The sequence below is a fragment of the Anabaena sp. UHCC 0399 genome (assembly GCF_034931465.1).
Lineage (GTDB): Bacteria > Cyanobacteriota > Cyanobacteriia > Cyanobacteriales > Nostocaceae > Trichormus > Trichormus minutissimus.
Genome location: NZ_JAYGGZ010000009.1, coordinates 1 through 115343, shown reverse-complemented (window position 1 = coordinate 115343; position 115343 = coordinate 1). Strand labels below are relative to the sequence as shown.

General features: G+C 41.3%; 96 protein-coding genes and 2 pseudogenes (1 of these 98 running past the window's edge). 53 read left to right on the top strand and 45 right to left on the bottom strand.

Translation table 11 applies throughout. From position 1 onward, the window contains the following. Positions 1-420, bottom strand: the beginning of a protein-coding gene (locus tag VB693_RS07345; protein ID WP_323265683.1) for an NAD(P)/FAD-dependent oxidoreductase. It extends 645 nt beyond the left edge of the window; the window shows 420 of its 1065 coding nt (coding positions 1-420); it begins with the start codon at positions 418-420; the stop codon falls past the left edge of the window. A 235-nt stretch (positions 421-655) separates the two neighbouring features. Beyond that, complete coding sequence (locus VB693_RS07340) at positions 656-1243, bottom strand: hypothetical protein (RefSeq protein ID WP_323265682.1); 588 nt, start codon at positions 1241-1243, stop codon at positions 656-658. A 299-nt stretch (positions 1244-1542) separates the two neighbouring features. Here VB693_RS07340 and VB693_RS07335 point away from each other — a divergent pair, with 299 nt between their 5' ends. Both VB693_RS07335 and VB693_RS07330 read left to right on the top strand, forming a co-directional pair. Next, positions 1543-2385: a YaaW family protein gene (locus VB693_RS07335; protein ID WP_323265681.1), complete on the top strand. Its 843-nt coding sequence runs from the start codon at positions 1543-1545 to the stop codon at positions 2383-2385. Beyond that, the gene (locus VB693_RS07330) at positions 2367-3698 is read left to right on the top strand and encodes an O-antigen ligase (RefSeq protein ID WP_323265680.1); all 1332 of its coding nucleotides are present in this window, start codon (positions 2367-2369) and stop codon (positions 3696-3698) included. Before VB693_RS07335 ends, VB693_RS07330 begins: the two co-directional genes overlap by 19 nt. 136 nt (positions 3699-3834) lie before the next feature. Here the strand turns inward: VB693_RS07330 and VB693_RS07325 are convergent, their stop codons facing one another. After that, positions 3835-3966, bottom strand: a complete 132-nt coding sequence (locus VB693_RS07325; protein ID WP_323265679.1) for a hypothetical protein — start codon at positions 3964-3966, stop codon at positions 3835-3837. Here VB693_RS07325 and VB693_RS07320 point away from each other — a divergent pair. The 4 genes from VB693_RS07320 to VB693_RS07305 all read left to right on the top strand — a co-directional run bounded on the left by VB693_RS07320 (position 3965) and on the right by VB693_RS07305 (position 6559). Further along, positions 3965-4339 (top strand): hypothetical protein, encoded by a 375-nt coding sequence (locus VB693_RS07320; protein ID WP_323265678.1) that lies wholly within the window; start codon positions 3965-3967, stop codon positions 4337-4339. The two genes, VB693_RS07325 and VB693_RS07320, sit on opposite strands and share 2 nt — an antisense overlap. A 205-nt stretch (positions 4340-4544) precedes the next feature. Next, entirely contained in the window at positions 4545-5066 is a 522-nt protein-coding gene (locus VB693_RS07315) for a Ycf51 family protein (RefSeq protein ID WP_323265677.1), read from the top strand. A 114-nt stretch (positions 5067-5180) separates the two neighbouring features. Beyond that, positions 5181-5621, top strand: coding sequence for a cyanase (gene cynS / locus VB693_RS07310; RefSeq protein WP_323265676.1), 441 nt, complete (start codon positions 5181-5183; stop codon positions 5619-5621). A gap of 50 nt (positions 5622-5671) precedes the next feature. Beyond that, positions 5672-6559 (top strand): site-specific DNA-methyltransferase, encoded by an 888-nt coding sequence (locus tag VB693_RS07305; protein ID WP_323265711.1) that lies wholly within the window; start codon positions 5672-5674, stop codon positions 6557-6559. Between the two features lie 67 nt (positions 6560-6626). Here the strand turns inward: VB693_RS07305 and VB693_RS07300 are convergent, their stop codons facing one another. After that, positions 6627-6839, bottom strand: a complete 213-nt coding sequence (locus VB693_RS07300) for a hypothetical protein (protein ID WP_190705761.1) — start codon at positions 6837-6839, stop codon at positions 6627-6629. Positions 6840-7331: 492 nt separating this feature from the next. Between VB693_RS07300 and VB693_RS07295 the strand changes: the two genes are divergently transcribed. Together VB693_RS07295 and VB693_RS07290 are read left to right on the top strand one after the other, a co-directional pair. Next, positions 7332-8492 carry an SGNH/GDSL hydrolase family protein gene (locus tag VB693_RS07295; protein ID WP_323265675.1) on the top strand — a complete coding sequence of 387 codons (1161 nt, stop codon included), beginning with the start codon at positions 7332-7334 and terminating at the stop codon, positions 8490-8492. A gap of 33 nt (positions 8493-8525) precedes the next feature. Beyond that, positions 8526-8888, top strand: a complete 363-nt coding sequence (locus tag VB693_RS07290) for a DUF4864 domain-containing protein (protein ID WP_190705689.1) — start codon at positions 8526-8528, stop codon at positions 8886-8888. 100 nt (positions 8889-8988) lie between these two features. On the opposite strand, the gene larE is transcribed toward VB693_RS07290, so the two are convergent. Together larE and hrmK are read right to left on the bottom strand one after the other, a co-directional pair. Continuing rightward, entirely contained in the window at positions 8989-9813 is an 825-nt protein-coding gene (gene larE, locus VB693_RS07285) for an ATP-dependent sacrificial sulfur transferase LarE (protein ID WP_323265674.1), read from the bottom strand. A 25-nt stretch (positions 9814-9838) separates the two neighbouring features. Continuing rightward, the gene (gene hrmK / locus VB693_RS07280; RefSeq protein ID WP_323265673.1) at positions 9839-11695 is read right to left on the bottom strand and encodes a hybrid histidine kinase/response regulator HrmK; all 1857 of its coding nucleotides are present in this window, start codon (positions 11693-11695) and stop codon (positions 9839-9841) included. A gap of 189 nt (positions 11696-11884) precedes the next feature. Between hrmK and VB693_RS07275 the strand changes: the two genes are divergently transcribed. Continuing rightward, entirely contained in the window at positions 11885-12751 is an 867-nt protein-coding gene (locus tag VB693_RS07275) for a branched-chain amino acid ABC transporter permease (RefSeq protein WP_323265672.1), read from the top strand. A gap of 194 nt (positions 12752-12945) precedes the next feature. On the opposite strand, the gene VB693_RS07270 is transcribed toward VB693_RS07275, so the two are convergent. Together VB693_RS07270 and VB693_RS07265 are read right to left on the bottom strand one after the other, a co-directional pair. Then, on the bottom strand, positions 12946-13080 hold the full coding sequence (locus VB693_RS07270; protein ID WP_190705671.1) for a photosystem I protein PsaX: 135 nt from the start codon (positions 13078-13080) through the stop codon (positions 12946-12948). A gap of 222 nt (positions 13081-13302) precedes the next feature. Further along, positions 13303-15150, bottom strand: coding sequence for a DUF1565 domain-containing protein (locus tag VB693_RS07265; RefSeq protein WP_416233373.1), 1848 nt, complete (start codon positions 15148-15150; stop codon positions 13303-13305). Positions 15151-15470: 320 nt separating this feature from the next. On the opposite strand from VB693_RS07265, the gene VB693_RS07260 reads away from it, so the two are divergent. Together VB693_RS07260 and thiS are read left to right on the top strand one after the other, a co-directional pair. Beyond that, positions 15471-16625, top strand: a complete 1155-nt coding sequence (locus VB693_RS07260) for a thiamine phosphate synthase (protein ID WP_323265671.1) — start codon at positions 15471-15473, stop codon at positions 16623-16625. A gap of 157 nt (positions 16626-16782) precedes the next feature. Then, entirely contained in the window at positions 16783-16995 is a 213-nt protein-coding gene (gene thiS / locus VB693_RS07255) for a sulfur carrier protein ThiS (protein WP_323265670.1), read from the top strand. Positions 16996-17091: 96 nt separating this feature from the next. Here thiS and VB693_RS07250 read toward each other — a convergent pair whose 3' ends face one another. The 3 genes from VB693_RS07250 to VB693_RS07240 form a co-directional block, all read right to left on the bottom strand. Continuing rightward, the gene (locus VB693_RS07250; protein ID WP_323265669.1) at positions 17092-20277 is read right to left on the bottom strand and encodes a GAF domain-containing protein; all 3186 of its coding nucleotides are present in this window, start codon (positions 20275-20277) and stop codon (positions 17092-17094) included. Between the two features lie 74 nt (positions 20278-20351). Next, a complete protein-coding gene (locus tag VB693_RS07245) occupies positions 20352-20903 on the bottom strand; it encodes a molybdenum cofactor biosynthesis protein MoaE (RefSeq protein WP_323265668.1) in 552 nt (183 codons plus the stop codon). Between the two features lie 88 nt (positions 20904-20991). Continuing rightward, positions 20992-22884, bottom strand: a complete 1893-nt coding sequence (locus tag VB693_RS07240) for a response regulator (protein ID WP_323265667.1) — start codon at positions 22882-22884, stop codon at positions 20992-20994. A gap of 484 nt (positions 22885-23368) precedes the next feature. On the opposite strand from VB693_RS07240, the gene VB693_RS07235 reads away from it, so the two are divergent. Beyond that, entirely contained in the window at positions 23369-23638 is a 270-nt protein-coding gene (locus tag VB693_RS07235) for a hypothetical protein (protein ID WP_323265666.1), read from the top strand. A 6-nt stretch (positions 23639-23644) separates the two neighbouring features. Here the strand turns inward: VB693_RS07235 and VB693_RS07230 are convergent, their stop codons facing one another. Then, positions 23645-24196 carry an SRPBCC family protein gene (locus tag VB693_RS07230; RefSeq protein WP_323265665.1) on the bottom strand — a complete coding sequence of 184 codons (552 nt, stop codon included), beginning with the start codon at positions 24194-24196 and terminating at the stop codon, positions 23645-23647. 408 nt (positions 24197-24604) lie between these two features. On the opposite strand from VB693_RS07230, the gene VB693_RS07225 reads away from it, so the two are divergent. The 10 genes from VB693_RS07225 (at position 24605) to lpxD (ending at position 36523) form a co-directional block, all read left to right on the top strand. Continuing rightward, positions 24605-24799: a hypothetical protein gene (locus tag VB693_RS07225; protein WP_190705647.1), complete on the top strand. Its 195-nt coding sequence runs from the start codon at positions 24605-24607 to the stop codon at positions 24797-24799. A 123-nt stretch (positions 24800-24922) separates the two neighbouring features. Further along, positions 24923-25087 (top strand): rubredoxin, encoded by a 165-nt coding sequence (gene rd, locus VB693_RS07220; RefSeq protein WP_323265664.1) that lies wholly within the window; start codon positions 24923-24925, stop codon positions 25085-25087. Positions 25088-25234: 147 nt separating this feature from the next. Beyond that, on the top strand, positions 25235-26464 hold the full coding sequence (locus VB693_RS07215; RefSeq protein ID WP_323265663.1) for an NAD(P)/FAD-dependent oxidoreductase: 1230 nt from the start codon (positions 25235-25237) through the stop codon (positions 26462-26464). A 494-nt stretch (positions 26465-26958) separates the two neighbouring features. Further along, positions 26959-28176, top strand: coding sequence for a glycosyltransferase (locus tag VB693_RS07210; protein ID WP_323265662.1), 1218 nt, complete (start codon positions 26959-26961; stop codon positions 28174-28176). A 97-nt stretch (positions 28177-28273) separates the two neighbouring features. After that, positions 28274-29473 carry a glycosyltransferase family 4 protein gene (locus VB693_RS07205; RefSeq protein WP_323265661.1) on the top strand — a complete coding sequence of 400 codons (1200 nt, stop codon included), beginning with the start codon at positions 28274-28276 and terminating at the stop codon, positions 29471-29473. Between the two features lie 152 nt (positions 29474-29625). Continuing rightward, complete coding sequence (locus VB693_RS07200) at positions 29626-31803, top strand: polysaccharide biosynthesis tyrosine autokinase (protein ID WP_323265660.1); 2178 nt, start codon at positions 29626-29628, stop codon at positions 31801-31803. Between the two features lie 8 nt (positions 31804-31811). After that, on the top strand, positions 31812-33266 hold the full coding sequence (locus tag VB693_RS07195) for an O-antigen ligase family protein (RefSeq protein WP_323265659.1): 1455 nt from the start codon (positions 31812-31814) through the stop codon (positions 33264-33266). A 19-nt stretch (positions 33267-33285) separates the two neighbouring features. After that, a complete protein-coding gene (locus tag VB693_RS07190) occupies positions 33286-34260 on the top strand; it encodes a glycosyltransferase family 2 protein (protein ID WP_323265658.1) in 975 nt (324 codons plus the stop codon). Between the two features lie 4 nt (positions 34261-34264). After that, positions 34265-35179 carry a glycosyltransferase family 2 protein gene (locus tag VB693_RS07185; RefSeq protein WP_323265657.1) on the top strand — a complete coding sequence of 305 codons (915 nt, stop codon included), beginning with the start codon at positions 34265-34267 and terminating at the stop codon, positions 35177-35179. A gap of 291 nt (positions 35180-35470) precedes the next feature. Beyond that, complete coding sequence (gene lpxD, locus VB693_RS07180) at positions 35471-36523, top strand: UDP-3-O-(3-hydroxymyristoyl)glucosamine N-acyltransferase (protein WP_323265656.1); 1053 nt, start codon at positions 35471-35473, stop codon at positions 36521-36523. A 109-nt stretch (positions 36524-36632) separates the two neighbouring features. Here the strand turns inward: lpxD and VB693_RS07175 are convergent, their stop codons facing one another. Continuing rightward, positions 36633-37538, bottom strand: coding sequence for a CoB--CoM heterodisulfide reductase iron-sulfur subunit B family protein (locus VB693_RS07175; RefSeq protein ID WP_190705624.1), 906 nt, complete (start codon positions 37536-37538; stop codon positions 36633-36635). A gap of 368 nt (positions 37539-37906) precedes the next feature. Here VB693_RS07175 and acpP point away from each other — a divergent pair, with 368 nt between their 5' ends. The 5 genes from acpP to glpK all read left to right on the top strand — a co-directional run bounded on the left by acpP (position 37907) and on the right by glpK (position 43828). Then, positions 37907-38158, top strand: a complete 252-nt coding sequence (acpP, locus tag VB693_RS07170; RefSeq protein WP_190705620.1) for an acyl carrier protein — start codon at positions 37907-37909, stop codon at positions 38156-38158. A 49-nt stretch (positions 38159-38207) separates the two neighbouring features. Continuing rightward, on the top strand, positions 38208-38363 hold the full coding sequence (locus VB693_RS07165; RefSeq protein ID WP_323265655.1) for a hypothetical protein: 156 nt from the start codon (positions 38208-38210) through the stop codon (positions 38361-38363). Further along, positions 38350-39600, top strand: coding sequence for a beta-ketoacyl-ACP synthase II (gene fabF, locus VB693_RS07160; protein WP_323265654.1), 1251 nt, complete (start codon positions 38350-38352; stop codon positions 39598-39600). The genes VB693_RS07165 and fabF overlap by 14 nt, the downstream gene beginning before the upstream one ends. Before the next feature lie 601 nt (positions 39601-40201). Continuing rightward, positions 40202-42214, top strand: a complete 2013-nt coding sequence (tkt, locus tag VB693_RS07155; RefSeq protein WP_323265653.1) for a transketolase — start codon at positions 40202-40204, stop codon at positions 42212-42214. 96 nt (positions 42215-42310) lie between these two features. Continuing rightward, a complete protein-coding gene (gene glpK, locus VB693_RS07150; protein ID WP_323265709.1) occupies positions 42311-43828 on the top strand; it encodes a glycerol kinase GlpK in 1518 nt (505 codons plus the stop codon). A 111-nt stretch (positions 43829-43939) separates the two neighbouring features. On the opposite strand, the gene VB693_RS07145 is transcribed toward glpK, so the two are convergent. The 5 genes from VB693_RS07145 to VB693_RS07125 all read right to left on the bottom strand — a co-directional run bounded on the left by VB693_RS07145 (position 43940) and on the right by VB693_RS07125 (position 49489). Further along, positions 43940-44950, bottom strand: coding sequence for a hypothetical protein (locus VB693_RS07145; RefSeq protein ID WP_190705608.1), 1011 nt, complete (start codon positions 44948-44950; stop codon positions 43940-43942). Positions 44951-44961: 11 nt separating this feature from the next. Then, on the bottom strand, positions 44962-45207 hold the full coding sequence (locus VB693_RS07140) for a hypothetical protein (RefSeq protein WP_323265652.1): 246 nt from the start codon (positions 45205-45207) through the stop codon (positions 44962-44964). Positions 45208-45730: 523 nt separating this feature from the next. Beyond that, a complete protein-coding gene (gene dnaK, locus VB693_RS07135; RefSeq protein ID WP_323265651.1) occupies positions 45731-47620 on the bottom strand; it encodes a molecular chaperone DnaK in 1890 nt (629 codons plus the stop codon). 205 nt (positions 47621-47825) lie between these two features. After that, on the bottom strand, positions 47826-48293 hold the full coding sequence (locus VB693_RS07130) for an Hsp20/alpha crystallin family protein (RefSeq protein WP_190705599.1): 468 nt from the start codon (positions 48291-48293) through the stop codon (positions 47826-47828). Between the two features lie 230 nt (positions 48294-48523). Beyond that, positions 48524-49489, bottom strand: coding sequence for a stage II sporulation protein M (locus VB693_RS07125; protein WP_323265650.1), 966 nt, complete (start codon positions 49487-49489; stop codon positions 48524-48526). An 81-nt stretch (positions 49490-49570) separates the two neighbouring features. On the opposite strand from VB693_RS07125, the gene VB693_RS07120 reads away from it, so the two are divergent. After that, entirely contained in the window at positions 49571-50425 is an 855-nt protein-coding gene (locus VB693_RS07120; RefSeq protein ID WP_323265649.1) for a DUF975 domain-containing protein, read from the top strand. A 21-nt stretch (positions 50426-50446) separates the two neighbouring features. Next, on the top strand, positions 50447-51229 hold the full coding sequence (locus tag VB693_RS07115) for an RDD family protein (protein ID WP_323265648.1): 783 nt from the start codon (positions 50447-50449) through the stop codon (positions 51227-51229). 118 nt (positions 51230-51347) lie between these two features. On the opposite strand, the gene VB693_RS07110 is transcribed toward VB693_RS07115, so the two are convergent. After that, the gene (locus tag VB693_RS07110; protein ID WP_242039410.1) at positions 51348-52136 is read right to left on the bottom strand and encodes a DUF1868 domain-containing protein; all 789 of its coding nucleotides are present in this window, start codon (positions 52134-52136) and stop codon (positions 51348-51350) included. A 247-nt stretch (positions 52137-52383) separates the two neighbouring features. Between VB693_RS07110 and holA the strand changes: the two genes are divergently transcribed. Together holA and VB693_RS07100 are read left to right on the top strand one after the other, a co-directional pair. Next, positions 52384-53373 carry a DNA polymerase III subunit delta gene (holA, locus tag VB693_RS07105; protein WP_323265647.1) on the top strand — a complete coding sequence of 330 codons (990 nt, stop codon included), beginning with the start codon at positions 52384-52386 and terminating at the stop codon, positions 53371-53373. 340 nt (positions 53374-53713) lie between these two features. After that, the gene (locus tag VB693_RS07100) at positions 53714-54172 is read left to right on the top strand and encodes a DUF4168 domain-containing protein (protein ID WP_323265646.1); all 459 of its coding nucleotides are present in this window, start codon (positions 53714-53716) and stop codon (positions 54170-54172) included. Positions 54173-54229: 57 nt separating this feature from the next. Here the strand turns inward: VB693_RS07100 and VB693_RS07095 are convergent, their stop codons facing one another. Then, entirely contained in the window at positions 54230-58414 is a 4185-nt protein-coding gene (locus VB693_RS07095; RefSeq protein WP_323265645.1) for an ATP-binding protein, read from the bottom strand. 1400 nt (positions 58415-59814) lie between these two features. Here VB693_RS07095 and VB693_RS07090 point away from each other — a divergent pair. Then, complete coding sequence (locus VB693_RS07090) at positions 59815-60645, top strand: squalene/phytoene synthase family protein (RefSeq protein WP_190705581.1); 831 nt, start codon at positions 59815-59817, stop codon at positions 60643-60645. A gap of 141 nt (positions 60646-60786) precedes the next feature. Here the strand turns inward: VB693_RS07090 and VB693_RS07085 are convergent, their stop codons facing one another. Then, a complete protein-coding gene (locus VB693_RS07085; RefSeq protein ID WP_323265644.1) occupies positions 60787-62781 on the bottom strand; it encodes a S8 family serine peptidase in 1995 nt (664 codons plus the stop codon). Positions 62782-63154: 373 nt separating this feature from the next. Here VB693_RS07085 and VB693_RS07080 point away from each other — a divergent pair, with 373 nt between their 5' ends. After that, positions 63155-63691, top strand: a complete 537-nt coding sequence (locus tag VB693_RS07080) for a hypothetical protein (RefSeq protein ID WP_323265643.1) — start codon at positions 63155-63157, stop codon at positions 63689-63691. A 148-nt stretch (positions 63692-63839) separates the two neighbouring features. Here VB693_RS07080 and egtD read toward each other — a convergent pair whose 3' ends face one another. Together egtD and VB693_RS07070 are read right to left on the bottom strand one after the other, a co-directional pair. Beyond that, positions 63840-64880: an L-histidine N(alpha)-methyltransferase gene (gene egtD, locus VB693_RS07075; protein WP_323265642.1), complete on the bottom strand. Its 1041-nt coding sequence runs from the start codon at positions 64878-64880 to the stop codon at positions 63840-63842. Positions 64881-65209: 329 nt separating this feature from the next. Then, complete coding sequence (locus VB693_RS07070; RefSeq protein WP_323265641.1) at positions 65210-66157, bottom strand: ADP-ribosylglycohydrolase family protein; 948 nt, start codon at positions 66155-66157, stop codon at positions 65210-65212. A gap of 271 nt (positions 66158-66428) precedes the next feature. Here VB693_RS07070 and VB693_RS07065 point away from each other — a divergent pair, with 271 nt between their 5' ends. The 6 genes from VB693_RS07065 (at position 66429) to VB693_RS07045 (ending at position 71857) form a co-directional block, all read left to right on the top strand. Then, on the top strand, positions 66429-66965 hold the full coding sequence (locus VB693_RS07065; protein ID WP_323265640.1) for a hypothetical protein: 537 nt from the start codon (positions 66429-66431) through the stop codon (positions 66963-66965). A 325-nt stretch (positions 66966-67290) separates the two neighbouring features. Continuing rightward, positions 67291-69216, top strand: a complete 1926-nt coding sequence (gene sir, locus VB693_RS07060; protein WP_323265639.1) for a sulfite reductase, ferredoxin dependent — start codon at positions 67291-67293, stop codon at positions 69214-69216. Between the two features lie 233 nt (positions 69217-69449). Beyond that, positions 69450-69641: a DUF6888 family protein gene (locus VB693_RS29000; protein ID WP_414576179.1), complete on the top strand. Its 192-nt coding sequence runs from the start codon at positions 69450-69452 to the stop codon at positions 69639-69641. Beyond that, positions 69638-69838 (top strand): DUF6887 family protein, encoded by a 201-nt coding sequence (locus VB693_RS07055; protein ID WP_323265638.1) that lies wholly within the window; start codon positions 69638-69640, stop codon positions 69836-69838. Before VB693_RS29000 ends, VB693_RS07055 begins: the two co-directional genes overlap by 4 nt. Before the next feature lie 44 nt (positions 69839-69882). Further along, entirely contained in the window at positions 69883-70590 is a 708-nt protein-coding gene (locus VB693_RS07050) for a 16S rRNA (uracil(1498)-N(3))-methyltransferase (protein ID WP_323265637.1), read from the top strand. A 184-nt stretch (positions 70591-70774) separates the two neighbouring features. Further along, a complete protein-coding gene (locus VB693_RS07045; protein ID WP_323265636.1) occupies positions 70775-71857 on the top strand; it encodes a tetratricopeptide repeat protein in 1083 nt (360 codons plus the stop codon). 57 nt (positions 71858-71914) lie between these two features. On the opposite strand, the gene VB693_RS07040 is transcribed toward VB693_RS07045, so the two are convergent. From VB693_RS07040 to VB693_RS07025, 4 genes are all read right to left on the bottom strand, one after another. Continuing rightward, on the bottom strand, positions 71915-72358 hold the full coding sequence (locus VB693_RS07040) for a hypothetical protein (protein WP_323265635.1): 444 nt from the start codon (positions 72356-72358) through the stop codon (positions 71915-71917). Positions 72359-72917: 559 nt separating this feature from the next. Continuing rightward, entirely contained in the window at positions 72918-73373 is a 456-nt protein-coding gene (locus VB693_RS07035; protein WP_323265634.1) for a cupin domain-containing protein, read from the bottom strand. A 3-nt stretch (positions 73374-73376) separates the two neighbouring features. After that, the gene (locus VB693_RS07030) at positions 73377-74168 is read right to left on the bottom strand and encodes a cysteine hydrolase family protein (RefSeq protein WP_323265633.1); all 792 of its coding nucleotides are present in this window, start codon (positions 74166-74168) and stop codon (positions 73377-73379) included. 210 nt (positions 74169-74378) lie between these two features. Continuing rightward, on the bottom strand, positions 74379-76412 hold the full coding sequence (locus VB693_RS07025) for a serine/threonine-protein kinase (RefSeq protein WP_323265632.1): 2034 nt from the start codon (positions 76410-76412) through the stop codon (positions 74379-74381). A gap of 524 nt (positions 76413-76936) precedes the next feature. Between VB693_RS07025 and VB693_RS07020 the strand changes: the two genes are divergently transcribed. The 3 genes from VB693_RS07020 (at position 76937) to thrC (ending at position 81177) form a co-directional block, all read left to right on the top strand. Continuing rightward, entirely contained in the window at positions 76937-78223 is a 1287-nt protein-coding gene (locus tag VB693_RS07020; protein WP_323265631.1) for a PPC domain-containing protein, read from the top strand. A 68-nt stretch (positions 78224-78291) separates the two neighbouring features. Next, a complete protein-coding gene (locus tag VB693_RS07015) occupies positions 78292-79689 on the top strand; it encodes an amidohydrolase (RefSeq protein ID WP_323265630.1) in 1398 nt (465 codons plus the stop codon). 399 nt (positions 79690-80088) lie between these two features. After that, positions 80089-81177, top strand: a complete 1089-nt coding sequence (gene thrC, locus VB693_RS07010) for a threonine synthase (RefSeq protein WP_323265629.1) — start codon at positions 80089-80091, stop codon at positions 81175-81177. 145 nt (positions 81178-81322) lie between these two features. On the opposite strand, the gene VB693_RS07005 is transcribed toward thrC, so the two are convergent. After that, a complete protein-coding gene (locus tag VB693_RS07005; protein WP_323265628.1) occupies positions 81323-82060 on the bottom strand; it encodes a 2-phosphosulfolactate phosphatase family protein in 738 nt (245 codons plus the stop codon). A 303-nt stretch (positions 82061-82363) separates the two neighbouring features. Between VB693_RS07005 and VB693_RS07000 the strand changes: the two genes are divergently transcribed. The 3 genes from VB693_RS07000 to VB693_RS06990 all read left to right on the top strand — a co-directional run bounded on the left by VB693_RS07000 (position 82364) and on the right by VB693_RS06990 (position 84728). Further along, entirely contained in the window at positions 82364-82783 is a 420-nt protein-coding gene (locus tag VB693_RS07000; protein WP_237991680.1) for a BlaI/MecI/CopY family transcriptional regulator, read from the top strand. After that, entirely contained in the window at positions 82783-83646 is an 864-nt protein-coding gene (locus VB693_RS06995) for a M56 family metallopeptidase (RefSeq protein ID WP_323265627.1), read from the top strand. The genes VB693_RS07000 and VB693_RS06995 overlap by 1 nt, the downstream gene beginning before the upstream one ends. Before the next feature lie 308 nt (positions 83647-83954). Further along, a complete protein-coding gene (locus tag VB693_RS06990; protein WP_323265626.1) occupies positions 83955-84728 on the top strand; it encodes an MlaE family lipid ABC transporter permease subunit in 774 nt (257 codons plus the stop codon). Between the two features lie 108 nt (positions 84729-84836). On the opposite strand, the gene VB693_RS06985 is transcribed toward VB693_RS06990, so the two are convergent. Together VB693_RS06985 and VB693_RS06980 are read right to left on the bottom strand one after the other, a co-directional pair. After that, positions 84837-86651 carry an aspartate kinase gene (locus VB693_RS06985; RefSeq protein WP_323265625.1) on the bottom strand — a complete coding sequence of 605 codons (1815 nt, stop codon included), beginning with the start codon at positions 86649-86651 and terminating at the stop codon, positions 84837-84839. A gap of 127 nt (positions 86652-86778) precedes the next feature. Next, entirely contained in the window at positions 86779-87351 is a 573-nt protein-coding gene (locus VB693_RS06980; RefSeq protein WP_323265624.1) for a Uma2 family endonuclease, read from the bottom strand. A 205-nt stretch (positions 87352-87556) separates the two neighbouring features. Here VB693_RS06980 and egtC point away from each other — a divergent pair, with 205 nt between their 5' ends. Further along, entirely contained in the window at positions 87557-88345 is a 789-nt protein-coding gene (gene egtC, locus VB693_RS06975) for an ergothioneine biosynthesis protein EgtC (RefSeq protein ID WP_323265623.1), read from the top strand. Beyond that, entirely contained in the window at positions 88320-89576 is a 1257-nt protein-coding gene (gene egtB, locus VB693_RS06970; RefSeq protein ID WP_323265622.1) for an ergothioneine biosynthesis protein EgtB, read from the top strand. Before egtC ends, egtB begins: the two co-directional genes overlap by 26 nt. A gap of 314 nt (positions 89577-89890) precedes the next feature. On the opposite strand, the gene VB693_RS06965 is transcribed toward egtB, so the two are convergent. Together VB693_RS06965 and VB693_RS06960 are read right to left on the bottom strand one after the other, a co-directional pair. Beyond that, entirely contained in the window at positions 89891-90319 is a 429-nt protein-coding gene (locus VB693_RS06965; RefSeq protein WP_323265621.1) for a hypothetical protein, read from the bottom strand. A 342-nt stretch (positions 90320-90661) separates the two neighbouring features. Further along, positions 90662-91463, bottom strand: a pseudogene (locus tag VB693_RS06960) (ABC transporter transmembrane domain-containing protein); the annotation flags it as partial. 117 nt (positions 91464-91580) lie between these two features. Here VB693_RS06960 and VB693_RS06955 point away from each other — a divergent pair. The 5 genes from VB693_RS06955 (at position 91581) to purT (ending at position 97251) form a co-directional block, all read left to right on the top strand. Further along, complete coding sequence (locus tag VB693_RS06955; RefSeq protein ID WP_190706599.1) at positions 91581-92423, top strand: prohibitin family protein; 843 nt, start codon at positions 91581-91583, stop codon at positions 92421-92423. Between the two features lie 87 nt (positions 92424-92510). Continuing rightward, the gene (locus tag VB693_RS06950; RefSeq protein ID WP_323265708.1) at positions 92511-92927 is read left to right on the top strand and encodes a DUF1824 family protein; all 417 of its coding nucleotides are present in this window, start codon (positions 92511-92513) and stop codon (positions 92925-92927) included. A 211-nt stretch (positions 92928-93138) separates the two neighbouring features. Further along, the gene (locus tag VB693_RS06945) at positions 93139-95079 is read left to right on the top strand and encodes an ABC-F family ATP-binding cassette domain-containing protein (RefSeq protein WP_323265620.1); all 1941 of its coding nucleotides are present in this window, start codon (positions 93139-93141) and stop codon (positions 95077-95079) included. A gap of 447 nt (positions 95080-95526) precedes the next feature. After that, complete coding sequence (locus VB693_RS06940; RefSeq protein WP_323265619.1) at positions 95527-96021, top strand: pentapeptide repeat-containing protein; 495 nt, start codon at positions 95527-95529, stop codon at positions 96019-96021. A gap of 54 nt (positions 96022-96075) precedes the next feature. Next, the gene (gene purT / locus VB693_RS06935; protein ID WP_323265618.1) at positions 96076-97251 is read left to right on the top strand and encodes a formate-dependent phosphoribosylglycinamide formyltransferase; all 1176 of its coding nucleotides are present in this window, start codon (positions 96076-96078) and stop codon (positions 97249-97251) included. A gap of 217 nt (positions 97252-97468) precedes the next feature. Here the strand turns inward: purT and VB693_RS06930 are convergent, their stop codons facing one another. The 8 genes from VB693_RS06930 to VB693_RS06895 all read right to left on the bottom strand — a co-directional run bounded on the left by VB693_RS06930 (position 97469) and on the right by VB693_RS06895 (position 106958). Further along, positions 97469-99151, bottom strand: coding sequence for a sodium:solute symporter family protein (locus tag VB693_RS06930; RefSeq protein WP_323265617.1), 1683 nt, complete (start codon positions 99149-99151; stop codon positions 97469-97471). 9 nt (positions 99152-99160) lie between these two features. Then, positions 99161-99415 (bottom strand): DUF4212 domain-containing protein, encoded by a 255-nt coding sequence (locus VB693_RS06925; RefSeq protein ID WP_323265616.1) that lies wholly within the window; start codon positions 99413-99415, stop codon positions 99161-99163. 376 nt (positions 99416-99791) lie between these two features. After that, a complete protein-coding gene (locus VB693_RS06920) occupies positions 99792-100223 on the bottom strand; it encodes a DUF6006 family protein (protein ID WP_323265615.1) in 432 nt (143 codons plus the stop codon). Positions 100224-100444: 221 nt separating this feature from the next. Next, positions 100445-100663, bottom strand: coding sequence for a toxin-antitoxin system HicB family antitoxin (locus VB693_RS06915; RefSeq protein WP_323265614.1), 219 nt, complete (start codon positions 100661-100663; stop codon positions 100445-100447). Between the two features lie 6 nt (positions 100664-100669). Continuing rightward, the gene (locus VB693_RS06910) at positions 100670-101092 is read right to left on the bottom strand and encodes a putative toxin-antitoxin system toxin component, PIN family (RefSeq protein WP_323265613.1); all 423 of its coding nucleotides are present in this window, start codon (positions 101090-101092) and stop codon (positions 100670-100672) included. Between the two features lie 260 nt (positions 101093-101352). Continuing rightward, positions 101353-101781 carry a hypothetical protein gene (locus VB693_RS06905; protein WP_323265707.1) on the bottom strand — a complete coding sequence of 143 codons (429 nt, stop codon included), beginning with the start codon at positions 101779-101781 and terminating at the stop codon, positions 101353-101355. 276 nt (positions 101782-102057) lie between these two features. Continuing rightward, positions 102058-102276: a hypothetical protein gene (locus VB693_RS06900; RefSeq protein ID WP_323265612.1), complete on the bottom strand. Its 219-nt coding sequence runs from the start codon at positions 102274-102276 to the stop codon at positions 102058-102060. A gap of 1109 nt (positions 102277-103385) precedes the next feature. Further along, positions 103386-106958, bottom strand: coding sequence for an NB-ARC domain-containing protein (locus VB693_RS06895; RefSeq protein WP_323265611.1), 3573 nt, complete (start codon positions 106956-106958; stop codon positions 103386-103388). A gap of 610 nt (positions 106959-107568) precedes the next feature. Here VB693_RS06895 and VB693_RS06890 point away from each other — a divergent pair. Further along, positions 107569-108177, top strand: a complete 609-nt coding sequence (locus VB693_RS06890; RefSeq protein ID WP_323265610.1) for a site-2 protease family protein — start codon at positions 107569-107571, stop codon at positions 108175-108177. Positions 108178-108451: 274 nt separating this feature from the next. Here VB693_RS06890 and VB693_RS06885 read toward each other — a convergent pair whose 3' ends face one another. The 5 genes and pseudogenes from VB693_RS06885 to devC form a co-directional block, all read right to left on the bottom strand. Continuing rightward, positions 108452-109852, bottom strand: a complete 1401-nt coding sequence (locus VB693_RS06885; protein ID WP_323265609.1) for a hypothetical protein — start codon at positions 109850-109852, stop codon at positions 108452-108454. A 174-nt stretch (positions 109853-110026) separates the two neighbouring features. Then, positions 110027-111289 (bottom strand): bifunctional ornithine acetyltransferase/N-acetylglutamate synthase, encoded by a 1263-nt coding sequence (gene argJ, locus VB693_RS06880; RefSeq protein ID WP_323265608.1) that lies wholly within the window; start codon positions 111287-111289, stop codon positions 110027-110029. Between the two features lie 618 nt (positions 111290-111907). Next, complete coding sequence (gatB, locus tag VB693_RS06875; RefSeq protein WP_237991647.1) at positions 111908-113383, bottom strand: Asp-tRNA(Asn)/Glu-tRNA(Gln) amidotransferase subunit GatB; 1476 nt, start codon at positions 113381-113383, stop codon at positions 111908-111910. 175 nt (positions 113384-113558) lie between these two features. Beyond that, positions 113559-114284: pseudogene (locus VB693_RS06870) on the bottom strand (DevA family ABC transporter ATP-binding protein). 29 nt (positions 114285-114313) lie between these two features. Next, positions 114314-115343: ABC transporter permease DevC (gene devC / locus VB693_RS06865; RefSeq protein ID WP_323265607.1), on the bottom strand; the 1030-nt coding region annotated here is incomplete at its 5' end.

Here is a 115343-nt window from a genome sequence, read left to right as displayed (position 1 = left end):
CCGCCAATGGTTCTCATTGGTGGGGTTAATAGCTGTAACACGCTGATTGAGCAAGATATTTAAATCTTGAGCCAGAAATTTAGCGATCGCACTCATCCCCGCAGGCGCAACATAACGAGGACTACGATTTTGGGGTGCAGATACACCAGTATCTGTAGTGAACTCGTAAACTGTATCTGTCCAGACTTCTAAGATATGGCGATCGCATAATAAATCTACGAGACTGGTAAATAATTCACCTTTGGGATTGAGATAACAAGCCCCATGATCTGCTCTAGTTTCATATAACCGACGAGTAGCGAGTCTTCCTCCTAAACCACGAGACTTGTCCACAACCACCACCGAATATCCGGCTCGACTTAGCTGCTGGGCGCAGATTAACCCTGACATACCCGCACCAATCACTACAACATCAGTCACGTCGCTTTGCTCCGAATTAAAAATTAAAAATTAAAAATTTTGAAAGACTACTAGACAATATTAAACTTTTAGATTGTGTGGAAGCATAAAGCAACGCACCAATATCAATAGTGCGTTGCAGCAAACGGGGATATTAGATTGATCAATTACACCAATTTTGCTTAAAAATTCACCAAATCAAAACCATTAAAGGTTTTGCGCTTGGATTTATAGAATTGGTATGATTGTTCAAGCTCTAGTGGAAACTAAGCTCAAACAAAGAACCACCATGAGCTGTAGGCAGAGAATATGCTATTTGATCTAGTTGAACTTTAGCACCATCTACGTCTAAACTCTTGTAGAATGTGCCTCTATGCTCAGGAGTCAATAGCAATTTAGCAGAATTATATCCAGTGGAAAGTGAAGAGATAAATACCTCTACATATCCCCGCACTTCAAAATTTGCCTTTGCCAATAATCCTTCCTTGAGGATGTTTGGTTGCAGCAGAAATAACCCAGTATCACCAGGTTTAATCGTTCTTGTGAATCTGATTTTGTTAGGAGCAAGATCAGGCTCAAGTTCAGCCAGCATATTAGTCTCATCTACATCCAGGAAAGCAACGAGTTCCTTAATATTCACAGGAGGATTAGAAACTATTGTGAATACAAGGGACACAGTTACCTCAAAGGCATTGAGATTGCTCAAAGTTAAAAAATAACCCTGAATTACAGTGCGGCTGAGTTTTTCAATATCAGCCTTTAAACTTGGTGGTACTTGTACTGGCAGGTTTGCTGCTTTCGGAAACTGCGGTTTAACGAGAAGCTCAAAAGTAGAAACTAACATAAATTTACCTCGATTTGGATTGAAGTTAGAACAACAGTTAAGTGTTTTTCATCACACTTGAGGGTTTGATGTGGTGATTAAATGTGAACCCTGTTGATTTATCAGATTGAGGTGAAAAATTTATGCAAGAAGTTAGAAAAATCTAGGTTTAGTTTGCGAGTATAAAGAGATTTACCGTTAAAATATGCCTAATTTGTCAGCAGAAGTCATTAGCACTTGTACAAAAAACTACTATTGACTACCAAAAGCTAATAGTAGAATAGGTTACAGATACGCTGTATGAAAAGGAGGAAGGGAAATTGGATGAGCTGAGGGCGGCGTTAGAGTTAGCAACCGAAGATGAATTGCAAGATTTAACCGCAATTCTGTTTAGCCGTAAGTTTAATCCTTTAGATTATGTTCATACGCCTGAACCCATCGAAGTCCAAAGCCAGAACCACCAAGCTTGGCTAGACTCATTAGAAAGCCGTTTTCGCTTTTTAGCCGCCGATGGGATGACGGTCTTACGGGGACAAACAGACCAGATGACTTATCGTCAAGCACTGATTCAAGTCTGTAAGTATTTAAAAATTCCCTATTCTCAAGATTTAACAACCATTGATTTAGAAGCAGAAGTATTTTTGTATCTGCTGGGACAAGTTTGGAAAAAATTACCAGAAAATGAAAAGCAAAAATTGACTTTTCAATTGCAGAATCAGATGGTGAAGTCAGATATGACAGAACCCTTACCACCTTTATTACAACATGACCCCTTGAGCTTATTGTTTAAGGGTGGTAGTGCCTTGGCTGTCACATCCATCGTTAAACCATTGCTTTTACAACAAATTGCCCGTCAATTTGCTCTCCACTTTGCAACATATGAAGTAGCCAAAAATGCTGTAGTTGCAGGCTCTCAAGCAGCAAAAACACAGTTTCAAAGTTATGTGACTTTACAAATGGCGCGGCGAGGTATGACCTTGAGTGCAGCTCGATATACAGCCGTTCGCGGTATATTCTCCGTCGTGGGGCCAATGATGTGGGCATGGTTTTTTGCAGACTTAGGTTGGAGAATGATTACGACTAATTACGGTCGGATCATCCCCACTGTGTTTGCTTTGGCACAAATTCGTCTCACCCGTAGCGAATGTTGGGAGATAGCTTGAAGTCAGCTGTTTATCACCCCAACCCGAATTTGCAGTTACCTTGGAATTGCCTGCAAATCGGTCTACTAATATTCCCACTAAGTCCATTTTTGGGATTTGTGGCTATAGCTGTGGCCTCACTGCTTACTTGGATTAAGCAATACCGCACGATTATTCGCATTCCCATTAATCGTGGGTTTGGTGTATTTAGTGTCTTATTGTTTATATCTGCTAGTTTTGCCCTAGATAAAACGGCCGCTTTTGTCGGCTTATTTAATTTATTGCCATTTTTATGGCTATTTTCTGGTTTGACCGCACTAATTCAAAGCATCGCTCAATTAAGACGCATAGCTGAGATTTTTGTGATTGGTTCTGTACCAGTTGTAATTATGGGTTTTGGACAGTTGTTTTTTGGCTGGACATTACAGTTACAGGTTTTGTGGGTTTTAGTCGATGTAGCGATCGCACCCGGCGGAATTCCCCCAGGCCGAATGTCAGCTATTTTCATGCACGCCAATCTTTTTGCGGCATATTTAGCAATTGTCTTTACCCTAGGATTAGGTTTGTGGCTGGAACGGGGACTGGGTATCAGGAATAAACATAAATCCTCACTCCCTAATTTCTACTCCCTACTCCCTATCATTCTAATTGCCGACTTCGCCGCCTTAATTTTGACTAACTCGCGCAATGGATGGGCGATCGCAATTATTGCCTGTTTAGCTTTTGCACTTTATCAAGGTTGGCGGTTGCTGGTAGTTGCTGTGTCTGGAGTCGTTGCTAGTGTTTTGTTGGCAGCTTTTGCTCCTAACCCCATAGCTCAAATCTTCCGCCGCATCGTTCCTGCCTTCTTTTGGGCAAGGTTAAACGATAATTTATATCCAGATAGACCAGTCGCCTTAATGCGAAAAACCCAATGGGAGTTTGCCTGGTCTTTGACTCAGCAAGATCCCTGGACAGGATGGGGATTGCGTAATTTTACAGCCCTCTATAAAGCCCACATGAACATTGATTTGGGTCATCCCCATAATTTGTTTTTGATGCTATCTGCGGAAACTGGATTACCAAGCACTTTATTATTTTTTGGCTTGCTGGGTTGGATATTGTTTACAGGTATCCAACTTTTACAAAAATCTCATCTTCTAGCTTTAGAAAATAGATTAATCTTTTTTAGTTATCTTGTAATTTTTGTGGAATGGTTGCTATTTAACACTGTTGATGTTACTCTGTTTGACTTTAGATTAAATACCATCTCCTGGTTATTGATGGCAGCTATTTGCGGCACTGTATATCACTCCAATCAAGCTCATCATAAACTGACAAGCAATCTAGATTAACTAAGTAGTAAGTTTAACTACTAAATAAATTAATCACCGCAGTTAATTTTCCGTGGTTACACTGCGGTTATTCATAGGTTGTAGTTAATAAGATGATTACATTCACGTTTGTGACTGTGAGTGTGGCTAACATAAATTAGTCACTGTTGCTGATTGTTGGGAAGGTGTAGGGAAAGCCTTTTGGGGTTTTTCCTGCATAACGGGCATCTTTTTTAAGATGCCATTTTTTATGTCTATTTTTTGTTAATGAATCGGCATCTACTTCCATGAAAATCCTCTATTCAAACTTTCTAATATTAAGCATATTTGGGCTGAATTTTGCTATTTCTCCACCAGCTAAAGCTGCCATTAGCTGTGAGAATGGTACTATTAATCATTATGCTAATGGTTCTTTACATACCTGTCTTATTAGCCAAAATACAACATTACAACTATCTTCAGCTTCAGGAATATCTATTTTCCCATGTAAAGCCCAAAGTTATATATATTTTGATGAAAAAGGTCAATTTCGGCGTTGCCAACTAGCAGAAGATATTCAAATTAGAATAGATAATTCCCTGGAAAAATGTCCGGCAGACTTTTGGATAAATGTTTCTATCTCTGATGCAGGGAATCAATCAATTACTTGCCGACAAAATTGAAAAAGTAGCAGGGATACTAATTTTAGTAGAGAAGACTAATTTCTTCTCTGTGTCTCTGTGTCTCCGTGGTGAAAAAATTACCTTTTTAACCCAAAAACCCAGAGAAAGAAATTTGTCTGCCAACAGTAGATAACGTAGTGTAGCGTCTATCGGTAAAATAGGTGTGTCAATCATGAACGGTAAAACACCCAAGTAGCCAATTTGTATGCTTACAACAGCTGAATTTCTTCAATATACTCAATGGTCGGGTATTGCCACGCTGGTATTTGCTGTTTTGGCAATACTGGCTTTTCTGTTTAAATGGGGTATCCGCTTTCGGCTAGTAGGTATAACTGGCTTTATGTTGGTGCTGACTGTTGGTTTATTTTCGCTGTCAATAGTACCTTTGAGTCGTACCGTTATTCCAGGTGCAGCCAAATACACCCTAGTTTATGATAATGGTTCAAACCAAGCAGTAATCGCCATATCACCCCAGCTTTCACCTGACGAAGTAGAAGCTACACTACTTCAAGCTGCGAGTAACCTCTATTCTTTTGGTCGTTCGGGTAGACAGGGAGATAATCAGCTAACAGTTCGGGCGCGTACCATTATCCACCCAGAACCAGGTCTTTCTATACCACTTTACCTGGGTGACGTGAAGCGATCGCTCGCTAATCGTGAAGATCAAGATTTGACAGTCACAATATATTCAGAAAAGTTTGCTCAACTGCCAAAATCTCATGCTTAACTACCAATAGGATCATTGGGAGAATTGACACTCGCGCCCTTTTGCGAATCTGCTTTTCTCCCAACCGGATAAGATGGTAAAATTTCTTCTGGCAAAGTTAATTCACTCAATCAGATGTCTCTCCCCGAAATTACGGAAATTTTACTCGAAGCGAAGAAAGAGAAAGGACTCAGTTTTGCAGATTTAGAAAAAATTCTCGGACGGGATGAAGTATGGATTGCTGCTGTATTCTACCGTCAAGCTAGTGCTTCTGAGGAAGAGGCTAGGTTATTGGTAGACACATTAGATTTAGCCCCTATCTATATTCAAGATTTGACTGCATACCCAGTCAAGGGTTTGGGGCCTGTTGTTCCTACTGATCCACTGATTTACCGCTTCTATGAGATTATGCAGGTCTACGGCTTTCCAATTAAGGAAGTCATTCAAGAAAAGTTTGGCGATGGAATTATGAGTGCGATTGACTTTACCTTAGATGTGGAGAAAGAAGTAGACCCCAAAGGCGATCGCGTTAAAATCACAATGTCCGGTAAATTTTTACCTTACAAAAAGTGGTAGTCCTTCAGCCATAAAGACTCTTTAAACTCTGCTTCACCTCACAGCCAACAATAACCACAACAATCATCAACCTTACACCTTATTACACGCAACAGCACGGAAAAGCATACTTAGGTGACAGTCTGGAGATTATTACCAGCATCCCAGACAACAGTGTTAACTTAATCCTGACTTCACCACCATTTGCTTTAACGCGCAAAAAAGAATACGGTAACGAAAGTTCAGAAAAATATATCGAGTGGTTTTTACCCTTCGCCTACGAATTTAAAAGAGTCTTAGCGGAAAATGGCTCATTTGTTTTAGATTTAGGCGGTGCTTATCTTCCTGGTAATCCTGTACGGAGTATCTACCAGTATGAACTATTAGTCAAACTCTGCAAAGAAGTCGGCTTTTTTCTGGCGCAAGAATTATATCATTATAATCCAGCACGACTACCTACCCCAGCCGAATGGGTGACAATCAGAAGAATTCGTGTCAAAGATGCAGTAAACATAGTTTGGTGGTTGTCAAAAATACCCAACCCCAAAGCAGATAATAGAAAAATCTTAAAGCCATATAGCCAGAGTATGAAACGCTTACTAAAAAATGGCTATAAACCTCAAATTCGTCCTAGTGGACATGATATTTCTGATAAATTTCAAAAAGATAACCAAGGCGCAATTCCGCCAAATTTGCTAGAAATTGCGAACACTGAATCTAACAGTGCTTATTTACGACGCTGCAAAGCAGCCGGGATTAGACCTCATCCAGCAAGATTCCCGCAAGGATTCGCTGAATTCTTCATCAAGTTTTTGACTGATGAAGGTGATATAGTCCTAGATCCCTTTGCAGGTTCTAACACTACTGGTTTTGTTGCTGAAACTTTGCAGCGTCGATGGATTTCATGTGAAATTAATGAGGATTATGTTATGGGAAGTCGTTATCGATTTGATGATTAGTTAATAGTCACTAGGAAATAGAGTTGATTGACTGTGAAATTTAGACTATTAACTCTAAAAAGCAGATTCAGATTTCACCATTTACTTGCATCTGATGAACTTGATCTGCTAATTCTTGACGACTTTGATCATCAAGCTTATCTATCGCTAACATTCCCATGAGAATTACCTCTTTTAGCGTTAAACGGGTCGAATGTGCTTGTTTTTGCACCGTTTCTTTAATGATTGGACTGACTCCAATTGCTGTACTAGCTCTAGCCACAAAATTACAGGGAAAAATCAGTTACTTCGCCTAAATTTTAGCACTTCTTACTAGCTTATTCATAAATAGAATTGAATTTAAATGTATCAGAACACATAAATAAATGTTTTAATGTAGAAAAAACAGTACATAGTAACATTTAATACTTAAAAAACAGTAATTATTCTAAAAAATATTATGGCAAGTATTTATACTGCTATTGATTGCTATCAATACCATTTCCTTAATCTAATATATGGGACTCCTATTTAATTTTTCAGAAAATTCAGCATACCTCATAATCTCTTCTTACGTGACCCCTGTCCCCTGTCCCCTATGCCTATCTCGTTCATATACTAGAGAAAGATATGCTTTAAAGAATTTGTAAATTGTCAAAGATAATATTGTTAACCCAGTTTACAGAAATATACGTTGTACATAAGAATGATATTTTAACCACCGTAAATTTTCCTGAATACGGACAACTAACGCTGTCAACAGGAAAAGCAGTAATTAGAGGAGAAAAACGCGATGAGGGATTCTTATCTGTTGGCAGCAGGCTTGTTAACAGGATTGGCAATACCAGCATCAGCTATTCCAGAGATGTCAATTTTATTGCCAGAAAAGCATAGCTCTCAGTGGAATGCAAAACAAGACTCGCAGACAATAGCAGATGACAAACATCTCCTCAAGCGTGACATATCAACACCAGAATTTAGTAGCCAAGTGTCGCAGCCTGGAGAAAATCTACACCCTCCATTAGAGAAAAAGTTTTTTCTAGAGCGGCTTAACCTTTTTTTACCAGAATTAAGTAGCCAACTTTTAGCATCTTCAGAGGCTTCAGAACCAAGGGCGAATGAAAAAAAATTTTCTACTGGGGATGTTACCTCACCGCAATTTACCAATCAAGAAGTACCAATATCAATAGAGTCATTATTCAATCCTAGTAATCAGCCGACAGATGCGCTACTAACTTCTGGCAATCAACTGTACTATCAAAGATTAGCAGCACTAAAAACAGGTCAGATTTACACCCGTGCAGATATTGATAACTTCCAAGGATTAGGGGAGTCAAGGGGAAAACAGCAACTGACTTATGAAGACTGGAAAAGTTTATTAGCTTTAGAAGCAAAAGCGATCGCCCAAGGTCAAGGTAAAAACCGTCTTAGTATCTTAGTTGGTGATTCCTTAAGTCTGTGGTTTCCTAGACAAAACCTGCCTACGGGTAAATTATGGCTGAATCAGGGCATATCTGGAGATACATCTGGTGGTATCGCGACACGATTAGCCAGCTTTGCACAAACCCGTCCTGATGCAATCTACATCATGGCTGGGATTAATGACTTAAGAAAAGGTACGAGTGACGAAACCATCTTGCGAAATCACCGCCGGATGATGCGTAGCTTACGGAAAAATCACCCCAAAGCGCAAATCTTTGTTCAATCCATCCTACCAGCTCATGTAGCCACAATTTCTAATAGCCGTATTCGTCATCTCAACACCAGAATTGCTCAGATTGCCAAACAAGAAGGAGTTAATTACTTAAATATTCATAATTGGTTTACAGATGCTGATGGCAATTTGCGTTCAGATTTAACCACAGATGGAATACATCTGTCACCCGATGGTTATGATATTTGGCGATTTGCTCTCCAGCAAGTAGAATTCAAACTTTCTCAAACTAGAAATTGAGCATACTACTACTAGGCGATCGCCAGCAGATTTATGGAAGCTACCGATAAAGATTTTATTGCTATACGCGCTGTTATAGAAAGCCAACTAGACGCATTCCAAAAAGATGATGCTCAAGCTGCTTTCGCTCTTGCTAGTCCTGGAATCAAAGAGCAATTCCAAACCCCAGACCATTTTATGCAGATGGTGAGCTTAAGTTATCCGGCTGTTTACCGTCCTCGCTCGGTATTTTTTGAGAAAATTACTACTATTCAAGACAATATTACTCAGCCAGTTTTACTACTAGCACCTGATGGTATGCCCCTACGAGCGTTGTATTTTATGGAAAAACAACCGGATGATACCTGGAAGATTAATGGTTGTATTTTAGTCTCTGTGGAGGCGGAGATTATCTAGGTGATAGGTGATAGGTGATAGGTGATAGGTGACAGGGGAAGCAGGGGGAGAAAAATACAATGCCCACCCACTCACTTCACTACTCATTACTCATTACTCACTACTCACTACTCAGCACTGTCTTAAGGACTTGGTTTAGCTTACCACTGCGATAACCTTCTAAATCTAGGGTGACGTAGATAAAACCCAAGTTTTGAAATGTAGTTACTACAGATTGTAAGTCTGTCAACATGACAAAATCTTTGATTTTTTCTGGTGGTAATTCAATGCGTGCTGTGTCACTTTCGGAACGGACGCGCAAATTTTGCCAACCTAGCTTTCGCAGGTAAATTTCGGCTCTACCGACGCGTTGTAACTTGGCTACAGTAATCTCCTCGCCGTAAGGAAAACGGGAACTGAGACAAGGTTGGGCTGGTTTATCCCACCAAGGTAAACCAAGCTGCTGGGAAAGTTGGCGGACTTCTAACTTAGTCACACCAAATTCAGCTAAAGGCGATCGCGCACCTCGTTCTTTAGCGGCTTGAATCCCTGGGCGATAATCATGCAAATCATCAGCATTCACGCCATCGATTACATAGGGATAACCTAACTCTAAAGCCAAAGGTTTGAGGTTGTCGTGCAGTTCACTCTTGCAAAAATAACAACGGTTAACGGGGTTAGCGGTGTAATTGGGATTTTCCATCTCATGAGTCTGGATAATCTTGTGAGCAATCCCAATAGTTGCGGCTTGAATTTCAGCATCCTCCAGTTCTTCTGGTAGCAGAGAAGGTGAAACAGCCGTCACAGCCAAAGCGCGATCGCCTAAAACGTCATAAGCAATCTTAGCTACCAAAGTGCTATCAACACCCCCAGAGTAGGCAATCAAAGCCTGTTCCATCTCTGCAAATAATAATTTTAGTTTCTCTAGTTTTTCTGTCAGCATCATGTTAATTGTCAATAGTCAATAGTCATTAGGCATTGGGGTACAATCTACCCTGTCCCCTGTCCCCTGTCCCCTGTCCCCTGTCCCCTGTCCCCTGTCCCCTGTCCCCTAAACTATACTTAGCTACTAAATCAGCCAAAAGAGATAAATCAAGGGGTTTAGAAATATATTCATTAAATCCGGCTGTGAGACAAATTTCGCGATCGCCTTTCATGGACATTGCCGTTTGGGCAATGATGGGTATCTGCTGATATTCTGGTTTTTCTCGTAACTGCTGTACCAAATCAATACCACAGCTATTGGGTAAGCGTATATCCATTAAGATAACAAATGGTTGTTTGTGGGTGAGTGCGTCCCACATTTCTACTTCGTTCTTCACCCAAGTTACTTGATAACCTAACTTACTGAGATGAATTTGCATCAGTTTCCCATTAGGTAAATCATTTTCCACCAGTAAAATCTCGTTGGAAGTGATGGAAGTGATTGGGAAAGGCTGTGAGGATGTGGCTTGTTCATTCTCCTCGATTTCTGTAGATAAAACTGCTTCTATAGGCTTTAGGGGTAAAACAATAGTAAAACGAGAACCAGAATTAACTACTGATTCCACCTCCACATAACCATGATGAATTTCTGCCAGTTTTTGCGTTACGGCTAAACCTAAACCAGTACCTTCATTTTGGCTAGGGGAGGAATTGGGAATTTGGAAATAAGGTTGAAACAGTAGTGTTTGATGTTCTTTGGATATGCCAGTACCTGTATCCCACACCGTAAAATGCACTAGTGAATCTTGCTGTGTCACCTTTAAACCCACTGTGCCTTTATTGGTAAACTTTAAAGCGTTAAACAGCAAATTCAAGAGCATTTGCTTGAGTCGTAAGGGATCTACGACTAGGGTTGTGACTTGAGGATCTATTTCCAAAGACAATTTCAACCCCTTATTATTGGCTTTCTCTTTGATTAGTGTGAGGACATTACGAGACAATTCTGGTATATCGACTTTTTCCCATTGCACTTCTAGTTGGTTAGCTTCAATTTTGGACAAATCCAAAATGTCGTTAATCAAAGCTAGGAGGTGTTTACCACTGGACTGAATGATGTTTAAATACTCACGTTGACGTTCTCTAGTGGGATCATAGCCTTGAGTTAAAAGCAGGTGGGTAAAACCAATAATCGAACTGAGTGGTGTCCGGATTTCGTGGCTGGTGTTAGCTAAGAACTGGTTCTTGAGTTGATTTGTCCGCTTCAGTTCTTGATTAAAGTCTACAAAATGCTGCGATCGCTGCTGTAAAAATTGTATATGTTTAAATTGAACTAATGCTTGAACACAATGCTCTGCTGCCTTGCTCATGAATTGCGAAGTTAGTTGCACTTGTGCATCTGTCAGTTTTGTGGGATGAGAGTTGGGTTTACTAGTAGCTATGAGTAACCATCCCATCACCCCACTATATTCATCGTGCAATCGCCAAGCTTGAGGCGGTTTTTGGCTTTCTAAATTATGTAAATCTTTCACTTGAATTTCTGCTTGCAATTCCAATGGCCGTGTTTTGCCATTTTTCAGCTTCAATTCCAAAACTGGGGCTGGGGAATCAACAGATGTGGGGCAAGAAATATAGTAAACTTTACCAACCGTTTCTTGCGGTTGGCATAGAGCAATGGCTACCCCCCTACTGTTTAAAGCCATGCTGATTTCCTGCGCCACAGTTTGCCACATTTCTGCTTCTGGGCTATCGGTTTGGGCGGCATCTGTCAAAACAACAAGCAGGCAATCATTAAGGCGGCGTTGTAGCTGGTTCAAGCTGCGTTCTAGCCATAACTCAGCGCGAAGTTGTTGGATTGTGGCATCTACCTGTGAGTTGTGTTCTGGTAAGCTTGAATACTGCTGCATGGTCAACTAGACCGTTGGACAATTTTAATTACGCAAAAATTGCGAACAGGATTCTATGTATATTAGCTCACAATTCTTTTTTGTCGATAAATCATAGATTATAGTGTCGATCATCACTGCACAACCAAGAATATTATCTGCTATAAACCATTGCTAATGAATATTAACTGACTTTATTTAGATTAAATTATGGATACACAAATTATTCAACTTATCGTCAATGGCATTGCTGTGGGGAGCATTATTGCTTTAGCCGCAGTCGGACTGACACTTACTTACGGGATTTTGCGGTTGTCTAATTTTGCCCACGGTGATTTTTTGACTTTAGGGGCTTATCTAACGTTATTTGTAAATACTTTAGGGTTAAATATTTGGCTGTCAATGATTTTGGCAGCAGGCGGAACAGTATTAGCAATGGTGTTATCAGAAAAATTACTGTGGTCAAAGATGCGCTCAATCCGTGCTAACTCGACAACACTAATTATTATCTCGATTGGGCTGGCTTTGTTTCTGCGGAATGGGATTATTTTAATTTGGGGTGGCAAGAATCAAAATTATGATTTACCTATTATCCCAGCTTTAGATATTTTTGGTGTCAAAGTACCGCAAAACCAAATCGTGGTGTTAGCTTTGGCAGTGGTGGCAATTTTGGCACTGCATTATCTGCTGCAAAATACGAAAATTGGCAAGGCGATGCGAGCAGTGGCTGATGATTTAGATTTAGCTAAAGTCTCTGGGATTGATGTTGATAAAGTAGTCTTGTGGACTTGGTTAATTGCTGGTACGCTCACATCTTTGGGTGGCAGTATGTATGGATTAATTACAGCCGTGCGTCCTAATATGGGGTGGTTTTTGATCTTGCCTTTATTCGCCTCGGTAATTTTGGGAGGGATTGGTAATCCTTACGGTGCGATCGCCGCAGCTTTCATCATTGGTATTGTTCAAGAAGTCAGCACTGCTTGGCTGGGTTCACAGTATAAGCAAGGTATAGCCTTATTAATCATGATTTTGGTGTTGCTCATTCGTCCCAAGGGTTTATTCAAAGGAACGATTTGAGCAACACCACCAGCACCTACGCAACAAGACTATTTGTTTTGGGAGGGTGTATCAGGAGGTAATGGAGTGTAGACGTGCCTTCTTAGGCTTCCTGTAGGGTTGTGAATACCTATTTTACCCCTATACCCTTGTACCCTTGACCAAAGCTTAAAGTTTGCCGTTTCATGCGTAAGTCCTAACTACTCCAACGTTAACTAGTCAATAACGTGGAAGTAATAGGCTGCTACCAAAAAGTTAACAGCTAGTAGCAACAATGCCCAACCTGTACGGAAAGTATAGGGAGGTTTAGCACCAGAGTCAGCGATTGCGGGACTTTTAATTTTAGCCATAGAGGCGATACTCCTAAGTTGTGACTTTTTCAGAAATACCAAACAGAGGGACAAATTATCAAAATTCTTTAAAAATATTTGTGTGAAGTGAGAGTTGAAACTGTGGAAATTTTGATAAAAGGTAAGTGAAAACTCTCATGAACTGCTGATCAGGGTAGAGAAAATTGTGAATATCCCAGAAGCGATCGCCTACCAAAACTAAGGGCGATCGCTTATAAACTGTTAATTCAATGGCTCAACTATGGTTCTTAAGCCGTTGTTAGTCAGTATTTTCAGCATTTCATCAGCGTTACTGCGATCGCTAAACACACCGGCTTGCATGACTCTGCGACTTTGCCAAATAGTGGGGAAAGCTCCAGGTGCAAGAAATCTGACTAATTCCTGTTCTGTGTCGGTTAACGCCTCTACTACCACTCGGTAACGCACACCTGCGGATGTAGAAGATGAATAATTTCCTGCATAGCTAGTTGTATAAGTTTGTGGTGCTGATACTTTTGGCATATTCCGCGTATTACCTAGGGGAATATCGCCATTCGGAACGGGTAATAGGTCATTGTTCCTCACCGCAGCAAATTCTACAGTACCAGTAACCGGCACAGGGGTAACTTTTAATGTGGGGTTTGATTGTTGCTGTCTAACTTCTGGTTGAGATGGTGAGAGGTTTGCCGGCCATGACTGTTCTTGAGTCGTGAAAGTTGGTGCTAGTTTCTCTGTTTGAGGTGCAACAAATTCAATGGTGTTGCGATCAATCTGCACATAATTAAACTGTTCAGCCTGCGCTGGTACGGCTGGTAATGGAGTTACTTTTCTAGTGGTGGCTATTGATGTTTTACGTGTGCTGTTGCTAGCGGCTATTCTGCTGGGAATGGGTGCAGGGATTGGTTGATTGTATTTGGGTAAAGTCAGGGGTGTATTAGCTGAGGTTAATGGTGATAACTGACTTTGAGTTTGATTTTGCGCTGTCGGCTCGTCAGATACACCAGGAGCAGCAAAGGTAATTTCACCGTTAGCCGCTACTTGCTCAGTATTGGCTGGGGTAGCAGCTTGAGCCTGAAAAGTTACCTGACCAGCGATGCGTTTATTATTAATGGTGTTACCAACTGCAACAATGACCTGTTTAGCTGCACTAGCGTTAATGTCATAGCGTTTGTTATTACGAAATTCATTACCGCCTGCTTCCGTAGCATTACCTAAATCTGGCATTGCTTGTGCGATCGCTACTAAGCCATCTTCTCGACTATTTTGAATTAAATTCTGCCTTAAAATAGGACGCGCCTGGGCTTGGACAATGATACCAGCACGATTGTCTTTAATTTGATTACCTATCAAGACTGGTGCGGCGTTGTGAGTAATATTAATCCCGAAACCTGTTTGCACAAACATATTTTCTCGGATTTGGGGTTGGGATGTACCACTGATAGTTATCCCATTAGCTCCATTCCGCTCAAAGTAATTCTTAGTAATTGTTGGCGCACCTTTACCAGCCACAGCAACACCATCCTGGGTATTACCTGTAAATGTATTTGCCGTAATTACCGGATTACTTGATTCAATCCACAAACCGTAACCACGGGGGTTAGAGTTGGTGACAGTCACCCCCTTTAACTCAGCTTGGTTAGCACCAACAATGGTAACGTTCTGTCCCCCAAAACTGCGGCTGAGGAATTGCCCACCGCCTTGAATTATTATCCCCTGTCCCTGATTAGCCGCATCTCCTTGGATGACAACGCCAGACTTAAGCATCAGGGGAAATATTTCTCCCGTATCCGTAGTATAAACACCAGGAGCTAGCTTAATTACTGTGTTAGTCGTGGCAACTTGCAATGCTTGGGTAATTGTCCGCCAAGGGGCGTTTTCACTACCATTGCCTGCTGTGTCATCTCCGATACTAGGGTTGACAAAGAGGACATTAACCTGAGAAATTGTTGTTTCATCCAGGGGCATTGGATTTGATACAGATGGTACTTGAGCAACAACGCTACGAAGGTCTAGGCTGAGTAACGTTATGCTGATAACACCCATAGCGCATAATAAAGAAAGACCAGAAATGGGATATCTTGCTAACACCATCAAAGATGGTTGAGATCGCAAGTTGTTTAATTTTGGGTATTTTAGCGACAAAATGAGGGAAATCACCTTCACACCACTCCTTAGAAGTAATTATAAGTTTTCATACTTTCAAATATTCAGTATGTCGATTATGTTATCCGCTATATTGACCAATTGGCGATTTTTAATACAAAGTAATTAATACAGGTGATAGGTGACAGGTGATAGGTGACAGAAGACAAGGAAGTAGGGGAAGCAGGGGAAGCAGGGGAAGAAGAAAAATACAATGCCCAATGCCCAATGCCCAAAGAGCAAATCAATATGTGAGGTAGATTGCAACGATGAAAGAGGCTGGCTATTACGATGAAAGCATCAATAATGGGGTTGTTGTAATGGCCACAGCCCAAAGCCAACAAAGGCATATGCAGCAAGTTGTCTACCGCATTTTAGATGCTAATTTAGACCGCGCTCGTGAAGGCTTACGAATTATTGAAGAGTGGTGTCGGTTTGGCTTGAATAATTCCCCAATGGCTGGGGAATGTAAGCAGCTACGCCAAGAGGTGGCTAGTTGGCATAATGCGGAGTTAAGGTCGGCGCGAGATACAGCAGGCGATATTGGTACTGAGTTAAGTCATCCCCAGGAGGAGCAACGCTCTGGGATTAAGTCTCTGTTACAGGCGAATTTTTGCCGCGTCCAAGAAGCTTTGCGGGTACTGGAAGAATATGGGAAGCTTTATCACCCCAGCATGGGTAAGGCTTTTAAACAGATGCGTTATCAGGTTTACAGCCTAGAAACTAATTTGATGGGTTACGAGCGTCATCAACTGCTGTGGCGATCGCATTTATATCTGGTAACATCCCCCTCAGATACTTTACTCGAAACGGTAGAAGCTGCCCTCAAAGGTGGATTAACTCTAGTTCAATACCGCGATAAAGACACCGATGACACAGTGCGTCTAGAACAAGCTACTCAGCTACGGGAACTATGCCATAGCTACGGGGCTTTATTTATTATGAATGACCGAGTGGATTTAGCTTTGGCAGTCGATGCTGATGGGGTACATTTAGGACAGCAAGATATGCCAATTGCTATTGCTCGTCAATTACTCGGCCCACAACGCTTAATCGGTCGTTCTACAACTAATGCGGAAGAAATGCAAAAGGCAATTACTGAAGGTGCAGATTATATTGGCGTGGGGCCAGTCTACGAAACTCCCACGAAAGTAGGCAAACCGGCGGCTGGTTTAGAATATGTTCGTTACGCCAATCAAAATAGCACCATTCCCTGGTTCGCCATTGGCGGGATAGATCCCAATAATATCAATGATGTGATTGATAGCGGAGCAGAACGGGTGGCGGTAGTGCGATCGCTCATGCAAGCCGAACAACCTACTCTAGTCACCCAATATTTACTCTCCCAACTCCATCGGGTGAAGCCAGAAGAGTCAAGTCGCTTTTCTTCGGGACGCTACGCGAATGCTCCAATTAAAAATTAAAAATTAAAAATTAAAGACAACAAAAATACATCTGATACCCAATTGGGAAAAGATGTCTATTTTTTGCCTTTAATTACGAATTACGTAAAGCCTGCGGCATAGCTGCGCTTAGAGCGTAGCGGGGGGGGAGCATCGTTACGAATTACAAATTAGTCTTATGTCTGGTCAAATAACCTTGCAAGTAAATGGGGAAACTCATAATTGTGTTTCTCAAATTCTTTTACCTGATTTACTCCAGCAGTTGGGTTTTAATCCCCGGTTGGTAGCGGTGGAGTATAACGGGGAAATTTTACATCGCCAGTTTTGGGAACAAACCACAATACAATCAGGCGATCGCTTAGAAGTAGTGACAATCGTTGGTGGTGGGTAATAGTGATACAAATACACGCGTAGGGGTTAGCATTGCTAACCCCTACGCAAAATCAAAATCTATGTGTATCAGAATTTTTTTTAAATTGTATTACGTCTAGACTTCAAGCAGAGGTTTTTTAGCTATGGTCTGACGAATTGGTAACTCAACAACAAACTCCGTAGCTTTGCCTGGTTCAGATTGGCAATATATCTTGCCCTTATGTTTATCAGTAACGATTCGATAGCTAATAGAAAGTCCTAATCCTGTACCTTTACCGACAACTTTGGTGGTAAAAAAGGGATCAAATAACCGAGAAAGTAACTTTTCATCCATGCCGATTCCATTATCAGCAATCCGAATGCTAATCCAATCATGATTGAGCATAGAGGTAGAAATGCAGATTTCGTTGGGGTTAGCGGCGATTGCTTCCGGAGTATCTTGTGCATTACGCTCTTCTAAAGCATCAATAGCATTAGATAGCAGATTCATAAATACTTGATTCAGTTGACCAGGATAGCATTCTATTGGAGGTAACTGGTCATAATCTTTCTTTAAATGAATAGCGGGACGATCAGATGAAGACTTCAAACGATGTTCCAAAATCATCAATGTACTATCAATACCTTCATGAATGTTGGCGACTTTAAAGTCTGCTTCATCTAGGCGCGAAAAGTTCCGCAATGATGTCACAATTTCGCAAACACGCTCCGTACCAACTTTCATAGACTGGAATAATTTCGGTAAGTCGTCAAAGAGAAACTCGATTTCGGCTTGCTTGAGAAACTCTTGTATCTCAGGTACAGCATTAGGATGATAATGGCTATAAAGTTCTACGCAACGCAGCAAATCTTGTGTGTATTTGTGAGCGTGTTCCAAGTTACCGTGAATAAAATTAATCGGGTTATTAATTTCGTGAGCAACTCCCGCCACCAATTGTCCCAAACTAGCCATTTTTTCAGCTTGGATCATTTGCATTTGAGCAGTGCGTAGTTCTGTCAACGCCTGTGCTAGTTGATTTGCTTCTTCACGAGTTTGACCCAGTAAACTAGATTGTTGGAATAAGTTGGCTTGATGCAGTGCTACGCTGAGTTGAGCTGCTATTTGAGTCACAAACTCTAATTCATCTTCTTCCCAATGACGCGGATGGGTGCATTGATGAATGCACAATAAGCCCCACATTTTATCACCTTCCATCAACGGGACAACAATCTGGGCTGTGATATGGAATCGCTCAATCACTTCCAGATGAGGCACTTTCGAGCCGATGCTGTTGATATCAGAGATGACTTGCACTTGCCCTTGGCGATATTGTGGTGCGAAATTTTCACCAAAACAATAATCTTGCACCTTGACAGCGAGAGCAGAATCGAAATTGGGTCTGACATCTTCTGCAATAAACTCACCACTGCACAAACCGGCATCAGAATCAAATTGGAATATACCAACTCGATCAGCTTGTAGCGATCGCCTGACTTCCTGGACTGTAGTCTGGAAAATTGTTTCTAAATCCAATGACTCGCGAATTTTAACGACTAAATCAAATAAGATGCGGCGTTGTTCTGCCGCTTGATGCAGTTCATCTGCACGAGTTTGAATTTGGGCCATCATTTCGGAACTTTGCAATGCCACTCCTAATTGGCTGGCAACCTGTCCCAAAAATTCCACTTCGACACTATCCCATTGGCGGGGTGCAGAATGTTGATAAGCCGCCAGCAATCCCCACAGCTTTCGACCAACAAAAATGGGGGTCAACACATAAGCGCGAATCTTAAACTGTTGCAAAATATCTAAGTGACAGCGTGAGTGTCCAGCTTGGTAGATGTCGTTAACAGCAAAAGTTTCATTGTTGCGGTAGCGTCCGCCTTTGGTTTCTTGTAGATGAGTATCTTCCCAAACAAGATTTTTGCCAAAGGGATTAATACTGTCCCACTGCGCTTCCACCATACCGAAATGACTGACAAATTCGCCACTCCAGTCTTCATTGAAGCGATAAACACCAACTCGCTCCACGCGCAGTAATTTGCACACTTCCTGACAGGTGGTTTTCAGAATTAAATCAATATCTAGAGAGGAGCGAATTTTACCGACAACCTCTGTGAGCGCACATTGCCTAGCGATCGCATCTTTGAGGGCGATCGCCTGTTGTTTGGACTGAGACAAATTCTCTGCTTGCTGAATTGCCACCCCCAGTTGCGCCCCCACCTGTCCCAGAAACTCAACTTCGTAATTTGCCCATTGGCGAGATCCAGAGTGTTGATAAGCTGCAATCAGTCCCCACAGTTTTGAACCGATGAAAATCGGTGCTATCGTATAAGCCCGAATCTTAAATTGCTCTAGAATATCAATGTGGCAGCGTGAGTGACCAACCTTATAAATGTCATTGACAGCAAAACTTTCATTATTGCGATAGCGTCCACCTTTGGTTTCTTGTAGATGAGTATCTTCCCAAATCAGATTTTTACCAAATGGATGGATTCTATCCCGCATTGGCTCTACCATACCGAACTGGCTCACAAATTCGCCACTCCAGTCTTCATGAAAACGATAAATCGCCGTCCGTTCTAGCTTCAGTAGTTGGCAAAGTTCCTGACAGGCAGTGTCTAAAATAATTTGGGTCTCCACAGACGAGCGAATCTTCCCCACTACTTCCGTCAAAGCTCGTTGTCTAGCAATAGCATCTTGTAGTTCTGCTGTACGTTGTTTAGTTTGTTCTACGTTTTCTGCTTGCTGCATAGCTACACCGAGATAGGTGGCAGCTTGGGCGATAAATTCAACTTCGTTAGGATGCCAGTGTCGAGAGGCAGAGTGTTGATAGGCAGCCAGTAAACCCCAAAGCTTTGCACCAACAAAAATCGGTGCGATCGCATATGCTTGAATCTGAAATTGTTCTAAGACTTCAATATGACAACGAGCGTGTCCAGCTTTGTAAATGTCTGCCACAGCAAACGGCTCATTGTGGCGATATCGCCCTCCCTGAGTTTCTTGCAAATGGGAATCTTGCCATACTAAGTCTTGCCCAAAGGCAGCTAATGTATTCCAAGGTGATTCTGCAAAGCCAAGACGATTGATGAAACTACCACTCCAGTCAGCATTGAAACGATAGATTGCCACTCGCTCAATCTTCAATTGCCGACAAATATCTTGACAAGAAGTAGAACACAACGATTCTAGGTTAACAGCTGCACGAATCCTAGCCAGAATCCTCGCCAAGATTTTCTGGTGCTGCTGGAAAAGCTGTAGCTGTTGATGACATTCTTGCCAGTCCAAATGGCTTACCGTTTCATAATCGTTTGTTGTCATATTTTTCAGGGAAACTGAATTATCTAGTTGTAGTGTTCCCTGATTTATATTTCGATTCTAAGTTTAAGCAAGAACTACACAGAATCATTAATATTGTGGTGTGGACGAGTCTTCAAATTATGTTGTGGTAGATGATTGATTTCGCTTGACTCTTCACAAGCTCCAATACTTACCCAAGTGCTAGAACCATCAAACCAATGTTCCTTTTTCCAAATAGGGGCATTATGTTTCAGCGTATCAATAGCATAACGGCAAGCTGCAAACGCCTCACCTCGATGGGGACAACCTACTGCCACTAAAACGCTAATTTCTCCAATTTGCAAGCGTCCGACACGATGGTGAATTACCACCCGATTCACATCAGGCCAGTCAACACGAATATCAGCCCCAATTTGATAAAATACTTGCAACGCCATTGGCTCGTATGCTTGGTATTCTAGAGAAACTACAGCTTTACCATCCGTTTGATTACGAACCATCCCACTCATTAACACCACTGCACCATTAGCTGGATCACTGGCTTTTATATAGATTTCATCAATAGATAAGGGCGCAAAGGTAATAGCAAAGCTATCTTCAGTTCTTGGTTTAAGAATAGCAGATGTAGTTGTAATAATTGATTTCATAAATATATATCATTCGCACAAAAAAATCTTTTTTTCAAAATATCTATCAAAGGCAGCATTTGCTGTTAAAGCTTGAGATTTCCTTGAGTTAAGTTGTATTTTTAACCATACTGATTGTTTGCAATAATTGGTTTGCTGTGTAAGGCTTGGATAAAAAAGCTTGGATATTCATGTTATGGGCTGTACTCAATTTATCATTAATACTCTGTCCACTGACAGCAATAATTTTGACTTGGGGATTCATTCTTTGCAATGTACGAATCGTAGTTAATCCATCCATTAACGGCATGACCATATCTGTCAAGACAAGAAATATTTCTGCTTGATATTCTGCATATAAAGATATAGCCTCAATCCCATCACTGGCTGTAATAGCTTTGTAATTATGGCTTTCTAGAGATGTTTTAGTAATGTCTCTAATTGAATCTTCATCATCTACAACTAAAATTAATTCTCCATTTCCTGGTGGTAATGCTATGTCTGCTTCTTCTAGAGTTTCCTTAGTTTCTTGTGCTGGTAGGTAGACTGTAAATTGACTACCTTTCCCGGCTTCTGTATTGATGTTGATAAAACCACCATGACTTTTAATAATACCAAGGACTGTGGAAAGGCCAAGACCTGTACCTTTACTGACTTCTTTGGTAGTAAAAAATGGCTCAAATATGCGATCTAATATTTCTGGACTAATACCAGTGCCAGTATCAGTAACTGTTAGGACTACATAAGGTCCGACTTTGGCATCTAGATTCATTGTGGTGTAACTTTCGTCAATGAATAAATTTTTAGCCTCAATGTATAGTAACCCACCATTTGGCATCGCATCACGGGCATTAACAGACAAATTCATCAGCACTTGATGTAGTTGAGTCCCATCACCAAAGACAGTCCAAAGATTTTGTGATATTTTGGTGACAACTTCAATTGATTTGGGAAATGTCTCTTTAATTATTTGTTTAATTTCGAGAATTAAGTGCTTTAGTTGCAACAAGGTACGCTCACCTTCAAGACCACGAGTAAAAGAAAGTACCTGTTTAACTAAATTTGCTCCCCGTTTCGCATTGTTAATTAATATAGGAAGTAATCTCAAAGAACGCTCATCTTTAATTTGAGCCTCTAAAAGTTGTGCTGTCATCAAGATTGGAGCTAAAACATTGTTGAGATCGTGAGCAATACCACTGGCGAGAGTGCCAATACTTTCCAATCTTTGAGCGCGGAGAAATTGTGCTTCTAGGAGCTTTTTTTGGGTAATTTCTGTATTCACAACTAGAATTGATTGGGGTTGCTCACCAAATTCATGTACTAGTGTCCAACGGCTGGCGACAATAATGTCTTGACCGTTTCTGGTTTTTTGGTGTAACTCTCCTTCCCAAAAGTGATTTTTTTTAAGATGTTTAAGTGCTATTTGTAACGGTTCTAAGTTATTTTCTTGCCAAAGTTCTTGTGTTTGCTTACCAATGGCTGCTGCTTTTTCCCAGCCATAAAGCAACTCGGCGGCTTGATTCCAAAATAAAATTTGTCCGTCTAAATTTTGGACGAAAATGGCATCTTGCGTAACATCAAGTAAAGTTACCTGTTGCCGAATTTTTTGTTCTGTGTGTTTACGTTCAATCGCATAACGGATAGAACGTTCTAGTAAAGGTGGATTCAATTGGCTTTTCTCAAGATAATCTGCTACACCCACTTGCATCGCTTCTAGATCAATTTTTCTGTCTCCTTGACCAGTGAGCAAAATCATAGGAGCATTGCAACCATTGCCTATTGCATTGCGGATTAATTCTAGTCCACTGTCTGCTCCTAGACGGTAGTCTACAAGATATATATCATGTAAACCTTGCGCGATCGCTTGTTGAGCAACTTGATAGTTATCCAACCATTCCAACTCACAACCACTGATTTGAAATTCACTAACCCAATTAGAAGTTAAAATATAATCATCTTTACTATCATCAATTAACAAGACTCTAATTGGACTATTATCCATTGCTGCCTCCCGTTGCTTCTAATGGCAGTTCTCCAACTCGAACCCAGTATTTTGCTGTCAATGGTTTAACCATATCAATGCAAAAGATGAAAGTGTTTAGCTTGATAATGAATTTTTATTCTAACTGTAAGTATGATATCTACTTTCCTCTACCATGATTTGCTTAGGACAATAAGGTAAATTTATCGTAGAGATTGGATTATACAATGTTAAGCATGGGTTATGGGATATATAAATTAAAAATTCAAAAATGAAATAATTGACCCTCACCTCGTCTTTAGGCGAGGTGAGGGTCAATGTAAATAATAATACTAACTCTTGGAAAAAATTCCTCCTGGGGCTAGATGATTTTTTGTTCCATTAATTTTATTTTTTCAAATAAATAAAGACTTTTTAATCCTGGGAGATTCAAACCGGAATACTCCATTAACTAAATGTAGGTTTTAATTACATACAAAAATCAAAATTTTGGGGATAAACTTTTATGTCGTTACAGCAGGTTAATGCTTTTTATGAAGTTTTGATTTCGGAAACATCTGTTTATGAAGCATACTTTAATAACTGCTGTAACAGAGGGTTGTTGAGCAGCTGGCATTGGGACACGACCAAAATAGTAAATTTTGCAGCTACTCTTGGTTATAAATTTACTGAATATGAATTAACTCATGTGTGGTTTGAAGGTGAGCCTAGTTTTTCTGATGATTCGCTGAGTTTATCCAAACAAAGCAAGTTACTAGAATTAACTAAAGTGTAGGGTTGATTATTGACAAATTACTTGTCTCATTTTACGCATATTTGCAGGCAACTCAAAGGTCATGGCTTGTTGAATGAAAATTGCCGGGATGGGGATATTCGGGGTAGCTTGGACACTATAAGCTAGTAAAGTCCCATGATCATAATCTTTTAGCTGAATATGGGCAGCAAAGTCAACAAAACTACCCTTCTCCATGCGAAATTGAATTTGTTGTCCTAGCACTTCTACAACGTTGAGGTAAATTTCCACTTGAGCGGTCAACAATAAAAATACTTTTTGTGCTGATTGATACAGGCGTTTGACCTCACCCCTTTGTAAAACTTCGCTTTTGGTAATATCTGGAAAGTATTGCACCCAACGGGGGTAATCGGTGATTTGTTGCCATACCTGCGATCGCCCCAGTGGTAAGTACATACAAGCACTAACTGCACCACCGCAGGCAGTATGCGATCGCGCCTGGACTACAATTTCACCCTGCAACATGAGCTGTTGCTGTTCTTGATTCCAAGTCATACTTGAACCTGTCATCACCGAGTCTGAGATATGGGTTACAGACATAAATTTCTTTCCGTTACTCCTCAAATTCACCATTTGCAGAGGTTGTGACTACAAACCATTGAAGGGGTGAAGTACAACCTCATCAATATTTAATTCCAGTTGCCTACACCAGTTTTTGGGAATTAATCATGTGTGGTAATTATTCTGAAATTTGATGAGAAAAACCGTATTTCTCACTACAAATATTAATTTACACTTAAGTAGTAGAGAAAATCAGACTACTGCTTTACGAAAAATTTAGCCTAGAAAACCTTAAAAGACAATCTCTCCCTAACTAAGTCAAAACATCGCTAAAACTTTTTACAGCTTGGGAGATGGACATAATGAAATTTGGCATCAGGAAGAATGTATGAAAATTATTGTTAATCTGTCAATGTACAGAAAATCGTAAATTGAGAGGTAAATAGAGTGAGTCAATCTTCCTTAAACCGCTTATTAACTCAGGCTTTTGGTGTTTTTCTTGGCATTGGCATAGCTGTCTGGCTACTCAGGGGCTTTGGTTTGATTACCTTTATTCCTGGAGGAGTAATTTTACTCTTATTGCTAGGGGCGATCGCTATAGGTCTGATTTCCTATGCTCAAAGAACGTGGTGGCGTTTTTAATATATATCGAGATAGATTTTGGGTGATTGTTTTTATGCAATCCGCCTGGTGTGTTGATGATGAACTTCTGTTAAAGATATTTACAGACCCAAACAAAATCAACAATTAACCAGTAAGAAAACTATGGGCATTTATCTATGTAGTGTTTGCGGCTACGAATATGACCCCGAAGTAGGCGATCCCGATGGGGGAATCGCTCCAGGTACACCTTTTGAAGCCATCCCAGAAGATTGGGTGTGTCCGGTTTGTGGTGCAACTAAAGATTTATTTGAGTCGGCAGAAGGTTAAAACCCAGATAATATTACGCTAACCACCCGTGAAAGCAACACATCTCACTCTAAAAATTTCCCTGTCCCCTGTCTCCTGTCCCCTGTTACCTATGTTTCTTCTGTACTAGCCTAGATAGTAGATGATCATATTGAGATGCTTTAGAAATTGCTAGCTTTAAAAATTGTAGTTATCGGCGGTGGGGCCGCAGGATTTTTTGGGGCGATCGCTTGTGCCGAATCCAATCTTCAAGCCCAAGTTACTTTACTCGAAGCCAGTCGTCAACCGTTGGCTAAAGTCCGCATTTCTGGCGGGGGACGCTGCAATGTCACTCATGCTTGCTTTGAACCACAAACCCTAGTACAAAATTATCCTAGAGGCGGTAAAGCTTTGCGTGGTGCTTTTAGCCGCTTTCAAGCTCAAGATACCGTAGCTTGGTTTGCTAACCACGGAGTGCAACTAAAAACTGAAGCTGATGGGAGGATGTTTCCCATTACAGATAGTTCAGAAACAATTGTGAACTGTCTGATGAATACCGCCGCAGCCGAGGGTATAGAAATTTGGACTGGGGTAGTTGTGGTTGGTGTCAAACGACTCAGCAATGAATTTGAGGTGAGTTTAAAGTCCGGTGAGATAATTAGATGCGATCGCCTGCTACTCGCAACAGGTAGTAGTCTCATCGGTTATAAAATCGCCAAAGAATTGGGACATCACATCGAAGTACCAGTCCCATCATTATTTACATTCAATATTCCCGAAGCCAAACTACGGGCGTTAGCTGGGATTAGTGTTAACCCTGTACGGTTGCGGTTATGTGTTGAGGATCAGCCACCACTAGAACAAACAGGGCCATTACTCATCACCCACTGGGGTTTAAGTGGCCCGGCTGTGCTGAAGCTTTCGGCTTGGGGTGCGAGACTCTTGCACGAACACCACTATCAAGCCACTTTATTAGTCAACTGGTTTCCCGAACTCACACAAGACGAAGTACGGCAAAAAATCTTAGCCGTGAAGAGCGAATGGGGAAAAAAAGCGATCGCGTTGCATCGTGGTGTTGATTTACCCCATCGTCTCTGGCAATACATAATTAACCGTGTAGGTATTACCACAGATGACCGTTGGGCAGAATTACCTAACAAAACTTTAAATTTGTTAGTCCAAGAACTGACTCAGGGAAAATACTCAATTAATGGTAAAGGAGTCTTTAAAGAAGAATTTGTCACCTGTGGCGGTGTGAATCTTCAAGAAATCAACTTCAAAACTATGGAAAGTAAGTTAGTTCCTGGGCTGTACTTCGCTGGAGAAGTTATTGATATTGATGGCGTGACTGGTGGATTTAACTTTCAAAGTGCTTGGACGACAGCTTATTTGGCAGGAAATGCGATGAGTGCTGAGTAAGGGAGTGCTGAGTGCTGAGTGCTGAGTGCTGAGTAGTGAGTAATGAGTAATGAATAACGAGTAATGAGTAATGAGTAATGAGTGGGTGGGCATTGTATTTTTCTTCCCCTGCTTCCCCTGCTTCCCCTGCTTCCCCTGCTCCCCTGTCCCCAGTCACCTGTCACCTGTCACCTATTTCTCCATAAAGTTATTATGAAGCTACTTTAAAGTACCTTCATAATAACTACGGATATCTTCATGAATTGATGTAGTAAAGGGTTCATAGATAGTAGTTATGAAATTATGAAGTTTTTCGCCAAAGATTTTTTTGTCCCCAATGTAAAAGTTTGGTGAAGACTTTAACGATAAAGTGACTTTTCAACATAGAGATACTACGATAGGGCTGTGTATGTTTCAGTACGTTTGTTGCATAAAATACGGCTAAATTTCAGTATTTCTTCTATATTCGTCAATTCTGACTTTGTATGCAGCAAAGTTCCCTTATGGTGTGAGTAATGCGTAAACCAGTTCTAACGATTTTTTACCAGTTCAATCCCTGGTACACTTCGATAGGAGGAATTCAGACACTAATCAACACATTTATCAAGTATGCTCCTAGGGAGTTTGAAGTGCGACTTGTAGGGACAGCAAGCGATCGCTCTCAAGTTCTGGGTAAGTGGCAACAAAAAGAATTCGCCGGCAGAGAAATTAGTTTTTTACCCCTATGTTTAATAGAGAATGACGATTTCAGAGGTCTGATCCCGACAACTATTAAATACACAGCCGCTTTGGTTGGGCGTAATTACGCTTCAGATTTTATGCACTTTTACAGGATAGAACCAACCATAGTGACGCGTCATTGGCAGGGAGAAAAGACTCTATTTATTCAAAATGACATTCAAGCCCAGATTGCGGCAAAGGATGATAAAAACGCAATTCTCTGGAGAAAGTTTCCCTCAGCTTATTTCGCCTTAGAAAAGATGTTGGTGGATCAGTTTCATCAAATCTACTCTTGCAACACAGAGTCCATGAAACTTTATCAACAGCGATACCCCAACTTACGAGAGCGGGTAGCTTTTCTTAAGAATACCTTTGACGAAGAAATTTTTTACCCCTTACCACCAGATAAACGAGAACAGGGGAGACGCGAACTGGCTATGCGCTGGGGATTAGATGACAACACCCGCTTTATTATGTTTGCAGGTCGTTTACATCCCCAAAAAGATCCCATCCTCCTCATCCGTTCCATAGCGGCTTTAAACAACTCCAACATTCATCTATTAATGGCAGGTAATGGTGAGTTAGCCGAGCCAATCCGTGCTGAGATTGCCCGGCTAGGATTGGCAGGACGGGTGACAATGCTAGGAGCAGTCAAACAAAAGGAACTAGCTGATTTACATCGTGTGTGCCATGCGTTGGTGCTGAGTAGTGCTTTTGAGGGTTTGCCTTTTGTGGTACTTGAGGCTCTGGCTTGCGGTATACCCATAGTAACTACGCAAGCGGGTGAAACTCCAAAATTACTCTCGTCTGATAGTGGTATTGTTTGCGAAGAACGGACTCCAGACTGCATTGCTAATGCTCTACGTCAAGTAGTGATGAATCCAGAACGTTATCCAGTTTCTGCCTGTGTACGCACAGCTCAACCTTATGCAGCCAGTACCGTAATCAATGAAGTGTATAAAAAAATGTGGCAAAGTTGGGAAACAAAATATTTAGTCACAGCTAGCCGCTAATAAAAGCCAGATTCCCTCAGACTAGAAAGCCCAATTCCCTATTTTCTTTGTGTGTGTGTTCGCTATTAATCATCTCGTTCTTCAGGGCTAATTAATTATGAAAATTGCAGTAATTGGTGCAAAAGGTATACCACCAAAACAGGGTGGTATTGAACATTATTGTGCAGAAATTTATCCTCGGATGGTGTCACAGGGACACACTGTAGATTTATTTGCTCGCTCATCTTACACAGAGAATTTTGGCTGGGAAAATTATGATTTTCGAGGAGTGCGAGTCATTTCTTTCCCAGGGTTGGACTACTATTATGGTTTGGATGCTCTAGTTACTTCAGCGATGGGAGCGATCGCCGCCACTGGGCAGAAATATGATATTATCCATTTTCATGCCCTCGGCCCAGCTTTATTTACCTGCATACCTAGGATTGCTAACTCGTCAAAAATCGTAGTTACCTGTCACGGTTTAGACTGGCAACGAGCTAAGTGGGGAAGTTTGTCTACGAGGCTGATTCAACTAGGAGAAAAGGCATCTGTCCGCTTTAGCCACGGCATGATGGTGGTGTCAAAATCACTGCAAACATACTTTTTGCAAACATATGGCAAAGAGACGGTTTATATTCCCACAGCTCCAGCAAGTTATGGTTATTCAGATCCCAATTTTCACTATGGTACTAACCTAGGACTGGAAAAAGGGCGTTATATTCTGTTTTTAGGCAGACTCGTACCAGAAAAACGTCCTGATTTGTTAGTTGAAGCTTTTAGTGCGCTCAACCCAAGAGGATGGAAACTAGTTTTGGCTGGGGGTGTCAGTGATACGAAAACATTTACTAGCCAACTACTAGAAAAAATTGCCCGTCAAAGAAATATAGTCTTCGCAGGGGAACTTAGAGGTTCTCGTCTTTGGGAAATTGTCCGAGGCGCAGGTTTGTTTGTTCTGCCTTCTGATTTAGAGGGATTACCTTTATCGATGCTAGAAGCTATGCGAGAAGGTATCCCGGTTGTAGGTAGTGATATTCCACCTCATCAACAACTACTAGGGGAAGAGCGAGGAACACTATTTAAAGCTGGCAACTTAGACTCTTGTATTTCTGTCTTAGACTGGGCGTTGCGTTACCCAGAAAAACTAGCACCAATAGCCAAGAAAGCACAAAATCATGTCAATCTCAACTACAGTTGGGATCATATTACATCGGAAATATTGCAACTATATACACAAGTTTTGAACTCTTCGGAAATTTCGAGTAGGTTGCAGCCAGAAAACAACGATATGGATCTAGCTAAAGTAGGAACTAAGAAATAGGCAAGCCCAATCATATCTAAAAACCGACTCTTTAAAAGTAATTAGTTTATATTGAGTGCCGTTGTCATCAGTTATGATACCGAGTAGTTAATATTTTTTAATACTGTATCCAAGTTGGATAGTCCGATCTGAAAGAAATCAAGGTATTGGTAATGGGAAAAGGTATTTCAACCTTATTGGCAGTATTACGACGTAGAGGTTTGCCAGCTTTGTCTACCTTAGCGGCTGTGATTGGTGCATCAGTTGCTTACCTGGCTGTAACTCCGCGTTTTTATGAAACATCAGCAAGATTGATGGTTGATGCTAAAGGTGTCAGCGTTTCAGAATTAGGACGTGATTTGACACAACCTTCAGTTGTGGGACGGAGCAGCAACCCCCTAGCAGATCAAGCCGAGTTAGTGAAATCACAGGCTGTTTTGGATAAGGCTATAGAGAAGCTGGTTTCCCAAAACAAAAATAGTGCCAATCCAATTGATCTAAAAACTACAGATATCACTTCCTCATTGAAAGTCAGCATTGTACCAGCTACTAACATTCTGGAAGTGCGCTATTACAACCAAAATCCTGAGTTTGCGGCTGAAGTGCTAAATGCTGTTTCCCAAGCGATGGTTGAGGAGAATATTCAAGCGATTAGCTCAGAAGCGACTAAAGTCAGACAATTTTTAGAAAAAGAAGTACCAGTAGCTCGTAATCGCTTACAAAAAGCAGAAGTGGCGGAGTCTAAATATAGACAGCAAAGTGGTGTGATTGCAGATACCGACCAAACTCGGAGCTTAGTAGAGAGTTTAGCGAATCTAGAAGACCAAGAACGGATATTATTAGCTCAAGTACAAGAAGCGCGATCGCGGGATGATTCCCTGAGAAAACTTACTGCTACTAAAAATATCAATAACGCCTATACATCAGTACGTAGCGGTCAAGACGAACAACTCAAAGCCTTAAGAGCTAAATTAACCCAATTAGAAACTCAACTCATAGAAGCTCGTTTACAGTTTACAGATAATCACCCCAGAGTTGTATCCCTACGAGGACAGCGAGATCAGATTCAAACTTTGTATACAGAGCAAGTGGGTCGCGTCTCACCGGAAAATCAAACCGCTTCTTCTGCTGACGTTGCATCTGATCAAATCAGTCAAAATCTCACCACCCAGCTAATCAATAACGAAGTTGAGCGTCTAGCAGTTGAAAACAAGCTCCGAGCAGTTCAGTCTATGAGAACTAACCTCCAGGCTCGTTTAACAATATTGCCTCTCAGACAACAACCACTCACCATGCTCACCCGCCAACGAGAGGAAGCGGCCGAGTCTTTGAAATTGCTACAAAGCAAGCTAGAAGAAGCACGGATTGCGGAAGCGCAAAAGGTAAGTAATCTCAGAATCATCGAAATAGCCCAAGCCCCAACTGCTTACGCTTATCCCAAGCGATCGGTTGTGTTAGTTATCGCTATGTTCTTTGGTAGCATTCTAGCTACCGGGATAGTGCTGCTATTAGAGTTAATGGATAACAGACTCTACGATGTTGCAGACGCAGAGGAGCTACTGAAGTTACCACTACTGGGAATTTTACCACGTCTCCCTGCTACCAAGCTCACCCTCGAACCAGCCGAAAAATTCTTAGACGATGTAGGCTTAGTTGAGCCTTACCGGATGCTCCTCAAAAATCTAGAATTTCGTAGCAGTGATAAATTGCAGATTGTCGTGGTGAGCAGTACCATCTCTGGAGAAGGTAAATCAGTTGTGGTGTCGCACTTAGGTGCTGTTGCAGCCATGCTATCTCGCCGCACACTCATAATTGATGCCGATTTGCGTAGACCTGTACAGCATACACTGTTTAACTTACCTCCCAAGCCAGGAATTACCGATGTCCTCAATGGGAATAGAACACTACTAAGTGCTGCACAGTCAACAGATATTGAGAACCTTTTTGTTTTAACTTGTGGTGAACTACATGGTAGACCTTCGCAGTTGCTGGAGTCAAAAGCAATGAAGTCCCTAGTAGCCGAAGCCGCGTTACACTATGATCTAGTTATTATCGACACACCTCCTCTGGGGGTTTGTGCTGATGCTTCCACCCTCAGTCAATATAGTGATGGCGTCATCATGACTACACGCCCCAGTGTCACACTTAAAGAATCATTGCAAAGAGCAGTAGCAGAACTCAATCAAAACCGGATACCGATTCTGGGAGTAGTGATCAATGGGATGGAAACTGAGACAGAAAAATATTATCGCTATCCCATTGATGAGAAGCAATCCTTCCTATCTAGGCCTTTGAGACGCTTGAACTTGCTAGGGAGTAGTAGCAGAAATTCCCAGAACGATTTGAGGTGAAGATAACAATGTTGACCAATAAACGCTCAAGTCGTTATTCCCATGTGGGAATTTTGGTTGGGTTAGCAGGTATTGCCATTGGCATAGTAACAGGGTTTCTAGTCGGTGTTAGCCCCTTGTTAATCGGCTTGCCTATATTTGCTGTAGCTGTTGTTGTCTGGTTTTTTGGTAAATTCGAGCAAGCAGTGATCGGCTTATTAGTTTTGCGTAGTGCTTTAGATACATTTTCCGCACAGCAAATTCCATCTGCTTTTGCGGTTGGTTTAAGTGGCTTGGCGTTATTATATGTAGCTGTTTCTTTATTAACAAGTCAAGCCATCAAAGTAGATAGATTTTGGTGGTTTTTTGCTGGATGGGTAGCACTACAAGGAATGTGGGTAGTGTTATTACCATTAGGAGGACTAGGTTTAGATGGGACATATCTCTTAGAAGGCGTTCGTGAGTGGACACGTTTATTTTCGTGGTTAATGGTTTATTTGCTCGTCATGCAACTTAAGGGAAAGTTGAAACCTCAGACAGTAATTACTGCCTTGTTTTTGAGTCTTGTTATTCCCCTGATAGTATCATCAATGCAGATGTTCTTACCCCCTTCATTACTACCTTCCTTCCTAGCTCAAGGTAGTGTTAATACTGGGGAGTTAGAATCAGCTTCGCGTATTAGAGGAACTTTAGGTCATCCTTCGACATTTGCCACATTCTTATTACTATTTATCGCGCTAACCTGTTGGAAGATAGGTAACACACCAAAACGTTGGCCTTGGTTATGTTTGCTAGGCTTACTTGCTTTCTTTTTTGTTAGTACCAAAGCTCTAACTATGACAGCAATGCTGTTTGTGTTTGTTTTAGTAATGATTGTACCTAAATTAAATCTCGTCAATTTAATTGGTGGCTTTTTACTATTAGGATTGGTAATAATTTTATTTGTGAGTACAGAGTTTGGACGAGAACGCCTTGGCTCACTGGCAGATACACCACTTTTAAATCCAGATATAGAGATATGGCGAGCAATTTTACTATCTTGGACAGACGGAAATAGTTTTAACTGGAGAATAGCACAATGGCATTTTATGTGGGAGGCTTGGAAGAACTCGCCGTTACTTGGTTATGGTTTAAATACAGCTTCCTACTTAACTGTGTTAAAAAACGAGGCTCACAATGATTATCTCCGAGCCTTAGCTGAGGGAGGAATAGTAGGATTCACAACATTTTTGATCTTTCTGGCAGCTCAAGTTTATCGCCTTGTAAATCTCATGTCTGCGGCTAGAAATAATCGCTCACAACAGAACTTTTGCTTTATCCTGTTGGCTGTTTTCACCGCTATTCTGCTGGGAATGTTGACTGACAATATCTGGAAGCACACTACTCTTTTGTTTTATTGGTGGCTTTCTTTAGCAGTAGCAGGTTGGGATTGGGATGAAATAGGCAATTCTCAACAAATGGATAGATCACCTTTATGTCATTAGCAAAATAAGAGTTATAAATATGCCAAAAGTTTCTGTGATAATTCCTGCCTACAATGCGATAAATTATCTTCCTGAAACTATCAAATGTCTTTTTAATCAAACTTTTGATGATTTTGAAGTAATCATTGTTGATGATGGTAGTTCTGATGGAACTGCTGAATGGGTATCTCAAATAAAAGATTCAAGAGTTAAATTAGTTAGTCAACAAAATCAAGGTTCATCAGGAGCAAGAAACACAGGTATAAAACACTCCCAATGTGAGTTTATAGCTTTTATGGATGCTGATGATTTTTGGCAGCCGACTAAATTAGAAAAGCAAATCAGGGTTTTGGAATCAAATCCAGAAATAGGATTAGTTTACAATTGGGTCGCTTATATAAATGAAAAAAGTGAGCCTACAGGTAGAATAGTCAAACCAGATGCAGAAGGATATATCTGGGATAAATTTACAGCCCGCAATTTGATTGAATGTGGTAGTGTGCCTATGATTCGTAGCCAATGCTTTGAGCAAGTAGGAGTATTTGATGCAAGTATTGATGCAGCACCAGATTGGGATATGTGGTTGCGAATCGCTGCGGTTTATCCTTGTGCTTTGATTAAAGAACCTCTAGTTAGCTACCGTCAGCATTCTCATAATAAATCTAAAAATTATCCTCAACTCATACACGATTTTCGCACCATTTTTGAAAAAGCTTTTCAGTCTGCTCCAGTTGAGTTTTTACATCTGAGGAAGCGCAGCTATGGTAATCTTTATTTGTTATTAGCATGGAAATGTTTACAAAGTAAAGATAGAGATAATAAACAAGCAGATGTTTTTCGTCGGCAAGCTCTGAAGCATGATTTTTTGATAATCTTTACTAAGGAATATATTCGTCTCAGTGTAGCGATCGCATTAATGCACTGGTTAGGGGATAATGGCTATCAACAATTTATCCAAATTTTTTACAGTTTACGCCGCAGCAATTCTGCACTCATGAGATTTTCTAAGAGGTAAGGTCATGAAAATTCATAGTATTTGTGTAGTTAAAGACGAAGCTGACATCATTGAGCAAACACTCACATCAGCAATAATCTGGTCTGATTTTATATATGTTTTGGATAATGGTAGTACAGATGGCACATGGGAAAAGATTTTAAACTTGTCTCAAAAACATCAAAAAATCATTCCTTACAAGCAAGATAACTGCACATATCATCACGGTTTATGGGCTGATCTCTTTCATCATTATCGAGCCAATAGTTCAACAGGTGACTGGTGGTGTCGGTTAGATGCTGATGAAATTTATATTGACAATCCGCGTAGTTTCTTAGGGGAAATACCAGGGCAATATCAAGCAGTTTGGGCTGCTAGTTTTCAATACTTCTTTACTGATAAGGATTTAGAAATTTATAGTCAGCAACCGTCAATTTATGATGATGAAATACCAGTTGAACAAAAGTGTCATTACTATCTGAATAATTGGTCAGAGGCGCGTTTCTTCAGATATGACCAGGATTTAGTTTGGGATAAAGATCAGGGGTGGCCTTATTTTGGGGCAATATATCCATTTAGGATTAGATTAAAACACTATCAACATCGTTCACCTCAACAGATACAAAAACGGATCAGTGTCCGTTTGTTAGCAAGAGCTAGAGGTAGTCAGAATTTTAAGCATGAATCTCAATTAATGGTAGTAACTCAGACCCATAGTCAAGATGCGAATGTGGCTAATCTGCAACTATCTGGAGATGAATGGCAAACAAAGATTAAACCCGCAGCCAAATTAAACTATGACAGTAACGATGGTGTATATGTATTGCGAGAAGATTTAATGCCAAAAGTTCCATCAGGCAATCCTATGTTAATTAATAAAATGAGAATTATGAAAAGGTATTTTAGAAGATTAAAAAAATTAGTTTCATCTGGTAAGTAAAGCATTGAAGATTAATTAGCTATGCTTCCAACAGTCATTAAACTCCACCATGTTCATGGGGTAGGCTTCTTGGGGCTTCATCAGCAATCCTAACTTTTCACGGAATCTGGAAAACCTCTCTCTAAACCTCTCTCCTCGCAGGAGAGAGACTTTGAAATCCTGGTTTGGAAGTTAGATTTTCCGTGGACTTTTCTACATGACGTGAAAAGTCAGATCAGCAATCAAGCTGACGTGATATGAAATAGTATAATCTTGCTTTTACTGAGAAAACTACTAAATAAATACGCGAATATGAAATTCAGCGAAATTATACATCAGTTTGGTGACAGTGCCATCGACCATAGCCTGAACATCAATCAAAACAATGACCCAGAAATTATAGGGGTAGCAGCCATTTATGAAGCAACGACTGGTACTATTAGCTTCGTAGAGAGTGGAAAGTTTGCATCATGTATCAATGAGACAAATGCTAGTGCTTTAATTGTGCCGCAAGATCCAATAATACAAGCACAAGCACAAGAACGAGGGATAGCTTGGGTAGCTACAAGAGAACCAAAATTGTTATTTGCCAAAGCGATCGCTATATTTTATCAACCATACACTCCCAGCCCAGCCATTCATCCTACAGCCGTTATTCATCCCACAGCCAAAATTGGTGAAGATGTCTACATTGGCCCCCATGCGGTGATTCAGGAAAGAGCAGAAATCGGTGACAGTGTGATTATTCATCCCAACGTCGTCATTTATCCCGATGTGAAGATAGGCGATCGCACCACCTTACACGCTAACTGTACCATCGAAGAACGTAGCCAAATCGGTGCAGATTGCGTCATTCATAGCGGTGCTGTTATCGGTGCAGAGGGTTTTGGCTTTGTCCCTACCCGGACTGGTTGGTTCAAAATGGAACAATCCGGCTATGTAGTCTTAGAAGATCGAGTAGAAATAGGTTGTAATACGACCGTTGACCGCCCAGCCGTGGGAGAAACCAGGATAGGATACGATACCAAAATCGATAACCTAGTGCAGATTGCTCATGGTTGTCAAATTGGTAAAGGTTGCGCGATCGCTGCCCAAACTGGTATGGCTGGAGCAGTCAAATTAGGCAATCGTGTGATTTTAGCCGGACAAGTCGGAATTGCCAATCAAGCGATAATGGGTGATGGCTCAATTGCTTCGGCTCAAAGCGGTATTCTGCACAATGTTGCAGCAGGAGATGTTGTTTCGGGGACTCCTGCTGTTCCCCATAGAACATATCTCAAAGTTGCTGGTATTTACAGCCGCTTGCCAGAGATGTATCAATTTTTTAGACAACTCCAACGTCAGTTCAAGGGAGAAATCAATTAAAAATTCTTGCATTAAAGAACTCTTAGAGGATGTTTGAAAAGTCTGTTTCTTTGTCATGTTGACTTTTGACTTTTTCTGTCCAATCCCTAATCACCAGCACCCAATTTCTTCAAAATCCCAACTTTTCTAAAACGGGTTTTGTAGAAACAATATGCCGTTCTAAACCCAATTCTTTGGGGCTAACCCCTAATGCCAAAGCAATTAACTGGGGTAAATGTAACACGGGCAAACCTAATTTTTGCCCAATTACTTTTTCTACCTCTGGTTGACGAGAATCTAAATTTAGATGACACAGAGGACAAGGGGTAACTAAACAATCAGCACCAGCAGTTAAGGCATCTTGAATGTGCATCCCAGCCATCTGGAAGGATTGGGTAGTAGCATAGCTAGAAAGAGGCCAGCCACAACATTGAGTCCGACCACGATAATAAATTGGTGTTGCACCCACCGCTCGAAAGACATTTTCCATTGCTTCTGGATTGTAAGGGTCTTCGTCGGGTATGGGCTTTTGGGCGCGAAGGAGATAACAGCCATAAAAAGCTGCACACTTTAGCCCAGATAACTTACGGGTGACACGGTTGCTAATTTCCTCTAAGCCATAATCTCTGACTAGCGCATAGAGGATATGTTTAACTTCTGTTTTACCGCGATAAGGTAGACAGCCTTCTTTGTTTAACAAGCCATTAACTTGCTTCACATAATCAGGGTTACTGGTTTGAAAATCTTGCAAGCGTTCGTTAACATGACCAATCACACCCTGACAGGTACTGCAATGAGTCAGTAGGGGTAAATTTAATGCTTCTGCGAGGGCGATATTTCTGGCATTGACTGTATCTTCTAGAAGTTGAGAATCTTCCTTAAATGTACCTGAACCGCAGCAAGCAGCTTTCTTGAGTTCAATCAGTTCAATACCTAATGCTTGAGTTAAGGCTTGAGTTGACTGGTATAATTCCCCGCAAGCACCTTGAGCTACACAACCAGGGAAGTAAGCATATTTTAGTGTTTGAGATAGCATAAAAGTAAGTGTGGTTTAGGGCAACTGCCCCGATGATAACTGTTTTCTCACCTCTCACCAGGGATACTGAGAAGGAAATGTATATTTTTTGAACATTCACTAAAAATTTAGTAAGAATTGATAACAAGCAGTATTAAAAAGTGTTATGAGTTCCAAGTTTAGTTAGGGTAGTGGAACATGAGCAGCTTGCTGAGTGGTGAATCTCACTCACAACTCACAACTCACAACTCAGCACTCACCACTCTCTTCCTATTTTGGACAAGGACGTATACGGGCGATCGCGCTTTCCGATAAGATGTATATGCTCAAAACCATGTCTCCCATAACATCAAGAGCAAAAAATAGCAGTTGGTTAAGGAATTTTATATATGAGCCAGGCAGAAATTTTTGCACAAGTCAAGAAAATCATTGTTGAACAACTTAGTGTTGACGAGGAAAAAGTTACCGAAACAGCAAATTTTGCTAACGATTTAGGGGCAGATTCTCTAGATACAGTGGAATTAGTAATGGCTTTGGAAGAAGAATTTGATATCGAAATTCCCGATGAAGCCGCCGAAAAAATTACAACCGTTCAAGAAGCAGTGGATTACATCAACAGCAAAGTTGCCGCATCCGCTTAAGAAAGTGTTGAGTTATGAGTTATGAGTTATGAGTTATGAGTTATGAGTTATGAGTAAGATTTCTAACTCGGAACTCGGAACACTACTGCTGAGTGAAATTTCCTACTCAGCACTCAGCACTCAGCACTCAGCACTCAGCACTCACTACTCAGAACTTTACTTGCAACTTTCTCGCCATCTTTTACTGAGTCATGACAGATTATAATCGTAAACGCGTTGTTGTAACTGGTGTTGGCGCGATTACACCTATTGGTAACACACCTGCTGAATATTGGGAAGGATTGTTAAGCGCACGCAATGGCATTGACTACATCACTTTTTTTGATGCGTCTAGCCATGATTGTCGCATTGCTGGAGAGGTGAAAAATTTCGATCCGCATGAATACATGGATCGCAAAGAAGCCAAGCGCATGGATCGATTTTCCCAATTTGGAGTCGCAGCAGCCAAACAAGCAGTTGCAGATGCCAAGTTAGTTATTAATGAACTCAACGCCGAACAGGTAGGAGTTATTATCGGTTCTGGTGTAGGCGGTATTAAGGTCATGGAAGACCAGCAAACCATCTACCTTAACCGTGGCCCAGATCGCTGTAGTCCATTCATGATTCCCATGATGATCGCTAATATGGCGGCGGGACTGACAGCAATTCATACTGGTGCTAAAGGCCCTAATAACTGTACTGTGACTGCTTGCGCCGCAGGTTCTAACGCCATTGGGGACGCTTTTCGCATGATTCAAGGTGGTTATGCTCAAGCCATGATTTGTGGTGGGTGTGAAGCGGCGATAACTCCCTTGTCTGTAGCTGGTTTTGCGGCTGCACGCGCCCTTTCTACTCGCAACGATGACCCCACTCATGCGTGCCGTCCCTTCGATCGCGATCGCGATGGATTTGTCATGGGTGAAGGTGCGGGAATCTTGATTCTGGAAGAGTTGCAACACGCCCTCAGTCGTGGCGCACGCATTTATGCCGAAATCGTTGGTTATGGCATGACCTGTGATGCGTACCATATAACCTCCCCTGTCCCTGGCGGTGAAGGCGCAGCCAGAGCCATCCAGTTGGCACTAAAAGACGCAGGTATTACCCCAGATCAAGTCAGCTATATTAATGCCCACGGTACTAGCACCCCGGCTAACGATTCCACGGAAACGGCAGCGATTAAAAGAGCCTTGGGCGATCATGCCTACAAAATCGCCGTCAGTTCCACTAAATCAATGACAGGACACCTGTTAGGTGGTTCTGGAGGTATTGAAGCTGTAGCCACAGTCTTAGCTACTGCTAACGATCACATTCCACCTACAATCAATATCAAAAACCTTGATCCAGAGTGTGATTTAGATTACGTACCCAACTCTAGCCGCGCTCTCAAAGTCGATGTAGCCTTATCCAATTCCTTTGGATTTGGTGGACATAATGTCACCCTCGCCTTTAGAAAATACGTCTAGCTCCGCTACGCGGAAGTCAAAAGTTAAAAGTCCTGACTCAGCACCGGCTAAACGCCGCGCTACCGCTAACATGACTCAGCACTCAAAATAGAATTCAGGGGACAGAATAGTTCAAAAATTAGGAGATAATGTGAGTAATCGACTTGCTCATAATCTAAAACATGAATGAAGAATCCAAAGTTCAGAAATCTTGAATTTTTCTATTCTGCATCCTGATTCCTGAGTTCTGAATTCTTCTTCTTGACTTTCAAGTTTTCCATTCTTACTGAGAAGCTGAAATCATTATCTATGTCGGCTATCCCGTAATCAAAACAACAACAGTATCGTAAATGTCATTCCCCAATCAGCCAAGGGTTCAAGTTGACCTGGTTTTTGGCTTGATTAATTACCAGAAACTCAGGATACCCCGCTTGTCCATGCACAATTGGGAATGGGATGATGATACTGTAGGGGAACTTCCATCAGTTAACAGTTAACAGTCAACAGTTATCAACATAAAATTTACTGCTGATAACTGATCATTGATCACTGATAACTGTTAAAAACCACCCCGTTAAGAGTAGCTCCAAGAGTACTAACCCGTCGTTAAAAATAATAGATTATGGCTGTTGCAACCCAATCCCTCGAAGAACTTTGTATTAATTCGATCCGTTTCTTGGCTGTTGATGCTATAGAAAAGGCAAAATCAGGACACCCAGGACTGCCGATGGGCGCAGCTCCGATGGCTTTCGTACTCTGGGATCGCTTTATGCGGTTTAACCCCAAAAACCCCAAGTGGTTTAACCGCGATCGCTTTGTTCTGTCTGCTGGTCACGGTTCGATGTTGCAGTATGCCCTGCTCTATCTGACAGGCTACGACAGCGTCAGCATTGAAGATATCAAGCAATTCCGGCAGTGGGAATCTAAAACCCCCGGACACCCTGAAAACTTCATGACCGCAGGCGTAGAAGTCACCACTGGCCCCCTAGGTCAAGGTATTGCCAATGGTGTGGGTTTAGCGATCGCAGAAGCTCACCTCGCAGCTAAATTCAACAAACCTGATGCTAAAATTGTTGACCATTACACCTATGTAATTCTAGGTGACGGTTGCAACATGGAAGGCATTTCTGGTGAAGCTGCTTCCTTCGCTGGACACTTGGGTTTAGGTAAACTCATCGCTCTGTACGACGATAACCACATCTCTATTGATGGTTCTACAGATGTTGCCTTTACTGAAGATGTTTCTAAGCGGTTTGAAGCTTACGGCTGGCACGTCCTGCACGTTGAAAATGGTAACACCGATTTAGACGCAATTCACAAAGCTATTGAAGAAGCAAAAGCTGTCACCGATAAACCCACCATGATTAAGGTGACAACTACTATCGGTTACGGTTCTCCCAATAAATCTAATACGGCTGGTATTCACGGTGCAGCTTTGGGTGGAGACGAAGTAGCATTAACCCGTAAAAATTTGGGTTGGGAACATGAACCATTTGTCATTCCTCAAGATGTCCTCAACCATACCCGCAAAGCCGTAGAACGCGGTGCAGGCTACGAATCTGAATGGAACAAGACTTTTGCTGATTACAAAGCGAAGTATCCCCAAGAAGCGGCTGAATTTGAGCGTTATCTAAGCGGTAAACTAGCTGACGGTTGGGATAAGGTACTACCTACCTACACCCCCGAAGACAAAGGATTACCTACCCGGAAGCACTCAGAAACCTGTCTCAATAAGTTGGCGGCGGTTTTACCTGAACTCATTGGTGGTTCAGCTGACTTAACCCACTCCAACCTGACCGAAATCAAAGGTAAGGGCGATTTCCAAAAAGGACAATACCAAAACCCCAACATTCACTTTGGTGTGCGGGAACATGGTATGGGCGCAATCTGTAATGGGATGGCGTTGCACAGTTCAGGCTTAATTCCCTACGGTGCGACCTTCCTCATCTTCACCGATTATATGCGGGCTGCTATCCGCTTATCTGCACTCTCTCTAGCCGGCTCGATTTGGGTGATGACTCACGACTCCATCGGACAAGGTGAAGACGGCCCCACCCACCAACCTATCGAAACCTTGGCTTCTTTACGCGCGATTCCTAACCTGACAGTGATTCGCCCCGCCGACGGTAACGAAACCTCTGGTGCTTACAAAGTCGCAATTGAAAGAGCGAAGAATAACGCTCCTACTTTGTTGGCATTTAGCCGTCAAAATGTCCCCAACTTAGCCGGTACATCAATTGAAGGTGTAGCTAAGGGTGGATATGTAGTAGTAGAGTGCGATGGTACACCCGATATCATCCTCATGGGTACTGGTTCAGAGTTGAACCTCTGTGTCACCGCAGCTGAGAAACTTGCAGCCGAAGGTAAGAAAGTCCGTGTAGTCTCCTTGAGTGCTTGGGATTTATTTGAAGCACAAGATGCAGCTTACAAAGAATCTGTTCTACCTAAAGCTGTCACTAAGCGTTTGGCTGTAGAAGCTGCTAGTAGCTTCGGTTGGCACAAATATATTGGTAGTGAAGGTGATACTGTGACAATTGATCGCTTTGGTGCTTCTGCTCCTGGCGGCATTTGTTTAGAGAAATTTGGTTTTAGCGTTGATAATGTGTTAACTACAGCTAAAAAATTGTTGGGTTAATAGCAACGGAATATTCTCTTAGCTTGGGGGGTGGGCATTTTGTCCACCTTTTTTTTACACCGAGGGGTGAAAAGTCAGAATTATATAATTGGGGCTATGCAGACATTGGGCAGCACATCATCATCCGGCTATATTTTAGCGTTGGATTTGGGTACGACAGGAAACCGCGCTTTTATTTTTAACGCTGACGGTAAAATTGTGGGACAGGCATATAAGGAACTGACACAATATTATCCCCAGCCGGGATGGTTGGAACATGACGCTGAAGAAATTTGGCGGGACACTTGCTGGGTGATGAAAACTGCAATGTCTCAGTCTCAAATTACACCATCGGCAATTGCAGCTATTGGTCTGACTGTACAACGAGAAACCTGCTTACTCTGGGATAAAACGACAGGTAAACCACTCCATAAAGCCATTGTTTGGCAAGACCGCCGCACTGCTTCTCTGTGTAACCAATTACAAGAGCAAGGTTATGCTCAGGAAATATACGATCGCACTGGTTTAGTAGTGGATGCTTATTTCTCGGCTACTAAACTTAGATGGCTGTTAGATAATCTTACAGGCATTGACTTGCATAATGTCCTCGCAGGTACTATTGATAGTTGGGTGCTATGGAATCTTACAGGTGGAAAAGTCCACGCCACTGACCACAGCAACGCTAGCCGGACAATGTTGATGAATCTCAAAACCTGCGAGTGGGATGAGACATTAATAGATATTCTCCAGATTCCAGCGCATATATTGCCGAAAATTCAACCGAGTTTAGGGGAATTTGGTGTGACTGATGCTGAATTAATCGGTGCAGCTATTCCCATCACTGCTATTTTAGGTGATCAACAAGCAGCTTTATTTGGTCATGGCTGCGATCGCCCCGGCTTGATGAAGTGTACTTATGGTACTGGTAGTTTTTTAGTAGCTCACACTGGTGATGAGATTGTGCGCTCTTCAAATCAACTGATTTCTACAGTGGCATGGACACAAGTAAATCCCAGCCATAACTTAAATATAGGCTATGCCCTGGAAGGCAGTATGTTTACTACTGGGGCTTGTATCCAATGGTTGCGCGATGGCATCAAATTAATCAAAACTGCGGCGGACACTGAGGCGATGGCGCAACAAGTATCAGATAACGGTGGAGTTTATTTTGTCCCAGCTTTTAGTGGATTAGGCGCACCCTACTGGGATATGACCGCCAGAGGGGCATTTTTTGGCATTACCGCCAGCGTCCAACCCCAGCATTTAGTCCGGGCTGTGTTGGAGGCGATCGCGTATCAAGTGCTAGAAGTAGTACAAGCAATCAACGCCTCTAGTAGTCATCCCATGCAGCGTTTAATTGTGGATGGCGGTGCTTGCGAGAATAATTTTCTGATGCAATTCCAAGCGGATGTGTTGGGGATTCCTGTAGAACGCCCCACCATGCGCGATACCACAGTCCTTGGTGCAGCCTTTGCCGCCGGTTTAGCTGTAGGATTTTGGGATAGTTATGCAGAATTGGTAAAGCAACGAGAAATTGACCGCATATTTGAGCCAGGGGAAGGAAGACATCACGCCACAGCCAACTTCGCCACTTGGCAAAAAGCCGTTAAACGGACTTTAGGGTGGGAAGAGTAGGTGACAGGGGACAGGGGACAGGGGACAGGGGACAAAGTAATACGCTTAATGTTATGGGGGGGTAGAGACATTGCAATGCAACATCTCTACGGGCGTTAATCCCCAATTCCCTCACCCCGAACTGGCGGCTAACTCCAAATCCAAAGTATAAAAGCCAACTTTTTTAGGTATTCTGTCGAATCTTCCTATGCGATAACCGCGAGATAATTCATTTAATACCTTGCTTTTAACTTCTCTGTGATCATCAGCATCGATGTCTCCATAAAGTCCTGTGATCACTTCCGCCACACTAAAAACTTTCCCTGGATTGTGTCGAAAGAAAGAGGTAAGTGCATCAATTAAAAATTGACCTTCATAGGCTTTCAACATAGGAACAATTTTAGTCTTCGGTACAACTAAAGCTGGCTTCTTCCTACTTTTACCATTGCGAGAGTAAGTATTAGTGCGATTTGAAGTTACCAAACTTAAGTCTAGGGTGTAACAACCAGGTTCGTCAGGTATACCAAACCAGGCCTGTCGTTCTCTACCTTGGGTAAGAGAAGATTGGACTCGACCTTTAACTACCTTAAAAATGTGTGGATCTAACTCACCATAGAGCGATCGCACCACAAAATCTATATGACAGACAGCACCAAGATGTTCTTGCAATAGCTTGGAAATAGCTTCCATCCGACTCATAGATTGATACTCAGGTAGCATGGGGAAATCAATTCCCTTAATGCTTTCTGCTGATATCTTTGTAGCTGGAGGCTCATTATGCTCTGCAACCTTAGTAGTATCATCCTTGAGTTCTAAACGATCTGAACTTTTGATGTCAGCTTGGCTAGACTCTACCAATTTAATAGCAGTAGGGGAAACACTATCAGACAAAGATAACAAAGACTCATCCTGGGGATGGGTAGATACTTCTTGAACAGCTTCTAGAGTTGCAACTTGGCCGTTTGTATCTTTGTCCGCAGACCAAGTAGATAACAAAGCCTGTACATGGTCAAGTTGCGATCGCGCCTGTGTATACAAAGTTTCGTACTCTTCTACAAGGTGAGCATAGTAGTCTCGTAGTTCCAACAACGGAGAGAGGAAGTCTTGAGGAGGGGGTTCTAAATGCAATTGAGTATTCATCATGTAGTTTCACGTCAACCCAAATCGGTATCACTTTTATAAGACATTGGTCGAGGTTTAGCCTTGTGAGATGGCTGCTGAGATTTTTTCGGTGCTTGTGGCGGGCGACATCTCTCACAATATAAAGGACGGGGGCCAAAAGTCTCGCGGTTTGTAGCTTCGTTACACTCTTTACAGACAAAATTAAAAACGCGCGTGTGAATCAGCCTTTGATGAGCTTTGACAGTATATTCCCTAACATTAATTAGCTTACTGGTCATAATCAAAAAAGTGGAATTGCAATTCTATCAATATAGCTATTCAAGCAAACAAACTGAGATCCGTGTGTGTTTAGTTATCTGCTTGATTCAAATCAGCAATTTTGTGTAAAACACTAGATGCAAAGTTGGCATAGTAGAAACCAGGAGAAATCTATTGGTTGTCTTATTAGCATATAGTTCATTATCAACATCTAGGTACTATTTACTGCCCTATTTTTGGCTTATTAAACACGAAAAATTTACATACCATTGATTTGAACACTTTCTTTACAAAGATTTATAACAAACTAACTGTAGTGTCCAAATTGTACTTTTCATTATCAAGTTTTATGCCTACAGTAGGATGTAATCAAAAATTACCTTTCTATTCTAAGAGTCAGATTCTTTAGTGAAAAGAGTTGGGGAATATGGGTGTATAAAAACTCTATATAGTAATCTGCTTTAAATATCAAATTAATCTTGAAAAGGCACAAACGATGATTGCTTGTGCCTCAACTATCTCATTAACAAAACTTACCTGCGACTATTTACTTTCTACAAAGTCAGCATCAATCACATCTTCACCGTCACCTCTTTGTTCACCCTGTGTACCTCCCGAAGTTGTTCCTGTGGCTTGGGCGTAAACAGCACTACCAACTTGCATGAGGGCTTGTTGCAACTCGTTAGTCAGAGATTTAATTCGATCAAAATTATCTTGGTTAATCGCCTCTCGTAAATCATTTACTAGCCCTTCAACTCGACTCTTGTCGCTGGCACTAACTTTATCACCCAAATCTCGCAGTTGTTTTTCCGCTTGATAGACTAAAGAGTCGGCTAAGTTCTTGGTGTCTATTTGTTCGCGGCGTTTGTGGTCTTCAGCAGCGTGAGCTTCTGCATCCCGCACCATTTGTTCCACATCCCGTTTATCTAAGGTTGAAGCACCTGTGATCGAAATTGACTGCTGTTTGTTAGTTGCTCGGTCTTTCGCTGTCACTGAGAGAATCCCATTGGCATCAATATCAAAAGTTACTTCAACTTGTGGGACACCTCTAGGTGCTGGGGGAATGCCATCTAAACGGAAATTACCCAAACTTTTGTTATTTTGAGCTAATTCACGTTCACCTTGGAGAACATGAATTTCTACATTTGTTTGCCCATCAACGGCGGTAGAAAAGACTTCTGATTTTTTCACCGGGATGGTGGTGTTACGTTCAATAATCTTAGTCATCACGCCGCCCAGAGTTTCTACACCCAAGGACAAAGGTGTTACATCCAACAGTAAGATATCTTTGACTTCACCTGATAACACACCCGCTTGAATAGCTGCACCAACTGCTACAACTTCATCCGGGTTAACTCCTTGACATGGATCTTTCCCCGTTATCTGACGGACTAATGCTTGCACCGCAGGAATCCGAGTCGAACCACCAACTAGTACAATTTCATCAAGTTGGGCATTGGAGAGTCTAGCATCTTGCAACGCTTGTTGTACTGGTTTGCGGCAACGGTCAAACAAATCTGCACACATCTCCTCAAATTTAGCCCGTGTCAGGGTCATGTCTAGGTGTTTCGGCCCTGATTGGGTAGCGGTGATAAAGGGGAGATTAATATTGGTTTGAGTGGCACTAGAAAGTTCAATTTTGGCCTTTTCGGCTGCTTCTGTTAATCTTTGCAGTGCTTGCTTGTCTTTACGCAAATCTACACCTTCATTACCCCGAAATTCATTAGCTAGCCAATCGACAATCTTTTTATCGAAGTCGTCACCACCTAAATGGGTGTCGCCACTGGTAGATTTAACTTCAAACACGCCATCGCCTACTTCCAAAATCGAAACATCAAAAGTTCCACCACCCAAGTCAAATACTAAGATAGTTTCATTTTCCTTCTTATCCAAACCATAGGCGAGGGCGGCGGCTGTTGGTTCGTTAATAATGCGGAGAACTTCTATACCAGCTATTTTCCCGGCATCTTTGGTAGCCTGGCGTTGGGAATCATTGAAATAAGCTGGGACTGTAATTACGGCTTGGGTGACTTTTTCTCCTAGATATTTGCTGGCATCATCTACCAGTTTCCGCAAAACTTGGGCAGAAATTTCTTCAGGGGCAAATTGTTTACCTACGGCGGGACAGTCTAATTTGACATTCTCTTGACTGTCGCGCATGATTCGATAAGAAACTTCTGTGGCTTCATGGGTAACTTCATCAAATTTACGCCCAATGAAGCGTTTGACAGAATAAAAGGTGTTTTCTGGGTTCATCACAGCTTGCCGTCGGGCAATTTGACCCACCAAGCGTTCACCAGTTTTGGTATATGCAACAACAGAGGGAGTAATTCGTTGTCCCTCTGCATTGGCAATGACGGCTGGTTGTCCCCCTTCCATAACAGCAACGCAAGAGTTTGTCGTCCCTAAATCAATACCAACTACTTTTGCCATAAGAATTACCTCTCTTTAGGGGTGTAGTCAAGCTTAAAATAGTGCAATAGACGTAGGTTAGGTTAAGCGCAGCGCAACCCAACATTGATCTCGAAAACCCAATATAGATATTGGTGTTGGGTTTCCTTGCGTCAAACGCCACTCGCCCCAAGCCGGGAAACCCGTCCAAGGCGGTGGCTTCCCAACCTACACCTAGTACCTCAAATTATCCGAGATTAACTTTCACAACTTTTTGTCTTTCGGATTCTGCTTTTGGCAGGTTTAGGCGGAGAATGCCGTTTTTGTATTCAGCTTGTACTTTGTCGTTCTGAACTTGACAAGGTAGCGGTATTTCTCTTTGAAATCTACCGTACCGAAATTCAGAACGAGTCATACCACCTTCTTCAGTTTTGGTTTCAGATTTGCGTTCACCGCTAATCAAAATTGAGTCGGGTGTGGCTTCTACATTAATATCTTTGGATTCTAGACCAGGTACTTCTAATTTGAGATGGATTGCATCGTCTGTTTCTTCAAGTTCAGCAGCAGGCATGAATGTAAATCCCATTCTTTCGCCGCCATCGGTAGGCATTAACCTTTCAATCAGGCGATTCATTTGCCGTTGCAAAGTATCAATTTCTCGGAATGGTTCTAGGCGTTCGATATCCCGGAAAGGTTCCCAACGAACAAGTGCCATAATATCACCTCTAAAAATGTACTATTTAGATGAAGGCAGCCTAATTTAAAGCTTTATAGCTGAAAGTACAGCAATATATTTTTAGTTCAATCTTTAATTTCCAAAAGCTTTATCTTAAGCTTCCTCACTAACACACTAGATCACTGCCAAATAGCTGTAGGTTCGGTTTAATGAACAGTGGCGATCGCAATAACCGTACAGAAAAAAAATCAAAATTCAAAAGTGAAAATCTATCTAGTGACTGATGTATGTTTGCGGTTGCAGTATATGACTAAAATTATGAATAATCCTAAACCAAATAGATACTTTAATGAGTCTGGAATTATAGGATTAGGAGAGATAAAACCCTCAATAATTCCGGCGATTACTAACATTGGTACAATGCCAAATACTAACTGTACTGCTTGCGAACCATAAAATTTCAAGGCATCTCCTCGGCGATATTTACCAGGGAACAGAATCGCTTTTGCTAATAACAAACCAGCCCCACCAGCAAAAAAGATAGCGGGTAACTCTAACGCACCGTGGGGAAAGACAAAAGCCCAAAAAGGATAAGCCAAGTTATTTTGACCAACCAAAGTTGCGATCGCACCAATTAATAACCCATTAAATACCATGATATAGGTCGTGAAAGCTCCGGCTGTCATTCCCCCAGCCACAGCACCAAAGGACACCTTGATATTGTTAATCATGATGCCGCTCGATGCTAAAGGTTCAATACCCACAATTGACCCCATCCACAACTCACCTTTATCTCGGACTTGCGAAATTAAGCTTTCTGGCACGATTAACGACATAAAGGTTGGGTCTTGCCACGCATACCACCAACCCACCAATAACCCCGCAAAAAACAAAGCTGTCGCCGTGATGATATAGGGAAATGTTTTTTGAATGACGGCAGGAAACCCCCAAAGATAAAAGTCCCATACGGCTTGCCATTCCTGCCGACGAGAACCTTGGTAAATCTGTGTGTAGGCGCGGGTGGTCAAGGATTGTAAATTATGGATCAAAATATTGCCCACCTGTTGAGTGCGAGCGCGTGCTAAATCAGCTGCCACGGAACGGTATAAACTCGCTACTTCTCTAATCTCCGCCGCTTTGAGAGACTTTAACCCTTTGTGTTCTAACTGTCTCAATAAAGCATCCAAACGCTGCCAATTTGGTTCTCGCCGTGCAATCCAACGTTGAATATTCATAAATTTTGGGCATATTAGCTTTTAACGTACCTTAAGATAGCTTCAAATTCATACCCGTAATTTCAAGGAAAGCTCAACCTTATGACAGGAAATATTGGTTCTCCTAGTCCCATGCAACCACTGACTGTGGGTAATGTGGTGAGTGCTGGAATGAGATTATATCGCTCTCATTTCCGGGACTATTTTTTACTGGCTCTCCAAGCTTACCTATGGGTGCTACTTCCTGTATATGGGTGGGCTAAATTTTATGCCCTGACATCGCTAATTTCCCGTTTGGCTTTTGGTGAACTAGTCAATCAGCCTGAAAGTGTCTCATCTGGTAAACGTTTTGTTAATTCCCGGTTATGGCAGTTTTTGCTGGCGATGCTGTTGCTGTTTCTTGTCGGTATAGGAATTGGCATAGGGATGTTAATTATATTTAGTATATTAACGGTGTTATCGGCAGCACTAATTGGGCAAGGAGGTCAGGCGCAAAATCCTGCTACTTTGGTGTTGTTGGGTCTAATTGCCTTTGTTATTGGGATTGTGTCACTTCTAGCAGTGTTGTGGCTGCTGACAAGATTTTATTTAGTAGATTTGCCCTTAGCGGTTGAAGATAATATTGATGGTGCGTCAGCGATTAGCCGCAGTTGGGAAATAACTCAAGGTTATGTCTGGCGAATACTGTTGATTTCCTTTGTAGGCTTTTTAATTACTATCCCAATTCAAATTGTGGTGCAGATTCTTACCAGAGTTCTGCAATTTGTTTTCTTGCCCTATTTACTAGAGGGAGCTAGTGTATATATTCTGCTTTACATCTTGCTTGTCTTAGTTATCAGTTTTGGTAGCGGTGCTTTAGTAGTCCCATTTTACCAAAGTATTAAAGCCGTCATTTACTACGACCTGCGGAGTCGCCGGGAAGGGTTAGGCTTAAAACTACGCGATCGCGAAATTTAACCGCCAGCATGAATTGAGATTATGCACCTGTTTAACCGTGTTAAATACCGCACACCAGAAAGTGTCGAGTTAGAATTCACCCTCGCAGGTATCGGTAATCGTGCTTGGGCGTTGCTAATTGACTATTTGGTATTAGCTACCATTTTGACCGCTTTCTTAATTGTCTGGGCTATTATTGCTGGTCAATTATCAGATGTTTGGCAACAAGTTTTTGGTTCTACATTTAGTTTATGGTGGGTAGCCATTACATTCATCGTCAGCTTTGCCATTTACGCAGGTTATTTTGTATTTTTTGAAACTTTATGGCATGGTCAAACTCCTGGTAAAAAAGCCGCAGAAATTCGTGTAGTTCGAGATGATGGTAGACCAATTGGGATGCAGCAAGCAACCTTACGCGCTCTCCTGCGACCATTTGATGAGTTTCTATTTATAGGAGCTTTTCTCATTATGTTTAGTCGCCGAGAAAAGCGTCTTGGTGATTTAGCTGCCGGCACAATTGTGATTCAAGCTGGGACACCAACTATATCAGCCAATATCATGATTTCTGAACAAGCTAAATCGTTACATCAGGATTTAATTCAAATCACTGATTTATCAAAATTATTACCTGATGATTTTGCGGTAATTCGGGAATATTTACAGCGACGTAGTGCTATGTCACCCAAGGCTAGAAGTGCGTTATCTCTGAAGTTATCCCAACAAGTTCAAGATATTTTGCATATAGAAAATTTACCAGCAACCATTCACTCAGATATTCTTTTAGAGGCTGTTTACTTGGGGTATCAGAATCGGGATTGGGGGTAGGGGTGACAGGTGATAGGTGACAGGAAAGAAGCAGTACCGCTTCGCGAAAACCGCAGGGTGGGGCATTGGGTATATAGAAGATAATATTCTCCTATATACCCAATGCCCAATGCCCTAATTAAAACTCTAAACTAGGCCAGTCTGATTCCCGATAGTAACGGGTCATATCGTCAAATTTCCGCAGTTCGACACGATGGATGGAAATATCTGGCATACTAAACATCCATTTTTCATTTAATTCAGAAAGTGAGTTAGCAAGATTGATTCGCTCTAAATCTGGTGGGATATCACCGAAGTAACCTAAAGTTACATGGGCTGTAAAGTGATAATGTTGCTCAACTCCCAAAGCGATTAATTTGGGATTTTGATAAATTGTGCGGCGGAATTTCAGAATCTGTTCATAGCAACTTTCATCTTTAGGTACTAGACACACACCTATAGCTCTAGGCATGATGACCAGTCCTAACATTTGCCAGACGATCGCCTGGCTCTCTTGTGTCAGAGATTCTTGATATTGCTGAAATGTTTCTGTGATACAAGAGTGTAATTGTTGGTCAAATTCGGGATTTTTTTCACAAGCATGATGATAAGCACTGTCCCAAATTAAATCTGCTAAGGTTAAGTGGAAACTCCCAGGAGGCAGAGGGACAATTAAATCTTGATTTCCCGGTAACTGTAAAACTTCCTGTTGATACGCTTGTAATGTGGCGTAGAAAGCAGCATTGTCTGAGTCTTCGTCCGCCGTTGGGGTAATTAAGGTATAGCCAGGAAAAGGTGCTGCGGCTCTAGATTCCCCAGATGGCTGAAATTTATAAGATTCCTGAATATGCTGCACTTGGGATCTATAAGCTTCTGGTAGCGTCATTCTTGCCACCCGATTTAGATAAGTTTGGTAGTTGTCGTCCAATCTTCGTTGCCTCGCGCTCTCACTTGATTGATTTTAGGGAAAATTTAGATTAAAGAGTAGGGGGATAGGATCAATTCAAAATTCAAAATACTCCTCCGGATAGGCTACGCGTTCACGCAGTGTTTCATTGGCGCAGCCTCTCTTAGAGAAGGAAGGGCGATAGAGTTGCGTAGCAAAGCAAACTACAAAATTCAAAATTAAACAACTGTGGGCATAGGGCATAGGGCATAGGGCATGGGAGACAAGGATGACTATTTACTTTTACTGGGGTGAGGATGATTTTGCGATAGAGAAGGCGGTGACGATATTACGCGATCGCATTCTTGATCCTCTCTGGACTAGTTTTAACTATACTGGGTTTCTCCCCGATCAAAGTGATGCGGCGATTGCGGCGTTAAATCAAGTCATGACTCCACCTTTTGGTGCTGGGGGGCGTTTGGTATGGCTGATGAACACTACTGTTTGTCAACAGTGTCCTGAGAATCTTTTGGCAGAACTGACGCGGACTTTGCCAGTAATTCCTGACAATTCATATTTATTACTCACTACCCGTAACAAACCAGACGAACGTCTCAAATCCACGAAATTAATCAAAAAATACGCTGCTGAGTTTCGAGAGTTTCCTCTGATTCCACCTTGGAAGACAGAGTTACTCATACAAGCTGTTAACCAAGCGGCTCAAATTGTGGGAGTAAAACTTACTGCTAAATCTGCGGAAGTGTTAGCAGAGGCTGTAGGTAATGATACGCGACTCCTTTACAATGAAATGGAGAAATTACGCCTTTATGCTGAGGGTAGCCATCAACCTGTAGATGTAGATACTGTCACGCTTTTAGTCAGAAATACTACCCAAAATAGCCTGCAACTAGCCGCAGCCATGAGAACAGGTGACACAGTTAAAGCTTTAACCGTCTTAGCCGATCTCGTCAATGCTGCCGAGCCAGAGTTACGGATCATTGCGACCCTTGTAGGTCAATTTCGTACTTGGTTATGGGTGAAGTTGATGCTGGAAAGTGGAGAACGCAACCCCCAAGCGATCGCTCAAGCTGCTGAAGTTGGCAATCCTAAGCGCATCTACTTTTTACAACAAGAAGTACAATCTCTCTCTTTACAACAACTAATTTCTTGTTTACCCCTACTACTAGAGTTGGAGTTTATTTTCAAAAAAGGCTCTGGAGATGTATCTGTTCTTCAAACTAAAGTCATAGAAATATCTCAAGTATGCCGACGTAACTAACAATAAATATCCTACAGCAATCCTAGATCATTCGTAAGAGCTAAGAAATCCGGTTTTTTAGAAAACCCAGGGGTTTTGCTGACTTTTCACGTCATGTGGAAAAGTCCACGGAAAAACTAACTTCCAACCCAGGATTTCCAAGTCTCTCACCTCGCAGGAGAGAGATTTAGAGAGAGGTTTTCCAGATACCGTCAAAAGTTAGAGGGGTTCTGAAGTCTCACAATTCTTAGAAATCAAATAGGATGGCTATAGGAGTGATTAAAGTTTTCTGGAACTTATCACTTCTAAAATAATTCACAGTCATTTAAATACTCCTTGCCGTGGTTCTGTGTTACATCCTATGAAGACTATTAATAATTTGTTTTTCCAAACGAGTATGCACAAGAGGATAACTCATAACTTCTTGTTTGGACTGATAACTGCAACTACTTTGGTTTTGAGTACATTAAGTTTAAAAGCTAATGCTCAAAATCTCTCTGTTAATAAAAATGAAATTACTAGCTATGCTCAAGCTTTATTAGCAATAGAGCCTGCACGTCAACAGGCTTTTGGAGCAATTAAAAAAATAGTCGGAAATGAAAATGTTCCTAAAATAGTTTGTAATCAACCTAATAGTATGAATGATTTGCCTAATAGGGCTAGAGAGATTGCAGTTAACTACTGTAAACAGTCTCAGGAAATTGTAGAAAATCATGGACTGACTATTGATAAGTTCAATAGAATCACAATGGAAATTCCCAAGAATAATAACTTAAAACAAGAGATTTACGAAACTTTAGTCCGACTTCAAAATAAATAGTCATTAATCAAAGGACTTACGGCGCAATAGTTAAAAATTCCCCCCCTGCTCCCTGCCTTATCTATTCCTGCCAATCAAGCTAGCGACAACCGTGGCTAACTCAATCGGCTCAATTGGTTTGGGTAAATGTAGCTGATACCCTTCTTGGATGGCGCGGGTGCGATCTTCGGCTCTGGCGTAGGCGGTGAGTGCGGCGGCGGGGATTTTGCCTCCTTGTTCTGGAGGAAGCGATCGCAGTTTACGAATTAAGGCATATCCGTCTTCATTAGGCATACCGATATCACTCACTAAAACATCTGGTTGCCATTGCTTAATCATCTCTAATGCTGCTGGTACAGAATCAACTGCTTGGACTTCTGCTTGACATTTTTCTAAGACTGTGGTTGCAAAATCACGAGAATCGGCTTCATCGTCTACTAATAGCACACGCACACCTGACAGTGAGGGACACATGGGCAATGGAGAAACATTGGTTGCTAATTGGGTGACTGGTTCAATTACATCTGCCTGATTCGCGGCTAGGAGTGGTAGCTTGACTGTAAAGGTCGCTCCTTGTCCTTCTCCAGGGCTGTGTACGTGGACTGTACCACCATGCAACTCTACTAAATGCCTAACAATAGCTAAACCTAATCCTAATCCGCCGTGGGATCTGGTACTGGAACTGTCAGCTTGGCGAAAGCGATCAAATACGTAGGGTAGGAAGTTAGAGTTAATCCCAATACCTGTATCTATTACTTGGATTTGGACAGTGCGATTTGTTTCTTGTTCACTACTCTCAACTTTTGAAAGCCTTATTTCTACTTTGCCGGATGTGGGTGTAAATTTGATGGCATTTGATAACAAATTCCAGATAATCTGCTGTAATCGCTCAGAATCACCAGAAATCAGGAATTGTGCGTTTTCTGGGGACTGGGGAAATAAGGAAAATTGTAAGTCAATTTCTTTGGCTTGAGCGGCTATTTTGATATTTTCAATAGCTGATTCGATGATAGAAACCAAATTACAAGTACAAACATTGAGGCGTAACTTGCCACGAATCATCCGCGAGATATCTAATAAGTCTTCAATTAATTGGGTTTGCGCTCTGGCGTTGCGCTCGATGGTTTCTAAACCCTTAGCTGTCTGAGTTTCATTGAGTTGGCGAGTGCGCAGCAGCTGAGACCAACCGAGGATAGCATTGAGGGGCGATCGCAATTCATGGGACAGTATAGCCAAAAACTCATCTTTCATGCGATTGGCGGCTGTTAGCTGTTCAGTTTGCTGCTGTAAAGAAGTAATTAATTGGGTGCGTTCCATGGCGATCGCTATTTGATCACAAACTGCTTTCATCATGCCCTTTTGATTGTCGGTGAAAGCATTACGAGTGCGGCTACCAAAACTCAAAGTCCCTAAAAGTTTCCCCTGGGCAATTAACGGGCAGCAATAATAGACTGTGATGCCAATGGAGCGCACTAATTCTGTTTTGGGGTCAATTGATTCCTGTACACTCTCGACATAAATTGATTGGCATTGTTGAGCAACAACACCACATACTGCTTGCCCTACGGACAAATACTTAATTTCTTGGGCTAGTTCCTCGGAAATCCCTTTATAGGAAGCTAAACGCATTCCCTGGGAATTTTCCTCGATTAAATAGTTAAAGTAAGTATCCAGCCCTATTTGTTCTGCCAGTTTGTGAAAGCAACTATCAATTAATGCCAATGGTTCTTGGCTAGAGAGTAATTCATTAGCGGTATTAAATAATAATTGCAGCCTTTTATAACCGAGTGACAGGGCTTTTTCAGCTTGCTTGAGCTTAGTAACATCTTGAAATACTAATATACAAGTAGCTGGATAGCCGTGCATAGCTGGTAGAGTATCGGCAAACACCATTATAGATAGGATACCTTTGGGTGTATGCCAATCTAGTTCATACCCCTCTAACCGTTCTCCACGAGCAACCCGTACCCCTGGCATTTGCTCGTTGGGAATTTGATTCCCATCAGCATCTGTGCAGTAGTAAGCTGTGTGATAGTCTGCGGCAGGTATACCTTTGGGAAATTCACCTCCAGCTAGTTCGTCAGCAGCGCGATTGGCAAATATTACTCGTGCTGTTCCTGGCTGAATAAATAATAGTGGTCGAGGCATCAGGTTTAAGACATATTCCAACCACTGTTGCTGATTTCTCAGTAATTCTTCAGCTTGCTTGCGTCCTGTAATATCCAAAAACGCGCCGATAGCCCCTCTGGTGTTACCTTCTTCGTCAAATAATGGGGCAACATACTCTAATAAGTTGACGATGTTACCATTGTCATGAATTATATCAACTTCAAAATCTAAAACTTCTACCCCATGAGCCGCAGCATATTGCATGGGCAGTTCTTCCGGTAAAAGTTCTCTACCTTCACGGTAGACTTTAAACTGTGTTGGTTGTTCTTCCATGGGAGCAGTTAAAGAAGCATTAACATCTGGCGGTATTCCTAGTTGTTTAGCAAAGGCGGGGTTAACTTTGATACTTTGACATTGGGGATCTTCTGCTATGCCAATGCCAATCGGGATGACTTCTAGTAATGTTTGTAACTCAGTAACGCGACGCTGTAAATCCTTGTTGAGTTGGAGGATTTTTTCTTGTGATTGCTTCTGCTCGGTGATGTTGCGAGTTACTGTAGCTATGGCAATGGGTTGTCCAGTGTTGTGATCTGTAATGGTAAAAATATGATGATCGACGGGGATAGCTTGCCCAGTTTGAAAGTGCCGAAAATTAAATTCGCCGTGCCAATCACCTTTGCTGATTACTGTCGGCAGAATTTGTTCTCGAAAATAAGCTAGGTCTTGAGGCATGAAATAATCTGATATTACCTTGTGCTTAACTTCTTCTAAACTCCTTAGCCCGACTAATTTTTGACCGGCATTGTTGAGGTAAAATGACTCACCTTCTAGGGTGGCTAAACCAATAAATTCATTACTATTTTCGATCAGAGATACTAATTTTTGTTGTTCGGCTTCTGCTTGTTTGCTCTCTCTCAAGTCGAAGATAAAGGCGACTGCTTCTTCCTTGGTTTCTCCTGTCAGTACGTAACCTACTAACACGGGAATGCGACTACCATCCTTATGAATGTATTCTTTTTCGTAGGGTGTACAAGCACCTTTAAGGTTGGCTTTGGCTTCGGCGATGCCTTGTTCATCTAAGTGACGATACTCTGGTGGTGTGATGTCTCGCCAACTCAAGTTTCCTGCCAGTAAATCCTCTTGGGAAGCACCAATCATTTCGAGGAAGGCGTTGTTGGCTTTTTCGATACCACCATAAACGTCACTAAACATAATGCCGATGAGGTTAGCATCTACAAAACTTCTCAGTTTTTCTTCATAGACTCTCACGGTTTTTTCGGCGCGATCGCGTTGTTGGCTGAGGAGTTCAATAATTACCGCACTTTGCCAAATCACAACGGCAAAAATTACAATTAAAACAACGGCAAATACTGATACACCAAAGGCTGGCCCATATTTTCCTGCCCTTTGTCCTTCGACGATTAACCACCCCAGAATTACAGGAAATGCGATCGCAGCTACCAATAAACGTCGTGTAATTGAGCCACCATAGCTATCGCTGATCACTATTTTCATCAATCCCTGTTCTGCTCGTCCCCATAAAATCCCTACACACAGGACTATAAATAATAATGCAGTATAAAATCCCATACATGGGATAGTGGGAGTCGGGCTGTAAAAAAATTTTACTCTGTATACATAACCTATCACCACCTGTAGAGAAATTACAGCTACCATCAGAGTGAATATTTGAGCATACCAATAGCTGCGGTTATTTCGCGGATGAACCAACAACTTTTGGCCTATACTTAGTAAGATGAAATTTAGGGCTGTATTCCACCCCATACCTCCCTGGTAATGGGTTATCTTTTGTAACAAATCATCTATTCCCAGATTCCAGCTTAATAAGTATTTGCTCAGGGTGAGAGATGCAATCACACCGACGGCAATAGCACAGATGCTAGATAAGTAACTACGCTTCTGTTTCCTTTTCCTTACCAACAGCCACAGGGAAATGCCTGATAGGACAAAGCATAATGCTGTATTTGGTTGTACTGTAACTGTAATACTTAAGAAATTACCTTGAAGAAATTTAAGTTTTAAGTACCAGACAATAAGTATTAAACTACCAACTACAACAGCGATCGCACTTGCACCTTTGGCAATGATGGAATTATATGTATCATGTAGTTGCAAGCGGTTGACTCCTAACATTGAGATTTATGTAACCGCATCTATCTATTGTGGGATGTTTTGTGTTTTAATGTATTTTGACATCCTTATACATATTACTTTCATCCGTTCAATCCACATCTATCTATGTAGGTATTTTTAAACCGCAGAAGGCAAAGCCCAGACAATTCTAGAAAATAATCTTTTCCTTCGTCAACAGGATTTTAACAGTTATCACTCAAGAGACATAATTGGGTTTAAGCCTACCCTACTGGCTTGAAACGACTAAAATGTTGGGTGAGACTTAGCTTGGGTTAAGGCTTTGCGGAGGTGCAGCTTTTTATGCCGAGGCACAAGCACACTCCTAGAGTAACCCAAAATGTATCAGGGTGTTGTTTTTTTGTGTCATAGGACACTCTTATCAATACAGGAAAGCTATCGGCAACAGTAGCTTCCCAACCTAAAATTTCTTGGGACATTTTAGCCTTGTCACGCCATTAAATATATTTTACAAATCAACAGGACTTACGCAAAAACTCTCTCAAACCCTTATCTCTCTGTGTTCTCTGCGTCTCTGTGGTATGCGCTACGCGTTAGCGGAGCTTTCGCTTTAGCGATACGTTATTCCGTAGTTTGTGCATAAGTCCTAATCAAATATGATTTTTATACATAGTTAGCATCGCATCAGAAAGTGTTGATAGAAAAAATATTTAATAACAAATAATTATTTGGTATTGAAAATTAAATAATCAAGTAGATATCGCACTATTATTATATTTTTTAAATTTTGAGTATGCAATTTTAAAAGCTTATTGATTCAGATTTCTGAATTTTTAAAGAGGGAGATTAAGATTAAGTTAAGTATGATATGGGAATCAGAGAGGATTTTGGCTGCATCCCATTTTTTATTTTGTGTTCAGATAATAAAGAATTAACTTTTCTGCTCCGGCTCAAGCCTAATCGGAGAGTAAGTAAACACAGATCAGGATGTTTGGTTTCTATCGGACTAACTTGAATTTTTTGGCAACAATTTAGCTGTGTTAGTCGTCTACTAGTATGATTGAAGACACCAAAAAAACATATTAATGTTATATTTAATACTTATGCTTACCATAAAATCAAGGTAAATTGGCCATGATTACTCAAATTCGGCAAACCCGTCTATGATCAGGTCTTAACAACTTACTGATTTAGATTTACACCAAAAATTTATCATAGTTAAATCAAAATCAAGGCTAAAAATATCTACAACTAAAGTTGTGTCTACTCAATTTTAAATAATATAAATAAAAATTTTGTCAATTTTGATACCGAAAAATATTACTATCTAAAAGCAACATCATTGCATCTATATTTTTTTAGGTTCAGTAAAAACAATATCAAGTATTATCAAAAACATTGCCAATTGCATGTGGTGTAAAAATCAACAGGGGAGTGACAATATGGATTTACGTAGTGATGCTTTGCAAATCCTCAAAGAAACTAGTCGAACTTTCTATATTCCGATTAGTATTTTACCGCCAGGGTTGCAAGAGGCAGTCGCATCCGCGTACCTGTGTATGCGTGCTATAGATGAAATCGAGGATCATCCCAACCTAGATAATTCCAGCAAGGCAAAACTATTGCGAACAATCAGTCTGACTCTACAAGCAGGAGTTGACGGTTTCCCCGTCGATGCTTTTTCAGATGGATTTAGCGGCTACGAAGATATTGTAGAAGAAGTCACCCTCAGAATTAGAGAATGGTCGTTACTTGCACCAGAGAGCATTGCACCGCGAATTTGGGATGCGACGGCGGCGATGTCAGACAGGATGGCTTACTGGGCAGGAATTAACTGGAAAATTCATACAGAGGCTGATTTAGACCGTTATACTTTTGGGGTAGCGGGTGCAGTGGGGTTGTTGCTCTCAGACTTGTGGACTTGGTACGATGGTACGCAAACCAACCGGACTCAAGCTATTGGCTTTGGTCGAGGTTTACAAGCAGTTAATATCTTACGAAACCATGTAGAAGATTTAGAGCGTGGGGTTAGCTTTTTGCCTGAAGGTTGGAATACAGCCAATATACAAGAGTATGCTCTGCGTAATTTAGCTTTAGCCGATGCGTATACCGATAGTTTGCCAGATGGCCCGGCTTTAAACTTTTGCCAAATCCCCTTAGCTTTGGCACATGGAACTATTGAAGCTTTAGCTAATGGTAAGGAAAAACTCAGTCGTAGTGATGTGATGTTATTACTTGAGCAACTCAACAGTGTCAACTTAAAAGCTGGTTGATAATTGATAACTGTTAAACTCTGACACTTTCTGAAACGTAAAACCCCCGAATAAATCAGGGGGTTTTGCAAAGCCTCAACTCAACCTACGAATATTCTTAACTGAACAGTATTGAAGAAGGCTGGATTCTCTCAGAGACAACTATCCTGAAAAGCCAATTTCAATAGTCAAACTACGAATTTTGCCTGTATCTGCTTCAGCTTTATCTGTTACTTCCAAAGTCCAATTTCCTTGGGGAATTTTGCCTTTGAGAGTAGCTAATTCAGGAGTATTGACTTCATCATAGGTTTTTTTGATGTTGTCTGTAGCTCCGCCTTGACGACTATGGAGAACTATCGGTAATATACCTAATTCTTTTGGGGGATTGAGATTTACCATCAAATCGCCACTGTAGGTATGTTCTATGTCTACCTCAACTTTGATAGATTTGATCATGTTGGTGTTAGCGATCGCTAAACTCAATGTAGATGTCTGCAAATCGTTAATAGGGACATCCTGCACGGCTTTGAAAACACCAACGCGTTCGGTTTGTGGTGGTAACGCCAGTTCTACGGCTTTGAGGGCATTGACGCGACCGTAACCATAGAGGGGGCTACGTCCATTAGCATCATAATTGCCGCCAGCTTCATCAATGCGATCGCAGGAACGTTTAATGATGTCTTTGACCTCATCCCAACGTAAATCAGGGTTACGGGCAATAATTAAAGCTGCCACACCAGCCACCCCAGGACACGCGCTAGAAGTGCCGCCGAAACTATTAGTATAGTTGCCTGCTGCATCGCCGAGTGTAATATTACCGGAATTATACCCTGCCAAACCACTGCGATCGCTTGTCCAAATGCCAGGGGTTTGAGAACTGTAGCCGTTATTACTGGGGAAAGTACACCAGACCGCATTCCCAAAATCACTGTAAGCACTTCTTGTCCCAAAGTCGTTACAAGCGGCGACAGCAATCACTTTAGGATAACTGGCGTAACCATCATTATCAACACTCTCATTCCCATTACCGGCTGCAAATAAAATTATGCAGCCCTTACCATTTCGACCTTTAGTAAAGGCGTATTCCATCGCCAAGCGTGTAGAGTCAGGTAAAGGGAATTTTTGCTTATGGCCTGGGTCATCGTCTTTCCACCAAATCCCGTCTGCTGGCCCCCAGCTACAAGAAATTATATCTGCACCGTTTTGCGCCGCCCAAACAAAAGCATTAGCTTCATCTTGTGAACCCAACCCAGAGGCAAACCGAATCGGCATGAGTTTGGCTTTTGGTGCTACACCCGATGCCCCAAAATTACCATTACCACAGGCTACCCCGGCACAGGATGTGCCATGATGGTCTGAGTTCCCTGGTCTGGGGTTGTCACTTTTCCGTGTTACATCCCTTGGGGCGACAATCTTATCAGAAGAACGGAACTCTTCATGTTCCATATCCACACCATCATCAATAATGGCAATAATTGTGCCTGCACCTTCGCTTAACTTCCAAGCTGCTTCGACGTTTACATGAGCATTGATAGTCTTACCATCAATTGTGGTTTCCTTAAGATGCCATTGCTGGGGGAAAACTTGACGTTGACGCAATTCCCTCACTAACTCAGGATGGCAAAGTTCCACTGACTCTTCATGGAGTAGTCTTTCAGCCAGGTCAAAGACAGCTAAACCAGTATTTGCAGGCGCACCGACAAAATAGGCATTGCGGGCATAGTCAAGTTGACGTTTGATAGTTAAACCGTAACGCCCCAAAACTTCCTCACAGGTGCTAACTTCCGCTTCGTTATCGAACTTCACGAATAAGTTTTCGGTGTAGACCACTGGCTGCATCGATTGAGGATCAACCAATACCCGCCCAGCAAATTGGATTTCCGCTTCTTGATTTAAAATTTCCTTAGCTTGGTTACATAAAGCACTATCTTCATGTGGTGCTTTCACGTGCAGAATTTCTACACCTGCTTGAAGGAATCGCGTTGTCAACTCGAATTGATTGAGGATATTACGGGCTTCTGGTGATACAGATGCCACTTCAAAAGGGCGATCGCCTACAAGAACATTACGGCTTTGGGTACGAACTACAATGTGATCATCACTAATCACGAGTTCATATTGTTCACCGTTCTGGCCACCATAGCGAACCTGAACCATAATTTAATCTCCTGGTATCAAGTTAAATCTCAGCCTCTGGCTAGCGTGTGCATATCTGGAATGAGTCACCCACAAGCCGCAGCTAAGAAAGAATTTAGTATTAGCCACTAAATACAAGCCTGCCCTCGATTTTTCCAGAATATCGGCAATACAAGTTACAAAATGTAAGTAAACAGCAACCTAGATTAACTTTCTGCTGTCTAGAGAAAAAATAAGGGTAATAGGTTTGTAGCCAGGACTTTAGTCCTGATAGTTTTGAGGACTAAAGTCCTGAATACGAAAAAATCATCTAACTAATTCATTTTCCTCTGCTTGATTAAAAGTTTACAAGACCAATTTGCTAATAGCCGAAAATCATTAGAATTTAAACAAGATGATTGAGTTGTTCTTCCAGGCTTGTTCTCTACCCCCAATTGCTGAAGTGAGATTTCAACCAGACTACTTTAATGAATATCCCCAACAAATTCATGTTGGTAAAGATGCGCCTGTGTTATTCAGCCGTCAGCCTGGATACTACGCCGTACATTACAAAGAACCAAGTACCGTAATATCTTCAGCAGTTTTAGTATTAAATGAGGGAAAAATAGTAGTTTTTGCTGGTGAACCCAAGCCAGAAATAAAAGACACACTCAGCCCTGTCTATACGCTGGAAGGGGGTTCACTCGCCGTTCCTACGGGTTTAGTATTTATTCGCTTTGCTGAAGATGTGGAGGTAGAGTCACAGCAAGCAGCAATTAATCAGGCAGGTTATGAAGTTGTCGAAAGTCTGGCTTATGCTCCCCATGCGGCTTGGTTACGTGCTAAATCGGATAAGATGAGCGATGGTTTGCAAGGCATTGCTCAATTAGAAGCAATACCGAATGTGGAGAATGTCGAGCCACAAATGCTCATGGAAATGAGACGACGTTAATAGACAGGTGACAGGTGACAGGTGACAGGTGATAGGTGATAGGTGATAGGTGACAGGTGACAGGTGACAGGTGACAGGTGACAGAGGTAGGTTGGGTTTCCTTACGTCAACCCAACACCAAGATTTATGTTGAGTGATCTATTTTTTGTTAATCCCTGACTTGCAATTGACACAGCAATAAAGCAAACCATTGTTTTGCATCAGTCCAGGTTTGGATAGGAACTAAACCCTTGGTTGTCAGTTGCTGTTGGATAGTGTTGAGGTTGAATTTGCGAGAAATTTCGGTAAAGATAGTTTCGTTTTGGGCAAAATTAACGGTGAGATTGAGAGATTTTAATTGTACGGTTTGCGATCGCACACTTTTTAAGTGCATCTCAATTTGATTTTTGGTTTCGTTATAAAATGCCCAGTGTTCAAACTGTGTCGTGTCAAAATCTCCTTCAAACCGCCTATTCAAATGATCTAGCATATTCAGGTTAAAGGCTGCGCTGACTCCTTGGCTGTCATCGTAAGCAGGTTCTAAAATCTCCTTGGACTTGTGTAAATCTATCCCCAACAAGAAATACTCACCAGGTTGCAAAGCGTTGATAATTTGGGAAAAGAAAACATCACACTCATGAGGGTTAAGATTCCCTAACGAACTACCAATAAAACCAATCATCCGAGTAGGTGACTGAGTTGGGGGGAGTTTTGCCAAAGCTAATTCATAAGTTCCAGCCAGTGCATAAACTTGCAGGGAAGGATAATCCTTTAATAAATTTCTCGCACTACTTTCCAACATCCCTGCACTAACATCTATAGGTAAATAGCGCAAAGGATAGTTTAGTTGTCGATAAGCATCTAGTAAAATCCTGGTTTTGGTAGAACTACCACTACCAAGTTCTACCAATTCGCAAGCCCCAGTTATCTTGACGATTTCACCAGCATACTCTTGCAAAATCGCGGTTTCTGTGCGTGTAAGGTAATATTCTGGTAACTCACAGATTTGCTCGAATAACTCAGAACCACGGTCATCATAAAAATAATATGCTGGTAAAGATTTGGGAAATTGAGTTAATCCCTTGACTACATCACTTCCTGCGCTAGATGAAACTATTTTGGTTGCTTCTACCAAACGCTGTATCTGCAAACGTTCTTCAATACTTTTGTGGGAAGTATTCTTGTTGCTAACAGCTTCAGATATTGACATCGAACCTCCACATACTTTTGATACTAAATTGCTTTTGACGACAAAGCTTGATTCTAATAAGTGAAACACCAAGCCATAGCTCACAACATCACGCCTCAGCCAGATGAATACAAAAGCATAGCTATTTTTACTGATTTTTCCATTAAAACAGCATTAAATATTTATTAATTAGGATGCACGAGTGTAGAGGAGATAAGGGAGAGAATAAATATTGACTATTGATGTGGATTCAATAGAGTACGTTGGCTCTCCTCAAGTTAGGGAATCTGTTCGGGGCGTAGATTCGGTCAAAAAAACGGTATCTTTTGCTTGGATTCATGAAAAATTGATTATATTTGATGGTCAATCGCCGCCGCAAAGCGCGTAGCTAAGTTGATGATGTCTTGTTTGCGAGCAATTTGCTTAAACCATTGTTGGGGTATACCTTCCACCCCATAGTAAATGCCTGCTAAACCCCCTGTCACCGCCGCAGTGGTATCGGTATGTCTTCCTAAGTTGACAGCTTTTAGTACCGCCTCTGCATAAGTGGAACTATTTAACAAGCACCAGAGGGAGGCTTCTAGGGTATCAATTACATAGCCACCAGAATTAATCTCTGCTATTGGTAACTTGGCAATTTCACCCCTGAAGATGCGCTGAAAATAAGGTTGTTCTGGAAGATATTCATCTGCTGCATAAACTCTTTGGATATTTTCTAATCCTTTTAAATAGGCTGTCTGGGGATTCGCACCTTTGAGCAGTTCCACGGCAATACTAATATAAATGCCGCAGGCCATTTGCGATCGCAGATGAGCATGGGTAATACTAGAAACTTGATGTACCCTTGTAATCAACTCCTGTAAAGCTAAACTTCGATGAGAATAAGCCATTGGCAAAATTCTCATTAAAGAACCATTACCATTGCTCATTTCACTAGTTCCCCCAGCCTCTAGAGGTGGAACTCCCTGCTTGAGACGCATAATCACTGCGTGGGTGCTTTCACCAATGCCAAATATTTCGCCACGAGGTGTCCAGTAAGCCGTTTTATACCAACGGCAAAAAGAATCTGCGATCGCATTTATTGAATAACCTCTACACAGGCTTTCTGCCAGGCAAAATGTGAGTGAACTATCATCAGACCATGTTCCTGGAGGTTGATTCCATGTCCCGTAACCCAGCATCTTTGTGACTGGAGATTGAGCTAAGTCGGCGCGGCTAGTGAACTCCACCGGTACACCCAACGCATCACCGACACACAAACCCATCAAACCAGATAACGTTTTTGTAGCGGTTAGCATTTATTAAATCTCCATGCAAACTACTCAAAATTAACTTTATAGATTTCTTGTAGAGATGATTGAAGTAACTGCTACAGCTAGCTTGTTCTTTCTATATGAATAGTCACAAAATAGGATTTAATAAACAAGTTTATTCCTTCAGATTGTGCCAGTTTTTAAAGTGCATATTCCCTATTTTCAATACAGAAATTCGTAAAAATATCTGGAACATATTTGACATATCTTTCGACTTTAAAAGTAAAAGGAAACACTAGAAAATTTACTCAAGATTATGAAAAATATACTCAAGTCTCTAGTAACAATCTCTGCATTTTCTTCCGTAATCATGACTGCTTTCGTAGTTAATGCTGGTCAAGCTGCGGCTGAACCTCAAAAAGGTACTGATGCTAGTTATGTTGGTGCTGGTATCGCCGCAGGTGTTACCAATGGTGGACAAAATAATGATGCTGCTAACTTTGGCGGTAATCTTACAGGACGCGTCAAACTAGGCAATACCCCATTTTCTGCACGGGGTAACGTACTTTGGAATGACGAGACAACGGCAATTATTCCAGAGGTTTCCTTTGATGTGCCTATTGCCAATCGCACCAACGCCTTTGTAACTGGTGGTTACTCCTTTGTGGAAAAAAATGGCTTACCAAGTCCTTTAGGCAATAGAGAATCTGTCGTATTGGGTGCAGGGGTTGAATCTGAAGTGGCTAACAACTTCCTGGTTTACACCAATGCCAAAGTCGGATTGCGTGCTTACCAAGATAGCCCCGCGTCTGCTGTCAGCATCAATGGTGGTATCGGTTATCGGTTTAGATAGGGGACAGGGGACAGGGGACAGGGGAGCAGAAGTTTTTGAATTTATTGCGAATTGCGAATTGCGAATTGCGAATTGAATTCATATGCCCAATTTCAACACTTTTTGCGGTAGTATATATTTAACTCAGCACTAAAAACTCAGAAACGTCAAAAGCTGGTTTGATGAGGTGTTTAATCACTGAATAAAACCAGCTTTTTGTCGTGTTAAGATAGAGATATTCTGCACATTTCCGACCGGATTACCGGAAATAGCCAGACGCAGCAATGCTGCTAACAGGCTAATTCGGCAATTACCGATGCCTTATTGAGAATACTATAGAACTCTGATGGTTAAATCTGCTCCTTCCCCTCTCGCTAGCCGCAAGCCTTCCAAAGTAGAAGGGCTGAAAGAAAACAGTAATTTTTTACGTGAACCTGTAGCAACGCAGATACTTGAGGATACTACTCATTTCAGCGAAGACGCAGTACAAATTCTCAAGTTTCACGGTTCTTATCAACAGGATAACCGCGATAACCGCGTTAAGGGACAGGAGAAAGATTACCAGTTTATGCTGCGGACAAAAAACCCTGGTGGGTTAGTACCGCCGCAACTCTACCTGGCTTTAGACAAGCTAGCTGATGAATATGGCAATCACACTTTGCGGGCAACGACTCGTCAAGGGTTTCAACTGCATGGTATTTTAAAGAAAAATTTGAAAGCGGCGATCGCTACAATAGTTAAAAATCTCGGTTCAACTTTGGGTGCTTGTGGCGACATCAACCGCAACGTCATGTCCCCCCCTGCTCCTTTCAAAAATCGCCCTGAATATCAGTATGCTTGGGAATATGCCCAAAATATTGCGGACTTACTCTCACCCCAAACTGGTGCTTATTACGAAATCTGGCTAGATGGGGAAAAAGCCATCAGTGCTGAAGAGAGTCCAGAAGTTAAAGCAGCCAGACAGAGCAATGGCAATGGCACAATAATTCATGACACCGAAGAACCTATCTACGGCACATACTATATGCCGCGTAAGTTCAAGGTGAGTGTGACAGTACCGGGAGATAATTCGATTGATTTATATTCCCAAGATTTAACTCTAGTAGTCATTACTGACCACCAAGACAACCTGGAAGGATTTAATATCTTTGCTGGTGGTGGCTTAGGTAGAACCCACAACAAAGAAGAAACCTTCGCCAGAATTGCAGACCCCATCGGCTATGTTGCTAAGGCAGACGTGTATGATGCAGTGAAAGCAATTGTTGCCACACAGAGAGATTATGGCGATCGCACTGACCGCAGACACGCTAGGTTAAAATACTTAATTAATGATTGGGGTGTCGATAAATTCCGCGCCAAGGTTGAAGAATATTTTGGCAAACCCCTCGCACCTTTCCAAGAATTACCAGAGTTTAAATATCACGATTTCCTGGGTTGGCAAGAACAAGGCGATGGCAAACTATTTTTAGGTATTTCTATTGATAACGGTCGGGTAAAAGACGAAGGCTCGTTTCAACTGAAAACTGCTCTACGGGAAATTGTCGAGCAATTTAACTTACCCATAAGGCTCACAGGCAACCAAAACCTGATTTTTTACGAAATTGCCCCAGAAAACAAACCCGCAATTCAAGCAATTCTCGACCGTTGCGGCATAGTTTCCGACCCCAACACCATCGACCCTCTAGTCCGTTATGCGATGGCTTGTCCCGCTTTACCTACTTGTGGTTTGGCTATCACCGAGTCAGAACGGACTATACCCAGCATTCTCGAACGGATTCGTGCTTTATTAGATAAACTTGGTTTACAAAATGAACATTTTGTGGTAAGGATGACTGGCTGCCCCAATGGTTGCGCTCGTCCCTACATGGCGGAGTTAGGTTTTGTTGGTAGTGCGCCGGAAAGCTATCAAGTTTGGTTAGGCGGTTCACCCAATCAGATCCGTCTAGCCCAGCCTTATGTAGAACGCTTGCACCACAATGACATAGAAAGCTTCCTAGAGCCAATTTTTGTCTACTTCAAAAAATCGCGGACACCTGGAGAAAGCTTTGGGGATTTTTGCGATCGCGTCGGCTTTGATGTTATTCGTGAATTTACCGCCCAGTATGAGCCAGAAGCAGAATCAGTCACCGCTAAGTCTCGCAAGTCACGGTATCGCGTCAGCTTGCATGATGATCTTTACAGCAAAGTTAAAGCCACAGCTACTAGCCAAGGTAGATCAATGACTGAGTTAGTCAAAGAGGCGTTGGAAACTTACTTCCAAACTCTTTCATAGCTTGTTGGTTCTGAACAGAAAAGACAGGAAAAAGGGAAATGTAAGATTCCCCCACCCCACCATATCTGTAATTAACAGGACTTACGCAACTGGCATATTAGTAGGGTGCGTCTAGATATCAAAAATCTGTTTATTGACAGGATTTGATAGTCTGACGCACCCTACAAGACTAAAATTGATAAATAAGAGAGAAAATTTTAAGAAAATTTGATTAATGTGAAAATATATTTATAGTGAAAAACCCAGTTTATCCGACTACAGAGCAGACAATAACGTGTTTTATTCTTAGCCAGAATGTTACGAGTTTATTTTTGCCGATTTTTATAGTCCGAATCGATGAACGCACTGGCAACATTTACATTCTAGCTGGAGAAGAAACAGGTATCTTGATTACACGCGATGGAAAATGGAGATACGAAGAATGACCAAACCCGACTTTGCAGCAATGAGTAAGTCCGAGTTAAAAGCTTATCTTTTAAAACATCGCAACGATAAAGAAGCTTTTCATGCCTTGATGGATAAAATTGCATCTGAACCTAATCAAACATTTTATACAGTTGAGGAAGTTGGCAAACTACAAGAACTAATCGAAGATAGAAGACGTTTACAAGGCAATAGCTAGTCTTTTTCACGGTGTTTTTGTGTGCATCGGCGGTTTAAAATCTCATGGCTCAACTACAACGAATTGCGATCGCACCTTCCCAACTCCAAGAACATCAAATTTTACTCACATCACAGCAGCAACATTACTTAAAGCGGGTGTTGCGTTTAGGTGAAGGTGAGCAATTTATTGCTATGGATGGACTGGGTAAATGGTGGTTGGCTGAGATAACTGGAGAACACGCAAAGGTTTTAAAACCGCTAATTGTTGAGACTGAGTTACCTGTAGCCATTACTTTAATCATGGCTTTACCCAAAGGTAGCGGCTTTGATGAAGTGGTACGCAGTTGTACTGAATTAGGCGTAGCCTGTATTGCTCCGGTGTTGAGCGATCGCACTTTATTAAATCCTAGTCCGCAAAAGCTGGAACGTTGGCGACGCATTGCAGCCGAAGCCGCAGAACAATCAGAGCGTGCTTTTGTCCCAACAATTTTAGAACCTGTAACATTTAAAGATGCTGTAACTAATAGCACAGCTAGTCACCGCTATATTTGTGAAGCGCGTGGTGAGTATAGCCATCTTCAAAGCGTAATTACCAAGATTGCGGGAGATGTTGTCATCGCTACGGGGCCGGAAGGAGGTTGGACAGATAGAGAAATTGAGGAAGCGATCGCCGCAGAATTTCAACCAGTATCTCTAGGTCGTCGTATCTTACGGGCAGTCACAGCACCCATAGTAGCATTATCCCTAATTTCCGCAGCTTGTGAAGTATAAATGTAGGTGATAGGGAACAGGGGACAGGGGACAGTAAAGAAGAATATCGCACTGTACTAGTCAGATTTATCTGACTTTTGCTATTAGCCAAGAACTTGATTTTTTGGCGGACTGAAAAGCTGGTGCAAGATATAACCCATCCTTAAAACCCAAACAGACTACATCTGAATTTCTTAATTTTGCCATGATTGAGCAAGTAGCGATCGCCTTTGAGCATAAAGACTATCAAACAGCAGCCAAATTACTCAAACCACTGCTAATCGAATCCCCGGATAATCCTTGGGTGGTATTTTATCTCGCCAGACTACACGAAGTTTCAGGAAAACACCGGGATGCGGAAAAAGTTTATCGGCGATTGTTGTTAATCACAACCAATAATAGGATTGTCACCCAAACACGGCAAGCTTTGCAAAGACTGCAAGAAATTCAAAAAGAAGAAAAACAACGCGCGATCGCTCAAGCCACAGCCGAACCCAGCAATACTGAACTGGGAGTATTAATATTAGAACCTCTCAGCAACGAACAAAAAACCCAACTAGCAGCCAAATTTGCCCAAATTATGCAGCTAGATCCCTACACTGCAAAGTTAATACTTCCTAGCCGCACCTGGAAGTATTACCGCACCGGGAGAATTGGCGAACTCAAGTTTTACGGGATGCAGCTACAGCAAGCTGGTATCCCTTGCTTTTGGACAACCATCAAAGCGATTGAACAAATACAAGTTTTTCAAGTGCAGTATTTCCCAGAAATGCAGTCAAAAGCTACCGTTATTTGCTCAAACCAAGCAAACCAAGTTGGTTCACTCACCTTTGATTGGTCAGAAGTCACAGCGCAAGTTCTCGGACTATTACCTATTTTTGAGGAAGTTGTAGATATAAACGCACATCGCCAACTAGAGCGCAAAATTCAAACCCAAGACTATGCTCAATTTTGTGATTTACACTTACCAGAGAGACGCTGTATTTTGCGACTGTGCGATCGCAGTTATGATTTTCAACAAGCTTTAGAAATTACCCCCTCAGCTAGTCAAAATACCATGAGAATCAACTGGAATAATTTACTAGACTTGCTGACGCAGTATCTACCACAAGTCAAACGTTGGTCAGACTTTACACCATTTGCACAGACAGTCCTAGAGCAAACAGAAATGCTGGGTAACATTCAGTCTCACATTCACCTGTTTCGCAGGGAGAAGACCTATTGGGACCCAGCATTTCATTTATATAGTGGACTGATATTTAACAAAGACATGGCAAAAGACCATTAGTATTGGTAATTAGCTCTTTTCCCCGTCCTCTAACCTGTCACCTGTCACCTTCAATACTTAGCCAGGAGTTTTTACTTGACGCGCCATGTCTAGATAAGTATTCATATTCGCGCCTGGACGACGACGACCATTTGAGCTACTAAAGGTAGGGATTAGGTACTTGGGTGCAAATGTGGTTTCAGTTGGTGTAGCGGGTTTAGTGCTAGCAGCTGGTACTGGGACTGGTGCTGGTTCAGTTGGAGCAGCTTTACCATTCTGAGAAGCTTCTTTCTTAGCTGCTTTGACAGGCGTAGGTGATGGCTCTGGTTGCGGTGCTTCTGCTGCGGCTTTTGTACCGTTGGATTTTTCTACTGCTGGTTTAGTCTTAGTCTCAGCAACTGGTGCTGAACCTGTACCAGTTTCTTCTAGTTGTAAGTAGTAGCCACCATTTTTCTTGCCAGGTAATAGCCCGGTAACGAAACTTAGGATGCCAGCGATTAGTTTTTTGATAAAACCGAACATGGGATATTTCTCCTGAATTCTATACTTGTAAAATTTGACCGCAATATTAATAATTACGTCACAATGCTACGTTTTGTGATGGTCAGCTATTTATGATCGAACTTGATTGATTTGATTTCAATCAGATGTAAAGCTACATTTACAAGAGTCTCAAGTTTTGTTTAGCCGCACTGTGCAATATGTAAACACTGAAGACTAATTATTAAATTTTACCCTAATCTAAAGCAAGATTCTGAAAGCTTGCTTAACAAAAATTAACATAGGGTTCTCTAATAGTTATCTATTGTCATCAGTAATAGTTATTTGATCAAGGGTCTTGTTGCTAGCATTGCACTCTCCTTGTACTTTGTGATAAGAATTTTTACTGGCTGGGTTAGGCAATGTTAAGATCGACTGTGCCTGCAATTGCTCTTTGACCCCGGAGAGTAATGTCAACCTGCAAGTTGCTCAGTGCATACATCATAGAGTGCGGATTGATCCTAGAACCAGTAGAGGTTGACTCAAAAAGTAAGCTTAAGAGGTATGTAACATTTTTTGCATAGTAAATAATGCTAATCTTTTAACAAGATATTAAAGTATCTAACCTTCCTAAGACTGTCATATCTTCTGCATCTAGCTCTAGTGGTGTCCCACTCCGAATTAGTTCTGCAAAATCTTCGTTAGGAACCATGATAGTTAGTGTATACAAACGAGTATTACCCGTATTTTTAATCAAATGAGTCCCGGTAGGAGGTACTAATAAACTATCTCCAGCTTTAATGGCAACTTTTTTACCATCACACATAGCGATACCTTCTCCTTTCAAGACAAAAAACATTTCTAACGCCCATTGATGGCGATTAGGTGGTGTTTGTCCACCAGGATCAAAAATTTCTACACAGCAAGTCAGAGAAGTATTAGCATTTGTGGAATCAAAGATAATTGCTAACCGATTGGTGTCATGGGGGCTGATGCGGTAGACTTGATAATCTTTGGGAGACTTAATTACAGGAATTACACAACGAGTAGATTGCATTGATTATTCTCCTCCTGTTAGATCAGGATGATTTATGGCTGTTAAAATCGCTTGTGATTCAGTCAAAAACCCAAAACATTGTTTGACGTTATATAACGTTGCTAGCCAACAATAATCGGGAGAAGTCGTAGCTGTGCAGTCTTTAATTAAAATGCAGTCGTAGCCTAAAAAATTCGCATCACAAAGTGTTGTAAGTACACATTGATCTGCATTGACACCAGCAAAAAATAACGTTGTTACTCCTAAATTCCGCAGGATGCTATCTAAAGGCGTATCCCAAAAACCACTCATGCGGTATTTATCCACACGAATATCTGCTGGTAATTGGGGGAGTTCGTCTACTACCGCCGCCGCCCAACTCCCTGCCATTAATACCTTAGCACCATTTTTCGGTAATGGATCACCCAAGCCCACACCATCGCCTGTGGGGTTGTAGACATGAAGTGAACTAGCACTGATATTGAGTAAGTCGGGACGATTTCCCCAATTTATCCAAATAACAGGCACATCAACGGCACGTAGTTCTGGGAGTAAACTATTTAAAGGTTCGATGGGTTGACGTGCAGGGGTTACATCCACGCCGATATGAGCCAACCAGCCATCAGGGTGACAGAAATCGTTTTGCATATCGATGACGAGGATGGCAGCTTTTGCCAAGTCTAGGCGCAGGGTTTTTGTTTCTGTTGATAAGATAACGGGTTGTGGGGTTTTTTGGGGACGGGTGATATCTGCGATCGCCTGATTCACCATCCAAGCATTTGGTGCAATTCCCAATGTCCGCAAAGACTGATTCATAATTTGAGTGCTGAGTTGTGTTAGCGGTAGCGCGGCGTTTAGCCGGTGCTGAGTGCTGAGTGCTGAGTGCTGAGTGCTGATGAGTTGTGGGGAGTGGGGAGTAGGGAGTAGGGAGTAGGGAGTGCTGAGTTGTTAGTACAATTAATTTTACTTTTTACTCATTACTCATTACTCATTACTCATTATTCATTACTCAGCACTCAGCACTCGTTACTCAGCACTGTATACATTTAATCCTTGCCCAATTTCATTTTGAGGTTTCTCAAATATCCGCCAAATCTCAATACCATAGTTAGCGCGACCACTAAAGAGAGTTTTTCCATTGGGATTGAATCTAATCGCTGTCACTTTGCTGGGATCTTGCTTTAAAGTGGCATTTACTTGATTTGTTCCCAGATTCCAAAGTTTTATCGTACCGTCGTAACTGCCGCTAGCCAGAGTTTTACCATTAGGAGTAAAGTCTAGGGAAACTATAGCTCCCGTATGTCCCTCCAGAATAGCGATCGCTTTTTCTGTCTCCAAATTCCACAATCTGATGGTCTTATCAACCCCAGTGCTAGCAACAATCTCTCCATTGGGACTAATCGCTACAGAAACTATCTCTTTGGTATGACCTGTTAGGGTTTTGCTTACTTTGCCTGTACTCAAATTCCATACCTTGATAGTCTTATCCCAACTGCCACTGACAAGAGTTTTACTATCTGGACTAATAGCAATAGAGTTGACTATATTAGTGTGACCTGCCAAGGTTCTAATCACTTTTTGAGTTTGCAAATCCCAGAGTTTAATTGTGCTACCTTGTCCACTGGCGAGGATCTTACCATCGCTGCTGATGGCCAAGCTAGTCACTGGCAAAGAAGCTTCCTCTAAAGTAGCAATTTGTTTTCCTTGTTGTATATTCCATAATCTAATAGTTTTATCTCGACCACCACTAGCCAAGATTGCGCCATCTGGACTGAAAACAACAGACCAAACGAAATCAGAATGTCCTTTAAGGGTATGTATTACCTCGCTTCTATCCAAATTCCACAGTTTAATAGTATTATCACTGCTACCACTGGCCAGTATTGTAGCATCAGCACTGATAGCAATGGTATTAACTTCCTCTGTATGGTCTTTGAGAGTTTTGGTAAGATAATTGTCAGCACGGGAATTGGTATTGATTGTGGGATTGGTGGAAAGATCGTTCTTACCTAAACGAAATTGCCAAGACGCTATTCCCCCTCCTATTGCTAATAGCAGAACTGAAGCAACAAGCCAATGTTTTTTGGTTTGTTTATCTATTAATTGTAAAATAGTTGATTGTGTTTGCGAAATTAGGGTTGGGGGAACTGAAACCGATAGTGGCGATCGCTGGGGAGTTAAGTCTGCAATGACGGCATCTGCTGACTGATAACGTTCATGAAAATCTACTGCTAAGAGATGATCAAGCAGTTGAGCAAATTTCTTACTCACAGGGTGTTGCACATATTCTCGCCAGGATGCAACCCAACCATAACCATTCTGTATCCACAATTGAGAAGGAGAAATTCCACTCAGCAAATGAAAGGATGTTGCGCCTAAACTATACAAATCGCTAGTTGGATAAGCCTCACCCCCCTGCATCTGCTCTATGGGGGTATAGCCTTGTGAACCAATAGTTGTACCCTTTTGAGCCTGCACTGTGACACTCAGTTGTTTTGATGCGCCAAAATCAATTAATACTAATCTGCCATCTTTTTTACGACGAATAATATTTTGTGGCTTAATATCCCGATGAATAACTCCTTGTTGATGAATAAATTTTAAGACTGGTAATAAATCAAGTAATAATTCCTTAATTTCATTTTCTTGATAAGTCAAACGCTGATTTAATTCTTGAGATAAGTTCTGACCATCGATAAATTCTTGTACTAAATATAAATTATTATCTTGTTCAAAATAGGCAAAAAGCTGGGGAATTTGGGAATTTTCTCCTAACTGTTGCAGTCGTATCGCCTCTTCTTTAAATAACTCAACAGCTTTTTTCAACGCCCAAGTACCCTGTACTCGCGGAGCAAGTTGTTTAACAACACATTGCTCATTTAGCTTATCTACATCTTCTGCCAAATAAGTTCTGCCAAACCCACCTTCATCAGATAGTAGATTAACTATCCGATAACGATTTCTAAGTAAACTTGTTAACTCTGTACCGCAAGCTTGGCAGTATTTTGTACCTTCAATATTTAGAGGATTGGGGCAATCCGGATTTATACAGCAGATCATAGGGGGATATATTTTTTATATAGGACTTTTATGGGAAGGGGACAAATAACAGGGGACAGGGGGACAGAGCAAGAAACCTTTTTTATTTTTGGTTGTGGGGGTTTCTCATGATTAGCTGAATTGAAAAAGCTGGAGAATTAGGGGAGGTTAGGGGAGAAATTTCATCGGTTCTGGTGTACCCAGTTCCTGATGGTTACTGAAGATTTTTCACAAATCATTTAATATTTTCATATACTTGATAATTTTTTGTTTAAGCTAATACGTTAATAATTATGATAGTGTATCAAATAAATTAGTATAATTTTTAGTGATGAAAGAATTTAAAAGTTTATTGTGAAAACTGAAAGTTGTTACATCTATACCTTATAGAGCTTGACAAAAAATCTATTTTATGGATTCAAATCGATGTGTCCTCTATTCAGGTATATAAGACAAGTTAGATAGGGGAAGGTACATAAAAATTTATCCCAATTGTTTTGGAAGTAGAAAGACGTAAATTCTGTTCTATATTTTAGGAGTGAGCAATGAAAAAGCAAGGCGATAAAAAAACTGCACATCAATTAAAGTCTCTGTTCATTTATGGTATGAGTTCTAGTCTCATCATATCGAGTTATATTCTGCCGATAAGTGCGGAAAATATTCAAGATAAAAGACGAGAATTTACAATTGCATCACTACCAATAGATGACCCAACTTTGAAGCAAGGAATCAATGAAATTAAAGTTCCTGACGCTCCTAAATCGCCAAAAAATGAAGCACCTATTAAACCTCCTATAAGCCCTAGCAATCAACCCAGTAACAACGTATCCAATAGTATTAATTCCAATAGCAGTAATACCTCCAGTAGTAACACTGCCAATAACAGCAGCAGTGCAAACAATCGCCCTGCCAATAACAGCAGTAGTGCGAATAATCGTCCTGCCAATAACAGCAGTAGTGCGAATAATCGTCCTGCTAATAACCGCAGTAGTGCAAACAATCGGCCTGCTAATAACAGCAGTAGTGCGAACAACCGCCCTGCTAATAACAGCAGTAATACTGGGAGTTCTAGTAGAAATAACCGAGGTAATTCGAGTAATCGCAACCCAGTAATATCTACTAATAACTCATCCAAAGAACCTACATATAGAAACATTGATTTTGTAGATATTCCATTTGGAATATTATCACCAGGGGATTTTAAATCTGATGGCAGGTATTTTCATTTTTACCGATTTGAGGGGCAAGAAAATCAAGTAATTCAACTCAGACTTACAGGGAGTGTAGATAAACGTCGCACCAACAACTTGAGTTTACAACCCTATATGTTTTTATTAGATCCCGATAATAATGTGATCTTGCGAAGGGGCAGTTCAGATAAAAGTAAAAATATTAGGGATGCTTCGATATTTGCAAAACTGCCAGCGAAAGGTAATTATACCATCGCTGTTACTAGCCAAAACCCTGGAGATATAGGTCGTTATACATTAGCATTGAGAAATGATAGAGCTAGCTACATTGAAGATGAGTTTAATCAACTAACCGATACTAGCCCAACTCTCAAAAATGGCAACTCATATAATGTCACCAAGTTAGAAGGTAAAAAAGGCCAACTCATCAGTATTCGTGCAGATAGTGTCTTTGAAGATTTTTCTCCCTTTATAGTCTTGTTGGATGCGAAAGGGAAGGTAATCTCTTCAGATAGTGATAGGGAAGGTCAATACAGCGCATTAATTGATCGAGCTAAATTACCTGATGATGGGACTTACTATGTGGTGGTATTTTCCAAAACTGCCACTAGACGTGGTAGATATCGATTAACTATTTTCTAATTTCCTTGGAAAATTGATCTAATCGTAATTTTTGAAGCCAAGGTGGAAATATGATCTGGGAGCATACCGTGAATTTTACTATTCAAAACGTATTGATTGCCGCCGATCGCAGTTACAAAACTACAGATGTGCAGATTATAGACGGTAAAATCGCGGCGATCGCACCCAATTTAGATGTAATCGGTACGGCGATTGACGGTGAGCATAAATTGTTACTCCCTGGTTTTATCAATGCTCACACCCATTCTTCTGAAAAGTGGCAACGGGGTGTGATTCCACCTTTACCTCTAGAATTATGGTTAGCACACCTATATGATTTTGCACCCCTAGACATAGAACAAGTTTATCTGAGTGCTTTGGGTACGGCTGTAGAAACTTTGATGTCTGGTGGTACGAGTGTAGTAGATCATCTGGTATTAATTCCTGGACAAGAGATAGAAACTATCACTAGTGCGGTTCGTGCTTATCAAGAAGTGGGGATACGGGCTTTCATCGCCCCTCTCATTCAAGATGAATCTCTCATGGCTGGGATACCGACGGGGGAATCAACCCAAACCCATGAACCGTTTTTTCGTTCCACAGCCGCAACTCTCGAAATCATCGAAGCCGCAATCCAACAGTTTCACCGTCCCGATGAGGGTGTGAGTATTTTAGTTGCCCCAACAGGGATACAATTGTGTAGCGATGCTTTATTTGAAGGGTGTATTGAATTAAGCGATCGCTATAATATTTGTCGTCACTCTCATTTACTCGAAACCAAAGCCCAAGAGAAACTCGCCCAAGAAAAATACGGTTGTACTGCTGTTGAACATCTTAAACGAATTGGTTACTTGAGCGATCGCACTTCCTTAGCTCATTGTGTCTGGTTGAATGATGCTGATATCGCCATCCTGGCAGAAACTCAGTCTACCGTTGTACACAATCCCCTCAGTAATCTGCGTTTAGGTAGCGGCATCGCCCCAATTTTAAAATATCAGCAAGCTGGGGTAAATGTAACTTTTGGTTGTGATGGTGCTTCTAGCAATGACTCCCAAGACTTATTAGAAGCCATCAAAATCGGTTCTATTCTGCACAACATTACAGATTTAGATTATCGCTACTGGATTACACCCCGAAAAGCCGTAGAAATGGCATCATTAGGCGGTGCAAAGGGGTTAAATATAGCAGATCAACTGGGGTCACTCACCGTTGGGAAACAAGCCGATTTAATGCTTTATGACCTCACTAATTTATCATTACTACCCCGTACAGACCCCATTGGTCTATTAGTTTTAGGTCGTCCCACCAATGTAGTAGATAGTGCATGGGTGAATGGTAAGCAAATTATTGCCAATGGTAAAGTAACGACAATTAACGTTGATGAACTGCGGCAAGAATTATTTAACCGCAGTCAGTGGACTACTAAACCCCAGTCGCCAACCGTAGCAGAAATTGAGCCTCATTATCGTACAGTAATGGGTTTGTGAAAGACCTGTTGACATCTGAGTGCTGAGTTGTGAGTGCTGAGTGCTGAGTAGTGAGTGCTGAGTAGTGAGTGCTGAGTGCTGAGTATTTGATTTTTTTTGTATTACTCCCCAGTCCCCAATCCCCAGTCCCCAGTTATTTAATTTTGAATTTTGTTAGCGCAGCGTTAGCGAGTCATCGTTCGCGCAGCGTCTCGTAGAGAGCGTCATTTTAAATTTTGAATTGACTTGTCCCCAGTTAAATAAAATCAAAATTAACTGTAAAATAGCTGTACAAAAAGAGATAATATCTGAAGTAAAAAATCTCAGAAATAAGAGAAGGACGCAAAAATATTCACCTTCTTTGCCTGAGCAATTACCAAATTCCTCCATAATATAATTTTGAAGTAAGTTTTTAAGCCCGTGACTTTAAGCTTGTCTATTGCTCAATCTCATCGCCAACCCTGGCCTGGACTCATAGAAGCCTATCGTGAGTATTTACCTGTTAGCGAAACTACGCCGATTGTCACTTTGTTAGAAGGTAATACTCCCTTGATTCCTGTGCCAGCGATCGCAGAACGCATCGGTAGACAAGTGCGGGTATTTGTCAAATATGATGGTCTAAACCCTACCGGTAGCTTCAAAGACCGGGGGATGACGATGGCAATTACTAAAGCCAAGGAAGCCGGAGCTAAGGCGGTAATTTGTGCCAGTACCGGCAATACTTCCGCCGCCGCCGCTTATGCTCGCCGTGGGGGAATGAAGGCTTTTGTGTTGATTCCTGATGGTTACGTCGCCTTGGGTAAGTTGGCGCAAGCTTTACTCTACGGTGCAGAAGTTTTGGCGATTAAAGGTAACTTTGACCGCGCCTTAGAAATTGTCCGGGAAATGGCGGAACACTATCCCATTACCTTAGTAAATTCAGTTAATCCCTACCGCTTAGAAGGGCAAAAAACCGGAGCATTTGAAGTGGTCGATGCTTTGGGGAATGCTCCCGATTGGTTGTGTATCCCCGTCGGGAATGCAGGCAACATCACAGCATACTGGATGGGTTTTTGTCAATATCATCAAGTCGGCAAATGCGATCGCCTCCCCCGGATGATGGGATTTCAAGCCGCAGGTGCAGCACCTTTAGTTAACGGTTATCCGATCACCCATCCTGAAACCATAGCCACAGCCATTCGTATTGGCAATCCCGCCAGTTGGGATAAAGCGATCGCCGCTCAATCATCCAGTCAAGGTCAATTTAAAGCCGTCACTGACGAAGAAATTCTCGACGCTTACCGACTGTTAGCTTCATCAGAAGGCATTTTCTGCGAACCGGCTAGTGCTGCTTCTGTCGCTGGTTTATTACAAGTGAAAGACCAAGTACCCACAGGCGCAACAGTCGTATGTGTCCTCACCGGTAACGGATTGAAAGACCCTGATACAGCCATCAAACACAGCCACTCCCAATTTAAACAAGGCATTGAGGCAGAATTAAGCGATGTTGCTCAGGCGATGGGCTTTTAACTCTCACCTGTCACCTGTCACCTGTAACCTGTCACCTGTCACCTGTCACCCGTCCAACTACTTATTAGCCCCTTTCTAAATTAATTCTAGAAAGGGGCTAATGTTAACAGAGCAAGAAATTTTTGCGGTTATTGATTTTGCATATTTAGATTTTACTTTTAAACACTCCTGGTTCTTGCTGTGTGGGCAGAACAGCTAAAATATCGGTTTGGGAACAATATTTCAGGTCTTCATGGCATTCCAGGCGTAACAATCGTTTACCGTGACTAGCGTGATGGAATAAACCCAATAGGTTATTTTCCCACTGGGAGTATAGAGCGATCGCACTAATAACTTCATCGTTACCAGCTAATTCTTCTGGTGGTAATTGGGATTTTTCGATGACACTATGAGCGATCGCACCTGCACAGGCTGTATCTTCCAAGGAAAAACTGCCTTCCCAACCAGAACCGACAATCCAAACTGTTTCCGGTTGCTTCTCCATCAGGTACTCTACAACTGCGGCGCGGTTAATGAAAGCGGCTGTCAGCACAGTGGCTGATTCCTCTATTCGTTTTAAAGCGCGAGTCCCATTGGTGGTACTAATAAACAAACGCCGTCCTTCCACGAGTTCAGGTGTGCAATCGAGGGGTGAATTACCTAATTCAAACCCAGGGACTTTACCACCGCCTCGTTCTCCAGCTCGCAGCCGTTTTTGTGCTGGCCATTGTTCACTCACAGAGATGAGTTGATCTAAATTGCTAAAGACTTGCACCGCTTCGCCTCCAGAAGAGAGAACAGTTGCTATAGTGCTAGTAGCTCGCAAAACATCGACTGCGATCGCGCAGTCTGGGGCTTTGTCCGTTGGAGTTAGTTCCGGGGTATGGTATACAAATAGCTTCACGCTGGGGATAAACCTGCTCTCAATAACTATTGCCGAGATTAATTCTAATTGCTCGTGATCACAATGATGACACTTAATGTCCGAGTATTTCTTAATGGTTAGGCAAGAGTATTGATTATTGTGAGTGATTGGGGATTAGGGAAAGAGAGATTTTCATTCTCTCGTCAGATATTAACGAATGATTTAAAGTTGCTAGAGTTTGCGTCTAAACCAGATATTCTAAAACAATACGGGGAAAGCTATTCCCCCAGAAATTCTAAAATTTTGACTTTTGACTTTTGACTTTTATTGTCCCCAATCCCTATGGCCCCTTTACCCGACTATCATCCTAAACAACTGTCTTTAGGCCCTTTAGAAGCAGAGATATTAAATATCATCTGGGAATTAGGTTCAGTCACCGTCAAAGATGTTCACGATCGCATTTTGGCTGACCCTAACCGCGAGTTAGCTTACACGTCTGTGACTACGGTGTTGCGTCGCCTCACCGATAAAGGTTGGCTAGTTTGTGATAAAAAAGGTAAAGCGTTCTATTGGCGGCCTTTACTGACAAAGCAGCAGGCACAGGTAATTAAAGCTCATGAACAATTACAGCGATTTCTGGCTGTAGGTAATCCTGACGTAGTAGCTGCTTTTGCTGATAGTCTGGATGAAGCAGCCAGCGAGCAAATCGAAGCGATCGCTAAACGTATTCAAGCCGCACGCCAAGCCAGGGAGGAACAATAATGCACCTAATCATGATTTTGATTACTGTGATAGTCGCAGGGATATTGCGCTGTTCTTGGACTCCTACCCTAGGTAGTTGGGATGTGCGCTGGCGGCGATCGCTATTTCTGTTTCTCTTCCCGCCTTTGCTAATTTTTATGACAGCGATCGCGGTGCTGTGTATGGGGCCGCAAGGCCAAATGGGCGGGATGTATACAGGTTGGTTGAGCTATTCTCTCGCTTTAGTTGTCCTGACTGTATTCTCTGGATTGTGCCTCACACTAGCTTACCAAGGTTGGCGATCGCTACAATCAGCCCGTGATTGTCCTGTCGTAGATTTTGAGGGTACACAAGTCAGACTCATGAACACAGAAGCTTTATTTGCAGGTCAAATTGGTTTTTGGCAACCAGAATTAGTAGTGAGTCAAGGATTATTACAAACCCTCTCTCCAGACCATGTAGAAAGCGTCTTAGCACACGAACAAGGACATCATTATTACAGAGACACGTTTTGGTTCTTCTGGCTGGGTTGGATACGTACCTGCACCGCTTGGCTACCCAACACAGAACCTTTGTGGCAAGAACTTTTAGTATTGCGAGAATTACGCGCTGATAGTTACGCTGCATCCCAAGTAGACCCTTTATTGTTGGCAGAATCTCTGTTATTAGTAGTCAGTAATGGTTCTGTATTTGCTCAATCAGACATTTGTTGTGCCGCTTTGGGTGATAGTGTAGGCGATGCCTATGGCGGCAAGCTACGCTTAGAACAGAGAATTGAAGCTTTACTAACACCACCAAAGCCAACCCCAGAAGTTAAATTACAATCTTGGCACACTTTCCTCTTAGCATTTTTGCCTCTACTAACCGTGATATTCCACACTTAATTATCAGTGATTTTTGGATAGCAGCTAAATCATTTATCATAACCAAAACCCTTGTTTATTTGCTAAACAGGGGTTTTTGCTTTAGAAGAAATGCTTAGGTAGTGAAATTAACTCTTAAAAATAAGCCTAAAAATAACAATCTCAAAATCTAGATATAATATTATTTCATTAATCAACTACCCTACTTTATTCCTGAGACAATTAAATTAGTGTAGTAGTTCAGAGCATAGATACACATAAACATTTTATAGGGAATTACGAATTACGAATTACGAATTACGAATTACGAATTAAACCGGGTGGTAAAATTGCAACCGAAAAAAAATTTAGATCAATTATGGATTGTGCGTTGTTTGGCCACGGTGCTACTTTTTGGTCAAGTCTGCCTACATTTAATCCAAGGAAAAACTTACTACCGTAAAATTCTAGAACATATGGTGACTGCGGGGCCTGCTTCCATATCTCCAGTTTTGTTAGTCAGTGTTTTTTCAGGCATGATTTTTACTATTCAAACAGCTAGAGAATTAGTAAAATTTGGTGCTGTCAGTACCGTAGGAGGTGCTTTTGCCTTAGCTTTTTGCCGGGAATTAGCCCCTATTTTGACAGCAAGTATTATTGCCGGACAAGTAGGTTCTGCGTTCGCCGCCGAAATAGGTGCAATGCGTGTCACCGAGCAAATTGATGCGCTGTATATGCTCAAGACTAACCCTATTGATTATTTAGTTTTACCAAGAGTAATTGCCTGCTGTTTGATGATGCCCATCATGATGATTTTTGCTTTAATTATGGGCATCGCTGGAGGCATTTTTGCAGCTGCACAATTTTACAAAATTCCTCCAGAAATATTTTTAGAATCAGTTAGAGACTTTCTAGACACATCAGACGTATTTACTATTTTACTGAAAGGGTTAATTTTTGGAGCTATAGTTTCTATTAACGGCTGTAGTTGGGGACTAACTACTAGAGGCGGCGCGAAAGAAGTAGGAGAATCCGCCACGACAGCAGTTGTTACTACTTGGGTAGCAATTTTTATGACAGATTTTTTCCTATCTTTATTGTTATATGAAAATCCTGCGTTGTGATTGGGCATCATTAGTTATCAGTTATCAGTCACTTGATAACTGATGACTGATTTAACTCCCTACTCTCTACTCCCTACTCAGCACTCAGCACTCAAAACTCAGCACTCACTACGCAGGTACAACAAATTTCTCGCTACCAGCCAAATCAAAAGCGGCGTGAATAACTTGCAAAGCCTGTACACCTTGTTCTTGGTCTACGACACAGCTAATTTTAATCTCTGAGGTAGCGATCATTTGAATATTAATTTGGTGTTTAGCTAACGCATCAAACATTTTGGCTGCTACACCTGGTTGTCCTACCATACCTGCACCCACAATACTAACTTTAGCGATCGCACTATCTAAAACTACATCGCCCCATCCTAAATCTGTTGCTACTTCCGTGAGTAATTTTTGGGCGGTTTCTCCATCCATCAGGGGGACTGTAAACGCTATATCTCGTCTGGCTACACCATCAATTACCCGACAGCGTTGAGATTGAATAATCATGTCTACGCTGATGTTGTGCTGTGCCAAAATACCAAACAGTTTAGCGGACATTCCCGGACGATCGGGGACTTGGCGAATCGCTAAACGGGCTTGTTTCAAGTCTAAAGCCACACCGCGCACGGGGGGATGAGAGGAAAGTAGGGAAGCAGGGGAAGCAGGAGAAGCCGGGGAGGCTACTATCTCAAAAGCTTGACATAATGCAGCCACAGCGCGATCGCCATCACTCGCATCAATTACACAACTAACTTTGACTTCGCTGGTGGAAATCATTTGGATGTTTACCCCGGCTGCGGCTAGGGTGGCGAACATCTTTGCGGCTACTCCAGGACGGCCTATCATTCCTGCGCCAGAAATACTAACTTTGGCAATGTCTTGTTCTACCATCACCTCAGCCTCGTCAGTGTTGGGGTGAGATGGATTTCGCAAAGCTGGGGCGATCGCCGAGGCTACGGCTTCGGCTCGTTTGAGTATAGGTGTTCTGACAGTGAAAGCAATGTCATTAGTATTACCTTCATGTATCGATTGAATAATTAAATCTACATCTACTTGTTGGCGGGAAATTTCGCCAAACAACTTAGCTGCTACTCCTGGTTTATCGGGTATACGCAACAAAGCCACCCTGGCTTGGTCGGTGTCAAATTCTACCGCATCTACAGGACGGGCAATTTCTAAATTAATCAGCGATCGCCCTTGATTTTGAGGAGTTGTCACCCAAGTCCCAGGGTCATCCGTCCAACTTGACCTAACTACCAGAGGTACACAGTAGTTACGGGCAATTTCCACAGCACGGGGATGTAATACTTTTGCCCCTAAACTCGCCAGTTCCAGCATTTCATTGCTAGTGATTTCATCCATTAACTGCGCTTCAGGAACTAGACGGGGGTCTGTAGTTAAAATTCCTGGTACGTCGGTATAAATTTCACAAAAGTTAGCTTGTAATGCAGCTGCTAAAGCTACCGCCGAAGTATCAGAACCACCACGTCCCAAAGTCGTAATTTCTAACTCACCATTGCTAGAAATACCTTGAAACCCAGCGACAACAACGACCTTACCATCATTAAGGTGACGCATCACTCGTTCTGTTTCAATCTGCAAAATTCGGGCGCGGGTATGTTCAGCTTCGGTAACAATTCCTACCTGTGCGCCAGTCATAGAAATCGCTGGTTGTCCAAGTTCCTGCAACGCCATACTCAGCAAAGCAATAGTCACTTGCTCCCCTGTAGACAGCAGCATATCCATTTCCCGACGGCTAGGATTAGGAGAAATGTCATTAGCTAGCTTAACGAGTCCATCGGTGGTTTTTCCCATTGCTGAAACCACTACCACCAGGGAGTTTCCTGCTTTGACAGTTTTATAAATACGCTGGGCTACAGCTTGGATGCGTTCGACTGAACCGACAGATGTACCACCGAATTTCTGAACTATAAGCGGCATAACTTTTGTTTAATCAATATCCCTACTTCTTTCTATGCTTCCCTAAACTTAGGAAGCATTGAAGCCATTAATAGTTAATTAGTTTACTAAATAATGAGCAAGAATACCTCACTTTTTTAAGAACAGGTTAACTCTCAAAAACCACATCTTCATACAGTGCAGCCATTGTCCCCTCAAAATTAACACTGTTGAGACAAAATGATTCCTGTGCTGGAGTGTATGATTGCAAAATCCAAAATCTTTGCTCATTGCGTCGGAAACACTCGACACGTTGACGCTTGGTATTAATTAGAACATACTCTTGTAAACTTTCCAAGGCTTGATAATCAGCGAATTTATCACCTCGGTCAAAAGCCTCAGTGGAATTAGATAAAACTTCCACGATTAAACAGGGAAATTTTTTATAAGTCGGTGTTTCTTGGTCGCGTTGGTCACAAGTCACCATTACATCAGGATAGTAAAAACGATTTAAAGACTCAATTCGCGCTTTCATGTCAGCAATGTAAACACGACAACCAGAACCACGGACATGAGTCCGTAAAAGCGCAAATAGATTTCCTGCAATAGTAACGTGGGGGTCACTTGCGCCGGCCATTGCGTAGATGTAGCCATCAATATATTCTTGTTTTTCTTGACTGTGTTCCTCTAGTTGCAGGTATTCTGCTGGTGTGAGGTAATTTTCTTGAGGAGAAGCAACCATGATGCTAACTTCCTTTTCTTACGCTATATCACTTGGCGATATCCTAGCATCTTTGATTTAATGGCGTTCCACCCACCGTAGGCGACGATGCTCCGCTCCACCGTAGGCGATCGCCAGACACTAACAGCACTCTGCGCTCAATTTAATGAAATTCTCAGAAATAAGGCTTATCCTATGAAAGCAATTAGGAGCAAATGCTGTCATTATGTGCCGTCTACTTGCTTATCTTGGTTCACCTATTTCTCTAGATCATCTTCTGTATAAACCAGAACACTCATTAATAGTCCAAAGTTACCAACCAAGGGAAATGACTTCTGGTTTATTAAATGCAGATGGCTTTGGTGTGGGTTGGTATCATAGCCAAAAAAATACTGATCCATTTATATATAAAAATACACTACCAATTTGGAATGATATTAATTTACCTAGTCTTAGCCGTTATGTAGAATCTAAATGTGTACTAGCTTATGTTCGCAGTGCTACACCAGGACAAGCATTAGATTTTGCTAATTGTCAGCCATTTAATCATCAACAAACCTTATTTATTCACAATGGACGCATTGAGAAATTTCGTCAAACCTTACACCGAAAAATCCGCAGCACTTTAATCCCTAATTTTTACGAACAAATCAACGGCAATACAGATTCTGAACATATTTTTGCATTATTGCTTTCTCAAATCCAATTGAACAAACATCGCCCCCCAGAGTATGCTTTACGCACAACTTTATTAGCCTTGGGAGAAATGGCAAAACGCTATCAAGTTGAAGCTTCTGCAAATACAGTTTTTAGTGATGGAAAACGCTTAATAGCCTCTCGTTTTTCAACCTCTGCACCTGCACCGTCTCTTTATTGGCTCAGAGATGATTTAACTTTCCCTAATTCTGTCATCATTGCTTCTGAACCATTATTTGCAGGTAACTGGACTGGTTGCCCAGAAAATAGCATTATCACTGTGGGAGAAGACTGTGATATCCAAGTTGAAAAAATCTAGCGTCAAAGATTCTATTACTGTTGCTTTAGATGAATGTCGTACCAAAACCTTAACATTATTTGCGGGGATGAATGCAGCAACATTCTGCAATCAACCTCATCCTGATTTTAGTCCTGTGGGTTGGCATTTGGGACATATTGCCTATATAGAATCTTTATGGATACTAGAACATAGTGCAGGTAGTCCTTGTTTATTTCCGCACTACCGTCAGTTGTTTGCAGCTGATGGTTTACCCAAATCTCAGCGAGTTAATCTACCCAAACTAGATGAAACTCTTGATTACTTGGACACAGTAAGAAAAAATGTGTTGAAATACCTAGAAGTTGCAGATATAGAACCCCAAGAACGCCTCTGGCGTTTTCTAATTCAGCATGAAAGTCAACACTGTGAAATCATGACTATGGTGCTGGAGTTATTTAATAGTCAGCGTTTAAGCGTGACACTTCCCTCATCTTCTTCTTTTCAGCCTGAGATGATAGAAATTCCAGCCGGGGAATTTGAGTTAGGAAGTGACTCAATGGATGCAATGGATAATGAAATTCCTGCTCGCAAAGTCTATTTAGATACTTACTGGATTGACCGCTATCCGGTGACTTGTGGACAATATCGCCTATTTATAGAGGCTGGAGGATATCAAAATTCTCAGTATTGGTCAGTGGGAGGGTGGCAATGGTTACAAAACGAGCAGGTAACACAACCACTTTATTGGATAGAAGCTCAAAGTTATGAGCATCATCCAGTTTATGGTGTGAGTTGGTATGAAGCCGAAGCATACGCAAACTTTGTGGGAAAGCGTCTACCCACAGAAGCCGAGTGGGAAAAAGCAGCTAGTTGGGATGTTCAAACTAACCGTCGGCGCACCTATCCTTGGGGCGATGATTTACCAACACATAAATATTGTAATTGCAATGGGCTAGACCCAATTAGAGGCGATGCTTTCATCAACTATACAACCCCAGTCAATACCTACCCAGCCGGGCAAAGTGCCTATGGTTTATATGATACTCTCGGTAATGTTTGGGAATGGACAGCTTCTTGGTTTTCTGGGTATGAGGGTTTCCAAAGTTTCCCATATAAAGGTTATTCCCAAGCTTACTTTGACAACCAGCACCGTGTTTTAAAAGGAGGTAGTTGGGCAACCCGTCCCTGGGTACTACGTCCTAGTTTCCGCAATTGGTATCATCCAGGTGTAAGGCAAATTTTCGCAGGCTTCCGTTGTGTAACTAGTTGAGTGCTGGTGAGTGCTGAGTGCTGAGTTGTGAGTTGTGAGTGCTGTTAGCGGTAGCGCGGCGTTTAGCCGGTGCTGAGTTGCTTCTCTGTAAGAGTATGCAGTCCTGAGCAAAGCCTTCGCGCCAGCGTTCCCGTAGGGTAGGAACTGGAATGTAAGCACAAAGCGCAGGTTTAGATTCTTTCCTCTGGAACGCTTTGCGTTAAGCGTTCGCGGTAGCGTGCTGTTCGGCTTTAGCTATGCCGCAGGCTTTACCTTATGCTCCGCTCCTGTCAGAATGACATTTTTACTTTGAATTTTGAATTTTGAAACATCCTCTACATAACAATCGCTTCAGTCATGCGCTGTTCTAGTAAATCTAATAAACCATCAACATCCTTTCCCATTTGTTCAAAACAAACTTCTGGTGCTGGTTCTGGTGCAAACTGAATTAACTTAACTTCACCCTTACCAATCCCAATCATTAACACTTCTACTTCTGGTTGATGATGCTCAATAATGCCGATTAATTCTTGAAGCCTATTCTCAACATTATTATTTAATTTCTCCACCGCTTCTTGAGGACAATAAACAAAATGTGGTGTTGGTTGTAAATCAATACCAATAGTACCTTGTTTATCACCATTTTCTAACCACAACCCCCAAGCAAGTGCCGCCAACTCTTGCTGATGTTCTTTCACAAACCTATCCAACTGGCTACGCCACTTGTTGTCCCCTGATTCCGGCTGATTACTACCAAACATCATAATTAATTCGTAATTCGTAATTCGTAATTCGTAATTTTATCTACTACTGTGTCAAGTTAGTTTTGACGTTTCGTAGTAAGGACTTTAGTCCTGATTTTTTTAAGGACTAAAGTCCTTACTACAAAAAAAGCTTATCCATCAATTAAAACTTGATGACCTACTACCTTGTCTCTGCGCCATTCTGCGAGTTCCGCTTTAGCGGTACTAGCATAAATCCCACCAACAGTTAACAACTCTTTATATAAATACAATCAGCATTGCGAATTATGGAAAGACGATGAGCGATCACCTAATTGCTGCCTCAGTTTCATTATCCACCAAAAAGACTCAGGAACGATCAGCACCTACTGACATCTTACCTACGACGGTTTTCATGCCACGAAATGGCAGTAATGCTGTGAAGCCTGTTAGAATAGGCATCCTAATGAAAGGAATAAAAGCCGTAGACAGTGCGTGCGATCAGCTACGCTGGGCGTAACGCGATCGCTTTAGTGTTACTTTGGCGATAAACATAACTGTATTGCCCTAACCGCTTGACTTCATACTCTTGTGCCGTGAAACTTTTAATCGTAGTGATGCCACTCAGGTTATTAGACAGACATAAATGTCCGTTGAGTCAACCCACTTTTTCGCGCACATCGGCGTAACGAGGTGCAAATGATTTTTGACATACCACTAAACCCAAGAGAATCAATGGCATCGATAAGATAGCCATCCAAGCTACCCTGGGAGTTAAGACAAAGAATGCACCGCTAATGACTACAATAGTTGTGGTTACTTGGATAATATTGTGAGCTTCCCACATCCAAAAAACGCTCTAGTTAGTTAACATCATCACTAATAGACATGAATCCCTCTGTCCTGTGTTTTTCAAAATAAGCTAACTCCAATCCCTGTAGGTGTTTATATGTGTCTAAACGTAGGTTATGCTGTATGTTCTGTGCCCAGTTATGCCAGAACAACTTATAGCGATACTCAAAAAATGACTCTATTATCCAAGTGATAACCATAAGCAGGGAAAACCCAACTGAGCAATGATAGAATCCTGCTGCTTAACTACCACATCCACCGCAATACTAATTAAAGCTGGTGGAGCTAAGTCAAAAATTTTATTCACAACCGAACAATCAGCCGCCAACAAGATTTGTTGACGGTAGTTGTGTTCATAGTCAGAAAATACTGAATGCTAAACGCCCCGCTACCACTAACAACATCGGCTAAACGCCCCGTTCGCTAACAGCACTCACAAGGAGATAGCAACTTGAAAAATCAACAAATAGGGAATTGGCAAACCACAGTTTTAGGAATTGTCTTAGCCATAATTGTGATTATTGGGTTAAATTCTTTTATTATTATCAACCCAGGACAAGCAGGAGTAATCAGTATTTTAGGTAAAGCTAGGGATGGTGCTTTAAGAGAAGGTATTCACTTGAAACCGCCTTTGATTTCAGTGATAGACGTATATGATTTAACTGTCCAAAAATTTGAAGTCCCTGCCGAAAGTTCTACGAAAGATTTGCAGAATTTAACAGCTAGGTTTGCGATTAACTTTCGGATTGATCCGATTCAAGTAGTAGAAGTGAGAAGAAAACAAGGAACTCTAGAAAATATTGTTTCCAAAATTATCGCGCCCCAAACCCAAGAATCATTCAAAATTGCCGCCGCGAGAAGAACAGTAGAAGAAGCCATTACCAAACGGAGCGAACTCAAGGAAGACTTTGATAATGCTCTAGGCGATCGCCTAGATAAGTATGGGATAATTGTATTAGATACAAGCGTCATTGATCTAACTTTCTCTCCTGAATTTGCCAAAGCCGTAGAAGAAAAACAAATTGCAGAACAACGCGCTCAAAGAGCCGTCTATGTAGCACGAGAAGCCGAGCAAGAAGCCCAATCAGATATTAACCGTGCCAAAGGTAGAGCCGAAGCTCAAAGACTCTTAGCCGAAACCCTCAAAGCTCAAGGGGGACAATTAGTGCTACAAAAAGAAGCAATTGAAGCTTGGAGAAATGGCGGCTCGCAAATGCCCAAAGTATTAGTTATGGGTGGTGAATCCCAAAGTAATGTTCCCTTTATTTTTAATCTTGGTAATACCCAAGACTGACTATAATTTGCCTAATCATACATAACGCACTTTCGGTTATCTCTACCTCATACACACAACAAAAATCAATAACCCATGAAACAATCTATGCCAATGCCCAATCACCCCAACCTCACAACCACAGAAGCCAAAAAAATCCTCAATAAATTTAACTGTCTAGATATCGCACCCATTCTTAAACCGTCAGAAAAAGAATTGGTACGCCAAGCATTGATTCTGTTCACCAAACTTTCTGATTATCAAATACTAGGAATTTGTGCTGACACAGCCGCAGAAGGACTACTAGCCATGAAAACATACTCTCATGCTTTGGGTTATGAAGTACCCATTGATTTACCTGTAGTAGAAGGGCCAGTTTATATCAAATTAAATGGTAAAAATGGCTTATGTTACCTCGATTCCTATGCAGGACATCATCGTGGTGTATTAGTCTCTTGTCAGTCTTATGAAGAAGGAGGCATCAACGAAATGTATGGACATCTACCCTTGGACTTATTTGTCTAAAATTAGGCAAAAATATGAGGTCCGTTAAAATAAATAAATGCACCTCATATTTACTCACCTAAATTCTTAGTATATACTCCAAACTTCTCTCTGCAACTCTGCGCCACCCTGCGGGTTCTGCGAAGCGGTACTGCGTGAGATGCAAGCAAAATATCCATTCACGCCCAAACACCAAATCAGCAATAAATTCAACGGTTTCTTTTAAAATTCTATGAGTATCATCACCCTACAATCAATTAAAAAAGACTTTGGAATTAAAGAAATTTTAAAAGATGCCAGCTTTAGTTTAGATGCTACTGACAAAGTGGGTTTAATTGGCACAAATGGTTCTGGTAAATCAACCTTATTAAAAATGATTGCTGGACTAGAATCAGTTGATAGTGGTCAAATTAGTTGTAACTCTGGTTCTAAAATAATTTACTTACCCCAACAGCCAAACTTAGATGAAAACCGCACAGTGTTAGAGCAGATTTTTGCTGACAGTGGCGAACAAATGGACTTGGTAAAAGAGTATGAAGAAATCTCTGATAAACTAGCTCACTATCCAGAAGATAATCAGTTAATGTCCCGCCTTTCTGTTGTCATGCAGCGCATGGACGAAACTGGCGCATGGGAATTAGAAACCAACGCTAAAATTATCCTGACTAAGTTAGGAATTGTTGATTTTGATGCAATCATTGGGACTTTATCCGGAGGCTATCGTAAACGGATTGCCTTAGCAACTGCTTTACTCGCAAATCCCGATGTATTATTGATGGATGAGCCAACCAACCATCTTGATGCTTTATCTGTAGAATGGTTACAAAGTTATCTTAATCGCTTTCGGGGCGCACTGTTTTTAATTACCCACGATCGCTACTTTTTAGATCAAGTCACCAATCGCATCATTGAAATTGACAGAGGTGATATTTACACCTACGCAGGTAATTATTCATATTACCTCGAAAAGAAAGCTTTAGCAGAAGAATCAGCTATTAGCACCCAACGTAAACATCAGGGTGTATTACGCCGAGAATTGGAATGGTTGAAAAAGGGGCCAAAAGCGCGTAGCACTAAACAAAAAGCGCGGATTCAACGCGTTCACGCCATGCGCGAAACTGAGTTTAAACAAATTCAGGGTAAGGTAGATATTTCCACCGTAGGCCGTCGCATTGGCAAAAAAGTTATTGAACTCAATAATATTTCTAAATCCTATAATGGGCGTACCCTGATTCATGACTTTACCTATGAATTTAGCCCTGAAGATAGGCTGGGAATCATCGGCGGTAATGGTGCAGGTAAGTCCACATTAATGAATATAATTACTGGACGGGTAGAGCCAGATCAGGGTAGTGTAGAAATTGGTTCTACCATTCACATCGGTTATTTTGATCAGCATTCTGAAGAATTACTCTCAGCTTTAGATGAAAATCAGCGCGTGATTGACTACATTAAAGAAGAAGGGGAATTTGTCAAAATCGCCGATGGCACTAAAATTACAGCTTCTCAAATGTTAGAACGGTTTCTGTTTCCGGGAAATCAACAATATGCTCCCATTCACAAACTATCTGGCGGTGAAAAGCGACGATTATTTCTGTTGCGAATCCTCATTAGTGCGCCGAACGTGCTAATTTTAGACGAACCAACCAATGATTTGGATGTACAGACATTGGCAGTATTAGAGGAATACCTAGAAGATTTTAGCGGTTGTGTCATTGTAGTTTCCCACGATCGCTACTTTTTAGATCGCACTGTCGATACAATATTCGCATTAGAAGCAGATGGAAACCTGCGCTCATATCCAGGTAATTACTCGGTTTATCTTGACTATAAGAAAGCTGAAGAAGCACAACAAAACACCACCAACAATAAAGAAAAAACAAAAAATTCTGAAGAATCAAAAGTTACATCCCAAACTAAAGATGTAGAGAATAAAAAGCGACGCAGGTTATCTAATTGGGAAAAACGGGAATTTGAGCAGCTAGAAGGCAAAATTGCTCAGTTAGAGTCCGAAAAAGTCACTGCTGAACAAGCACTAGTTAAAGTCTCTCCCGGTAATTATACCCAAGTCCAACAACTCTACGACCAAGTAGAGATGCTCAAACAAGCGATTGATAACGCTACCGAACGCTGGTTAGAATTAGCTGAGATCGAGTCTTCGGAGAATGGGTGAGAGTCAAATGAACGCTCTAAAGCAAAATTTACTACCAATCTTGGCATTGAATGATGCACAATGTAACCATATCTGTCAAGTAAATCGTGATTTAGACATGGAGCGTACATATGAGGGGAGATTGATTACTATACCGCCCACAGACAGGATAGAAATTAGATTTCTGGACTCTATGGCTGGAAAAACCTCAAATGACACAGACGCTACTTGGAAAAAATGTGAACCTGGGGATAGTTAGACTATATTGTCTGGGAATTACCAAGAGGAACTAATTCTTTAACAATTCTGCAACTGAGTTTACCAAAAGTTTGCCGTAGTTATGAAAGTCAGATGTTACCCTTTGTCTGAGTGGAGATTTGACTGCATTCTCATGTTACTTTTGTTCATCTGGCTATAGATAACTTTAGCCGTGCATCCGATAGTTAGATATAGTGCCAAGTAATGATCATGATCAATCATCATACTCAAGACCTCCGCTCGAATGCCATTCACTTTTTAGAGCAGACTCCGCCACAACGTCTACAGATTCTCCAAGAATTAGGCTTAGGACGCTACCAGTTTTTGACTAAAATTCGTCTTAATGATGCCAACATCAATTGTGTGATGGAATTTTTGCAAACTCCTAGTCAAGTCAAATTCCCTAATTTATCTGGGGCTGATTTATCGGGGTTGATTTTAAATGAGGTGAATTTAATTCGGGGTAATTTAACAGGGGCAAACTTACAAGGTAGCAGTTTATTAAATGCCGATCTCATTTTTGTCAATTTTACCAAAGCTGACTTGAGAAAAGCCGATTTAAGAGGGGCAGCACTCAATCAAACTATTTGGCTAGATACACTAGTAGATGAGTGTCAGCTTGGCTTAGGTAATGGCTTGACAAAGCAGCAACGTAAAGATTTACAACTGCGTGGGGCTAGGTTTAACTATTTGGCAGATGATTAATTAAAATCCCAAAAATTATCAGATTGCTAGATTCATACTGGCTCGGACAAGTCAATGATTAACTCCATCAAACTCCCCCAAAAACTCATGTTATTGGGTGCAGGAGAACTCGGCAAAGAATTTGTAATTGCAGCGCAACGGCTCGGTAATTATGTGATAGCTGTAGACCGCTATCCTCATGCACCAGCGATGCAAGTTGCTGATTGCTGTGAAGTCATATCAATGCTGAGTGCTGATGATTTAGAAGCCGTAGTCACTCAGCATAAACCTGACTTTATCATCCCAGAAATTGAAGCAATTAGGACGGAGAAACTGCTGGAATTTGAACAGCGAGGGATTACAGTCATCCCCACAGCAGCAGCGACTAATTACACCATGAACCGCGACAGAATTAGGGAATTAGCCCATCAAGAATTAGGCATTAGAACTGCTAAATATGGTTATGCAGTCAGCTTAGAAGAATTAATTTCAGTTGCCGATCAAATTGGTTTTCCTAATGTGATTAAACCTGTGATGTCATCCTCTGGAAAAGGGCAATCTGTAGTCCAAACGAGAGATGAAGTAGAGAAAGCGTGGAATTATGCGATCGCAAATTCCAGAGGTGATAGTCAAAAGGTAATCATCGAAGAATTTATTAACTTTGAAATTGAAATTACCCTACTCACAATTAAACAGTGGAACGTCCCCACAATTTACTGTTCTCCCATTGGACATCGGCAAGAAAGAGGCGATTATCAAGAGTCTTGGCAACCCGCAGAAATATCACCAGATAAAATATTACAAGCCCAAGAAATAGCGAAAAAAGTCACCGATGCTTTAGGAGGTGCAGGTATTTTTGGTGTAGAGTTTTTTATCACCAAAGATGAGGTAATTTTCTCTGAACTTTCTCCCCGTCCTCATGATACGGGCATGGTGACATTAATTTCTCAAAACCTCAACGAGTTTGAGTTACATCTGAGGGCAATTTTAGGCTTACCCATCCCTCATATAGAATTGTTGGGGGCTTCAGCTAGCGCGGTGATTTTAGCTTCAGAAAAATCAGACTCTATCACCTTTACGGGTGTAGCTGAAGCTTTGTCAGAAAAAGATGTAGATATCAAATTATTCGGTAAACCAACCACCCATCCTTATCGTCGTATGGGGGTGGCTTTAGCTAAGGCTGATAATGTGCAAGAAGCTAGAGACAAAGCGACGAAAGCCGCCAGTAAAATTCAAATTATTAGTCAATAGACAAGTCGCTTCTCTACGTTCCCTGCGGGACGCTTCGCGTTCACGCAGTGTTCCGTAAAGCCTGCGGCATAGCTACGCTTAGGGCGCGGCCTCTCTTAGAGAAGGAAACGCGCAGCGTAGCAAAGACAGACGCTATGCGAACGCTCCAATTCAAAAAAGGTCAATAAGGACTTTAGTCATAAAAGAAGGACTAAAGTCCTTACTACGAACTTACTCTTTACTCCCCAATTCCTATCGGTTGTGATTCTTCTTCCAGAGACGGAGAACGTAAATCTTCTACCATCGCTTGAATTTCTGCGGGGGGTGGTGGCGTGACGCGAGAAACTACCAGCGTCACCGCGAAGTTAATTAGCATACCTAAAGTACCGATACCTTCAGGAGATACACCAAAAAACCAAGGCTGCATTCCCGCGAACTTGACCCCGATGATGTAGACAATGGTAAAAATTAACCCTGTCAACATTCCAGCGATCGCACCTTCGGAATTGGTACGCTTATCGAAGATGCCCAAAACTATGACTGGGAAGAAACTAGCAGCCGCTAAACCAAAGGCAAAAGCTACCACTTCACTCACAAACCCCGGCGGATTTACACCAAAGTAACCAGCCAACACCAGGGATAACCCCACCATAATCCGCCCGACAAACACCCGTTTTTGTTCCGAGGCGGAAGAATCAATAATGCGGTAGTAGATATCATGGGCGATGGAACTTGATATAACTAGCAACAAACCGGATGCTGTAGATAAAGCCGCCGCTAACCCACCAGCAGCTACCAAAGCAATCACCCAAGGCGCAAGGTTAGCTATCTCTGGGGTAGACAGGACAATAATATCCCGATCAATTTTAATTTCGTTGGTGTCTATACTGGGAGTCAACTGATAACGCCCATCTTTGTTTTTATCTTCAAATGTCAGCAGTCCAGTTTTTTCCCACTTTTGCGCCCAGTCTAACTGCTGTACTTCTGTGACTGTTCGATCGTTTAGAGTCGTAATCAAGTTATAACGAGCAAACATCGAAAGTGCGGGTGCTGTGGTGTATAAAATGGCAATGAATAATAAAGCCCAACCAGCAGAAAACCTGGCTGCACGTACACTTTTAACTGTGTAGAATCTGACAATAATATGGGGTAAACCAGCAGTACCTACCATTAAAGCAATCGTGGTGAACAGTACATCTAACATGGACTTGTTCACAAAGGGCTTAGTATATTCTTGAAACCCTAAATCTACCTGAATTTGATTGAGTTTCGTCGCAACATCACTAAAGGTAAATGCTAACTGGGGAATGGGATTACCGGTGAGTTTCCAGGCGATCGCGATCGCCGGAATCAAGTAAGCTAAAATCAACACACCATACTGGGCTACTTGTGTCCAAGTAATCCCTTTCATCCCTCCCAACACCGCAAAAAAGCCGACAATCACCATCCCGATAATGACACCGGTGTTGATGTCTACTTGGAGAAAACGGCTAAAAACAATGCCCACACCGCGCATTTGTCCCGCAACGTAGGTGAGAGAGACAAAAATTGCTGCCACTACTGCCACCAAACGAGCAATATTAGAATAATAGCGATCGCCTACAAAATCTGGCACTGTATACTTACCAAATTTTCGCAGATAGGGCGCGAGTAATAAAGCCAGCAACACATAACCGCCAGTCCAACCCATTAAATAAATAGAACCGTCGTAGCCGAGAAAAGAAATCAGCCCCGCCATAGATATAAACGAAGCCGCAGACATCCAATCGGCGGCGGTAGCTGCACCATTAGCAATGGAAGGGATACCTTGGCCTGCTACGTAGAAGTCTTTGCTACTTTTGACTCGTGATTGCCAGCCAATATAAATATAAGCAACAAAAGACAGTCCAACTATGAGAATCGTCCAAATCTCAACTGACACAGTTTTACCTTACTTCTTAATATTATATTTGCGGTCTAATTTGTCCATCTGCACAGCATAAATGAAAATCAACGCTACAAATACCAGGATTGATCCTTGCTGTGCCATCCAAAACCCAAAAGGGACACCAAAAAAACGTAAGTTGTTCAAAGGTTGAACTAGCAAAATACTAAAAACTATGGAAACCAATCCCCAAATAATTAAAAGATTGCGAATTAAAGCAGTATTAGCGCGCCAGTAAGACTGACGCTCATGTTCATTCATATTTTTCTAGCGTAAGTGCATCAAAAATATTACCAATAAATCAGTAGTGATTACACTTGGCTATCTTGTATATTTGTTTCTAGTTTTTAAGAAATACAGTTTTTGTCAGGCTCGTTATACTCATGATGCGTGATAAGTAGAACGGCGTAAATAATTAAAGGTTTGTAGTAAGGACTAAAGTCCTTACTACAAACTCGATCACAATAACTTTATATTACTTAACATGGTTAGGTTTATTCCCACCGACTTACTTACGCACTTCTGATGAAAAGTGCTGAGTTGAAAGTGCTATTAGCGGAAGCGGGGCGTTGAACAGCGTACTCTTTTTCTGACTCAGCACTCAGCACTGAGTGCGGTAAAATAGTAGATACAAGTATTATCTGCGATTGCGACATTGTAATGGGTATCGATTGCCCCGCCATGTTGTCCAACCATCTGCGATCTTAGTCCGACTGTTGTATCTGAGATACCAATTATCTTGCTCTGCTCCTAAATAACGAATACCTAAATCCTGTCTTTGTCTGCTGGAAGAACGCTTTCCTAGCGGAATCCATGCACTACCATTATCACTAAACCTCCCAACAAGACGGACTCCAGAAGTAGTAGAGCAGACACCACCACTGCAACTAGTTTGTGGATTATCTACAACTTTCCATTCCATTTGGGCTGGTCTACCGTCAATATTACAATCCCACAAACCAAAAAACCATTCACCAGCAATTTGACCAGCTTTAGTAGAACTAGATCCCAATACTAAACTTGCCGAAACAATTGCCAAACCCAAAAGCGACTTTGTAATGTTTTTCATTATACGTTACTGATACATATGAGTGAATCTGTATCTTCTATTCACTCATATGTATCAGCATTGCTGTTTATGCAACTAATTAAGACTTGGAAACTTAATATTTCTCTATTGCGAAAAGGCACATTAGACATCTCCAAGTTTTGAAAGCATTGAAATGCTGCAATTGCTGTCCTAGCTCCTCGGATACCTCAACAGTGATTTGCATCATTGTGCCATAAGCTCTATTCTTTCAAATTATCAAGTTTAGCTAGTATTCTCAACCCTTCTTCTGGATTACCAGTTGCAGCCATTGCTTTAAATCTTGTCTGGGTATCAAATTCTGCTAAAGCTATAGTAGAAAGTTCTTCAATCAACTTATTAACACTAATGCCTTTGGCTTGAGCAAGTTCTTTTAATCTGTTGTGCTTATCGTCTGGTAAACGAATAGTTAAAGTTGCCATTTTGGTTTAACTCCTAATAATTTCTTCGGGTGTTAATATTGATAAATTAGAAAATAGCAATTCAGCATTTTGGAAATCTTTGACATTGTGAGTGGCAATAATTCGAGCATTTCCCGCCACTGCTAATTCAATTAAGTGATTATCAGCTTCGTCTTTTAAATTAGGTCGCCATAAATAGTAAATATAAACCCATTGACTTACACTCATTAATGATGCAAGTAAAACAGAAATTTCTTCAGTAGTTAAAGGGCATTTGGCGATAATTTCTGAGCGATGAATAACTGATTCATACTCTGAAAATAAAGCATTTCCCATCAAAGACTGATATTCTCCTTTCAAACAGCGTCGGATTATTTCTCGACTAGAACCTTTAGAGCTAATCAGCGCACTAATAAAAATGCTGGTATCAACTACAATTTTAATCGCCATTTAGCCATGATAGCATATACGCTATCATGAAAATTCTAACCGAAAGAATTTAAAGCGATCGCCAGAGATAAATATCTTTAATATCGGGCAATGTTTAGCGACAAGCAGCTTTGCGTATACACACTTTTGCAACTAACGGTGCAAATATTGCGATGGCGTTCCGCCCAGCGTAGCTGATTGCACCGCTATAGGCGATGTCTAGAACGATGCTCTCCCTACGCAATATTTGCACTTTACAAAATTTATGTCATGGTGTGCATCTAACTTGTCGCTACTCTGTTGTTTCCATTTCCGTTACTCTCTACATTGGCAACAAATAATGGTTGCTGTGAACTAGAAGTTGGTGACTCACCTCGCAGTCCCTTACGGCGTTGATTCTTCGGAATTCCTCCCGCCATGCCATACTCTACACTGCTTTTACCATATAGAACACCAACGCCCATCAGCATATGCTCTGTCATATCTCCTAACTCACGCTCTGTTTCAAGCATTTCACGATACAACTTATCTAGGTTAGAAAGGGCGGTATTGTATGCGTTTTCTTTAGCTTGCATTGTCTCAATTAAAGTTGAAAAAGTAGGTAAGGTGAGTCCATTACCCACATCTAAATTCGGATGAATTGAGTTCATACCAGCTGCACGACGCACGGCTTTTTTTAACACTGGAGAGCTTCTTTTTTTACGCATGATACACACTTTGTAAAATAATACGGTTAATATTCTTTACCTTAAATAATATCCGTATCGATCAGCCTGAGAAAATTTTGGCAAATCTGCAACAACTTTTGCTACACGCAATAGTTGCTATAAATGCGCGAACTACTGAAATGAGAGAGCAAACTCCGGTTTGCTTGCGGAAAACACCAAAATGAGTTAACAAACTGGAGTTTGCTTGCTGAATCTACTGAAATGAGAAAGCATTTGCAGCAAATGAGTTAACAAACTGGGGTTTGTTTGCTGAATCTACTAAAATGAGAAAGCATTTGCAGCAAATGAGTTAACAAACTGGGGTTTGCTTGCTGAATTTACTGGAATGATAGCATTCCGTCCAGCGTAGCTGATCGCACTTGTGGTGATGAGGTTAATGTAGGCGATCGCTTTTGGTGATGGGGTTGATGTGGGCAATGTTTGGCGACAAGCCGCTTTGCGTCTACGCAATTTTGATGATGAGGTTGATGTAAGCAATGGCGTTCCGCCATCGCTCTCTTTTTTTTTACGAAAGTCTTAAGTTGAAATTAACTTGCTAAAGTTGCCTGGTGTGAGTAAGGGAAAACACGCAAACTATAAAAGAAATCCTTGAATCAGCTAATAAGCTTGTTTTAAATATCGCGGAGAGTACCGTCAGATTCGATTGTAATCATATTTTTGACAAGCTAAATATTAGCGACACACTAAGTAGAAAAAAGGAAAAATGCTTATGAAGCCAGTAATTTTAGTTTGTTCTCTATTTGCTGCTCAGATAGCGTTAGCACCAGCTTTTGCTATTCCAGCAGGAAGCTACACTCGGTCTTGTATAGGTATTGTAGAATCAACGTATCGCCAATATGGGAAAAAAATCGGTAGGTTGTCAGCACTTTGTCGAGATCAAAATGACAAACCAGTAAATGCACACTTAGACAATTATCATACTTGTTCAGATATTTCTAACAATAATGGGAAATTAGTTTGTATTCGCTCAAGTCGACCTCAAAGGGTTCGCTCAAATCAACCTAGACCTGGAAGGGCTCGTCGCTCAAATCAACCTCAAAGGGGTGGCTTTGGGACTTATAGGAGTTAATAGCTTGAAGAATAATCCTTTAACAAGGATGTCTTAAATATTACGGAGAATACCGTCAGATTCGATTGTAATCATATTTTCGACAAGCTAAATATTAGCGACACACCAAGTAAAAAAAAGGAAAAATGCTCATGAAGCCAGTGATTTTAGTTTGTTCTCTATTTGCTGCTCAGATAGTGTTTGCACCAGCTTTTGCTATTCCCGCAGGAAACTACACTCGGTCTTGCAGAGGTATTGAAGAATCAAGATATCCCATAAATAATGGCATTTCTAAGCAAAATGGGCAATTAGTTTGTCTTTACTCAAGTCGACCTCGAGGGGGTCGCTCAAATCGACCTCCATTGGCAGGGGGTCGTCAGAGTTGAAACTTTATCAACCGATTCTCTAACCCTATCTGACACGCAGCAAAAAATGCAAAAAAGTGTAGACTGCATCATTGTGGACGGCGTGCTTAAATTTTGTATCTTCGATAAAGATACAAACTGAAACTGGTAAATTTGTGTCACTACCATCTAATTTACCCGACACCATCCACCGCCCCTAAAGCCAAAAGAGCCGATCGCTGCGCTGCTGTTAACCCAGTCACACCCCTGATATTCATCCCTTCATAGAGGCGATCTACCTTCAGGGTTTTCATGCACTCACCTGTTGCTACATCCCAAAGCTTAATTACATCATCTTGACTAGTACTGGCTAAGATATTACCTAGAGAATTAAATTTAACCGAGCATACTCCACTACTATGACTATGCAAAACTCTGACACAGGTAAAGTTATTGAGATCCCATAAGCGAATTGTTTGGTCAGAACTGGCAGATGCTAAAGTACAACCATCAGGGCTGAAACTGACTGACCATACACCAGCTTTATGTCCCTGCAAGACTTTTATGCAAGTAAAGTTATTTCTATCCCACAATCGAATTGAGCCATCAAGACTGGCACTAGCGAGTATTTTTCCATCTGGACTAAAACTCACTGACCAGACTCCATCAGCATGACCAGGCAAAGTTGCTATAGATTTACCTTCACCCACATCCCACAATTTAACCAAGCAGTCTCCACTACCTGTAGCTAAAGTGTTGCCATCTGGACTAAAGCTAACTGACCAGATTGCATCCGTGTGACCTTCTAGGTTTTTTATACATTTACGCTTGTGAATATCCCACAGCTTCACACTCATGTCCCTACTAGCACTAGCCAAGGTTTGACCATCTGGGCTAAAGGTAACTGATGTTACTCCACCGCTATGGTCGTTAATGGTTGTAATACAATGACCAGAAATAACATCCCAAAGTTTAATACTTTTGTCATCACTGCCACTTGCTAGTAAAAAACCATTAGGACTAAAGCTAATTGACCATACCCAATCTGTGTGACTTTGGAAAATTTTAGTACAGTATCCAGACGCAATATCCCATAGCCGAACCAAAGCATCAAAACCACCTGTCGCCAATATACAATTATTAGCGTTAAAACTGACCGAATGCGCCCCACTGAAATGACCCTGCAAAATTCTCACGCACAGACCTTTATTTACATCCCACAAACGTACACTCGAATCGCTACTGGCACTAACTAAGGTTTGATTATCTGAACTAAAAGTGACTGAGAACACGCTACCAGTATGTCCGTGGAAAATTTTAATGCACGTACCTTGTTGCACGCTCCACAACCTTACACTTGAGTCATTACTAGATGTAGCTATGGTTTGACCATCTGAACTAAAGCTAACTGACCACACCCAATCTTTATGACCGTGGAATGTATTAGTGCAAGTACCTTTACTCACATCCCATAGCCGAATAGAATGGTCACTACTGCCACTGGCAAGAGTTTTACCATCTGGACTGAAGCGAACCGACCATACTCTGCCAGTATGACCTTGCAAAGTTTTTATACAGATACCTGTACTGGCATTCCATAAGCGAATATCATAATCTAGACTACCACTTGCCAGAGTAGAACTATCAGGATTAAACCTGACTGAACATACCGCACTAGTATGACCATGCAGTGTTTTGAGACACTTACCTAGACGGACATTCCACAATCGAATTGAAGTGTCTTGACTACCACTTGCTAGAGTTTGTCCATCTGAACTAAAGCTGACAGAACAAACAATATCTGTGTGTTTATCTAAAATTTTTAGGCATTCTCCCGTTTGTATATTCCATAATTTGACCAATCCATCATGACCACCACTTGCCAGGGTTTGCCCATCTGGACTAAAAGTAACTGTCCAAACCCAACCTTTATGTCCCTTAAATCTCAACAAGTTTTTTCCATCCGCCACTTGCCACAAATGAATTTGCCCACTTATATCACCTGTAGCCAACAGTTTTCCATCTGGACTCAAAGCAAGTGAATAAACACTCTTCAAGCTTTTAGCAAATACAGACTTATCAAAAGCAGTATTTTGGAAATTAACTTCAGCTAAATTGACACACTGTAAGTCCGCTTGCCAAATGTTCAAATTTGAGAAGTCATACCCCTGTAAATTTATTTGCAAATGCGCTAACAAATTGAGGACATTGCCTCCCGCATACCCTGCTAATAGTGCAGGTTGATGTCTTTGCTGTTCTATTACATCCTGCAACAACATTACTAGCTTTTGTTGATTGCCCAACTCTATTAACAATTGCTCTAACAAGGGTCGCACAATTAATTGCTTTTGTGTTTCCCTAATATAATCTTTGCTTATTGCTTTGATTAAAGCATGGGTTTGAAATAAGCGTAAACGGACAGTTTTTTCTCTTACTAATTCTAGACAAACTTGTTCAACCAATCGCTGTGTGGCATATTCCATCACAACTGGTTGCAGGAAGAAATGCTCGTCGCTTTTTTCAATTAAAGAACGTTGTAATAAGGATTTAATTGCTTGCGGTAACTTACCTTTAGAAGAAGATGTCATGACATCAGCAGCTAATTCAGCAAAGGATACTGGCTCTCGATTAATTGCCAGCCAGTACATCACCTCTTCTTCTACCGCAGACAAACGCTGGAACTGCCGTTCTAATAAATCACAGATGTCATCAAAAATTAGTATCCCCTGTTCCACATACTGCAAAACAGGGGTAATCTTACCATTGAAAAGCTCTTGAGTTCCGGCTGCGACCATTTTGAGAGCTAAGGGATTACCCCCATAATGCTTGATGAGTTCTTGCCATTCTTGTTCTGTACCCGTGAATTGTCCTTTTTGCTGAAATAACTGTTGTCCCTCAGTAGGATTTAATCCTTTTAATGGGAGCGATCGCACTTCTGTTCTGTCTCCTTCTAACGGTACAATTTCTCTGGGTTTTTCTCTAGAAGTAAACAGAACACAACTAATATGGGGTACTTCGCCAACGCGCTTGAGTAATTGACCATATCCCTCGTAACCAGGGCGATATTGCCCTGCTTGCCCACCAGAGAGAATTGTCTCAACATTGTCTAAAATCAGCAGACATCGGTTTGATTGCAAACATTCCATCAGTTTCGATAGTTTGCCATCAAAACTTTCAGGTATCACCATCTCCTTTCGCAGCACCCACAGCAAAAATTGCAGTATGTTGGTTAAATGCTCCTCTACTGGTGGTGCATTTAGTAGGCTACGCCACACTACTACCTCAAATTCTGCTTGAATTTGCCATCCTAACTTAACTGCTAAAGTGCTTTTGCCAATACCACCAATTCCTAGCAGTGCGATTAGACGACATCGTTCTTCTAATATCCACTGTCGTAACTGCAATAATTCTTGACTGCGACCATAAAACACAGATAGATCCGGTGCTTCTCCCCAGTCATACTGAGGATTTGCGCTGCGGAGTGCGGATTCTGGAGGGTTGGGTCGGGTATAGTCGTCTTTACACAACTCTAAATTAAAGGCAGCGAAGGCAGACTGCAACGAACTTTTATCTACAGATTCCGATCGCCCTAAAATTCTGGATATAGTGTGTAAGGCTAAACGTGTGCGATCGCTCAGTTCTTCTAAGGAAAAGCAATCTCCTGCATTTTCAGCAAACTCGGCTTGAGTTTTGGCGGCTTGAAATTTATCCCAGCCTTTCAGGGTGAGGATTACACCCCGCTTACGTCTGTTTGGTTGCTGTTTCATCAACGTCACTTTGGGAACTGAACTTCCGCTTTGTCTAGCACAAGTGCATTAAAAATATTACCAGTAAGCCGTGATTACACTAGATAGTCTAGTATATTTATTCATTTTTTTATTAAATTTCAGGAAACTACTAAGTATTAAAAATCACGCCTTCCCCTTTTAGATTCAATACGGCGATGAATGTAATTCCATACCGCAATTATAATTTTTGCCACAAAAAATTTATGATTATTTGCGTATTAATCACTAGTGATTATGCGATTTTAGATGCCATGTAAATCTATTTTTCCAACATTGAAAGCAAAAAATATACCAAAAAATACTCTGGTAGCTACGTGTTTATTTGTTTAAGATTTGTATCAATGGATATCATTGCATAAATGGGGCATCACCAACATATAGAAGTTATGTATGAAACAACAATTAAACAAAAGTAATTCATAGGACATGATCGTATTGCTGTTTTGATGCTGCGATCGCTCATTTCTAGTTTTTGAAATTACTGAATATCTAGTCTTTGCCTTAATTGAAGCTTTATCACCACCTAGCTTGTATTTTCTAGGGGTCAATTAATGATGAATTTTCACTGAAGTAATACTACGGAAAAATTATGTTTATCGAAACCCTGATCACTGAACCAATTCTTTTTTTTCGCATCGTTGTCATTGTGATATTGTCTGTTACTTTACACGAATTAGCGCACGGCTGGGCGGCGATGAGTCAAGGAGATAACACACCACAAAAGACTGGTCATCTCACTCTTAACCCTGTAATTCATATGGGAGTAGAATCCCTCATATTTCTCTGTTTGACAGGTATAGCTTGGGGACAAATGCCTGTTAACCCTGCTAAATTTCGTTCTCCCACATTGAGCAACATTATAGTATCTGCGGCTGGGCCACTATCCAATCTAGCTTTAGGTATTTTATTTATTGCTTTACTCAAATTTTTTGCTAACCCGGATAGTCCAGGAATTTTCAGTTTCGAGTTTCTTTATTTAGCATCTCGGATTAATTTGACTTTGTTTCTATTTAATCTGTTACCAGTTCCGCCACTTGATGGATTTCATGTTTTCAGTGAAATTTTTCCGCAATTAAAGCCATTACAACATACAAATTTTGGAATTTTTGCCATGATGTTGTTATTTATAGTCCCAGGTGTTGGTACAGGATTAAGTAAGATTGCTGAGTTCTTTATTTCTGTAACAGTTGGATTTTAATTATTCATTAATACATTGAAAATTAAGTGCAATTATATGACAATATAGTTCAGTTAGAGCAATAAGGTGTGTTAGCGACAGCGTAACACACCTTACTTATTTAATAATTCCTTGACTGAAGTTAAACTGTTAGCTAAATAACTTATTTATCAGCACAATCAATAAACATAGGTTGGGTTAAACGCACCGCAAAATGTATCTCAGCAACTAAATACGGATATTGATGTTGGGTTTCTTTCTGTCAACTCAACCTACATTTTTTTGCTTTATCAACTTATTTTTTGGCACAAGTTTGAGCCGAAATTATTGTCCGTGTAGAATAACAACTCGGTTGAGCATATATGCTAATAATGCTATCACTAACTACAAAAAAATGACCTTCTTGCTCATACTTAGAAACCTGTAAATCAGGATATTTTCTCACAATTTCCGTTGCAGTCATAGCTGGTACTGATATTTCTTTAGGTAACGTTCCAGTAGCACCAATGTAAAACACTAAGGGAGAAATTTTTTCTTGATAAATTTTATCTGTATATTTTTCAAGCTTAGTTTTAGCATCAGTTAATGCTGTTACCATTATTTCTTTACTCACACTATAACCAGAGAATTTATCTTGTAACAAATGTGCTAAACTACTAGCACCTACTTTAGATAAAGTTTCTGCTACTATTCCGTAATTTTCGATGCCTAAAAAGTCATCAAAAATCACTTTCATCAACTCATCTACTTTGGTTATTTTGACGCGAGATGACAGTAGCTTATGTCTAAATGCGAGATTTTCTTGAAAAGCCATTGTAAAATTAGGCTTAGTGAAAATTTCGCCAGTCTTTTTGTCATAAACCCGATACATCTTATCAAGGAATTTGTTGGCAGAATAAAACTTGCTGAGATTTAAAATATCTTTGCTGCCGATATCAATTTTATAACTTGTCTGGCAATCAAGTGTACCATTAGTTATTGCTTGTTGACGGCTTGTGTATGTGTTAGTTGTGGGGAAATTAATGTAAACATGACTAGAAATGTAGTGTTTTTTTAATTCATCTAACTGAGGTTCTACAAATATATCTGATTCTCCTTTGAGATGAGCCGCAATAATACTAGAGATTACCTTTGTTTTAGCTAATTCATCAAACAAACCATCAATATTTGGACACGCAAAATCTTTAGTTACTAGGGGTAAATTATCCAGTTGAATAGTGTATTCCCGATGGAAATCAAATTCGACTGCATCTAAAATGTCTTTGAGTAATTCAAAAGTTTTTTTGCTGCTAATCTTTATTTTCAAAGACTGAATATTAATTTTACCATTACTAACAATTGTGTAATTGTTAAAGGTGTGTAAGTCATTAACTAGCAACCCTGCAACTTCTAAAATCGGTGTTGTATCATCAGACTTTACTAGCTTAACTTGACGTTGAACTAGCATATTAATTGTGGCAGTATTGCGATTAAACTCAAACTTACCCATACGAACATACTTTGCATTATCTATATACTCTGTTCGTAACCAAGGCTGAATAAGTTCTCCATTGGCATCCCTGACACCTTGAATCCGTTGAATACCTGTTCTTTGATAATTTTCTTGTAAATGCTTGATGTTTATAATGATATTGTTGCTGTTTTCTGTCAAAATATCTATGAATTTTAACAGGGGCATTTTGTCATTATTTGACATAATACTTCCTCTAGAAATAGCGTTTTTTCTGTCGATTGCGAAGCCCCGAACCCGAAAGGCTTCTTGAAGAGATTAATTGACCAAAGCTAATAGTACAATTGTACCATAATATAGAAAATTTGGCTAGCGATCGCTAGCCAAATCAAAAGATTTCTGAGTCAATATAGATAGAATTTACGTGGTGTACTCAGCGTTGATTTTCACGTAGTCATAACTTAAGTCACAACCCCAAGCTTTACCAGTACCGTGACCATTCCCTACACTGACAGAGATTAGGACTGTATCCTCTTTGAGATATGCACCGGCGGCGGCTTGTTTTAAGTATGCGCTGGCGGCGGCGCGGTCAAAGGATTGGGGTTGACCATTTTCAAACAGGAGAAAATCTCCTAATTTAATTTGTAGATTTTCTTGCTCAAAGGGTACATCTGCACGTCCGGCGGCGGCGGCGATGCGTCCCCAGTTGGGGTCACGACCAAAGATTGCAGATTTAACTAAGGATGAACCGGCAATGGTTTTGGCGATTTGTCTGGCTGAGAGTTCGTCATGTGCGCCTGTGACTTGCACCTCTACAAGACAGGTTGCACCTTCACCATCACGGGCGATCGCTTTGGCTAAATACTGACATACTGCTGTTAGCATGGCCTCTAATTTTTCGGCTTCTGCACCCATCTCAGTAATTGCTGGGGTGCGGGATTCCCCATTGGCTAAGGCAATTAAGCTATCATTAGTGCTGGTGTCACCATCTACAGTAATGGAATTGAAGCTTCTATCTGCCGCCCTACTTAACATTTCTTGCCACAAATGAGGCGAAACGGCTGCGTCACAGGTGACAAAGGCTAGCATGGTAGCCATGTTGGGATGGATCATGCCAGAACCTTTGGCAATGCCACCAATACGGACTGGGCGTTGGCGTAGCCCGCCGGAAGCATCGTTTATAGTTGTTTCTAGAGCAATAGATTTAGTTACCAAATCTGTAGTAATAATTGCCCCGGCTGCTGTATCTGAACCAGTGTCAGAGAGTGCTGCTACTAATTTGGGAATCCCACCCCGTAAGGCATCCATTTTAATACGCTGACCAATTACCCCAGTAGAAGCTAAAAGAATCAATTCGGGGGTAATATTTAACTCTTTGGCTAATAACTCCGCACTTTCTTGGGCATCACTCACACCTTGGCTACCTGTCGCGGCGTTAGCTTGTCCCGCATTGCAGAGAATGGCACGCGCAATAGCTTTACTTTGCAAGTGTTGGCGACAATAATCTACACAGGCGGCTCTAACTTGGCTGGTGGTGAATACACCAGCTGCGATCGCTTCTACATCTGATACTATCAAAGCTAAATCAGGCAATCCCGAAGGTTTTAACCCTGCGGTGATACCTGCCGCCCTATATCCTTTCGGTGCTGTAACTCCACCAGTAATTTCCTGCCAGTCTGCCATTTTTCCCACCCTTACAACTAATTAGCAGCTTGACTGGCGATTATACCAATTAAATAGTGCTGTTAGCGGTAGCGCGGCGTTTAGCCAGTGCTGAGTGATGAGTGGGGAGTGCTATTCACACTTTTCTATCAAAAAAGGAGAGCTACTTGGGCAGCTCTCCAGATCATCAGGGTGCATCTACTTAGCACAGTATACCACTTCTGCACTGAGGTGTAACACCCATTATTTATTTTTTGTATAAATAATATTAAGAAATTTCACTGAGGATACTGAAATCATGATCATCAAAATTATTGATGGTAGCTTTAATTACTATTGACGCAATATCATTCAAGAGTTCTTGTATCATGCTCATCACAGTAGAGGTGACACGCTAATCAACAAAGGTATTCAATTATTCAGTTTGGTTTACAGGTCTATAATGTTTGCAAAAAGTTGTCAACTTATTACCTACAGGAAACCCTGGGTTAAGAAACAAGGAGAGTCTTGGGTAACTCTCCATATTATCAGGGTGCATATAATACAAACAGAATAGCTTTTTAAGTGTCAGAGTTAACACTGCCTTTTCTGTAGATTTGGTAAAAATATTGTGAAGAGATGACTGAGAAAATACTTAGATTAGCCATTCAGCTTCTTTTCTACCAATTCGTTCGTTAGTTTGGGGTCAGCCCGTTTGTTGGTCTTTTTCAAGACTTGACCGACGAAAAAGCCCTTGAGGTTAATGTTACCGTTGCGATATTTTTCTAGTTCTTTGGGGTTGGCGGCGATGACTTCCTCAACGATGGGTTCTAGTACACTAGAATCTGTAATGAGTTCTTGACCTGCAAATGCTTTTTCGGGAGATAACCCTGTCAGCAAGTCTGGTAACTTTTGTTTGGCTTGGGCGTTACTGATTTTGCCGCTTTCAATCAGCTTAATCACCTCAGCCAAGTTAACGGGAGTCAATCCAATTTCAGTGATGCTGAGTTTTTGCTTGTTGAGGTAGGCGGCGATATCTTGAGTAATCCAGTTAGCGGCTGTTTTGGGATTTGCGCCGGCGGCGATTACGGCTTCAAAATATGCAACTACAGAAACTTCCTCTGTCAAGACTCGCGCATCGTAAACAGAAAGCCCCAATTCAGTCTCGTAATGCAGGCGTTTTTGGGCTGGGAGTTCGGGTATTTCACTGCGCCATTGAGTTAATTGTGCTTCTGAAACCTCAATCGGTGCTAAGTCTGGTTCAGGGAAGTAGCGATAATCGCTAGAACCTTCCTTAACCCGCATACTGATGGTGCGTTGTGAACCTTCTTCCCAGAGGCGGGTTTCTTGGACGATGCGTTCCCCAGCTTCTACGGCGGCAATTTGACGTTCAATTTCGTACTCAATTGCCCGTTGAATGGCGTTGAAGGAGTTCATATTTTTAATTTCTACCTTCGTACCAAATTCTTTTCGTCCTACGGGACGCACTGAAATGTTCACATCACAGCGTAGAGAACCTTCTTGCATATTGCCATCACTGACACCGAGATAGCGCACAATCCGGCGTAATTCTTGGGCATACTCTGCGGCTTCTTGTCCAGAACGGATATCTGGTTCAGAAACAATTTCTACCAATGGCACACCTGCACGATTGTAGTCTACCAAAGAATAGGTAGAACCAGAAAGGCGATCGCTGCCTGCGTGGACTAATTTACCTGCGTCTTCCTCCATGTGCAACCGCGTCACCCCAATTCGTTTGCGCGTGGGGTTTCCCTCTGCATCTACTAATTCAATTTCTAACCAACCATGTTCCGCAATGGGCAGGTCATATTGAGAAATTTGATAATTTTTCGGCAAATCAGGATAAAAATACTGTTTACGGTCAAATTTGCTATATTTAGCGATTTGGCAATTTAACGCTAGCCCTGCTTTAACCGCATATTCTAAAACTTTTTGGTTAAGTACAGGTAAAACGCCTGGTAAACCCATACATACTGGGTCAATATTAGTATTAGGGTCAGCACCAAACGCTGTAGAGCTATTAGAGAAAATCTTAGTATTCGTACTTAGCTGACAGTGGGTTTCTAGACCAATAATCGCTTCATACTCAGTTTTTACACTCGTAGCAACAGTCATAATATTACAAATTCAAGAAACTCACGTAGATTCTTATTTTAACTCTGAGAGCGTAGGGATTGGGGACAAATCAATTCAAAATTCACTCATCATGCCCTCGAACGAAGTGAAGGGTCAAAATTCAAAATTAAATAACTGAGGATTGGGGATTGGGGAAGATAAAGAAAAACTTTTATTAATGATAATTCTCTGTTCTCATACTTGTAAATCCTGCTAAATAACCATCTTCCATGTGAATGATGCGATCGGCAATATCTAAAATTCGGTTATCGTGAGTGACTAATAAAATTGTACAGCCTTGCTCTTTGGCTAATTGCTGCATTAAATTGACTACATCTCTTCCTGATTTACTATCTAACGCAGCTGTAGGTTCATCGGCTAATACTAGTTGAGGATGATGCACTAAAGCCCGTGCGATGCCTGCGGCGGGCTACGCCTACGCAACTCTTTGTTTTTGTCCGCCGGAGAGTCCATCAGGATAGTAACTTAGTCTTTCTCCTAAGCCAACTGTGGTTAACATAGCGGCGGCTTTGGTTTGTGCTTCCTGAAAAGAAACACTATTATTCATTTCAAACGGCATTTGGACATTTTGTTGGGCTGTGAGAAAACCCAATAAGTTATGAGATTGAAATATATAGCCAATATTGCGGCGCACTTGTACCATGTCATTTTTACTTGCGCCCCGAAGTTCTTTGTCTAAGATTTTTAGGCTACCTGATTGTACAGAACGCAAACTACCAATCAGTGTCAGTAAAGTCGTTTTACCTGAACCAGAAGGGCCGGTCATGATGACAATTTCTCCCGGTTTTATTTCTAGATTGATATCAAAAAGAATCTGCTTTTTGAGCGAACCTTCACCATAATAGTGATTGAGATGAGAAATAGCGATCGCAGATGACATAATAATTTGTAATTCCAAATAACAAACAACTAAAAAATGTCAGCAGGGTCAGCCGCTTGTAATTTTCGCATGGCTATAGATGCTGAAATGGTACACATCAAAGTTGTGAGAATAAATATAAATATGGCTCTATCTAAAGTCATCATTATTGGTAGTAATGTTGCTTGACGCGTAATCATATATAACCCTTGAGAAATCGCAATTCCCGGAATAAAGCCGATGGCTGCTAAAATTAAGGCTTCTTGAAAGACAATGACTAGTAAATATCTATTTTTGAAACCGATGGCTTTGAGTGTTGCATATTCTGGTAAGTGATCAGAAACATCGCTATAAAGAATTTGATAAACAATCACTGCACCAACTATAAAACCAATAATTGCTCCTAAAGTAAAAGTGAATCCTACAGGGGTGCTAGTGTTCCAAAAGCTTTTTTCCTGAGCGATTAACTCTTGTTTAGAGAGAACTTTGACATCTGTGGGTAAGTTGGCTTTCAAATTAGCAATTACCCAATTTATATCTGCTCCAGGTTCTAGCTTAATTAGTCCAAAGTCTATTAAGCCTTGCTGTCGTCTTTTGTTAGAAAATAAACGCAGAAAATTTACATCACTGGTAATGATATTGCCGTTGATGCCAAAAGATGTTCCTAATCCGAATAAACCAACAACATTAACTTGACGATTGTTTAATTCTGTGGTGACTTGCTTTTCACCTTCAAATTGAGAAACAATCGTACCAAATTCTTGACGAGAACCACGATCAAATAAAACAGTATCTGGTTCTCTTAGAAAGTTTAAATTTTCCTGTACACCCGGTAAATTAACTACTTTTTCTTCTGGATTAAACCCAATAGCGAAAATTTGCCAAGTCTGTTGATTATCAGGATTTTTCCAGGGAACTGAATCTAAATATATGGGACTAACTGATTGCACACCTGTAAAACCTAATGCCTGATATAATCTCCGTTGCGAGAATTGATCAAGGGAAATCAAAGCCTTATAGCGAGAACTAACTAGTACAATCTCACCTTCCAAACTGTTGTGAAGTTGTACTGCACCATCA

What these genes read in the sequence shown, in the direction of transcription:
- holA (WP_323265647.1), top strand. Translation starts at nt 52,384, where the DNA reads ATGACTATTTACTTTTACTGGGGTGAGGATGATTTTGCGATAGAGAAG.
- VB693_RS07210 (WP_323265662.1), top strand. Translation starts at nt 26,959, where the DNA reads ATGCGTAAACCAGTTCTAACGATTTTTTACCAGTTCAATCCCTGGTAC.
- VB693_RS07325 (WP_323265679.1), bottom strand. Translation starts at nt 3,966, where the DNA reads ATGGAAGTAGATGCCGATTCATTAACAAAAAATAGACATAAAAAATGG.
- VB693_RS06945 (WP_323265620.1), top strand. Translation starts at nt 93,139, where the DNA reads ATGAGTATCATCACCCTACAATCAATTAAAAAAGACTTTGGAATTAAA.
- glpK (WP_323265709.1), top strand. Translation starts at nt 42,311, where the DNA reads ATGCAGACATTGGGCAGCACATCATCATCCGGCTATATTTTAGCGTTG.
- VB693_RS06890 (WP_323265610.1), top strand. Translation starts at nt 107,569, where the DNA reads ATGTTTATCGAAACCCTGATCACTGAACCAATTCTTTTTTTTCGCATC.
- VB693_RS07315 (WP_323265677.1), top strand. Translation starts at nt 4,545, where the DNA reads ATGCTTACAACAGCTGAATTTCTTCAATATACTCAATGGTCGGGTATT.
- egtC (WP_323265623.1), top strand. Translation starts at nt 87,557, where the DNA reads ATGTGCCGTCTACTTGCTTATCTTGGTTCACCTATTTCTCTAGATCAT.
- fabF (WP_323265654.1), top strand. Translation starts at nt 38,350, where the DNA reads ATGACAGATTATAATCGTAAACGCGTTGTTGTAACTGGTGTTGGCGCG.
- VB693_RS07245 (WP_323265668.1), bottom strand. Translation starts at nt 20,903, where the DNA reads ATGAAATCAATTATTACAACTACATCTGCTATTCTTAAACCAAGAACT.
- VB693_RS07065 (WP_323265640.1), top strand. Translation starts at nt 66,429, where the DNA reads ATGAAAAATATACTCAAGTCTCTAGTAACAATCTCTGCATTTTCTTCC.
- VB693_RS07240 (WP_323265667.1), bottom strand. Translation starts at nt 22,884, where the DNA reads ATGGATAATAGTCCAATTAGAGTCTTGTTAATTGATGATAGTAAAGAT.
- VB693_RS07275 (WP_323265672.1), top strand. Translation starts at nt 11,885, where the DNA reads ATGGATACACAAATTATTCAACTTATCGTCAATGGCATTGCTGTGGGG.
- egtD (WP_323265642.1), bottom strand. Translation starts at nt 64,880, where the DNA reads ATGTCAATATCTGAAGCTGTTAGCAACAAGAATACTTCCCACAAAAGT.
- VB693_RS07270 (WP_190705671.1), bottom strand. Translation starts at nt 13,080, where the DNA reads ATGGCTAAAATTAAAAGTCCCGCAATCGCTGACTCTGGTGCTAAACCT.
- VB693_RS06920 (WP_323265615.1), bottom strand. Translation starts at nt 100,223, where the DNA reads ATGAAAAACATTACAAAGTCGCTTTTGGGTTTGGCAATTGTTTCGGCA.
- VB693_RS07250 (WP_323265669.1), bottom strand. Translation starts at nt 20,277, where the DNA reads ATGACAACAAACGATTATGAAACGGTAAGCCATTTGGACTGGCAAGAA.
- VB693_RS06980 (WP_323265624.1), bottom strand. Translation starts at nt 87,351, where the DNA reads ATGGTTGCTTCTCCTCAAGAAAATTACCTCACACCAGCAGAATACCTG.
- VB693_RS07290 (WP_190705689.1), top strand. Translation starts at nt 8,526, where the DNA reads ATGGAAGCTACCGATAAAGATTTTATTGCTATACGCGCTGTTATAGAA.
- VB693_RS07340 (WP_323265682.1), bottom strand. Translation starts at nt 1,243, where the DNA reads ATGTTAGTTTCTACTTTTGAGCTTCTCGTTAAACCGCAGTTTCCGAAA.
- VB693_RS07020 (WP_323265631.1), top strand. Translation starts at nt 76,937, where the DNA reads ATGAAAAAGCAAGGCGATAAAAAAACTGCACATCAATTAAAGTCTCTG.
- VB693_RS07235 (WP_323265666.1), top strand. Translation starts at nt 23,369, where the DNA reads ATGTCGTTACAGCAGGTTAATGCTTTTTATGAAGTTTTGATTTCGGAA.
- dnaK (WP_323265651.1), bottom strand. Translation starts at nt 47,620, where the DNA reads ATGGCAAAAGTAGTTGGTATTGATTTAGGGACGACAAACTCTTGCGTT.
- VB693_RS07040 (WP_323265635.1), bottom strand. Translation starts at nt 72,358, where the DNA reads ATGTTCGGTTTTATCAAAAAACTAATCGCTGGCATCCTAAGTTTCGTT.
- VB693_RS07195 (WP_323265659.1), top strand. Translation starts at nt 31,812, where the DNA reads ATGTTGACCAATAAACGCTCAAGTCGTTATTCCCATGTGGGAATTTTG.
- VB693_RS06915 (WP_323265614.1), bottom strand. Translation starts at nt 100,663, where the DNA reads ATGGCAACTTTAACTATTCGTTTACCAGACGATAAGCACAACAGATTA.
- VB693_RS07130 (WP_190705599.1), bottom strand. Translation starts at nt 48,293, where the DNA reads ATGGCACTTGTTCGTTGGGAACCTTTCCGGGATATCGAACGCCTAGAA.
- VB693_RS07140 (WP_323265652.1), bottom strand. Translation starts at nt 45,207, where the DNA reads ATGACCAGTAAGCTAATTAATGTTAGGGAATATACTGTCAAAGCTCAT.
- VB693_RS07295 (WP_323265675.1), top strand. Translation starts at nt 7,332, where the DNA reads ATGAGGGATTCTTATCTGTTGGCAGCAGGCTTGTTAACAGGATTGGCA.
- VB693_RS07115 (WP_323265648.1), top strand. Translation starts at nt 50,447, where the DNA reads ATGCACCTGTTTAACCGTGTTAAATACCGCACACCAGAAAGTGTCGAG.
- VB693_RS07125 (WP_323265650.1), bottom strand. Translation starts at nt 49,489, where the DNA reads ATGAATATTCAACGTTGGATTGCACGGCGAGAACCAAATTGGCAGCGT.
- VB693_RS07035 (WP_323265634.1), bottom strand. Translation starts at nt 73,373, where the DNA reads ATGCAATCTACTCGTTGTGTAATTCCTGTAATTAAGTCTCCCAAAGAT.
- VB693_RS07050 (WP_323265637.1), top strand. Translation starts at nt 69,883, where the DNA reads ATGGCTCAACTACAACGAATTGCGATCGCACCTTCCCAACTCCAAGAA.
- lpxD (WP_323265656.1), top strand. Translation starts at nt 35,471, where the DNA reads ATGAAATTCAGCGAAATTATACATCAGTTTGGTGACAGTGCCATCGAC.
- hrmK (WP_323265673.1), bottom strand. Translation starts at nt 11,695, where the DNA reads ATGCAGCAGTATTCAAGCTTACCAGAACACAACTCACAGGTAGATGCC.
- VB693_RS06910 (WP_323265613.1), bottom strand. Translation starts at nt 101,092, where the DNA reads ATGGCGATTAAAATTGTAGTTGATACCAGCATTTTTATTAGTGCGCTG.
- larE (WP_323265674.1), bottom strand. Translation starts at nt 9,813, where the DNA reads ATGATGCTGACAGAAAAACTAGAGAAACTAAAATTATTATTTGCAGAG.
- argJ (WP_323265608.1), bottom strand. Translation starts at nt 111,289, where the DNA reads ATGGCAGACTGGCAGGAAATTACTGGTGGAGTTACAGCACCGAAAGGA.
- acpP (WP_190705620.1), top strand. Translation starts at nt 37,907, where the DNA reads ATGAGCCAGGCAGAAATTTTTGCACAAGTCAAGAAAATCATTGTTGAA.
- VB693_RS06895 (WP_323265611.1), bottom strand. Translation starts at nt 106,958, where the DNA reads ATGAAACAGCAACCAAACAGACGTAAGCGGGGTGTAATCCTCACCCTG.
- VB693_RS06985 (WP_323265625.1), bottom strand. Translation starts at nt 86,651, where the DNA reads ATGCCGCTTATAGTTCAGAAATTCGGTGGTACATCTGTCGGTTCAGTC.
- sir (WP_323265639.1), top strand. Translation starts at nt 67,291, where the DNA reads ATGGTTAAATCTGCTCCTTCCCCTCTCGCTAGCCGCAAGCCTTCCAAA.
- VB693_RS07260 (WP_323265671.1), top strand. Translation starts at nt 15,471, where the DNA reads ATGAAAGAGGCTGGCTATTACGATGAAAGCATCAATAATGGGGTTGTT.
- VB693_RS06995 (WP_323265627.1), top strand. Translation starts at nt 82,783, where the DNA reads ATGCACCTAATCATGATTTTGATTACTGTGATAGTCGCAGGGATATTG.
- thiS (WP_323265670.1), top strand. Translation starts at nt 16,783, where the DNA reads ATGTCTGGTCAAATAACCTTGCAAGTAAATGGGGAAACTCATAATTGT.
- VB693_RS07120 (WP_323265649.1), top strand. Translation starts at nt 49,571, where the DNA reads ATGACAGGAAATATTGGTTCTCCTAGTCCCATGCAACCACTGACTGTG.
- VB693_RS07330 (WP_323265680.1), top strand. Translation starts at nt 2,367, where the DNA reads ATGTTGGGAGATAGCTTGAAGTCAGCTGTTTATCACCCCAACCCGAAT.
- VB693_RS07185 (WP_323265657.1), top strand. Translation starts at nt 34,265, where the DNA reads ATGAAAATTCATAGTATTTGTGTAGTTAAAGACGAAGCTGACATCATT.
- rd (WP_323265664.1), top strand. Translation starts at nt 24,923, where the DNA reads ATGGGCATTTATCTATGTAGTGTTTGCGGCTACGAATATGACCCCGAA.
- VB693_RS07190 (WP_323265658.1), top strand. Translation starts at nt 33,286, where the DNA reads ATGCCAAAAGTTTCTGTGATAATTCCTGCCTACAATGCGATAAATTAT.
- VB693_RS06885 (WP_323265609.1), bottom strand. Translation starts at nt 109,852, where the DNA reads ATGTCAAATAATGACAAAATGCCCCTGTTAAAATTCATAGATATTTTG.
- VB693_RS07200 (WP_323265660.1), top strand. Translation starts at nt 29,626, where the DNA reads ATGGGAAAAGGTATTTCAACCTTATTGGCAGTATTACGACGTAGAGGT.
- cynS (WP_323265676.1), top strand. Translation starts at nt 5,181, where the DNA reads ATGTCTCTCCCCGAAATTACGGAAATTTTACTCGAAGCGAAGAAAGAG.
- VB693_RS07165 (WP_323265655.1), top strand. Translation starts at nt 38,208, where the DNA reads ATGAGTAAGATTTCTAACTCGGAACTCGGAACACTACTGCTGAGTGAA.
- VB693_RS07025 (WP_323265632.1), bottom strand. Translation starts at nt 76,412, where the DNA reads ATGATCTGCTGTATAAATCCGGATTGCCCCAATCCTCTAAATATTGAA.
- VB693_RS07030 (WP_323265633.1), bottom strand. Translation starts at nt 74,168, where the DNA reads ATGAATCAGTCTTTGCGGACATTGGGAATTGCACCAAATGCTTGGATG.
- VB693_RS07175 (WP_190705624.1), bottom strand. Translation starts at nt 37,538, where the DNA reads ATGCTATCTCAAACACTAAAATATGCTTACTTCCCTGGTTGTGTAGCT.
- VB693_RS07070 (WP_323265641.1), bottom strand. Translation starts at nt 66,157, where the DNA reads ATGCTAACCGCTACAAAAACGTTATCTGGTTTGATGGGTTTGTGTGTC.
- VB693_RS06950 (WP_323265708.1), top strand. Translation starts at nt 92,511, where the DNA reads ATGCCAATGCCCAATCACCCCAACCTCACAACCACAGAAGCCAAAAAA.
- VB693_RS07055 (WP_323265638.1), top strand. Translation starts at nt 69,638, where the DNA reads ATGACCAAACCCGACTTTGCAGCAATGAGTAAGTCCGAGTTAAAAGCT.
- VB693_RS06925 (WP_323265616.1), bottom strand. Translation starts at nt 99,415, where the DNA reads ATGAATGAACATGAGCGTCAGTCTTACTGGCGCGCTAATACTGCTTTA.
- gatB (WP_237991647.1), bottom strand. Translation starts at nt 113,383, where the DNA reads ATGACTGTTGCTACGAGTGTAAAAACTGAGTATGAAGCGATTATTGGT.
- VB693_RS07095 (WP_323265645.1), bottom strand. Translation starts at nt 58,414, where the DNA reads ATGTTAGGAGTCAACCGCTTGCAACTACATGATACATATAATTCCATC.
- VB693_RS07080 (WP_323265643.1), top strand. Translation starts at nt 63,155, where the DNA reads ATGATTGAGTTGTTCTTCCAGGCTTGTTCTCTACCCCCAATTGCTGAA.
- VB693_RS06940 (WP_323265619.1), top strand. Translation starts at nt 95,527, where the DNA reads ATGATCAATCATCATACTCAAGACCTCCGCTCGAATGCCATTCACTTT.
- VB693_RS07205 (WP_323265661.1), top strand. Translation starts at nt 28,274, where the DNA reads ATGAAAATTGCAGTAATTGGTGCAAAAGGTATACCACCAAAACAGGGT.
- VB693_RS07145 (WP_190705608.1), bottom strand. Translation starts at nt 44,950, where the DNA reads ATGATGAATACTCAATTGCATTTAGAACCCCCTCCTCAAGACTTCCTC.
- purT (WP_323265618.1), top strand. Translation starts at nt 96,076, where the DNA reads ATGATTAACTCCATCAAACTCCCCCAAAAACTCATGTTATTGGGTGCA.
- VB693_RS07100 (WP_323265646.1), top strand. Translation starts at nt 53,714, where the DNA reads ATGAAGACTATTAATAATTTGTTTTTCCAAACGAGTATGCACAAGAGG.
- tkt (WP_323265653.1), top strand. Translation starts at nt 40,202, where the DNA reads ATGGCTGTTGCAACCCAATCCCTCGAAGAACTTTGTATTAATTCGATC.
- VB693_RS07045 (WP_323265636.1), top strand. Translation starts at nt 70,775, where the DNA reads ATGATTGAGCAAGTAGCGATCGCCTTTGAGCATAAAGACTATCAAACA.
- VB693_RS07085 (WP_323265644.1), bottom strand. Translation starts at nt 62,781, where the DNA reads ATGGTTCAGGTTCGCTATGGTGGCCAGAACGGTGAACAATATGAACTC.
- VB693_RS07265 (WP_416233373.1), bottom strand. Translation starts at nt 15,150, where the DNA reads ATGGTGTTAGCAAGATATCCCATTTCTGGTCTTTCTTTATTATGCGCT.
- VB693_RS07320 (WP_323265678.1), top strand. Translation starts at nt 3,965, where the DNA reads ATGAAAATCCTCTATTCAAACTTTCTAATATTAAGCATATTTGGGCTG.
- VB693_RS07000 (WP_237991680.1), top strand. Translation starts at nt 82,364, where the DNA reads ATGGCCCCTTTACCCGACTATCATCCTAAACAACTGTCTTTAGGCCCT.
- VB693_RS07090 (WP_190705581.1), top strand. Translation starts at nt 59,815, where the DNA reads ATGGATTTACGTAGTGATGCTTTGCAAATCCTCAAAGAAACTAGTCGA.
- VB693_RS07230 (WP_323265665.1), bottom strand. Translation starts at nt 24,196, where the DNA reads ATGTCTGTAACCCATATCTCAGACTCGGTGATGACAGGTTCAAGTATG.
- VB693_RS06965 (WP_323265621.1), bottom strand. Translation starts at nt 90,319, where the DNA reads ATGATGTTTGGTAGTAATCAGCCGGAATCAGGGGACAACAAGTGGCGT.